Origin of the sequence: Mycolicibacterium arenosum, from assembly GCF_024320865.1 — a bacterium.
In the GTDB taxonomy this organism is placed as follows: domain Bacteria; phylum Actinomycetota; class Actinomycetes; order Mycobacteriales; family Mycobacteriaceae; genus Mycobacterium; species Mycobacterium arenosum.
In genome coordinates this window covers 112726-223674 of sequence record NZ_JANDBD010000002.1, presented here as the reverse complement: position 1 = coordinate 223674, position 110949 = coordinate 112726, and the positions used below count along the sequence as shown (strand labels likewise).

120 protein-coding genes, 5 tRNA genes and 4 pseudogenes (2 of these 129 cut by a window edge) are annotated in these 110949 nt (G+C 67.6%); 67 read left to right on the top strand and 62 right to left on the bottom strand.

Annotated features, from left to right (window positions below; translation table 11 throughout):
* The 6 genes in view from NM203_RS04870 to NM203_RS04845 are tightly spaced (at most 19 nt apart) and all read right to left on the bottom strand, a layout consistent with a single transcriptional unit that may run on beyond the window.
* On the bottom strand, nt 1-1241 hold the 5' portion of the coding sequence (locus NM203_RS04870; RefSeq protein ID WP_255058563.1) for an MCE family protein. Its footprint begins 136 nt before the window's first position; 1241 of the gene's 1377 nt are visible here — the first part of the coding sequence; it begins with the start codon at nt 1239-1241; its stop codon lies off the left edge, out of view.
* Nucleotides 1242-1243: 2 nt separating this feature from the next.
* Nucleotides 1244-2536: an MCE family protein gene (locus NM203_RS04865; protein WP_255058562.1), complete on the bottom strand. Its 1293-nt coding sequence runs from the start codon at nt 2534-2536 to the stop codon at nt 1244-1246.
* Complete coding sequence (locus tag NM203_RS04860) at nt 2533-3561, bottom strand: MCE family protein (protein ID WP_255058561.1); 1029 nt, start codon at nt 3559-3561, stop codon at nt 2533-2535. The genes NM203_RS04865 and NM203_RS04860 overlap by 4 nt, the downstream gene beginning before the upstream one ends.
* Nucleotides 3558-4928, bottom strand: a complete 1371-nt coding sequence (locus NM203_RS04855; RefSeq protein ID WP_255058560.1) for an MCE family protein — start codon at nt 4926-4928, stop codon at nt 3558-3560. The genes NM203_RS04860 and NM203_RS04855 overlap by 4 nt, the downstream gene beginning before the upstream one ends.
* Nucleotides 4929-4933: 5 nt before the next feature.
* On the bottom strand, nt 4934-5767 hold the full coding sequence (locus tag NM203_RS04850; RefSeq protein WP_255058559.1) for an ABC transporter permease: 834 nt from the start codon (nt 5765-5767) through the stop codon (nt 4934-4936).
* Between the two features lie 19 nt (nt 5768-5786).
* A complete protein-coding gene (locus NM203_RS04845) occupies nt 5787-6551 on the bottom strand; it encodes an MlaE family ABC transporter permease (RefSeq protein ID WP_255058558.1) in 765 nt (254 codons plus the stop codon).
* Nucleotides 6552-6771: 220 nt separating this feature from the next.
* Here NM203_RS04845 and NM203_RS04840 point away from each other — a divergent pair, with 220 nt between their 5' ends.
* Genes NM203_RS04840 through NM203_RS04830 form a run of 3 tightly spaced genes read left to right on the top strand, consistent with a single transcriptional unit; the run spans nt 6772 to nt 8220 of the window.
* Nucleotides 6772-7125, top strand: coding sequence for a UBP-type zinc finger domain-containing protein (locus NM203_RS04840; protein ID WP_255058556.1), 354 nt, complete (start codon nt 6772-6774; stop codon nt 7123-7125).
* Nucleotides 7126-7129: 4 nt separating this feature from the next.
* Nucleotides 7130-8071 (top strand): cation diffusion facilitator family transporter, encoded by a 942-nt coding sequence (locus NM203_RS04835; protein ID WP_255058555.1) that lies wholly within the window; start codon nt 7130-7132, stop codon nt 8069-8071.
* Nucleotides 8068-8220: a hypothetical protein gene (locus NM203_RS04830; RefSeq protein ID WP_255058554.1), complete on the top strand. Its 153-nt coding sequence runs from the start codon at nt 8068-8070 to the stop codon at nt 8218-8220. Before NM203_RS04835 ends, NM203_RS04830 begins: the two co-directional genes overlap by 4 nt.
* On the opposite strand, the gene NM203_RS04825 is transcribed toward NM203_RS04830, so the two are convergent.
* From NM203_RS04825 to NM203_RS04810, 4 genes are read right to left on the bottom strand one after another with little or no spacing between them, the layout of a single operon-like run.
* Entirely contained in the window at nt 8221-9783 is a 1563-nt protein-coding gene (locus NM203_RS04825; protein ID WP_255058553.1) for a phytoene desaturase family protein, read from the bottom strand.
* 52 nt (nt 9784-9835) lie between these two features.
* On the bottom strand, nt 9836-10438 hold the full coding sequence (locus tag NM203_RS04820; protein WP_255058552.1) for a TetR/AcrR family transcriptional regulator: 603 nt from the start codon (nt 10436-10438) through the stop codon (nt 9836-9838).
* Between the two features lie 55 nt (nt 10439-10493).
* Entirely contained in the window at nt 10494-11153 is a 660-nt protein-coding gene (locus tag NM203_RS04815; protein ID WP_255058551.1) for a sensor domain-containing protein, read from the bottom strand.
* A gap of 51 nt (nt 11154-11204) precedes the next feature.
* Entirely contained in the window at nt 11205-11726 is a 522-nt protein-coding gene (locus tag NM203_RS04810) for an Rv2240c family protein (protein ID WP_255058550.1), read from the bottom strand.
* Between the two features lie 341 nt (nt 11727-12067).
* On the opposite strand from NM203_RS04810, the gene NM203_RS04805 reads away from it, so the two are divergent.
* From NM203_RS04805 to NM203_RS04795, 3 genes are read left to right on the top strand one after another with little or no spacing between them, the layout of a single operon-like run.
* Nucleotides 12068-12742: an MspA family porin gene (locus tag NM203_RS04805; RefSeq protein ID WP_255058549.1), complete on the top strand. Its 675-nt coding sequence runs from the start codon at nt 12068-12070 to the stop codon at nt 12740-12742.
* 37 nt (nt 12743-12779) lie between these two features.
* The gene (locus NM203_RS04800) at nt 12780-13466 is read left to right on the top strand and encodes an MspA family porin (protein ID WP_255058548.1); all 687 of its coding nucleotides are present in this window, start codon (nt 12780-12782) and stop codon (nt 13464-13466) included.
* Nucleotides 13467-13510: 44 nt separating this feature from the next.
* The gene (locus NM203_RS04795; protein WP_255058547.1) at nt 13511-14149 is read left to right on the top strand and encodes a hypothetical protein; all 639 of its coding nucleotides are present in this window, start codon (nt 13511-13513) and stop codon (nt 14147-14149) included.
* A gap of 142 nt (nt 14150-14291) precedes the next feature.
* Here NM203_RS04795 and NM203_RS04790 read toward each other — a convergent pair.
* The 3 genes from NM203_RS04790 to NM203_RS04780 all read right to left on the bottom strand — a co-directional run bounded on the left by NM203_RS04790 (nt 14292) and on the right by NM203_RS04780 (nt 14585).
* A tRNA-Phe gene (locus tag NM203_RS04790) sits at nt 14292-14365 on the bottom strand.
* Nucleotides 14366-14396: 31 nt separating this feature from the next.
* Nucleotides 14397-14473: transfer RNA gene (locus NM203_RS04785), tRNA-Asp, on the bottom strand.
* 39 nt (nt 14474-14512) lie between these two features.
* Nucleotides 14513-14585 (bottom strand) — tRNA-Glu (locus tag NM203_RS04780).
* A gap of 136 nt (nt 14586-14721) precedes the next feature.
* On the opposite strand from NM203_RS04780, the gene NM203_RS04775 reads away from it, so the two are divergent.
* A tRNA-Lys gene (locus NM203_RS04775) sits at nt 14722-14794 on the top strand.
* Nucleotides 14795-14829: 35 nt separating this feature from the next.
* Here the strand turns inward: NM203_RS04775 and NM203_RS04770 are convergent.
* Nucleotides 14830-15294: an MmpS family transport accessory protein gene (locus tag NM203_RS04770; protein WP_255058546.1), complete on the bottom strand. Its 465-nt coding sequence runs from the start codon at nt 15292-15294 to the stop codon at nt 14830-14832.
* Between the two features lie 197 nt (nt 15295-15491).
* Here NM203_RS04770 and NM203_RS04765 point away from each other — a divergent pair, with 197 nt between their 5' ends.
* From NM203_RS04765 to NM203_RS04750, 4 genes are all read left to right on the top strand, one after another.
* Nucleotides 15492-16028: a DUF2599 domain-containing protein gene (locus tag NM203_RS04765; protein WP_408633296.1), complete on the top strand. Its 537-nt coding sequence runs from the start codon at nt 15492-15494 to the stop codon at nt 16026-16028.
* Between the two features lie 64 nt (nt 16029-16092).
* A complete protein-coding gene (locus NM203_RS04760; RefSeq protein ID WP_255058545.1) occupies nt 16093-17289 on the top strand; it encodes an RtcB family protein in 1197 nt (398 codons plus the stop codon).
* An 80-nt stretch (nt 17290-17369) separates the two neighbouring features.
* Nucleotides 17370-17594: a hypothetical protein gene (locus NM203_RS04755; RefSeq protein WP_255058544.1), complete on the top strand. Its 225-nt coding sequence runs from the start codon at nt 17370-17372 to the stop codon at nt 17592-17594.
* Between the two features lie 40 nt (nt 17595-17634).
* Nucleotides 17635-17967 (top strand): YnfA family protein, encoded by a 333-nt coding sequence (locus NM203_RS04750; protein ID WP_255058543.1) that lies wholly within the window; start codon nt 17635-17637, stop codon nt 17965-17967.
* On the opposite strand, the gene NM203_RS04745 is transcribed toward NM203_RS04750, so the two are convergent.
* The gene (locus NM203_RS04745; RefSeq protein WP_255058542.1) at nt 17964-18971 is read right to left on the bottom strand and encodes an oxygenase MpaB family protein; all 1008 of its coding nucleotides are present in this window, start codon (nt 18969-18971) and stop codon (nt 17964-17966) included. The genes NM203_RS04750 and NM203_RS04745 overlap by 4 nt on opposite strands.
* Before the next feature lie 70 nt (nt 18972-19041).
* Here NM203_RS04745 and NM203_RS04740 point away from each other — a divergent pair, with 70 nt between their 5' ends.
* The gene (locus NM203_RS04740) at nt 19042-19641 is read left to right on the top strand and encodes a TetR/AcrR family transcriptional regulator (RefSeq protein ID WP_255058541.1); all 600 of its coding nucleotides are present in this window, start codon (nt 19042-19044) and stop codon (nt 19639-19641) included.
* Here the strand turns inward: NM203_RS04740 and NM203_RS04735 are convergent.
* Entirely contained in the window at nt 19638-20108 is a 471-nt protein-coding gene (locus tag NM203_RS04735; RefSeq protein WP_255058540.1) for a hypothetical protein, read from the bottom strand. The two genes, NM203_RS04740 and NM203_RS04735, sit on opposite strands and share 4 nt — an antisense overlap.
* A gap of 150 nt (nt 20109-20258) precedes the next feature.
* Entirely contained in the window at nt 20259-20711 is a 453-nt protein-coding gene (locus NM203_RS04730; protein WP_255058538.1) for a hypothetical protein, read from the bottom strand.
* Nucleotides 20712-20902: 191 nt separating this feature from the next.
* Here NM203_RS04730 and NM203_RS04725 point away from each other — a divergent pair, with 191 nt between their 5' ends.
* The 4 genes from NM203_RS04725 (at nt 20903) to phoU (ending at nt 26128) form a co-directional block, all read left to right on the top strand.
* Nucleotides 20903-21916 carry an acyl-ACP desaturase gene (locus NM203_RS04725; protein WP_255058537.1) on the top strand — a complete coding sequence of 338 codons (1014 nt, stop codon included), beginning with the start codon at nt 20903-20905 and terminating at the stop codon, nt 21914-21916.
* A 74-nt stretch (nt 21917-21990) separates the two neighbouring features.
* Nucleotides 21991-23118 (top strand): tRNA dihydrouridine synthase DusB, encoded by a 1128-nt coding sequence (dusB, locus tag NM203_RS04720; RefSeq protein ID WP_255059111.1) that lies wholly within the window; start codon nt 21991-21993, stop codon nt 23116-23118.
* 228 nt (nt 23119-23346) lie between these two features.
* A complete protein-coding gene (locus NM203_RS04715) occupies nt 23347-25365 on the top strand; it encodes an LCP family protein (RefSeq protein WP_255058536.1) in 2019 nt (672 codons plus the stop codon).
* Between the two features lie 94 nt (nt 25366-25459).
* Entirely contained in the window at nt 25460-26128 is a 669-nt protein-coding gene (gene phoU / locus NM203_RS04710; RefSeq protein WP_255058535.1) for a phosphate signaling complex protein PhoU, read from the top strand.
* Here the strand turns inward: phoU and NM203_RS04705 are convergent.
* A complete protein-coding gene (locus tag NM203_RS04705; RefSeq protein ID WP_255058534.1) occupies nt 26125-26628 on the bottom strand; it encodes a MarR family winged helix-turn-helix transcriptional regulator in 504 nt (167 codons plus the stop codon). The two genes, phoU and NM203_RS04705, sit on opposite strands and share 4 nt — an antisense overlap.
* Nucleotides 26629-26708: 80 nt before the next feature.
* Here NM203_RS04705 and NM203_RS04700 point away from each other — a divergent pair, with 80 nt between their 5' ends.
* The gene (locus NM203_RS04700; RefSeq protein WP_255058533.1) at nt 26709-27683 is read left to right on the top strand and encodes a quinone oxidoreductase family protein; all 975 of its coding nucleotides are present in this window, start codon (nt 26709-26711) and stop codon (nt 27681-27683) included.
* Between the two features lie 46 nt (nt 27684-27729).
* On the opposite strand, the gene pstB is transcribed toward NM203_RS04700, so the two are convergent.
* The 4 genes from pstB to pstS are packed head-to-tail and all read right to left on the bottom strand — an operon-like array spanning nt 27730 to nt 31600.
* Nucleotides 27730-28506 (bottom strand): phosphate ABC transporter ATP-binding protein PstB, encoded by a 777-nt coding sequence (pstB, locus tag NM203_RS04695; RefSeq protein WP_255058532.1) that lies wholly within the window; start codon nt 28504-28506, stop codon nt 27730-27732.
* A gap of 7 nt (nt 28507-28513) precedes the next feature.
* On the bottom strand, nt 28514-29416 hold the full coding sequence (gene pstA / locus NM203_RS04690; protein ID WP_255058530.1) for a phosphate ABC transporter permease PstA: 903 nt from the start codon (nt 29414-29416) through the stop codon (nt 28514-28516).
* A complete protein-coding gene (pstC, locus tag NM203_RS04685) occupies nt 29413-30459 on the bottom strand; it encodes a phosphate ABC transporter permease subunit PstC (protein WP_255058529.1) in 1047 nt (348 codons plus the stop codon). Before pstC ends, pstA begins: the two co-directional genes overlap by 4 nt.
* A 13-nt stretch (nt 30460-30472) precedes the next feature.
* Nucleotides 30473-31600 (bottom strand): phosphate ABC transporter substrate-binding protein PstS, encoded by a 1128-nt coding sequence (pstS, locus tag NM203_RS04680; RefSeq protein WP_255058528.1) that lies wholly within the window; start codon nt 31598-31600, stop codon nt 30473-30475.
* Nucleotides 31601-31831: 231 nt separating this feature from the next.
* Between pstS and NM203_RS04675 the strand changes: the two genes are divergently transcribed.
* From NM203_RS04675 to NM203_RS04660, 4 genes are all read left to right on the top strand, one after another.
* Nucleotides 31832-32509, top strand: coding sequence for an arsenate reductase/protein-tyrosine-phosphatase family protein (locus NM203_RS04675; RefSeq protein ID WP_255058527.1), 678 nt, complete (start codon nt 31832-31834; stop codon nt 32507-32509).
* Nucleotides 32510-32534: 25 nt separating this feature from the next.
* On the top strand, nt 32535-33200 hold the full coding sequence (locus NM203_RS04670) for an arsenate reductase ArsC (RefSeq protein ID WP_255058525.1): 666 nt from the start codon (nt 32535-32537) through the stop codon (nt 33198-33200).
* 162 nt (nt 33201-33362) lie between these two features.
* Complete coding sequence (arsB, locus tag NM203_RS04665) at nt 33363-34457, top strand: ACR3 family arsenite efflux transporter (RefSeq protein WP_255058523.1); 1095 nt, start codon at nt 33363-33365, stop codon at nt 34455-34457.
* A gap of 53 nt (nt 34458-34510) precedes the next feature.
* Nucleotides 34511-34879, top strand: coding sequence for an arsenate-mycothiol transferase ArsC (locus tag NM203_RS04660; RefSeq protein ID WP_408633305.1), 369 nt, complete (start codon nt 34511-34513; stop codon nt 34877-34879).
* On the opposite strand, the gene NM203_RS04655 is transcribed toward NM203_RS04660, so the two are convergent.
* Nucleotides 34876-35352, bottom strand: a complete 477-nt coding sequence (locus tag NM203_RS04655; RefSeq protein ID WP_255058520.1) for an ArsI/CadI family heavy metal resistance metalloenzyme — start codon at nt 35350-35352, stop codon at nt 34876-34878. The genes NM203_RS04660 and NM203_RS04655 overlap by 4 nt on opposite strands.
* Before the next feature lie 101 nt (nt 35353-35453).
* Here NM203_RS04655 and NM203_RS04650 point away from each other — a divergent pair, with 101 nt between their 5' ends.
* Nucleotides 35454-35813, top strand: coding sequence for an Rv2640c family ArsR-like transcriptional regulator (locus tag NM203_RS04650; RefSeq protein ID WP_255058519.1), 360 nt, complete (start codon nt 35454-35456; stop codon nt 35811-35813).
* A 1-nt stretch (nt 35814) separates the two neighbouring features.
* Here the strand turns inward: NM203_RS04650 and NM203_RS04645 are convergent, their stop codons facing one another.
* Nucleotides 35815-37041 (bottom strand): MFS transporter, encoded by a 1227-nt coding sequence (locus NM203_RS04645; protein WP_255058518.1) that lies wholly within the window; start codon nt 37039-37041, stop codon nt 35815-35817.
* Entirely contained in the window at nt 37038-38378 is a 1341-nt protein-coding gene (locus tag NM203_RS04640) for an NAD(P)-binding domain-containing protein (protein ID WP_255058517.1), read from the bottom strand. Before NM203_RS04640 ends, NM203_RS04645 begins: the two co-directional genes overlap by 4 nt.
* Nucleotides 38379-38466: 88 nt before the next feature.
* Between NM203_RS04640 and NM203_RS04635 the strand changes: the two genes are divergently transcribed.
* On the top strand, nt 38467-38850 hold the full coding sequence (locus NM203_RS04635) for an ArsR/SmtB family transcription factor (RefSeq protein ID WP_255058516.1): 384 nt from the start codon (nt 38467-38469) through the stop codon (nt 38848-38850).
* On the opposite strand, the gene mshD is transcribed toward NM203_RS04635, so the two are convergent.
* Together mshD and NM203_RS04625 are read right to left on the bottom strand one after the other, a co-directional pair.
* Nucleotides 38847-39731: a mycothiol synthase gene (gene mshD, locus NM203_RS04630; protein WP_255058515.1), complete on the bottom strand. Its 885-nt coding sequence runs from the start codon at nt 39729-39731 to the stop codon at nt 38847-38849. The genes NM203_RS04635 and mshD overlap by 4 nt on opposite strands.
* Nucleotides 39728-40501 (bottom strand): winged helix-turn-helix transcriptional regulator, encoded by a 774-nt coding sequence (locus NM203_RS04625; protein ID WP_255058514.1) that lies wholly within the window; start codon nt 40499-40501, stop codon nt 39728-39730. The genes mshD and NM203_RS04625 overlap by 4 nt, the downstream gene beginning before the upstream one ends.
* A 185-nt stretch (nt 40502-40686) precedes the next feature.
* Between NM203_RS04625 and lmeA the strand changes: the two genes are divergently transcribed.
* The 9 genes and pseudogenes from lmeA to NM203_RS04585 all read left to right on the top strand — a co-directional run bounded on the left by lmeA (nt 40687) and on the right by NM203_RS04585 (nt 46328).
* A complete protein-coding gene (gene lmeA / locus NM203_RS04620) occupies nt 40687-41484 on the top strand; it encodes a mannan chain length control protein LmeA (RefSeq protein ID WP_255058513.1) in 798 nt (265 codons plus the stop codon).
* Nucleotides 41481-41903, top strand: coding sequence for a thioredoxin family protein (locus NM203_RS04615; RefSeq protein ID WP_255058512.1), 423 nt, complete (start codon nt 41481-41483; stop codon nt 41901-41903). Before lmeA ends, NM203_RS04615 begins: the two co-directional genes overlap by 4 nt.
* 29 nt (nt 41904-41932) lie before the next feature.
* Nucleotides 41933-42025, top strand: a complete 93-nt coding sequence (locus tag NM203_RS33465; RefSeq protein ID WP_408633295.1) for an Ms5788A family Cys-rich leader peptide — start codon at nt 41933-41935, stop codon at nt 42023-42025.
* A gap of 83 nt (nt 42026-42108) precedes the next feature.
* Nucleotides 42109-42567 carry a DUF4395 domain-containing protein gene (locus NM203_RS04610; RefSeq protein ID WP_255058511.1) on the top strand — a complete coding sequence of 153 codons (459 nt, stop codon included), beginning with the start codon at nt 42109-42111 and terminating at the stop codon, nt 42565-42567.
* A 36-nt stretch (nt 42568-42603) separates the two neighbouring features.
* Nucleotides 42604-43437: a sulfurtransferase gene (locus tag NM203_RS04605; protein WP_255058510.1), complete on the top strand. Its 834-nt coding sequence runs from the start codon at nt 42604-42606 to the stop codon at nt 43435-43437.
* A 1-nt stretch (nt 43438) separates the two neighbouring features.
* Nucleotides 43439-43741 carry a DUF1416 domain-containing protein gene (locus NM203_RS04600; protein ID WP_255058509.1) on the top strand — a complete coding sequence of 101 codons (303 nt, stop codon included), beginning with the start codon at nt 43439-43441 and terminating at the stop codon, nt 43739-43741.
* 181 nt (nt 43742-43922) lie between these two features.
* Entirely contained in the window at nt 43923-44588 is a 666-nt protein-coding gene (locus NM203_RS04595; RefSeq protein ID WP_255058508.1) for a heme-binding beta-barrel domain-containing protein, read from the top strand.
* On the top strand, nt 44588-44836 hold the full coding sequence (locus NM203_RS04590) for a hypothetical protein (RefSeq protein ID WP_255058507.1): 249 nt from the start codon (nt 44588-44590) through the stop codon (nt 44834-44836). The genes NM203_RS04595 and NM203_RS04590 overlap by 1 nt, the downstream gene beginning before the upstream one ends.
* A gap of 351 nt (nt 44837-45187) precedes the next feature.
* Nucleotides 45188-46328, top strand: a pseudogene (locus NM203_RS04585) (DUF6777 domain-containing protein).
* A gap of 265 nt (nt 46329-46593) precedes the next feature.
* On the opposite strand, the gene NM203_RS04580 reads toward NM203_RS04585, so the two are convergent.
* Nucleotides 46594-47763, bottom strand: a complete 1170-nt coding sequence (locus tag NM203_RS04580; protein WP_456299311.1) for an alpha/beta hydrolase family protein — start codon at nt 47761-47763, stop codon at nt 46594-46596.
* A gap of 50 nt (nt 47764-47813) precedes the next feature.
* Complete coding sequence (locus NM203_RS04575) at nt 47814-48629, bottom strand: aminodeoxychorismate lyase (protein ID WP_255058504.1); 816 nt, start codon at nt 48627-48629, stop codon at nt 47814-47816.
* 43 nt (nt 48630-48672) lie between these two features.
* Here NM203_RS04575 and ygfZ point away from each other — a divergent pair, with 43 nt between their 5' ends.
* Both ygfZ and NM203_RS04565 read left to right on the top strand, forming a co-directional pair.
* Complete coding sequence (ygfZ, locus tag NM203_RS04570; RefSeq protein ID WP_255058503.1) at nt 48673-49752, top strand: CAF17-like 4Fe-4S cluster assembly/insertion protein YgfZ; 1080 nt, start codon at nt 48673-48675, stop codon at nt 49750-49752.
* 139 nt (nt 49753-49891) lie between these two features.
* Nucleotides 49892-50071: a DUF3073 domain-containing protein gene (locus NM203_RS04565; protein ID WP_255058502.1), complete on the top strand. Its 180-nt coding sequence runs from the start codon at nt 49892-49894 to the stop codon at nt 50069-50071.
* 29 nt (nt 50072-50100) lie between these two features.
* On the opposite strand, the gene purM is transcribed toward NM203_RS04565, so the two are convergent.
* A complete protein-coding gene (gene purM, locus NM203_RS04560) occupies nt 50101-51180 on the bottom strand; it encodes a phosphoribosylformylglycinamidine cyclo-ligase (RefSeq protein ID WP_255058501.1) in 1080 nt (359 codons plus the stop codon).
* A gap of 109 nt (nt 51181-51289) precedes the next feature.
* Between purM and NM203_RS04555 the strand changes: the two genes are divergently transcribed.
* Together NM203_RS04555 and NM203_RS04550 are read left to right on the top strand one after the other, a co-directional pair.
* Nucleotides 51290-51721: a cupin domain-containing protein gene (locus tag NM203_RS04555; protein ID WP_255058499.1), complete on the top strand. Its 432-nt coding sequence runs from the start codon at nt 51290-51292 to the stop codon at nt 51719-51721.
* Nucleotides 51722-51823: 102 nt separating this feature from the next.
* Entirely contained in the window at nt 51824-52774 is a 951-nt protein-coding gene (locus tag NM203_RS04550) for an NAD(P)H-binding protein (protein WP_308212805.1), read from the top strand.
* A 29-nt stretch (nt 52775-52803) separates the two neighbouring features.
* Here the strand turns inward: NM203_RS04550 and purF are convergent, their stop codons facing one another.
* Nucleotides 52804-54348: an amidophosphoribosyltransferase gene (gene purF / locus NM203_RS04545; protein WP_255058497.1), complete on the bottom strand. Its 1545-nt coding sequence runs from the start codon at nt 54346-54348 to the stop codon at nt 52804-52806.
* Nucleotides 54349-54487: 139 nt separating this feature from the next.
* Nucleotides 54488-54880 carry a sterol carrier family protein gene (locus NM203_RS04540; protein WP_255058496.1) on the bottom strand — a complete coding sequence of 131 codons (393 nt, stop codon included), beginning with the start codon at nt 54878-54880 and terminating at the stop codon, nt 54488-54490.
* 18 nt (nt 54881-54898) lie between these two features.
* Between NM203_RS04540 and NM203_RS04535 the strand changes: the two genes are divergently transcribed.
* Both NM203_RS04535 and NM203_RS04530 read left to right on the top strand, forming a co-directional pair.
* Complete coding sequence (locus NM203_RS04535; RefSeq protein WP_255058495.1) at nt 54899-56107, top strand: MCE family protein; 1209 nt, start codon at nt 54899-54901, stop codon at nt 56105-56107.
* Between the two features lie 106 nt (nt 56108-56213).
* Nucleotides 56214-56636, top strand: a complete 423-nt coding sequence (locus tag NM203_RS04530) for a PPOX class F420-dependent oxidoreductase (protein WP_255058494.1) — start codon at nt 56214-56216, stop codon at nt 56634-56636.
* On the opposite strand, the gene NM203_RS04525 is transcribed toward NM203_RS04530, so the two are convergent.
* The 6 genes from NM203_RS04525 to NM203_RS04500 all read right to left on the bottom strand — a co-directional run bounded on the left by NM203_RS04525 (nt 56606) and on the right by NM203_RS04500 (nt 63945).
* On the bottom strand, nt 56606-57250 hold the full coding sequence (locus NM203_RS04525) for an Rv0804 family intramembrane glutamic endopeptidase (RefSeq protein ID WP_255058493.1): 645 nt from the start codon (nt 57248-57250) through the stop codon (nt 56606-56608). The two genes, NM203_RS04530 and NM203_RS04525, sit on opposite strands and share 31 nt — an antisense overlap.
* Entirely contained in the window at nt 57250-58974 is a 1725-nt protein-coding gene (locus NM203_RS04520) for an alpha/beta hydrolase (RefSeq protein WP_255058491.1), read from the bottom strand. The genes NM203_RS04525 and NM203_RS04520 overlap by 1 nt, the downstream gene beginning before the upstream one ends.
* Entirely contained in the window at nt 58971-61256 is a 2286-nt protein-coding gene (purL, locus tag NM203_RS04515; protein ID WP_255058489.1) for a phosphoribosylformylglycinamidine synthase subunit PurL, read from the bottom strand. The genes NM203_RS04520 and purL overlap by 4 nt, the downstream gene beginning before the upstream one ends.
* On the bottom strand, nt 61253-62473 hold the full coding sequence (locus NM203_RS04510; protein ID WP_255058488.1) for a cation:proton antiporter: 1221 nt from the start codon (nt 62471-62473) through the stop codon (nt 61253-61255). Before NM203_RS04510 ends, purL begins: the two co-directional genes overlap by 4 nt.
* Before the next feature lie 48 nt (nt 62474-62521).
* On the bottom strand, nt 62522-63535 hold the full coding sequence (locus NM203_RS04505) for a S1C family serine protease (protein ID WP_255058487.1): 1014 nt from the start codon (nt 63533-63535) through the stop codon (nt 62522-62524).
* Nucleotides 63536-63597: 62 nt separating this feature from the next.
* Nucleotides 63598-63945, bottom strand: coding sequence for a VOC family protein (locus tag NM203_RS04500; RefSeq protein ID WP_255058486.1), 348 nt, complete (start codon nt 63943-63945; stop codon nt 63598-63600).
* Nucleotides 63946-64167: 222 nt separating this feature from the next.
* Between NM203_RS04500 and NM203_RS04495 the strand changes: the two are divergent.
* Nucleotides 64168-64826 (top strand): annotated as a pseudogene (locus NM203_RS04495) (DUF222 domain-containing protein); the annotation flags it as partial.
* A gap of 9 nt (nt 64827-64835) precedes the next feature.
* Here NM203_RS04495 and NM203_RS04490 read toward each other — a convergent pair.
* Nucleotides 64836-66092, bottom strand: a complete 1257-nt coding sequence (locus NM203_RS04490; protein WP_255058484.1) for a M18 family aminopeptidase — start codon at nt 66090-66092, stop codon at nt 64836-64838.
* Nucleotides 66093-66142: 50 nt separating this feature from the next.
* On the opposite strand from NM203_RS04490, the gene NM203_RS04485 reads away from it, so the two are divergent.
* The 5 genes from NM203_RS04485 to NM203_RS04465 all read left to right on the top strand — a co-directional run bounded on the left by NM203_RS04485 (nt 66143) and on the right by NM203_RS04465 (nt 72052).
* Nucleotides 66143-67183, top strand: a complete 1041-nt coding sequence (locus tag NM203_RS04485; RefSeq protein WP_255058483.1) for a Dyp-type peroxidase — start codon at nt 66143-66145, stop codon at nt 67181-67183.
* Nucleotides 67180-67977: a family 1 encapsulin nanocompartment shell protein gene (locus NM203_RS04480; protein WP_255058482.1), complete on the top strand. Its 798-nt coding sequence runs from the start codon at nt 67180-67182 to the stop codon at nt 67975-67977. Before NM203_RS04485 ends, NM203_RS04480 begins: the two co-directional genes overlap by 4 nt.
* 4 nt (nt 67978-67981) lie before the next feature.
* Nucleotides 67982-68569 carry a TetR/AcrR family transcriptional regulator gene (locus tag NM203_RS04475; protein ID WP_255058481.1) on the top strand — a complete coding sequence of 196 codons (588 nt, stop codon included), beginning with the start codon at nt 67982-67984 and terminating at the stop codon, nt 68567-68569.
* 139 nt (nt 68570-68708) lie between these two features.
* Nucleotides 68709-69155, top strand: coding sequence for an MmpS family transport accessory protein (locus NM203_RS04470; RefSeq protein ID WP_303624178.1), 447 nt, complete (start codon nt 68709-68711; stop codon nt 69153-69155).
* Nucleotides 69152-72052: an MMPL/RND family transporter gene (locus NM203_RS04465; RefSeq protein ID WP_255058480.1), complete on the top strand. Its 2901-nt coding sequence runs from the start codon at nt 69152-69154 to the stop codon at nt 72050-72052. Before NM203_RS04470 ends, NM203_RS04465 begins: the two co-directional genes overlap by 4 nt.
* Nucleotides 72053-72100: 48 nt before the next feature.
* On the opposite strand, the gene purQ is transcribed toward NM203_RS04465, so the two are convergent.
* Entirely contained in the window at nt 72101-72775 is a 675-nt protein-coding gene (purQ, locus tag NM203_RS04460; RefSeq protein ID WP_255058479.1) for a phosphoribosylformylglycinamidine synthase subunit PurQ, read from the bottom strand.
* Nucleotides 72772-73011: a phosphoribosylformylglycinamidine synthase subunit PurS gene (purS, locus tag NM203_RS04455; RefSeq protein WP_255058477.1), complete on the bottom strand. Its 240-nt coding sequence runs from the start codon at nt 73009-73011 to the stop codon at nt 72772-72774. The genes purQ and purS overlap by 4 nt, the downstream gene beginning before the upstream one ends.
* 61 nt (nt 73012-73072) lie before the next feature.
* Between purS and NM203_RS04450 the strand changes: the two genes are divergently transcribed.
* Nucleotides 73073-73726 carry an MBL fold metallo-hydrolase gene (locus NM203_RS04450; protein WP_255058475.1) on the top strand — a complete coding sequence of 218 codons (654 nt, stop codon included), beginning with the start codon at nt 73073-73075 and terminating at the stop codon, nt 73724-73726.
* Between the two features lie 26 nt (nt 73727-73752).
* Nucleotides 73753-74439, top strand: coding sequence for a hypothetical protein (locus tag NM203_RS04445; protein WP_255058474.1), 687 nt, complete (start codon nt 73753-73755; stop codon nt 74437-74439).
* Here the strand turns inward: NM203_RS04445 and NM203_RS04440 are convergent.
* The 5 genes from NM203_RS04440 to NM203_RS04420 all read right to left on the bottom strand — a co-directional run bounded on the left by NM203_RS04440 (nt 74352) and on the right by NM203_RS04420 (nt 80377).
* The gene (locus NM203_RS04440) at nt 74352-76025 is read right to left on the bottom strand and encodes an FAD-binding dehydrogenase (protein WP_255058473.1); all 1674 of its coding nucleotides are present in this window, start codon (nt 76023-76025) and stop codon (nt 74352-74354) included. The two genes, NM203_RS04445 and NM203_RS04440, sit on opposite strands and share 88 nt — an antisense overlap.
* A gap of 16 nt (nt 76026-76041) precedes the next feature.
* Nucleotides 76042-76743: a DUF2334 domain-containing protein gene (locus NM203_RS04435; RefSeq protein WP_255058472.1), complete on the bottom strand. Its 702-nt coding sequence runs from the start codon at nt 76741-76743 to the stop codon at nt 76042-76044.
* 88 nt (nt 76744-76831) lie between these two features.
* Nucleotides 76832-77320: a glutathione peroxidase gene (locus NM203_RS04430; RefSeq protein ID WP_255058471.1), complete on the bottom strand. Its 489-nt coding sequence runs from the start codon at nt 77318-77320 to the stop codon at nt 76832-76834.
* Between the two features lie 16 nt (nt 77321-77336).
* Entirely contained in the window at nt 77337-79478 is a 2142-nt protein-coding gene (locus NM203_RS04425) for a S9 family peptidase (RefSeq protein ID WP_255058470.1), read from the bottom strand.
* A complete protein-coding gene (locus NM203_RS04420; RefSeq protein WP_255058469.1) occupies nt 79475-80377 on the bottom strand; it encodes a phosphoribosylaminoimidazolesuccinocarboxamide synthase in 903 nt (300 codons plus the stop codon). The genes NM203_RS04425 and NM203_RS04420 overlap by 4 nt, the downstream gene beginning before the upstream one ends.
* Nucleotides 80378-80406: 29 nt before the next feature.
* On the opposite strand from NM203_RS04420, the gene NM203_RS04415 reads away from it, so the two are divergent.
* The 3 genes and pseudogenes from NM203_RS04415 (at nt 80407) to NM203_RS04410 (ending at nt 81965) form a co-directional block, all read left to right on the top strand.
* Nucleotides 80407-81027 (top strand): hypothetical protein, encoded by a 621-nt coding sequence (locus tag NM203_RS04415; RefSeq protein ID WP_255058468.1) that lies wholly within the window; start codon nt 80407-80409, stop codon nt 81025-81027.
* Between the two features lie 89 nt (nt 81028-81116).
* A pseudogene (locus tag NM203_RS33285) lies at nt 81117-81239 on the top strand (type IV toxin-antitoxin system AbiEi family antitoxin domain-containing protein); the annotation flags it as partial.
* A 60-nt stretch (nt 81240-81299) separates the two neighbouring features.
* Nucleotides 81300-81965: a DUF559 domain-containing protein gene (locus NM203_RS04410; protein WP_308212812.1), complete on the top strand. Its 666-nt coding sequence runs from the start codon at nt 81300-81302 to the stop codon at nt 81963-81965.
* Between the two features lie 37 nt (nt 81966-82002).
* Here the strand turns inward: NM203_RS04410 and purB are convergent, their stop codons facing one another.
* Nucleotides 82003-83421, bottom strand: a complete 1419-nt coding sequence (gene purB, locus NM203_RS04405) for an adenylosuccinate lyase (RefSeq protein WP_255058466.1) — start codon at nt 83419-83421, stop codon at nt 82003-82005.
* A 41-nt stretch (nt 83422-83462) separates the two neighbouring features.
* Here purB and relZ point away from each other — a divergent pair, with 41 nt between their 5' ends.
* Nucleotides 83463-85187, top strand: a complete 1725-nt coding sequence (gene relZ / locus NM203_RS04400; RefSeq protein WP_255058465.1) for a bifunctional ribonuclease/(p)ppGpp synthase — start codon at nt 83463-83465, stop codon at nt 85185-85187.
* On the opposite strand, the gene NM203_RS04395 is transcribed toward relZ, so the two are convergent.
* Genes NM203_RS04395 through NM203_RS04385 form a run of 3 tightly spaced genes read right to left on the bottom strand, consistent with a single transcriptional unit; the run spans nt 85184 to nt 88277 of the window.
* Nucleotides 85184-86611: an APC family permease gene (locus NM203_RS04395; RefSeq protein ID WP_255058464.1), complete on the bottom strand. Its 1428-nt coding sequence runs from the start codon at nt 86609-86611 to the stop codon at nt 85184-85186. The genes relZ and NM203_RS04395 overlap by 4 nt on opposite strands.
* A gap of 37 nt (nt 86612-86648) precedes the next feature.
* Nucleotides 86649-87629, bottom strand: coding sequence for an SDR family NAD(P)-dependent oxidoreductase (locus NM203_RS04390; protein ID WP_255058463.1), 981 nt, complete (start codon nt 87627-87629; stop codon nt 86649-86651).
* A gap of 30 nt (nt 87630-87659) precedes the next feature.
* Nucleotides 87660-88277 carry a TetR/AcrR family transcriptional regulator gene (locus tag NM203_RS04385; RefSeq protein ID WP_255058462.1) on the bottom strand — a complete coding sequence of 206 codons (618 nt, stop codon included), beginning with the start codon at nt 88275-88277 and terminating at the stop codon, nt 87660-87662.
* 116 nt (nt 88278-88393) lie between these two features.
* Between NM203_RS04385 and NM203_RS04380 the strand changes: the two genes are divergently transcribed.
* On the top strand, nt 88394-89305 hold the full coding sequence (locus NM203_RS04380; RefSeq protein WP_255058461.1) for an alpha/beta hydrolase: 912 nt from the start codon (nt 88394-88396) through the stop codon (nt 89303-89305).
* Here the strand turns inward: NM203_RS04380 and purD are convergent.
* Nucleotides 89302-90570: a phosphoribosylamine--glycine ligase gene (gene purD, locus NM203_RS04375; RefSeq protein ID WP_255058460.1), complete on the bottom strand. Its 1269-nt coding sequence runs from the start codon at nt 90568-90570 to the stop codon at nt 89302-89304. The genes NM203_RS04380 and purD overlap by 4 nt on opposite strands.
* A 62-nt stretch (nt 90571-90632) precedes the next feature.
* On the opposite strand from purD, the gene NM203_RS04370 reads away from it, so the two are divergent.
* Both NM203_RS04370 and NM203_RS04365 read left to right on the top strand, forming a co-directional pair.
* Complete coding sequence (locus NM203_RS04370) at nt 90633-91874, top strand: cytochrome P450 (RefSeq protein WP_255058459.1); 1242 nt, start codon at nt 90633-90635, stop codon at nt 91872-91874.
* A gap of 26 nt (nt 91875-91900) precedes the next feature.
* A complete protein-coding gene (locus NM203_RS04365) occupies nt 91901-92515 on the top strand; it encodes a TetR/AcrR family transcriptional regulator (protein ID WP_255058458.1) in 615 nt (204 codons plus the stop codon).
* 2 nt (nt 92516-92517) lie between these two features.
* Here NM203_RS04365 and NM203_RS04360 read toward each other — a convergent pair whose 3' ends face one another.
* From NM203_RS04360 to NM203_RS04340, 5 genes are read right to left on the bottom strand one after another with little or no spacing between them, the layout of a single operon-like run.
* Nucleotides 92518-93744, bottom strand: coding sequence for a hypothetical protein (locus tag NM203_RS04360; protein ID WP_255058457.1), 1227 nt, complete (start codon nt 93742-93744; stop codon nt 92518-92520).
* Nucleotides 93734-94177, bottom strand: coding sequence for a carboxymuconolactone decarboxylase family protein (locus NM203_RS04355; protein WP_255058456.1), 444 nt, complete (start codon nt 94175-94177; stop codon nt 93734-93736). The genes NM203_RS04360 and NM203_RS04355 overlap by 11 nt, the downstream gene beginning before the upstream one ends.
* A 5-nt stretch (nt 94178-94182) precedes the next feature.
* The gene (locus tag NM203_RS04350; RefSeq protein ID WP_255058455.1) at nt 94183-95046 is read right to left on the bottom strand and encodes an NAD(P)-dependent oxidoreductase; all 864 of its coding nucleotides are present in this window, start codon (nt 95044-95046) and stop codon (nt 94183-94185) included.
* The gene (locus NM203_RS04345; RefSeq protein ID WP_255058454.1) at nt 95043-95804 is read right to left on the bottom strand and encodes an SDR family oxidoreductase; all 762 of its coding nucleotides are present in this window, start codon (nt 95802-95804) and stop codon (nt 95043-95045) included. Before NM203_RS04345 ends, NM203_RS04350 begins: the two co-directional genes overlap by 4 nt.
* A gap of 27 nt (nt 95805-95831) precedes the next feature.
* Nucleotides 95832-97301: an aldehyde dehydrogenase gene (locus tag NM203_RS04340; RefSeq protein WP_255058453.1), complete on the bottom strand. Its 1470-nt coding sequence runs from the start codon at nt 97299-97301 to the stop codon at nt 95832-95834.
* 199 nt (nt 97302-97500) lie between these two features.
* Here NM203_RS04340 and NM203_RS04335 point away from each other — a divergent pair, with 199 nt between their 5' ends.
* From NM203_RS04335 to NM203_RS04285, 11 genes are all read left to right on the top strand, one after another.
* Nucleotides 97501-98088, top strand: coding sequence for a TetR family transcriptional regulator (locus NM203_RS04335; protein ID WP_255058452.1), 588 nt, complete (start codon nt 97501-97503; stop codon nt 98086-98088).
* 19 nt (nt 98089-98107) lie between these two features.
* Nucleotides 98108-99316, top strand: coding sequence for a cytochrome P450 (locus NM203_RS04330; protein ID WP_255058451.1), 1209 nt, complete (start codon nt 98108-98110; stop codon nt 99314-99316).
* A gap of 20 nt (nt 99317-99336) precedes the next feature.
* Nucleotides 99337-100164 (top strand): SDR family oxidoreductase, encoded by an 828-nt coding sequence (locus NM203_RS04325; RefSeq protein WP_255058450.1) that lies wholly within the window; start codon nt 99337-99339, stop codon nt 100162-100164.
* On the top strand, nt 100161-101513 hold the full coding sequence (locus NM203_RS04320; protein ID WP_255058449.1) for a lanosterol 14-alpha demethylase: 1353 nt from the start codon (nt 100161-100163) through the stop codon (nt 101511-101513). Before NM203_RS04325 ends, NM203_RS04320 begins: the two co-directional genes overlap by 4 nt.
* Nucleotides 101514-101520: 7 nt before the next feature.
* A complete protein-coding gene (locus tag NM203_RS04315; protein ID WP_255058448.1) occupies nt 101521-101730 on the top strand; it encodes a ferredoxin in 210 nt (69 codons plus the stop codon).
* A 2-nt stretch (nt 101731-101732) separates the two neighbouring features.
* On the top strand, nt 101733-102284 hold the full coding sequence (locus tag NM203_RS04310; protein WP_255058447.1) for a nuclear transport factor 2-like protein: 552 nt from the start codon (nt 101733-101735) through the stop codon (nt 102282-102284).
* A gap of 91 nt (nt 102285-102375) precedes the next feature.
* Nucleotides 102376-103506: an NDMA-dependent alcohol dehydrogenase gene (locus NM203_RS04305; protein ID WP_255058446.1), complete on the top strand. Its 1131-nt coding sequence runs from the start codon at nt 102376-102378 to the stop codon at nt 103504-103506.
* Nucleotides 103507-103508: 2 nt separating this feature from the next.
* Nucleotides 103509-103934: a nuclear transport factor 2 family protein gene (locus NM203_RS04300; RefSeq protein WP_408633293.1), complete on the top strand. Its 426-nt coding sequence runs from the start codon at nt 103509-103511 to the stop codon at nt 103932-103934.
* On the top strand, nt 103931-104776 hold the full coding sequence (locus NM203_RS04295) for an SDR family NAD(P)-dependent oxidoreductase (protein ID WP_255059107.1): 846 nt from the start codon (nt 103931-103933) through the stop codon (nt 104774-104776). The genes NM203_RS04300 and NM203_RS04295 overlap by 4 nt, the downstream gene beginning before the upstream one ends.
* A 174-nt stretch (nt 104777-104950) precedes the next feature.
* Nucleotides 104951-105310: a hypothetical protein gene (locus NM203_RS04290; RefSeq protein ID WP_255058445.1), complete on the top strand. Its 360-nt coding sequence runs from the start codon at nt 104951-104953 to the stop codon at nt 105308-105310.
* A 65-nt stretch (nt 105311-105375) separates the two neighbouring features.
* Nucleotides 105376-105780 (top strand): HIT family protein, encoded by a 405-nt coding sequence (locus NM203_RS04285; protein WP_255058444.1) that lies wholly within the window; start codon nt 105376-105378, stop codon nt 105778-105780.
* On the opposite strand, the gene NM203_RS04280 is transcribed toward NM203_RS04285, so the two are convergent.
* Nucleotides 105752-107221, bottom strand: coding sequence for a sensor histidine kinase (locus NM203_RS04280; protein ID WP_255058443.1), 1470 nt, complete (start codon nt 107219-107221; stop codon nt 105752-105754). The genes NM203_RS04285 and NM203_RS04280 overlap by 29 nt on opposite strands.
* Before the next feature lie 9 nt (nt 107222-107230).
* A complete protein-coding gene (locus NM203_RS04275) occupies nt 107231-107950 on the bottom strand; it encodes a response regulator transcription factor (RefSeq protein WP_255058442.1) in 720 nt (239 codons plus the stop codon).
* A 153-nt stretch (nt 107951-108103) separates the two neighbouring features.
* On the opposite strand from NM203_RS04275, the gene NM203_RS04270 reads away from it, so the two are divergent.
* Entirely contained in the window at nt 108104-108928 is an 825-nt protein-coding gene (locus tag NM203_RS04270) for a hypothetical protein (RefSeq protein ID WP_255058440.1), read from the top strand.
* 41 nt (nt 108929-108969) lie between these two features.
* Here the strand turns inward: NM203_RS04270 and NM203_RS04265 are convergent, their stop codons facing one another.
* The 3 genes from NM203_RS04265 to NM203_RS04255 form a co-directional block, all read right to left on the bottom strand.
* Entirely contained in the window at nt 108970-109182 is a 213-nt protein-coding gene (locus NM203_RS04265) for a hypothetical protein (RefSeq protein ID WP_255058437.1), read from the bottom strand.
* A 190-nt stretch (nt 109183-109372) separates the two neighbouring features.
* Nucleotides 109373-109780, bottom strand: a complete 408-nt coding sequence (locus NM203_RS04260) for an HNH endonuclease (protein WP_255058438.1) — start codon at nt 109778-109780, stop codon at nt 109373-109375.
* 35 nt (nt 109781-109815) lie between these two features.
* A tRNA-Thr gene (locus NM203_RS04255) sits at nt 109816-109890 on the bottom strand.
* A gap of 138 nt (nt 109891-110028) precedes the next feature.
* On the opposite strand from NM203_RS04255, the pseudogene NM203_RS04250 reads away from it, so the two are divergent.
* Nucleotides 110029-110429: pseudogene (locus NM203_RS04250) on the top strand (HNH endonuclease).
* Nucleotides 110430-110481: 52 nt separating this feature from the next.
* Here NM203_RS04250 and NM203_RS04245 read toward each other — a convergent pair.
* A complete protein-coding gene (locus tag NM203_RS04245; protein ID WP_255058437.1) occupies nt 110482-110694 on the bottom strand; it encodes a hypothetical protein in 213 nt (70 codons plus the stop codon).
* 251 nt (nt 110695-110945) lie between these two features.
* Between NM203_RS04245 and treS the strand changes: the two genes are divergently transcribed.
* Nucleotides 110946-110949: the beginning of a maltose alpha-D-glucosyltransferase gene (treS, locus tag NM203_RS04240; RefSeq protein ID WP_255058435.1), read on the top strand. The gene runs 2237 nt beyond the window's last position; only the first 4 of its 2241 coding nucleotides appear in the window; it begins with the start codon at nt 110946-110948; the stop codon falls past the right edge of the window.

Here is a 110949-nt window from a genome sequence, read left to right as displayed (position 1 = left end):
GGTCCGCCCGTCAGCAGGGACGCCTCCGCGGGTAGAGGAGCCGGTGGCACTCCCGCCGGTGGCAGGTTCGGGTTCAGCCGGTCCTCGCTGTAGGTGATCTCGTTGGGCCGGGCCGACGCACCGACGAACGGGTTGAAGCCGAGCGGCGGATAGTTGTACTGGCGGTTCTTGATGATCGGCGCCAGGTACTGTTCGCACAGCTTCGACGACACGTCGTTGTTCATCCGCGACGCGGCTTGGATTGCGCCGCAGATGAACTGGACGGTGTTCGCGAAGTTCACCGGCGCCAGGATGCCGGTCACCGCGCTCTGCGCGGGCTGGTAGATGTTCATGAAGTTCTGGAACACCGTCGGCGCGATGTGCAGGACCTGCTTGAGATCCATCCGGCTGTCGTTGAGCGCGGTGGTGATGGCGTTGAGCCGGTCGACGGTCACGCCGGTACTCTCGCGGTTGTCGGCGAGGAATCCGCTCAGATCGTTGACCGCCCCGTCGAGTCCCTTTGTCGCGTTGGTGAACTCGTCGGGCGAGTTGGACAGCACGGTGGTCACGTCGGCGAGGTTGATGTTGAACGCGGCCAGCAGGTCACTGCTCGACGACAGCGCCGACACCAGCAGTTGCAGGTTCTTGACCGTGGTGAAGATGTCGGTGCTGTGGTCGCCCAGTGCCGACAGCGCCTGGGACAGCTTGATCACCGTCTCGCGCGCGGTGTCGCCCTCGCCGCGGAGGTTGTCGGCAGCGGTGTTGATGAACTCGCCCACCGGACTCGGACCACCCGGCGTCGTCGGCTGCAGCGAGTCCGTCAGCTTCTCGAGCTGCTGCCGGAAGTCGTCCCACTCGACGGGTACGGCAGTGCGCTCCTGCGGAATCTCGGCTCCCGCTTCCAGTTTCGGGCCACCGTCGTACGCGGGCACCAACTGGATGGCACGAGCGCTGACGAGGGACGGCGACAGGATCGCGGCCTTGACATCTGCGGGCACCGGGTACTGAGACTCCACCGAGAAGGTGACCTTCGTCGTAGTCGGCTGCGGCTCGATCTCGTCGACCGTGCCGACGGCGACACCGAGGATGCGGATCTCGTCGCCGGTGTAGAGGCCGTTGGTGTTCGCGAAGTACGCGACGTAGGTGTCTTTCGTGACGCCTTTCCACCAGGGGGTCGCGACGAACGTGATACCGACGGCGAGTGTCACCGCGAGCACGACCGCCGCGGTGATGCGAATGGTGCGGGATGACGGGGAGGACATGACTAGCCACCTCCTTGCGCCGGCGGTCCCGGCGGCGGCCCACCGGGCGGGGGCGCGGGTTCGGGCTCCCGATACGGGTAGCAGCCGGTCGGACCGGGCAGCGGCACGCCGGGCGGTCCGCAACCCTGGTCGCCGACGTTGCCCGTGATGGCGTCGGGCAGCATCAGGCTCGGCAGACCGCCCTGCCCGGTGCGCGGGTACGGCATCGGCAACGGCGGGGTGCCGGGCTGACCGATCGGCGGGTCGACGAGTTGCGACGGCAGCAGCACGTTGGGGTCCAGCCCGAGGTCGGAGAACGCCGCGTCGATGAACGGCTGGGCGAACTGGCCGGGCACCAGGTTCATGAGCGAGGCCTTGAAGAAGGGTCCCGACCCCAGCACCTCACCGAACGACATCGCGTAGCGCCGCAACAGCGACAACGTCTTCTGCAACTCCTGCTTGCGGTTGTCGAGGATGCTCAGCACCCCGTTGAGCTTGTCGAGCGCGGGCTTCAGCGTCTGGCGGTTGTCGTCGACGATGCCGGAGATCGAGGCCGATACCGCGGTCAGGTTGTTCATCAGCGCGTCGAGTGAATCCCGTTGTGCGAGTAGCTCGGAGAGCAACGCGTTGCTGTTGGCCACCAGCTGGGCGATCTGATCGCTGCGCTTGGCCAGCACCCCGGTCACCTTGTTGGCGTTGGCAAGCAGGTTGCGCAGTTCGGCATCGCGGCTGTTGAGGGTGTCGGAGAACCGCGACACCCCCTCGAGCGCGAGCTTGAGATCCAGTGGAGTGTCGGCGAACGTCTGCGACAGCGTGGTGAGCGCCGACGACAGCTGAGTGGTGTCGAGCCCGCTGATGGCGGTCGTCAGATCCCCCAGCGCGGAGGGCAGGTCGTAGGGCGACTTCGTGCGATCGAGCGGGATCGGCCCGTCGAGCACGCCATCGCCGCGTGGCGTGATCTCGAGCATCTTGGTGCCGAGCACCGTCTCGGTCTTGATCGCCGCCTCGGTACGATCGCCGAGTTCGACGCCCTTGTCCACCGTGAAGTCGACGCGCACCTGCGTGCCCTCGAGCGTGGTGTCGGACACCCTGCCGACGGACAGCCCGGACACCCGCACGTCGCTGCCGGACTTGATCCCGCCCGCCTCGGCGAAGTAAGCGGAGTAGTCGTCGGTGCCCTTGATGAAAGGCAGCTTGTCGTAGGAGAACGACGTGACGACCACGGCGATCACCACCGCGATACCGACCGCGCCCACGGCGAGCCGGTTACGCTCTGCGAGCGGTTTGATGTTGGGCCGCTTCAGTTTCAGGCTCATTTCGGTGTGCACCGCCCGGAGTCCTGGCCCGCCACCTTGACGAACACCGGCTGACCGCCCTTGCCGTTGAGCTTGAGGATCGCGTCACACAGGTAGAACCCGAAGTAGTCGCCGTACAGACCCTGGCGCGCCAGCACCTGATACGCGTCGGGCAGGGTCCTGACCAACTCGTCGACGTAGTCGTGGTCGGCTTCCACCTGGCTCGCGAACCGATCGGTCTGCACCACGGTGTCCTTGATGGGTTGACGTGCGGCGGTCAGCAGGTCGGCGACCGATCCGGCGGCGGCGTTGATGTAACCGACTCCGTTGGCGATGTCCTGCTTACGGTCGCTGAGCCCCTGCACCAGTTCCGACAGCTTGTCGAGACCCTCGCCGAACTGGTCGTCCTGCGCAGCGAACGTGTCCAACACGGTGTTCAGGTTGGCGATCACGTCACCGATCAGCTGGTCGCGCCCGGCGAGCGTGGACGTCAGAGCAGAGGTCTGCGACAGCACCGACGAGATGGTGGCGCCCTGCCCCTGGAACACCTGGAGCAGTTCCCCGCTGAGCGCGTTGACCTGCTCCGGGTCGAGCGCGCGGAACAAGGGCCGGAATCCGCCGATCAGCGCGTCGACGTCCAAGGCCGGGGACGTCCGGGCCAGCGGAATAGCTTGTCCCGCTGATAGTTTGCGCGTCGAACCGGGCCCGTCCTCGAGCGCGAGGTACCGGTCACCGATGAGGTTCTCGTAGCGCACGGCGGCTCTGGTGCCCTCGGTGAGCGTCAGGTTCCGGTCGACGTTGAAGACGACGGTGACGGTGCCGTCCTTCTTCAGCGTCATGTTCTCGACCTTGCCGACCTCGACGCCCGCGATGCGAACGAAGTTGCCGCCCTTAAGTCCTGAGACGTTGCTGAACAACGCGGTGTACGTCGTTCTGGAGTCGAAGCGGAACTGCCCGAACACCGTGACCAACGCGAACATGAAGATGAAGCAGACGGTGATGAACGCCACGACGCGCACCAGGGTGCGACCGGTCCTGCCTCTCATGGCTGCCCCTCCATCGGTGGCGGTCGCGTTCCCGGCGGCGGCGGGTAGAGCGGAGTGCCGTCCGGCGCGAACAGCGGTGCGCCGTAAGCGGGTGCGCCGGGATAGGCGGGCGGCGGACCGGGTGCGGGCCCACCCTCGTAGCGGATCTTCGGCGGCTCCGGGATCGCCTTGGTGGCGGGCAGGTAGTTGGCGAAACCGGGGAATCCGATACCGGGATTGGGACGCACGTCGAGGCCGGTTCCGAACCCGGTGTCGGTGACGAGGTACTTGACCGGGAAGTTCTTGCTGACGTCGGGCAGGGATCCGCAGCTCGGCTTGCCACCAGGGCCGCCCTTGGCGTTGACGACGGGCAGGTTGTCCGGATACCGGTAGGGATCGTCACCGAACAGCAGCGCGGCGTCCATGATCACCGATTTCCCGTTGCCGCCCAGCGCATCCCGGCCACCGTGGTCGAGGAACCACTGCGCACCTTGGAACAGGCAGGTGTAGGTCGGCGAGTACTTGAACAGAAGGTCGGTCGTCGACACCAGCGTGTTCATCGACCGGATGATGTTCGGCTGGTTACCCCCGATCACGTCGACACCGGACTGGGAGAAGCCGACCGCCGACAGCAGTACGTCGTTGAGCGCGCCTGCGTTGTCGGAGATCGTGGTGCTGGTCTTCGAGAACGACTCGAGAATCGACAGGATATCCTGCGCCGCTGTCGAATACGCATCCGCGGTCTGCCCGAAGAGCTGCCAGTTCCGCTGCACGGTCGGCATGCGCGGATTGACGGCGAGGAGCACGTCGTTCGCGTCGGTGATCGCCTCCCCGATGACCTCGCCCTTGCCGCGCAGGGCTTCGGCGAGCGCTGACAGCACCGAGTTCAGCTTCGCCGGGTCGATGGCCTGCACCACGGACTGCAGGTTCTCGAACACCGTGTTGACCTCGACGGTCACGTTGCGCGACTGCAGCACCGCGCCTGGGGCGAGCGACTGGCCACTGGGGCCGCCATTCGGCACGGTGAGATCGACGTACTTGGCGCCGAATGCGGTGCTGGACTTGATCTCCGCCTCAATGTTGCTCGGCAGGTAGCCGAACTCGTGCGGATAGATCTTGAGCGTCAACTTCGAGAACGCCGCGTCGCCGCCCGCGTCGGCACCGATCGAGGCGACCTCGCCGATCTGCACGCCGCGCAGTTTCACCTTCGCGCCGTTCTCCATCACCAGTCCGGAGCGATCGGAGACCAGGGTCAGCGGTACGAAGCTGCGCAGGGTTCCGGAGAACAGCAGCGCGGTCAGCACCGTCAACGCGATGATGACGACGAACAGCACCGGAGCCCACCAGATGGGGTCGATGCCCGCCCGCCTCGGCGAATTCTCCTGCACCCCGCTCACCCCGACAGGTAGAAGTTGCCGGACTGCCCGTACACGGACAGCGTGATGGTCAGGAGGATGAAAACACCTGCGGTGATGGAGGTTCGCACCGCGCGGCCGACGGCCTCGCCGACCCCCGCGGGGCCACCCGTCGCGGTGAATCCGTAGTAAGTGTGGATCGCCATCACGACGGCCGCCATCGCCAGCGCCTCGGTGAACGACCACATGAGATCGGCGGGCTGCAGAAAGGTGGAGAAGTAGTGGTCGTACACGCCGCGCGACTGGCCGTAGACGATCGTCGTGCCGAATCGTGTGGCGAGGAAGGACATCAGCACAGCGACGGTGTAGATCGGGATCACCGCGATGACGCCCGCCACGATGCGGGTCGACGCCAGGTAGGTGACCGCGCGGATGCCCATCACCTCGAGAGCGTCGATCTCCTCGTTGATGCGCATGGCGCCCAGTTGCGCCGTCGCGCCCGCCCCGATCGTCGCAGCCAGCGCCACCCCCGCGGTGGCCGGGGCGATGAAGCGGACGTTCAGAAAGGCGCCGAGAAAGCCCGTCAGTGCCTCGATGCCGACGTTGGACAGCGTGTTGTAGCCCTGCACCGCGATGAGCGCCCCGGTGGACAGGGTGAGGAAGCCGACGATCACGACGGTGCCGCCGATGACGGCGAGCGCGCCGGTGCCGAGGCCCATCGTGGCGATCAGGCGCAATACCTCGCCGGGATATCGCCGGACCGCGTCGGCGGTCGAGGCGAGCGCCTGGCCGTAGAAGGCGGTCTGCTCGCCGAGGCGCCGGGTGGCGTCGACGACCTTCGACGGCTCGCTCGCGACGCCTGTCTGCGTCATGATTCGCTCGCAAGCTCGCTCATGGTGCCACCTTCACGCCGAACGCCGTCGCCAGGATGTTGATGAGGAACAGCGCCATGAACGCGAACACCACGGTCTCGTTGACGGCGTTGCCGACGGCGGTGGGGCCGCCGCCGACGGAAAGCCCCTTGTAGCAGGCGATCAGACCCGCGGACAGGCCGAACAGCAGCGCCTTGACCAGCGACACGATCACCTGGGGCAGACCGGTCAGCAGCGTCAGACCCGCCACGAAGGCACCCGGCGTGACGTTCTGGACGTACACGACGAAGAAGTAGCTGCCGGCCAGTCCGACGACGGCGACCACCGAGTACAGCATCAGCGCGACGAACGTCGCGGCGATCACCCGCGGCACCACCAGGGCCTGCACCGGGTTGACCCCGATGACCTTCAGCGCGTCGATCTCCTCGCGGATGGTCCGCGCCCCGAGATCGGCGCACATGGCGGTGGCGCCCGCCCCGGACACCACGATCGCGGTGACGACGGGACCGACCTGCGTCACCGATGCCAGCGCCGCCCCCGCACCCGAGAGGTCCCCGGCGCCGACCTCGATCAGCACGATGTTCAGCGTGAAGACGATCAGCACGGTGTACGGGATCGACAGCACCAGCGTCGGCACGATGGACACCCTCGCCACGAACCAGATCTGGTCGATGAGTTCCTGCCACGCGAAGGGCCTGCGGAACATCAGCCCGAACGTCTCACCCGCGAGGACGACGAAGTCACCCACCGCGAAAGCCGGTTTGGCCCAGGCGGCACCGTTCACAGTCGACCGGCTCTCACGTGCGTTCCCATCATCGTCAGGTTGGGGCGGACGCTAAGAGCACCGGGATTAACCGTCAAAGCGAGAGTTTCGGCGAATCCCCACGTCAATTACGGAATTCGCTGGTATCCCCCTCGTCGCCGGTTTCGCTCATCATGATCAGATGTCGGTGATCCAAACGGTGGCCAACCGGCGCGCGCGGGCACGGCTAGGCTCGACAACCATGAGTGACGTGGTCGATCCGACGGCGGTACCAAGCGGGACGGGTTGTACGGAGTGCGATGCCGCGGGCGGCTGGTGGGTCCATCTGCGGCGGTGCGCGAAGTGCGGTCACATCGGTTGCTGCGACGACTCGTTGGCGCGGCACGCGTCGGCGCACTGGCGCGCGACCGGCCATCCGATCATCCAGTCGTTCGAGCCCGGCGAGGACTGGTTCTGGAACTACGACACCGACCAGTACTACGACGGGCCGGAACTCGCCGATCCGCAGAGCCATCCCGCCGATGAAACGGTGCCGGGACCGCGGGGCAGGGTGCCGGGCGACTGGATGCGCCAGCTGCAACAGCGCGCCGACTGACATCGTGGTGAAACCCGGCGGCGACAGCACGCTCACGGTTCTGGTCGCCTTCGGCGCCAACCTGGTTATCGCCATTGCGAAATCCGTTGCCGCCGTGGTCTCGACTTCGGCGTCGATGACCGCCGAGGCGGCGCACTCGTGGGCCGACACGGGAAACGAGATCTTCCTGCTGGTCGCAAATCGCAGGAGTGCCAGAACGCCCGACGAACGTCGGCCCCTGGGGTACGGGCGGGAGGCGTACGTCTGGTCGATCCTGGCCGCCGTCGGGTTGTTCGTCGTCGGCGCCGCGGTGTCGGTCTGGCGTGGCGTCACCGAACTCCTGCACGGCGAAGAGGGTGCCGAGGACTATCGGCTGGCCTACCTGGTCCTGGCCGTCGCGTTCGTCCTGGAGAGTGTCTCGTGGCTGCAGGCGGTTCGACAATTGCGCCGCGAGGCTGCCGAATTGGACACCGAGGTGCTCGACTACGCCATGCACACGTCGGACCCGACCGTTCGTGCGGTGTTCGCCGAGGACACTGCCGCGTTGATCGGCATCGCCATCGCGTTCGTCGGCATCCTGCTCCATCAGCTCACCGGGGCGGTGGTCTGGGACGCGCTCGGATCGATCCTGGTCGGGGTGCTGCTCGGTGTCGTCGCGGTGGTGCTGATCGACAGGAACCGGCAGTTCCTCACCGGCGAACCCGGTTCACCGCGAGTTCACGACGCGCTCGTCGCCAGGCTGAAGAGCTTTCCCGAAGTCGCCGAGGTGCGCTTCCTGCGCCCCGAGTTCATCGGCCCGAAGGCGCTTTTCGTGGTCGCGAGCGTGGATCTCGTCGGCGACGATCGCGAGTCGACGATCGCGGTCACGCTGCGCGGGCTCGAGCAGCGACTGGAGCAGGACCGATACGTGGCCGAAGCGGTGCTCACCGTTTCCGAACCCGATGACGGGGTATCCCGCGTACCGTGAGCAGCCCAGACCCCAAGACCACGCCGTCCGATACCGGCCCGGCGGGTGCCGAGGACGTGCAGAGCGATCCCGCGAAGGGCGCCGACGGTCCCGCGGACTGGTCGGACGAGGGTGGCGCGACGCCGCAGGGACCCGCCGAGGACGAGTAGTCAGCGCGCGTCGGCGAGCGCCTGTGTCGCCGCGTTGTAGCCGGGGATGAACGTGATGCCGGGACCGCCGTGGCAGCCCGCGCTGCCGAGATACAGGCCGTCGATCGGAATCGGTTGATCCAGATAGCCTCTCGGGCCGGGCCGGTTGACGCCGATCTGGTCCGGGTGGATCAGGCCCTGGCAGTAGTCGCCACCGGGCGCCCCGAACATCGTGCCCATGTGCTTCGGGGTGAACGTCGTGTGTCGAATGATCCTGCTCTCGAAGTCCGGTGCCAGACGCGTCAGCTTGTCGATGACCCGCTGCCCCATCTCGACCTTCATCTCGCCGTAGCTCGACTCACTTTCTTCGATGGGGAACCACAGCGAGAACGCCGACGCGGCGTGCTTGCCCGGCGGCGCGAGGTCGGGATCGTTGACCGAGGGGATCTGCAACGCGATCGACGGATCCGACGGCACGATGCCGTGCCTGCAGTCCTCCCACTGCTTCTGCAGTTCCTCCGGGGTGCTGAAGATTCCGATGTTGGACTGCATCGCCGGATCGTTGAGGACCTCGTAGGGGGCGGCGAACTCGGGCACGCCGTCGAGCGCGAAGTGCATCTGCAGGTAGCTGCCGCGGTGGTCGATGCGGGAGAACCGCTCGCGGATGTCGTCGGGCACCGCCGCGGACGCCACCAGCTGGTTGACGGTGAGATCCGGTGCCACACCGGAGATCACGACGGGTGCGGTGATGGCGGTGCCGTCCTCGAGCCGAACGCCGCTGACCCGGCCGTCGGCCACTGAGATCTCCTTAACGGCCGAGCGCAGCCGGAGTTCCCCGCCGTGTGAGGCGAACACCTCGCACAGGTGGGCCGTCAGCGCACCGATGCCGCCCTTGAGTTTCTTCACCAGCAGCGCGTTCTCGTCGGGAACGGCGAACCCGTAGGCCAGCGCGGCGGCGGTGCCGGGGGTGGCCGGGCCGCGGTAGGTGGTGTTGACCGCGAGCAGTGACAGCATGCCGCGCAGCGCGCCGTGCTTCTCCCGGTCCGGCAGGTACCGGTCGATGACGTCGGTTACCGATCCGAACAGCAGGTCGGTGATCGTCGATCGTTCGAATTCGTTTGTCGCGCAGGCGTACATCTCGTCGAGGGTCTTCGGCGGCTGGCCGGCGTCGAAACGTCCGAGGGCTCGCGTCGGCGCCTGGCACCAGGCCATCAGGCCGGCCATCCCGTTGACGGCCTCGGCCCCGTGTACCTCGTTGATGTGGGTCATCAGCTTGATGGGGTCGGTGTAGTAAATCAGCGGTTCGTCGCCGACACCCCGCAGCGACACCGACATGACGTCGAGTTCCACGGTGGGCAACTGGTCCAGCCCGAGCTCGCGGCTCACCTTCGCTGACGTCGGGATCTGCACCGAGCCGGCGATCTCGAAGCGATACCCGTCGAAGAGCTCGACGGTCGACGCCATGCCTCCGGCGTAGAGCTTGGAATCCAGGCACAGCGTGCGCATTCCGGCTTTCTGAAGGAGTGCGGCCGCTGTCAACCCGTTGTGCCCCGCACCGATGACAATCGCGTCGAAGTCCGTCATCAGCTGAGGCTGACACGCGGTCAAAGTTTTGTCAATAATGACGAAACTTGCCTTACCGGTCCTCGAACCCCGCCGCCACCGCCTCGAGAGCGGTCCGGCACAGCCGCGCGAGTTCGGGCAGTGAGCGGTGCTCGTCGAGCATCCACACCTCCATCGCCCCGAACACCGCCGCGGAGATGCACCGCGCTGTCACCGTGACGCGCAGCCGCTCGTCGCTGCCGACAGTCGGGCCGCCCGTTCGCACCAGGTACTCCTCGACGGCCTCGGCGAAGTCCGCCTCGACCTGACGGACGTGGCGGACGATCCGGCCCGCATCGAGTTCCCTGGTACGCAGTTCGGCGATCTTCGCCACCGCGTCGACGTCGTACGGCGCGGCCATCACCGCGGCGTGGACGGAGTCGATCAGCGACTCCTCGCCGGACTGCTCGGCCAGTGCGGAGCGGAACCACTGCAGGCCGGCGTCGTAGTCGGCGAACAGGAGATCGTGCTTGGAGGTGAAGTGGCGGTAGAACGTCCGCAGCGACACTCCGGCGTCCGCCGCGATCTGCTCGGCCGACGTCTCCTCGACGCCCTGACCGAGGAAACGCACCAGTGCAGCGCTGCGCAACGCCTCGCGAGTTCGCTCGCTGCGCGCCGTCTGCGCAGGCCGGACCATGTGGGTAAGGTACCCCGGGCCTCAGCGTGGTCCCGTCAGCCGAACGTGCTCCTGCTCAGTGCGGCATCTCGGCTTCCATCGCGGCAGCCACCTCGGCGGCCTGCGTCACGGGCGCGTCCTGCTTCGGCTTGCAGGCCGCGACCTCGAATACCACATTGGCCGCCACCCGGATTACGTGCTGGCACGACCGGGTTGAATCGCCCGTTCCCCGCGTATAGGGCAGCGACAGCTCCCTATCGCCCTGGGAGAGCTGGCCGCTCACCCACTTCGGCAGCGGCTGGTCGTTCACCCGGATGTTCAGCGTGTGGTTCGTGCACTTGGACCACCGCGTCACCGAGTCGTCGAAGAACGCTTGCGCGCCGTCCCTGGTGCCCCACGACACCACCGATTGCACGACCTGCTCGCTCCAACTGTCGGCGTCGGGAGAGCGAACCACCTGCTGCCGCATCGACTTCCAGAAGGTCGGGTCGTAGACCGGAGCCTGGTTGATCTGCCACGCGCCGAGGCAGTCGAGGTTGGAGATGATGTTGCTGTTGTCGGCCATGACGTCCGTCGGCTGGTGCGCCACCATGCCCGAGGCACCCAAGATGGTTCCGATCCGGTCGGGGGCCAGCAGCAGACCGCCGAGCGCCGACTCAGGGACGCCCTTCGGCTCCGTCGACTGTCCCCCGGACGTGCCGCAGCCCACGGTCAGCAGACACACCGCTGCGGTCATCGCGACCGCGCGCGTAAGCAACGCGTTGTCTGACAAGGCTTTCAGCACCGGCTACGCGTGGGTCCCCGCGGCGGCGCAGCCCTGCTGCACCTTGGTGGCGTTGTCGTTCATGCCCGTAGCCGTGGTGTTCAGGCTCTCACCGGGAATGCGCAGGCCCATCTTGGCCCACATCGCCGTCGCACCCACGGACCACGACCGCATCGGTTCGGCGATGTCCGGTGACAGGCCCGGCGTATTGGCGGCGCTCATCGCAGCCCCAGCCGATTCGCGCATCGCCTGGCGGCCCAACTGATTACTGCTCTGCACCGCCGGGTCGTTGTAGTTGGACCCCTCGAAGGAGTCGGCGAACTCGCCGAAGTAGTACGAGGAGCCGTCGAGTATCGAGGCGAAGGCTCCGCAGGCCGCAACGGCGGCTGGATCGGCGTTCTCGGCGGGATCTACGCCGACGACCTGAACGGGCGGAGGCGCCGGTGCGACGTCCTCCTCGTCAGCCCACGCGCACGGAGCGAGCGTGAGCGACACCCCGGCACCGACCATCGCCGCGATTCCTGCGAGTTTGCTGTGAATGGTCATGGGCGACGATTACTCCTCTTGCATTCGGACTACGACAACCAGGGCACTGCACACCGACCCGCGGCATCCAGCTGAGACCGTCCCACGACCACCGTTGAATGACAAGATGTCCGGTACGTGAACGAACGCTTAGAACCGGGCCACGGCGTTGAGGCCATTTCCTTTCTTGTACATGTGAATTCGCTGTCAGTAGAATCAGAGGAATTCTCATCCGACGGTAACAAACCCCTTAGTGTTGGACGTCCATTCACCGTTTCGACATCACTGCATTGGATGCTCCCACCCAACGGATCGGTCGGATCCGGATGCGAATCCACGCTTAGAGAGGCACCCCCATCACCATGTTGAATCGGTTTGCCACAGCTGCCGCGATCTGCATCGCGCTTCCCATCGGGGTGGCACCCCTGGCGTTGGCCGAACCCCCGGCGGGCGACGACGCCGCCGTCGTTCCCGTCACCAACCCGCTTCCGCCCGAGGGTGCCGTCCCGTCCGCTGCACCCGGCATCCTCGACACCCCGGATGGCTGGCATCTGGAAGTCGTGGGCAGCAACGAGACTCAGCTTCCGGTGGCACCCCTCACCACGGCGATCTCGTCGCGCGAGTACCTCATCGCCGGCACGTTCACCGGGAAGATCACCGGCGGCGGCAAGACGAAGCTCACCGGCGGAACACTGGAGGCCGGTGAGCAGATCGGCTGCGGCATCATCTCGGACGAGGTCGAGATCAACCCCGGCGCGTCCATCACACCCGGCCTCGGTGCGCTCGGTGCGCCCACGCTGAGTGCGGGCATCAGCCTCCAGGGCAAGATCTACCTGAAGCCCGGCACCGTCACGACCGTTGCGCTGGACAAGAAGTCGTTCAAGGGCACCACCGCTCGCGTCACCATCACCGGCGTTCGCGTCAAGACCGATCAGTGCGCGGGCCAGTCCTTCATCCGCTCGTACGCCACGCTGACGAGCTCCACCGACAACACCGATGACGTCATCACCTACGTCGGTGTCACCAAAGCCGTCTAGCCCCAATCGACCTACGAACGAGAGATCACAGAACACCATGAACCGTTTCGCAGTTCTGGCCGCCGCCTGCATCGCCGGCCCCCTGGCGGCCGTCGCGCCCTTCGCGGCCGCCGAGCCGCCGCCCCCGCCGATCGACCCCGCCGCCGCCGTTCCGCCACCGGACAACGGAATCGTCGCATCGAACCCGCCCGCCGTGGTCACCACGCCCGACGGCTGGACGCTCACCGTGGCCGCCACCAACGAGAGCGAGCTGCCGATCGCCCCGTTGACCACCGCGGCGTCGTCTCGCGAATACCTGGTGGGCGGGACGTTCACCGGCACGGTGACCGGTGGCGGCAGCACGACCCTGTCCGGTGGCACCCTCGAGGCCGGCTACCAGATCGGGTGCGGCATCGAACTCGGCCAGGTCCGCCTCATCGGCCAGGCAGGCGTCAACGTCGGTGTCGGCTTCGGCGCCCAGGGCAGCGGTATCGGTATCGGCAGCGTTCAGGTGCCGCTGTCGGGCACGATCGAAATTCACCCGAAGCCGGGCACGGTCTCCACGGTGACGGTCAGCAAGAAGTCCTTCAAGGCGGCGCCGGTGCGCGTCACCATCAAGGACACCCACGTCAAGGTCGACGGTTGCGTCGGTCAGTCGTTCCTGCGGTCCTACGCGACGCTCACCAGCTCGACCACCGATACCGACGACGTGGTGGCCTACTACGGCACGACGAAGTCGGTCTGATGCGGCGACTCGCCGTAACCGCTTCTGCGGCAGCGGGTTTGGCAATGATCGGAGCGGCGGTCGTCTTCTCGGCGACCGCCGCCGCCGAACCGACGCCCGATCCTCTGCCGCCGCCCGGCGAGCCGGTTCCGCCGCCGCCACCGGGCCCCGTCGTCCCGGTGCTCGGCATGCCCTTGGGACCGGCCGGTCTCGGCGTGCTGTCGCAGACGGGTGTCGAACCGGTTCCCGGCGCACTGGGTGCGCCCGCCGTCAACGGTCTCGACGCCGCTTCGGTGTTGGGGCAGTACGGGGCACCGCAGGCGCCCAGTGCCGATCCGGGGGTCGTGCCGAATCTCAACGTGTTCAACAACGCCTACGGGCTGCCGCAGAACGTCGTGCCGGCGGCACCGGGCGAGGGGCAGCAGTTCGACGTGGCTCCGGGTCAGGAGAACGCCGACGTCTCGCGGCGTGAGTGGTTCGGCCGGTTCATCGACATGCAACGCGACCACCGGCTCTACGGCGGCCTGGGCCAGCTCCCCCAGGAGCAGCTCGGCCAGCCCCTGCCGGGCACCGCACCGCCGCCGGGAACGGTGATCTCGCCGGGGTTGGCTCAGTTCCTGCCCGACCCGGCGGACGGCCCCGTCCCGCCTCCCGGTTTGATCCTGCCGCCTCCGCCGGACGGGCCGGTTCCCCCGCCGGGCTGACCGGATCTCACAGTTCGACACGATTCGGCCCCGACCTGGCACAGGTTGGGGCCGAATGCGATTTTCAGCAGCATGGAGTTCACAGGAGCCGACGAGCTAGGTGGGCCGGCATCGCGCCGACGGATGACTGCGAACGCTTGGGTGGCCAGGGCCGGGATCGAACCGGCGACCTTCCGCTTTTCAGGCGGACGCTCGTACCGACTGAGCTACCTGGCCGTGCCGACGAGACGGTGAACATCTCGCCGAATGGCGACCCTGACGGGACTCGAACCCGCGACCTCCGCCGTGACAGGGCGGCGCGCTAACCAACTGCGCCACAGGGCCTTGCTTTCCTGCTGCTCCGACGTTGCCGCCGTTGCGTCGTACCCCCAACGGGATTCGAACCCGTGCTACCGCCGTGAAAGGGCGGCGTCCTAGGCCGCTAAACGATGGGGGCCAAAGCCGAATCTCTTCGGGGTACTCCCGCCGCGTGCGCGTTGGGAGCTTGGATAGCTTAGGGTACCGACGCCCAGATTCCCAAACCCAAAAGGCAGGCGCCCCGACGCCCCGGCATTGAGTATTCTTTCCCCCGCGCCCCTATAGCTCAGTTGGTAGAGCTACGGACTTTTAATCCGCAGGTCCCAGGTTCGAGCCCTGGTGGGGGCACCGATCCGCAACACTGCTCAGCACGCTGTCCCCGATCAGCGGTCGTACACGCAGTGCGCGTTGCCGCCCTCGGGTTTCTCAGCCACCACCTCGCCGTTGAGCGTGATCCTGCAGCCGGGACTGTTCTCGCCCGAGCCGACGACGACGACCTGCAGTTGGGCCTCGTCGGGCGCGATGGTGACGGTGGTCGACCACGGCAGCGGGACGTCGTAGAGCCGTTGATCGCCGGACGGCACCAGGTCGATCGTCATCGCGGATCCCGTTCCGGTCACCTCGAACACCACCGTGTCGGCGCCCTGCGCACTCGTGGCGGGAGCCTCCTGCTTCGGTGCGCCGTCCATCTTGCCGCCGCCGGCCGCGGGCGCAGCGGACGCCGCACCTGACGACTCCGCGCTGGGCGCGCCACCGGACTCGGTGGACGTTGAACAGGCCGGAACGGCGCCGAACACCACCAGCAGTGCCGCGGCGAGCGGGCCGACCTTCGAGTACGTGGACGCCATCACGAGTTCCCCCTCTAACCGCACGACAGTCGCCCGAGTATGTCAGGCCCGTTTCCCGGCGGCGTTCTAACACGCAATACCATTGAGCCGCAACGGCTTCCGATTCCGCGCTCGCACCCCAAGAACAAGCCAAGAACCTCCCAAGTCAGGGCTTCCACACTCATTCCAACGATCCCGACCGACGACAGGACACGACCATGACGATCCCCGCCACCGACGCCCCGTCGGCGCCACGGGACCGGTCGACCGCGCAGTGGTGGGGCAGGCTCCTCGACGGGATCTTCTTCGCCATCCTGGCCGCCTTGGCCTGGGGCATCGTCGTGGTCGTCGCCCACGGCGGCGCTTCGATGCACGTCGTGCAATCCGCCGCGAAGGCGCCCTTCTCGATCGCCAGGGCGGCGATCGCCACCCCCCAGCCCCAGCAGTACATCCAGCGGACGGAGTGGACAACGGTCGGCGACCAGGTCAGCCTGCGGATCTACCCGACCGAAGCCGGCAGGCGCGCATCGGCGGGGTTCCTCGGCTCCGACGGTGGCTGGGCTCAGGTACTCGCCGTCACCCCCGACGCCGACAAGCCGGGGATGCGCGAGCAGTTCGTCTGCCACTGGCGCTTCGCCGAGTTGGTCGAGCCGGGCAAGGCCAGCTGGAACGTCGAGCCGTGGCGACCAGTTGTCAACGGCGCCAGCATGATCGAGTCACGCTGCAATCCCGGTGCCGCCGAAGAGGTCTTCTGACGGGTGCGCACCGCAGCCGAAAAATGCGTCGCCTGATACGCCGAATCCGTGCGTCAATGGAGACATGAAGAAGATCGACGGCCACAAGCTGCTGAACTTCGCCTCTCACCTCGACGACAGCACCATCGAGCAGGCGAAGGACACCGCAGCGATGCCGTTCGTGCACCCGCACGTCGCGCTGATGCCCGACGCCCACAGCGGCAAGGGTTCGGCGGTCGGCACCGTGATCCCGACGCTCGACGCGGTCATCCCGGCCGCCGTCGGGGTCGATATCGGGTGCGGCATGATCGCGGCCCGCACCGTTTACGCCGAGGCGGACCTGGCGGGCCGCGATCTCGCAGCCCTGCGCGTCGCGCTGGAGGACGCGATCCCGCTGTCGCCGGGCAACTACAACGACAACGTCGACCGCTACCCGTTCACGCGGGCGCGCATCGCGCTGCTCGAGGACCTCGCCCAGCGGAACGAGGTCGACCTCGGTCATTCGACGACGTGGCGCAGGCAGCTCGGCTCGCTGGGCGGCGGCAACCACTTCATCGAGCTGTGCGTCGACGAGCGGGATCGGGTCTGGATGTTCCTGCACTCGGGCTCCCGCGGAGTGGGCAACAAGATCGCGCAGAAGCACATCAAGGTCGCCCAGCGGCTGATGGAGCAGTGGTGGTGGACGGATCGGCTGCCCAACCGGGACCTGGCGTTCCTTCCCCAGGGAACCAGGGAATTCGCCTGCTATCTCAGGGAACTGGCGTGGGCACAGCGCTTCGCGCTGGAGAACCGCGCCGAGATGATGGACCGGTTCCGGGTGGCGTTGGCCGAGTGGATGGGCGTCGATCCGACGACGGCTGATCAGCTCGAGGTGGAGCGGGTGAACACGCACCACAACTACACGGTCAAGGAGAGGCACGGGGGTCGCGACGTGTGGCTGACCCGTAAGGGTGCCGTCGATGCGCACGAGGGCGTCCGCGCCGTGATCCCCGGTTCGATGGGCACGCGGTCCTACATCGTGCGCGGCAAGGGCAACGCCGCGGGCCTCTGCTCGGCCCCGCACGGGGCGGGCAGGCGGTTCTCCCGGACCGAGGCGCGCAAGCGGTTCACCGTCGACGACCTCGCCGAGCGGATGCGGGGCATCGAGTACCGGCACGGCGAGGCCTGGATCGACGAGATCCCCGACGCGTACAAGGACATCGATCAGGTGATGGCCGACGCGGCGGACCTCGTCGAGGTCGAGCACGTGCTGCGCCAGATCCTCAACGTGAAGGGTCAGTAGCGATCCTCGGCACGTTGACGGTTGGGTTAAATCTTCCCGCGGCGCGGGCGCCCAACCGTCAACGGCCGTAGCGTTGTGGCGTGGCATCCGTCGGTCGTGACCCTCGCCGGGTCTTCCAGGCTGCGCTGAACAGCGCGATCGCGACGGGTGCGCGCACGACCTCCGATATCGGACTCGGCGCGGAGACGCGCGCCGCGATCGACACCGTCGCGTACGAGCACCCCGACGCCTCCGCCGACGACATCGCCTATGCCTGCGATGTTTTCGAGAGTGAGCACTACGAACACCGGCTGACGGGATCGTGACCGGAGCTTGCGGGCCGGTTGTCTCGTAGAGTCGGAGCCCGTGCCGGTCCGATCGATTCTGCTGTTCGTCCTCGCCGCGGTCGCCGAGATCGGCGGCGCCTGGCTGGTGTGGCAGGGGGTTCGCGAGCACCGCGGCTGGCTCTGGGCCGGACTCGGCGTCATCGCGCTCGGCATCTACGGGTTCGTCGCCACCCTGCAACCCGACGCGAACTTCGGCCGCATCCTGGCCGCGTACGGCGGCGTCTTCGTCGCGGGCTCGCTGGCCTGGGGGATGGCGTTCGACGGATTCCGGCCGGATCGCTGGGACGTCATCGGCGCGCTGGTGTGCCTGGTGGGCGTCGCCGTCATCATGTACGCACCGCGGGGTGCCTAGCGGGACGTCACCGGGCAGTAGTGCATCGGGTTGTCACGCTCGTCGATCGGCGGCAGGTTGCGCGCAGGCGTCTCGGGCAGCGGCGTGTCAGCGGGGATTCTCCCGGAGACTCGGTCCCATCCCGCGCGGGCACGCGGATGCATCCTGGCGCGCTTGGGCAGGACGCTGAAGACCGCGCCCACCAGCCGGCCCAGCCGGCGGTGCATCCGCTCGTCACCGTCCGACCACGAGTAACCCATCAGCTCGCGCACCGTCGGGTCGTAGAGCCCGACCGTGAACCACACGAAGAACCGGGAGACGAACCCGCGCTGCACCGCCCACATCCAATTCGGCATCCTCTCCGCGAACGGCGGCTTGGGTAGCTCGCTGAGGTCCAGCACTGCGCGTGCGGCGTAGTTGTTCTCAAGGACGTTGCGACACATGTGATCCCAGTACTCCTGGAAGTCCTCCCAGGTATCGGGCACCGGGCGCATGCTCATGCCGTACATCGAGTACCACTGCTTGTGCTCCTCGAACAGCTGCCGCTTCTCGGCCTCGCTGATGCCGCCGCAGAAGCGGTCGGCCACGATCAGGGTTCCGACGAAGAACGTCGAGTGCGCCCAGTAGAAGACGTCGGGGTTCAGCGCGTGATACCGCCTGCCCTGAGGGTCGACGCCCTTGATCGTCACGTGGTAGTCACGCACCTCGGCGCCGGTGCGCGGCGCGCGGTCGGTGTCGAACACGACGCCGCCGATCGGGTACAGCGAGCGCAGCAGTCGCGGCCAGCGCTCCCGGAAGAACGTCGAGTGCTCCTCCACCGCGGCACCCAACTGCGGATGCATGTTCTGCATCGAGCCGGCCCACGGTCCCTGCAGCATGCCGCGCCAGTCACCGAAGTACTTCCACGTCAGCGAGTCGGGCCCAAGGGGTACGGCGTCGTATGCGCCGCTCACCGGGCAGCCCGCCGCCGCGATCGGCGGCGCTTCGCTGTTCACCGGGCGCGCGGCGGAAGTATCTTGAGTCACTGGCGAGCTTTCCCTGAATGTCAGCCGATCAACTGACTACGAGCGTTGTCAGTATGAGGATAGGAGCGATGTGTCTTCCGGTCAACGACGAGGCCGCTGGTCCGGCGTACCGCTGCAGGATCGCCAGAGCCTGCGCCGCGACGAGTTGATCGCGGCCGGCGTCGGCCTGCTCGGCGGCGCGGCGGGCCCGGCCCTGACCGTGCGCGCGGTGTGCAGGGAAGCCGGACTGACCGAGCGCTACTTCTACGAGAGTTTCACGGACAGAGACGAATTCGTGCGCGGGGTGTACGACCACGTGTGCAGCACCGCGATGTCGGCGCTCACCACGTCGGACACGCCGCGCGACGCCGTGGAACGGTTCGTCACGCTGATGGTCGACGACCCGGTTCGCGGCCGCGTCCTGCTGATCGCGCCCGAACGCGAACCGGTACTCGCGAAGTCGGGCGCCGAGTGGATGCCGAGCTTCATCGACCTGCTGCAGCACAAGCTGACGCGGATCACCGATCCGGCTGTTCAGGCGATGGTGGCGACGGGCTTAGTAGGTGCGCTGACCGCGCTGTTCACCGCGTACTTGAACGGACGGCTCGACACCACTCGCGACCAGTTCATCGACTACTGCGTGGACATGCTGGTCAGCCGGGTCTCCCCGGCTGACCCGTCGCGGGCTTAGCCGCCGGCGACCTGTCCGGGAACACCGGGCTCCTCGCCCGCGAACTCGAGTTCGGCCTGCTCGCTCTGGGCTGCGGCGGCCTCGGCCTCGGCCTTCGCCTCCTCCTCGTCGATGGCGGCCTGCGCCGTGCGACCCGCCTCGCTGGCCAGGGAGTTGCCCGGCGTCGTCGCCGAGGCCACGCCGCCGTTGCAGTTCAGGTAGAACTGGATGCCGTCGACCGAGGACCCGTCGATCGCGCTGGTGAACGGGGTGCTCTGCGAGCGCGTGACCAGGCAATCGTCCTCGGAGAGCTTGTCGCCGACGCGACTCGCCACGGTCACCGTCTCGCCGGCGTCGCTCGCCGCGGACGACGCGTCCGCGTAGGTCTGTCCGGCGTAGTCGTCGGCTGCTGCAACACCACCACCGAGCAGCGTCGACAACGCGAGCGCTCCAATCGCGCCGGTACCAACAACGATGAGCTTCTTCACGTCTAGCCCTATCTGTCCGCGGGGTCGGTAAAGCTTATCCGCGGGGATAGTACCGCCCGTTGGGCGGCGGCGCAGTCCTGATCCGACGCTCGATTACAAGAGGAAAAGCCCAGTTAACAGGCTGTTCACAGTCGACTCGTCGGTGGGCGTTTACGAGTCGGGGCCGCCCTCGAGTTCCTCGAGCTCAGCCTGCTCCTGGGCGGCGCGCTGCTCGGCTTCCCGCTGTTCCTTTGCCGCCAGATCCGCCTGGTAGATCTCCTGGCCCTCTTTGCTCTGGATCGAGAACCCCGGCCACAGACTGGTGGCGTACTTCGAGTAGCAATTCAGGTTCACCAGAAACTGATTGCCTTGATCCTCGCCGTAGCCGTCCCGGAAGGCAGCCGGCGTCGCGCTGGTGACGATGCAGTTGTCCCAGTCCTTGCGGTCGCCGACGGTGGTGGCGACGATCGTCGACGCACCCTGCTGGGCTAACTTCGCGCGAGCGTCCTTGTACGTCGAGCCGACGACGCCGTCGTCGGCTGACGCGACCCCCGCACCGAGAAGCGACAGGGCGATCGCTCCGGCCCCGACAGCACCGGTACCGAGAACAAGAAGTTTCTTCACGTGTCGCGACCTTCCTGGGCGTCGAGGCGCCGTTGGGGTTTGCTGAGCAGGGCTCGCGCCCTGTTCGGAATGGTACAGGTAAAGACGTCGAATGTTCGCTAGCCGCCGACTCGTTATCGATGAACTTGATGTCACCGGGTGACACAGATATATTGACTGCTACCAACAGGTACAGATAACTCGGAGGGTGCATGTCGAAGGAACTATCCGATCTGCAGCTACTACACGAGCTGGAGCCCGTCGTCGAGAAGCAGATCAACCGACATCTCACCATGCGCAAGGACTGGAACCCGCACGACTACGTGCCCTGGTCCGATGGCAAGAACTACTACGCGCTGGGCGGGCAGGACTGGGATCCGGAACAGTCGCCGCTGTCCGAGGTCGCCCGAATGGCGATGCTGACGAACCTGCTCACCGAGGACAACCTGCCGTCGTACCACCGCGAGATCGCGATGAACTTCAGCATGGACGGGCCGTGGGGGTTCTGGGTCAACCGCTGGACCGCCGAGGAGAACCGGCACGGCATCGCGCTGCGCGACTACCTCGTCGTCACCCGCTCGATCGACCCCGTCGAACTCGAGGAACTGCGTATGGAGCAGGTCACCCGCGGTTTCTCCCCCGGCCAGAACGAACAGCTGGAGGGCGACGCGGATCTGTTCGCCGAGAGCCTTTTCGACTCCGTCATCTACGTGACGTTCCAGGAGTTGGCCACTCGTGTGTCGCACCGCAACACCGGCAAGGCCTGCAACGACCCCGTCGCCGACCAGTTGCTGGGCCGGATCTCGGCCGACGAGAACCTGCACATGATCTTCTACCGCGACGTGACGGCGGCCGGACTGGAGATCTGCCCGAACCAGGCGATGCGGTCGCTGCACAAGGTGCTGACCAACTTCAAGATGCCCGGCTACACGATCCCGGACTTCCGTCGCAAGGCGGTCGTCATCGCGACCGGCGGCATCTACGACCCGCGGATCCACCTCGACGACATCGTCATGCCGGTGCTCAAGAAGTGGCGCATCTTCGAACGCGACGACTTCACCGGTGAGGCCGCCGGCATGCAGGAGGACCTGTACAGGCACGTCGAGGAACTGAAGGACGCCTGCGAGAAGTTCGAGATCGCGAAGGAACGGCGCCTCGAGCGCGTCCGCCAAGTGGCCGAGAAGAGGGCCAAGAAGAACCTCCTGGTGTCGTCATCAGCCTCGTAACCGAGTCCCCCAGCACGACCGCTCAACAACCCGTTCTTCGCGCAAGCGGCTCATCACCGGCCCCGGCCCTCTGGATCGGGCCGATCGCGTTGCGCAGCCCCGTCGTGCTGGCCCCGATGGCCGGGGTCACCAACGTCGCGTTCCGGACCCTGTGTCGCGAACTCGAACTGGCCCGCGAGGGCACGATCAGCGGGCTCTACGTCTGCGAGATGGTCACCGCGCGCGCCCTCGTCGAGCGGCATCCGGTGACCATGCACATGACGACGTTCGCGCCCGACGAGACGCCCCGTTCGCTGCAGCTCTACACCGTCGATCCCGCAACGACTTTCGCGGCCGCGCGGATGATCGCCGACGAGGGCCTGGCCGACCACATCGACATGAACTTCGGCTGCCCGGTGCCCAAGGTGACCCGGCGCGGCGGTGGCGCGGCGATTCCGTTCAAGCGGCGGTTGTTCGGCCAGATCGTGGCGGCGGCGGTGCGCGGCGTCGAGGGCACGTCGATTCCCGTCACCGCCAAGTTCCGGATCGGCATCGACGACGCCCACACCACTCACCTCGACGCGGGCCGCATCGCCCGAGACGAGGGCGCAGCGGCCATCGCCCTGCACGCCCGCACCGCCGCGCAGCGGTACTCGGGTGCGGCGGACTGGAGCCGCATCGCCGAACTGAAGCAGCACGTCACCGACATCCCGGTGCTCGGGAACGGCGACATCTTCGACGCCGACGACGCCCTGCGGATGATGGCGGAGACCGGATGCGACGGCGTCGTGATCGGGCGCGGTTGCCTCGGCCGACCGTGGCTGTTCGCCGAGTTGTCCGCGGCGTTCGGCGGCCGTGAGCCCGCCAACGCGCCGAACCTCGGCGAGGTCGCCGACATCATGCGACGGCACGGCGCGCTCCTGGCGCAGCACTTCGGCGAGGACAAGGGCATGCGTGACATGCGCAAGCACATCGCCTGGTACCTGCACGGCTTCCCAGCGGGCGCCGACCTGCGGCGCGCGTTAGCACTGGTCAAGACCCTGCCCGAACTCGATCAGCTGGTCGGTCAGCTGGACCCGGAGATACCGTTCCCGCGCGTCGCCGAAGGCCCGCGGGGGCGTCAGGGATCGCCGGGTTCGGTAGCCCTGCCGGAGGGCTGGCTCGACGATCCGGACGACTGCACGGTGCCCGCGGGAGCCGACGTCATGCACTCCGGTGGATAGCGTCTCCGAGTCGCCGTCATCACATCGAGACGCTCTCGACATTTTCTCTGACTGGAAGCCACCCGGCCTTGCTCAGTACGATGAGGGTTCATGACCATGGGCGTCGACCACCGACGCTCGAGTAAGTGCTGCTAGAGAGCAGAAAGCACGTACAGCACGACCGCGGCCCGCGCGCACGTTCAGCGCGCGGAGCCCGCACAGTTCCCGTGAGTCGGAGGCCGGTAGGACATGAGTGACGGCGATAACGCCACTCCCGGCCGCCCACCGCCGAGTGACGATGATCACTGGCTTACCCGAACTCCCAGGCCCAAGCCAGGCGCCGCGCCGTGGGAGCGCCGCGAAGAACAGCGGGAGTCCTCGCCTCCCGCGACCGGCAACCACGCGGACGGGATCACCGTCGCCGATCTGATCGCCAAGGTGTCGGGAACGTCGCCGCCGAGCGACCGCAAGCCCGAGCCGACGCGGCACAGCGCGCCCATCCCCAGGCAGGCGTCAGTACCGCCCCCGCGGTCGACTCCTCCCCCGCCGCAACCGGTGCCCGAGGACGAGTACGCCCCGCCCACCGACATCATTCCGGTGCTCCCCGCACACGCGTCCGAGCTCCCGAACCTGTCCGCGAAACGCGTGCCCGCCCATCCCGCCCGCATCGGCGCCAGGCGCGATCCCGAGAAGCCCAAACCGAAGCGCAAGCGCACGGCCATGCTCGCGGGCCGTGCGGTGGCCGCACTGCTGGCGGTGTGCGCCGTCGCGCTCACCGGTTCGGCATGGCAGTGGCAGTCGTTGAAGAACCAGGCGCTGAACAAGGTGTCGGCGCTTGATCAGAGCTCGCGCGACATCCTCGACCCCAACGCCCAGTTCGGCGACGAGAACTTCCTGATCGTCGGCACCGACAGCCGGATCGGTCAGAACAGTGAGGTCGGGGCGGGCAGCACGGACGACGCGGGGGGCGCCCGGTCCGACACCGTGATGCTGGTCAACATCCCCGCGAACCGCAAACGCGTTGTCGCCGTATCGTTTCCGCGCGACCTGTCGATCACGCCGATGACGTGTGAACCCTGGGATCCCGAAACGGGTAACTACGGGATGATCACCGACGAGGAGTCGCCCAACTACGGCTTGGACGAGGTCTACACCGAGACCAAGCTGAACTCGGCCTACGCGGTCGGCGGGCCCAAGTGCCTGGTGAAGGTCATCCAGAAGCTCTCCGGTCTGTCGATCAACCGGTTCATGGCCGTCGACTTCGCGGGCTTCCAGACGATGGTCGACGCACTCGGTGGCGTCGAGGTGTGCAGTACCACGCCCATCGAGGACTACGAGTTGGGCACGGTGCTGCCGACGGCCGGCCGCCAGATCATCGACGGCCACACCGCACTGCAGTACGTACGCGCCCGCCAGGTCACCACCGAGACCAACGGGGATTACGGCCGCATCAAGCGCCAGCAGTTGTTCCTGTCCTCGCTGCTGCGCTCGCTGATCAGCAAGGACACGTTCTTCTCGCTCAGCAAGCTGAACAACGTCGTCAACATGTTCATCGCCGACAGCTACGTCGACAACATCGACACCAAGGACCTGGTGAATCTCGGCCAGTCCATCCAGGGTGTGAACGCGGGCCGCATCACGTTCATCACGGTGCCGACCGTCGGGTACGCCGACGAGTACGGCAACGAGGTGCCCCGCGACGACGACATGCGGGCGCTGTTCGACGCGATCATCAACGACGATCCGCTGCCCGAGGAGAAGAACGCCGACAACACCCCGGTACCCGAGACGCCGACGAGTTCGAGCGAAACCGCCCAACCGGAGTCCGACAGTGAGGTCGTCGACGCCGTCGCGACCGACCCGAGTTCCGTCACCGTCCGGGTGTCGAACTCGACGGGCGAGAACGGACTGGCCTCGACGGCGGCCAGTGAACTGCAGCAACACGGTTTCGTCACCGTCGAACCCGACGACTACCCCGGCCCGCTGGACGCCACCACCGTGTTCTTCTCGGCGGGCAACGAAGAGGCCGCCGCCACCGTCGCGTCCGCGTTCTCGAGCACGACCATCCCCACGATCGAACGGGTCACCGGACTCGGCGACGAGGTCAGGGTGGTCCTCGGGTCCGACTTCCAGACGGTCGGCACCCCGTCCCCGAGCGGCTCCGCCGTGCAGGTGAACGTGGTGCGCGGCAGCGACGCCAGCAGCGAGCCGACGCAGCTGCCCGAGGATCTGAACGTCACGAACGCCGCCGACACCACCTGCGAGTAGCACGCCGCTCAACGCCGTTTGGGCAGGTGGCATTCACCTTTCGTTCACCGGGTACGGCGTGACGATTGCGCACGTCAGCCCGTAGGCTGACCGCATGCGTACCGCGTACCACGAGCAATTGGCCGACTTGTCCGACCAACTCGGCGAAATGTGCGGCCTGGCGGGTGCCGCCATGGAGCGTTCCACCCAAGCGCTCCTGCAGGCCGATCTGGCCCTTGCCGAACAGGTCATCACCGACCACGAGCGGATTGCCGCCATGAGCACCCGCGCGGAGGAGGCGGCCTTCGTGCTGCTCGCCCTGCAGGCGCCGGTGGCGGGCGATCTGCGGGCGATCGTCAGCTCCATCCAGATCGTCGCCGACGTCGACCGGATGGGCGCCCTCGCCCTGCACGTCGCGAAGATCGCCCGGCGCCGCCACCCGCAGCACGTGCTGCCGGAGGAGGTCAACGGCTACTTCGCCGAAATGGGCCGGGTGGCAGTCGAACTGGGCAACAGTGCACAAGAGGTCCTGCTGACCCGCGATCCCGAGAAGGCCGCGCGCATCCGCGAGGAGGACGACGCGATGGACGACCTCCATCGTCACCTCTTCAGCGTGCTGATGGACCGCGAGTGGAAGTACGGCGTCACCGCGGCCGTCGACGTCACGCTGCTCAGCCGCTTCTACGAGCGCTTCGCCGATCACGCCGTCGAGGTAGCCCGGCGGGTGATCTTCCAGGTCACGGGTGAGTTCCCCGACGATGAAGAGGTCCCCACGCCCCGCTAGGGCACCAGCCGGACGCCGTCCTTACGCGCCGCGAGCAGGTCGCCGAGCACCTTGACGAGCACCTCGAGCTCGGCGTTGGTGTAGCGGGTCAGGAAGTCGCGCAGCCCGAGGGCCATCTCGTCGTGCATCTGCCGATGCACGTCCGCGACCAGTCGACCGTCGGCGGTGAGTCGCAGTTCGAGCTCCTTGCGGTTGCCGGGAATCGGCGATCGCGCCACCAGGCCGGCCTCCACCAGCCGTTGCACGTGCTTGGAGACGGTGCCCTTGAGTTGGCCTGACCGCGTCGCGAGCCCGACCACGCTGACCGGGCCCTCGGCGATGGCGGCCAGCAGGTGCATCGACAGCGTCGGGAGCGACCGGACGCTGGACTGCAGCCGCTTCGGGCAGCGCTGCACCATGAAGTCGCGCTCGTCGTCGCTGTCGTCGTCCGATCGCAGTTTGTCACCCACGGCACCGACGAGAACGTTGATGTCCGCGATCAGCCCCGATTTGGTTTTCATGGAAACCATCTTGCCATCCGCCTCGCTCCCCCGTACATTGTTTCCATAGAAACCATTTCTACTGAAACTGAGGTGCGAGCATGAAGGCAGCAGTCGTCAACGCGTGGGGCGAAACGCCCGTTTACACCGACTTCCCGGATCCCGAAGCGCGGGACGGCGCCGTCGTGGCGACGCTCGAGGCCGCCGCACTGACCAATCTGACCCGCGGCCTCGTTTCCGGAAAGCACTACGCCAGCAGGGAGATTCAGCTTCCCGTTGTGCCCGGAGTGGACGGCGTCATGCGGCTCGCCGACGGTCGCCGGGTGTGGGCCGGCGGCATCGGTGGCGGCATGATGGCCGAACGCGCGCTGGTCGCCGTCGAGGGCGCCGTCGGCGTCCCCGACGGCGTGGACTCGGTGACCGCCGCCGCACTGCCCAATCCGGGCATGTCGGCGTGGATGACACTCGAGTACGCGGCCGGAATCGAGCCCGGCGCCCGGATCCTGGTGCTCGGCGCCACCGGCGTCACCGGGGCGACGGCCGTGCAGCTGGCCAAGCGCGCATTCGACGCGGGCAGCGTCGTGGTGGCCGGCCGCGACGCGCAACGGCTCGACTGGCTCCGCGGAGTGGGCGCCGACGAGGCCATCGCGATGCGCGACGAGGATCTTTCCGCCCGCGTCGGCGCGTTGCACGCCGAGCGGCCGTTCGACGCGGTACTCGACTACCTGTGGGGCGAACCCGCGGAGCAGGCGCTGGGTGCGCTGGCCGAGAGCCACCCGTCCTCGCACTTCCATCGGACGCGCTGGGTGCAGATCGGCTCGATGGCGGGTCCGGAGCTGGCACTGGACGCCGGCATCCTGCGGGGCACCGCGATAACCCTGTCCGGACTCGGCATCGGCAGCGTGCCGCCGGACGTGCTCGCGCGCGCCCGCACCGAGGCGCTGCCCGCGATGTTCGATATGGTCGCGGACGGCCGTCTCGAGCTCACGACGCTCGCCCGTCCGCTCGCGGACGTCGAGAGCGTCTGGACCGCCAAAGAGCCGAGCGGCACCCGAATCGTCTTCACTCCCCGGTGATTTCGGCGCGCTGACTGCCCGCGGATGGGCGGTTGGCGCGCCGAAATCACCCGAAGCGACCGGAGATGTAGTCCTCAGTCGCCTTCTGCGTCGGGTTCGAGAAGATCTTCTCGGTTTCATCGATCTCGACCAGCCGACCGGGTTTGCCGGTGGCCTCCAGATTGAAGAACGCGGTCTGATCGCTGACGCGTGCGGCCTGCTGCATGTTGTGCGTGACGATGACGATCGTGTAGTCCTGCTTCAATTCCGAAATCAGATCTTCGATCGCCAGCGTCGAGATCGGGTCGAGTGCTGAGCAGGGCTCGTCCATCAGAAGCACGTCGGGCTGCACGGCGATCGCACGGGCGATGCAGAGGCGCTGCTGCTGACCGCCGGAGAGCCCCCCGCCCGGCTTGTCCAACCGGTCCTTGACCTCGTTCCACAGGTTCGCGCCCTTCAAGGACCGCTCGGCGACCTCGTCGAGCGTCTTCTTATTGCGCGTGCCCTGCAACTTCAGCCCGGCCACCACGTTGTCGCGAATCGACATGGTGGGGAAAGGGTTCGGTCGCTGGAACACCATCCCGATGGTCTTGCGAACGCTCACCGGATCGATACCCGAGGCGTAGATGTCCTCACCGTCGAGCAGCACCGAACCCTCGACACGGGCACCGGGAAGCACCTCGTGCATGCGGTTGAGCGTCCGGAGCACGGTCGACTTACCGCAGCCCGATGGCCCGATGAACGCTGTGACACTGCGCGGTGTGACCGACAGCCCCACGTCCGCGACGGCGTGGAACGAACCGTAGTAGATGTTCAGATCCTTGAGATCAAGTCGCTTAGCCATGAGGCTCCTAAACTCTGTTCCGCGTCAGGTATCGGTTGATGAATGCAGCGCCGAGATACAGTGCCGCGATGATCAAGATGAGGGTCAATGCGGCGCCCCAAACGCGCAGTGCGCCCGCGGCTTCCGGGTTGACCAGTTCGGTGTAGATCAGCAGGGGCAGCGACGCCATGTTGCCTTCGAATGCGTCCATGTTGATGGACCGGCTGTAACCGACGAGCACCAGCACCGGGGCCGTCTCCCCCATGACCCTGGCGAGGGCCAGGAGGATGCCGCTGATCATTCCGGGCAGGGCGGTGGGAACGACGATGCGCGCTATGGTCTTCCATTTCGGGACGCCCAATGCGTAAGACGCCTCTCGCAACTCGTCAGGAACGAGTTTCAGCATCTCCTCGGTGTTACGTACGACCACGGGAAGCATGAGCAACACCAGCGCAAGCGATACGGCGAAGGCACTCTGCTCGAATCCCAGGGTGGCGATCCACAACGCGAAGATGAACAGAGCGGCGACGATCGACGGCACGCCGGCGAGAATGTCGACCATGAACGTGGTGACCTTCGCGAACCGGCCCCGGCCGTACTCGACCAGGTACACCGCGGCCATCACACCCAGGGGAACCGATAGCACAGCCGCGATCGCCGCCTGGATCAGTGTGCCGTAGATCGCGTGGTACACACCCCCGGCCATCTCTTCGGGAAGCACACCGGCCAGGGAATTGGTCCACCACGTGGAGCCCGTGATCGCGGTGATGCCCTTGGCCAGCACCGTATAGATGAGCCAGACCAACGGGATCATCGCGAGCAGGAAAGACGCGGTGAACAGCGTCGTGGCGAGAGCGTTCTTGAACTTCCTGCTCGGGCTGACCGGGTGGAACGTCGGACCCTTCAGCGCCTGGTCGAGTGTTGCCGTCATCCTCCGCTTACCCTTCCGCCAGCCGCTGCACGAGCCAGCGCGTTGACGATGAACGTCAGCGCGAAGAGCACGAAGCCGGCGGCGATGTATGCACCTGTCGGCAGCGGAGCGCTGAATTCAGCTGCCGCCGAGGCGATTTTGGACGCGAACGTGTAACCACCGTCGAACAGCGACCAGGCGCCCGCCTGCGCAGCGGTGCGCAGGATGATCAGGATCGCGATCGTCTCGCCGAGCGCACGTCCCAGGCCGAGCATCGAGGCCGCGATCATGCCACTGCGGCCGTAGGGGAACACCGTCATCCGAATGACTTCCCACTTGGTCGCGCCCAGGGCCTGGGCGGCTTCGACGTGGCCGCGCGGGGTGAGCGCGAACACCTCGCGGGTGACCGAGGTGATGATGGGAAGAATCATCACCGCGAGCACGATCCCCGCCGTGAAGATAGTGCCACCTCCAGCCAGCGACACGTTGCCGGTTGAGAAGAGGAAGAACCAGCCGAGCTTGTCGTTGAGGAAGGTCGCCACCGGGGTGAGCCACGGAGCCAGCACGAAGATGCCCCACAGGCCGAAGACGATGGACGGCACCGCCGCCAGTAGGTCAACCAGCATCGCGAACGGCCGCGCCAGTCGCTTGGGAGCGTAGTTCGTCAGGAACGCGGCGATGCCTATCGCGATGGGTACCGCGATGATCAGCGCGAACACCGAACTGAGCACCGTGACCATGAACAGGTCACGGACGCCGAACCGCAGGTTGTCCGAGTCGCTGGTGAGAAACTCCGTGCTGGTGAGGAAGTTGGCCTGGTTCGCCTGCAACGACGGAATCGCCTTGACGATGAGGAAGAGCGCCATCAACGCGATAGCGCCGATGATGGTGGCGCCGGCAGCGACCGCGATGGACTTGAAGACGGTGTCGCCCCAGCGCCCGTCACCCTGCCTCAACGCTGATCCTTTCGAGGGGTTGGTTGGCACATCGGGAGTATCCCCCCGCTGTGGGCCCGACGGCTTAGCCGACGAGCCCACAGCGGTCGAATCAGGTGTCACTGACATTTGTCCGAGACGACTAGGTGGTCGCGTTGATGGCGTCGACAGCCTCGGTCAGGCGAGTCTTGAACGCCTCGGGAATCGGGGTGTAGCCGTTCTCCTCGAGCCCGGTCTGTCCGTTGCCGAGCGCCGACTTCAGAAACGCCTTGACCGCCGTGGCCACGTCGGCATCCGGGTACTTCGAGCACACGATCTCGTAGGCGGCCAACATGATCGGGTAAGAGCCGGGTTCGGTCGGCATGTAGAACGACGCCGTATCGAGTACCAGATCGTTGCCCTCGCCCTTGAACTTCACCCCGTCGATGGCGACGCCAGCCGTTTCGGTGCTCAGTTCGACCGGCTCGGGTCCGGCCGAGGTGATGATCTTGGCGATCGACAGGTTCTGCGCCTTGGCGAACGACCACTCGTTGTAGGTGATCGAACCGGGGGTGCTCGAGATCGCCGCCGAGGTGCCCTCGTTACCCTTGGCGCCCTCGCCGACACCGCCCGCGAAGGACTTGCCCGCGCCCTTGCCCCAGGCACCGTCCGACGCCGCGTCCAGGTACTTCTGGAAGTTGTCGGTGGTACCCGATTCGTCACTGCGGAAGATCACGTTGATCGGCTCGGCCGGAAGGGCGGCACCCTCGTTCAGCGCCTTGATCTCGGGGGCGTCCCAGGTCTTGACCGTGCCGTTGAAGATCTTGGCCACGGTCGGGCCGTCGAGGACCAGGCCGTCAACGCCTTCGACGTTGTACGTGACCGCAATCGGCCCGAACACCGCAGGCAGGTTCCAGGCGTCGCTTCCCCCGCAGCGCTCCTTGGCCTTGTCGTACTCACCCTTCTCGGCGCTGAGCGGAGAATCCGAACCACCGAAGTCCGTCTGTCCGCCCAGGAACTCCGAGACACCGGCACCCGAACCGCTTGACGTGTAGTTCAGGGTGAAGCCGGGGCAGTCCTTCTCATAGGCGTTGATGAAGCGCGTCATAGCGTTGGCCTGCGCGGACGACCCGCTGGCCTTGAGAGCTTCCTTGCCGCCGCAGTCGCCGGCGGGTGCCGAACCGGTGTCTCCAGATCCCGACGCGGCGTTGTTGTCACTGCCGCACGCAGACAGCAGCAAGGTACCGGCAGCCAGCAGGCTCAGCGCGGTTCCAGTTCGTTTGGCCTTCACGAAGCTCCTTCATAGAGACGTTGAGACGCCCGGCGTTCGAGCCGACTGCCCCGGTTCACGGGGCATCGTCGCGTCGAGCAGATGCTTCCTGCTCGCCTGAGAACCTAGGTGGGTGTGGTGAATGAACAGCCCCCGAAAGGTGAACGGAAGATGAACTGGCAATGGGACGGCGGCGACGAAACCACTGGAGGACTTGACGACCGCTTACATAGCTCAGTATGAATTGAGTCAATGTCCACTGAGTCAGATCAGACGTTGGCCGACCGTGCAGCGGTGTTCGCCGCACTCGCGGAGCCGACGCGCCTCGCCATCGTCGACCACCTGCTGACCGCGGACGCCTCGCCGTCCGAGCTGCGTGCCGTCGTACCGATGGCGTCCAACCTGATGGCGCACCACCTCGGCGTGCTGGTGAAAGCCGGGGTGGTGTCGAAATCCCGCTCCGAAGCGGACGCACGTCGTGCCTACTTCACGCTGAACCACTCCGCACTCGACGGTGCCCTGCCGGCAGTACGGCATCGTGCTCACCGCATTGTCTTCGTCTGCACGCAGAACTCGGCGCGCAGCCAGCTGGCCGCCGCCATCTGGAACCGGCGCAGCTCGGTGCCCGCGACGTCGGCCGGAACGGAGCCCGCGCAGCGTGTTCACCCCGGCGCTGTCGCGGCGGCCGTGCGCCACAACCTGTCGATGCGCGGAACCAAGCCGCGGTACCTGGGCGACGTACTGGCGGCCGAAGATCTCGTCATCGCGGTGTGCGACCACGCTCACGAGTCATTGCCCGAGGTTCTGCCCCGACTCCACTGGTCGGTGCGCGACCCGGCACGCGCCGCTCGCGCAAGCGCCTTCGACGACACCGTTGGCGAGCTGACCCTGCGAGTCGAGCGGCTCGCCACCCATCTGCAGACCACCTGACCAACCCCCGACCGATTGGACAACGATGACCACGAACAGCCAGGCACACCCGCATCGTGACCTATCCATTGACCAGAAGTTGGCGATCAAGACCGCGGCCGCGCGGCTCGAGAAGGACTTCGCCGATATGTTCGGCGTGGAGACCATCGAACTGTTCCTGCATTCCTCTTACGACCAGTTCGCCAGCCGCGCGTCCGTGCCCAATTTCCTTCCTCTCCTAGCCGAACGTTTCGCCCGACAGCGTCTTCGCGCACTCGCGAAGGTGGAGGGTAAGTCGAACGACGGTAAGCCGACTGTGCTGTTCCTGTGCACGCATAACGCAGGGCGATCGCAGATGGCGATGGGCTTCTTCACCCAGCTGGCCGGTGACACAGCAGTCGCCTGGTCCGGCGGCTCCGAACCGGGGATGGAGGTGAACCCCGCAGCGGTCGCGGCAATGGCCGAGGTCGGCATCGACATCTCGCACGAGTACCCCAAGCCGTGGACCGATGAGGTCGTGCAGGCCGCCGACGTGGTGATCACCATGGGCTGCGGTGATGCCTGCCCGGTGTTTCCAGGACGTCGCTACGAGGAGTGGAAGCTCGACGACCCGGCCGGCATGGGCCTCGATGCCGTCCGCCACATTCGCGACGACATCGAGGAGCGGGTGCGCCGATTGCTCCAAGAACTCGGCGTCGCGGTTCGTGGGTAACCCGTCGCAGACAGGCAGTGACATTCGCGGTTGCTCGGTCATGAGCAAGACGAGTCGCCACTACCGAGCCATTCCCTCAGCCCTGCAACAGCTGTCGGACACCCTGCACATCGAAGGCGGTATCGCCGCCCCTTCAGCTTCATGCTTCGAGGAGACATCGGAATGAGCACACCCGACACCGCCGACCATCCGGCCGTGGTCAAGAAACTATCCGGACTCGACCGGCTACTGCCCGTGTGGATCGGCGTCGCCATGGTCGCCGGACTCCTGCTCGGCAGGCTCATCCCCGGCCTCGGCGATGCGCTGAGCGCGGTCGAAATCGACGGCATCTCACTGCCCATTGCCATCGGTCTGCTGGTGATGATGTATCCGGTGTTGGCCAAGGTGCGGTACGACCGACTCGACACCGTAACCGGTGACCGCAAACTCCTTGCCGCATCCCTCGTGCTCAACTGGGTGCTCGGTCCTGCACTGATGTTCGCCCTGGCCTGGCTCATGCTCCCCGACCTGCCCGAGTACCGGACCGGGCTGATCATCGTCGGACTGGCCCGTTGCATCGCCATGGTCATCATCTGGAACGACCTCGCATGCGGTGACCGCGAAGCCGCCGCTGTGCTCGTCGCGATCAACTCGGTGTTCCAGGTGATCATGTTCGCCGTACTCGGCTGGTTCTACCTCTCGGTCCTTCCCGGCTGGCTGGGATTGGAACAGACCACCATCAGCACGTCGGTCTGGCAGATCGCCAAGTCAGTGCTCATCTTCCTCGGAATTCCCTTGCTTGCAGGATATTTGACGCGGCGTATTGGCGAGAAGGCAAAGGGGCGTGACTGGTACGAACGCAAGCTCCTACCCAAGATCGGCCCCTGGGCGTTGATCGGATTGCTGTTCACCATCGTGATCCTCTTCGCGCTGCAAGGCGACCAGATCATCTCCAATCCGTGGGATGTCGCCCGAATTGCACTGCCCCTGCTGGCGTACTTCGCCATCATGTGGGGAGGCGGCTACCTGCTGGGTGCCGCCATCGGGCTGGGGTATCAGCGCACCACCACGCTCGCATTCACCGCCGCCGGCAACAACTTCGAACTCGCCATCGCGGTTGCCATCGCCACCTACGGCGTCACGTCCGGCCAGGCACTGGCTGGAGTCGTCGGGCCGCTCATCGAGGTTCCGGTTCTCGTCGCCCTGGTGTACGTATCGCTGGCACTGAGAGGACGTTTCGCCGACCAAAGTGCCGCCGCCACCGGGGTGACGAGGTGACCGCCAAGCCATCGGTGTTGTTCGTGTGCGTGAAGAACGGCGGCAAATCGCAGATGGCGGCCGGCTTGATGCGACAGCTGGCAGGCGACTCGGTGGACGTCCACTCGGCAGGCACCAAACCGGGCACCTCGGTCAACGGATTGTCCGCGGAGAGCCTGCGCGAAGTGGGCGTCGACATCGGCGGAGAGACACCGAAACTCGTTGACCCCCAGCTCGTCCGGGACGTCGACCTCGTGGTCACCCTCGGTCGCGAAGCCCGAGTCGAGGCCGTACCCGGCACACGGTTCGAGAACTGGGATACCGACGAACCCTCCGAACGCGGCATAGACGGCATCGAGCGGATGCGGTTGGTGCGCGATGACATAGCCGTCCGGATACGAGCGCTCGCCGAGCAGCTGGAAATCGCGCACCTCCGCCGCTAGCAGCAGGACGTGCTCACGCTCGCGTTCTCGGCGCCCGCGGCCCCACCGCAGCACACATCCCCTGCGGCTGAGGAATCGCCGGCGCGCTGAGGACTGTTTCCGAACGTCTCCGAATCCGACAGGACGGTGTACACCTCCCACTTCTCCCCGGCGGGGCCGGTGACCCAGACCTTGTCCTGGGTGGCGAAGCAACAGGTCGTGCCGATCTCCTCTTCGGTGACCAGGCCCTCGCCTGCGAGTCGGGTGATCTCGGCGTGCACGGTGTCGCTGGACTCGACCTCGACGCCGAGGTGATTGATCGTGCCGCCCTGACCGGGATTCTCCAGCAGGACCAGCTTGAGCGGGGGTTCGGCAACGGCGAAGTTCGCGTAGCCGTCCTTGATCTTGGCGGGCTGGGTGTCGAACAGCTTGGCGTAGAACGCGACTGCGGCGCCGAGGTCGTCGACGTTGAGGGCGAGCTGGACACGGGACATGATGGGAACCTCCATAGTCGTGTGACATATATCGAATTACTGCTACTTCAGGATGCTCCACCTCTTCGACATATGTCAATGCTTTGGGTAAGGTGACTTTCATGCCTAAATCGCTACCCCTGGTCGACATGTCCGCACCCGTGTGTTGCTCACCGGTTGCGGCGGGTCCGATGGACGACGAGGCGGCGCTCGAGGTGGCACTGCGACTCAAAGCCCTTGCCGATCCAGCGCGAGTCAAACTCGTGTCACTGCTGTTCAGCAGCTCTGCCGGTGAGGAGAACAGCGGCGACCTCGCGGCGGCTGTCGGGCTGACCGAATCCACCGTCAGCCATCACCTCAGCCAGTTGCGCAAGGCCGGCCTGGTCGCATCCGAGCGCCGCGGGATGAACGTGTATCACCAGGTGCGGCGCGACTCGATTGCCGCGCTGTGCGTGGTTCTCGACCCGAACTGCTGCACTTAGGTCAACCGGCTTCAACGCCGTTGCCGGCGAGCGGTGTTCGCGGACGGGTGGCGAGCGCGATGAGCGCAGCCAGGACCCCGACGCCACCCAGAACCAGGAACATCGGCGCGTAGCCGTTGAGGGCGCTGGCCAGCGCGGCGCCGATCCACGGTCCCATCGCCGTGCTCAGTGCGATCGGAGCGGAGAGGATGCCGCTGAGGTGACCGTAATGAGTTGCCCCCCAACGTTCGGTCACCGCGGTCGCCTGGAGCAGGGTCATCACGCCACGGACGAATCCGGCGACGACGGCGACGGCGATCAGCGCGGTCGGCGAGGTGAAGACGCCGAGGAGCGCCGTGGTGACGGCGACCCCGGCGAAGATCAGGACGGTGCGTGCTCGCACCCCGACCCTGCGTACCAGGGTGCGGTAGCCGAGGCGCCCAAGCACCTGGCCGGCGCCGCCCAGACCCAGCGCGACCGCGGCAACCCCCGTGCTGATACCCGATTCGGCCATCAGCGGAATGAGATTCACGATGATCGCGTACGAGGCGCACGTCGCCAGCGCGAAGGACAGCGTCAACATCACGAAGGCGCGGCTTCTCGCCGTGCGGGTCGGCGACTCCACCAGGTGCCGATCCGGTGCGGGTGGCCACGGTTGCCGCAGGCCGAACACGTGGGCGGGCACGGTCACCGCTGCGAGCACCGAGGCCAACACGAAATACGTTGTCCGCCAATCGAGATGATCCGACAGCATGGCGGTCAGGGGGGCGAACACGGTGCTGGCCAACCCCGCCACCAACGTCAGGATCGTCAGTGCCCCCACGTGCCGAGGCCCGTACCAGCGGGTCAGCGCCGCGAACGCGGGCGGGTAGAGCACCGCGCCCATCGCCACGCCCACCGCAATCCACGCGGCCACGAAGCACACCGGATTCGGGGCGAGCGCCACGGCGCACAGGGCGACCGGTCCCAGCACGGAACCGACACTCATGATCGAGTGCGGACCGTGCCGGTCCAGCCTGCGCCCCACCCAGATGCCCAGCACGGCCGAGGTCAACAGCGCCCCGGTGAATGCCGCAGTCACCGACGGCTGCGACCATCCGGTTTGGGCACTGATCTGTATCGACAAGACGGGAAACGCGTAATAGAGCACACCCCAGCTGGTGATCTGGGTCAGACACAACGTGATCAGAACACGGCGCAGCCCGGCATCGGTGGGAGAGTCGGGCTGCACCGTATCTGCGTCACTCATGCCGTCGTCGGGTTGCCCGTCAACGACAGTGACAGCGTGTCAGCCTGCGCCGGTGCACCGCAGCAACCGCCACCGTTATCGGCGATCGGATCGTCGAAAAGCCCCGCGCCGCCGCACACCCCGGTATCGGGAAGCACCAACTCGACGCGGCGCGCCGCCTCGTGGTCACCCGCCAATTCAGCCGCCACGCTGCGAACCTGCTCGTAGCCCGTCATCGCCAGGAACGTCGGCGCGCGACCGTAGGACTTCATCCCGACCACGTAAAGGCCCAACTCCGGGTGAGCCAACTCCTGTGCACCGTGCGGCATGACGCTGCCGCAGGAGTGCAGATTCGGATCGATCTCCGGTGCGAGCTTTGCCGGCGCCTGCAGAATCGGATCGAGGTCGAGCCGCATCTCCGACAGGAACGACAGATCGGGCCTGAAACCCGTCAACGCGACGACGTGATCGGCTGCGGGCAGCGCGCGGCCGTCTTCGGCCACCAGGGTGACCGTGCTGCCATCCGTCGCGATCCGTTCGACGCGGAAACCGGTCACCAGAGTCACCAGGCCTGAGTCGACCGCCTCCCTCGACCGCAGCCCCAACGCACCGCGCTCCGGCAAGGCGTCGGCCTCGCCGCCACCGAAGGTGTTGTCGTCGACCACAGTTCGCCGCAGCACCCACGTCACCTTGGTAGCAGGGTGCTCTTTGACAACGGCAGCCAGGTCGATGACCGTCGTCATCGCCGAGTGCCCACTGCCCACCACGACCACGTGCCGGCCGGCGAGCGCCGAACCCTGATCAGGAGTGGGTGGAACATAGGTCAGCGCGCCAGCCGCCGCGGCGAGGGACTCACCGATCGCCGGTAATCCGTCAGCACCAACGGGATTGGGCTGCGTCCAGGTGCCCGACGCGTCGATGACAGCGCGGGCGTCGAACCGCGACTCCACCCCGGCGGCGGTGGCGACGTGAATCACGAAGGGTTGGTTCTCACGGTCGGCGCTGACCGGTCGGTCACGGCCGCGCCGCGACACCCCGGTGACGCGCGCGCCGTAGCGGACCCGATCACCCAGAGCGTCCGCGAGCGGGGCGAGATACCGGTCGACCCATTCGGCTCCGGTGGGATACCCCCGCTCAGGGGCAACCCACCCGGATGGCTGCAGCAGCCGCGCCCCCGCGGGGTCGACCAACTCGCTCCAGGCCGAGAACATCCGCACGTGGCCCCACGCCCTCACTCCTGCCGCCGGACCCGCACCCGCCTCGAGGACTACGGGTTCGATTCCCCACTCGATGAGGTGCGCAGCAGCGGCCAGACCCTGAGGTCCGGCCCCGATGACGGCAACGGGCAGTTCAGACATGGATCCTTCTCCTCGTATCGACGACTCTCGATACGTCGACTGTGCCCAACGCATCGACAGTTGTCAATACGTGTGGCACCATCGGGTCATGCCCACTACCGACGTCGCCGCCGTGGACCTCTCCTCGTGCTGCTCGCCGTTGACGGGCGGCAGTCTCGAACCCGCTGCGGCCGAGCGGCTGGCGCACATCTTCAAGGCGCTATCGGACCCGGCCAGGGTGCGGCTGCTGTCGCTGATCGCCGCCGCCGAGGGCGCCGAAGCGTGCATCTGCGACCTCACCGAGCCGCTGGCCCTCTCCCAACCCACGGTGTCGCACCACATGAAACAACTCGTGGAAGCCGGGCTCGTCAGTCGCGAGCAACGCGGCAAATGGGCCTATTTCCGGGTGGTCGATCGAGCCTTGGCACAGCTTGCCGCCGTTCTGACGCCGGCTCGCACGAACGACCCCGAGCTAGCGCGGTCGAGCGCCTAGCCCGCCGTGTACGCCACGTCGGCGCTGGACACCCCGAAGTCGAGCCGTTCGTACGTCTTCACGGCAGCGGAGTTATCGGCCTCGACGTAGAGCATGACGGTGCCGGCAACGCCGAGGCGCTCCGCCAGGTAGTGCAATCCGACGAGGGTCAGCAGGGCACCGAGACCCCGACCCTGAGCGTCCGGATCGACCCCGACCACATACACCTCGCCGAGTCCACTGCCGTGCACCTTCGTCCAGTGGAAACCCAGTAGCCCGCCGGTCGTCGAGTCGAACGCCAGGAACAGTCCCGCCGCGTCGAACCACGGCTCCCCGCGCCGCTCGGCGATGTCGGCGTCGGTCCAGCCGCCCTGTTCCGGATGCCACGAGAACGCCGCGTTGTTGACGCGCAGCAGTTCGGCGTCGTCCGCCTGCCCGGCGTACGTCCGCACCTCGATGCCGGGTGCCGACGGCACCTCGGGCAGGTCCGCCAACCCGCGGCGCATCTGCCACAGCTCGCGGGCGGCGGTGAGACCGAGAGCGCCCGCCGTCGCCTGCGCCGCGGCGAGGTTGCCGTGGGCCCAGATCCGGGTCGCCGCGCCACCGCGCACGAGGCCCGCCCGCACCAGACCCGATCCGACGCCGCGCCTGCGGGCGTCCGGATGGACGACCGCTTCGGCCATCGCGGGGGCGTCGGCGGCGGCCGGCGCGAGGTCGAGGTATCCGACGATTGAGTCACCGTCGAGCGCCACCAGATGCGCGGTCCGGTCGTGCAGTAGCTCGCGGAGCACCTGGTCGCCGACGGGCGCGACGCCGTCGACGTCAGCAGCCGCCGCGATCACCTTCCGGATGCGCGCCTGTTCATCGTCGGAAAGCTCAGTGCGCCAAACGAATTCGGTCACTGCGCGCGGAGGGGATCCGGCAGTACGTCAGGAACGTCGTCGGCGTACACGTCATCGTCGATGTCGTCGGACAGATCGGCGCCCTGCGCGGCCGGCCTGCCGCGCGCGGGACGGACGGCCTTGTAACCGACGTTGCGCACGGTGCCGATCAGCGCTTCGTATTCGGGGCCGAGCTTCGCGCGCAACCGTCGTACGTGCACGTCGACCGTGCGAGTGCCGCCGAAGAAGTCGTAGCCCCACACCTCCTGCAGCAGCTGAGCCCTGGTGAACACCCGGCCCGCGTGCTGCGCCAAGTACTTCAGCAGCTCGAACTCCTTGTAGGTGAGGTCGAGCGGGCGGCCCCGCAGCCGGGCGGTGTAGGTGCCCTCGTCGATCACGAGCTCCCCGAGGTTGACCTTGCCCGCGTTCTCCTGATCGGAGACGCCTCCGCGTCGGCCGATCAGCAGTCGCAGGCGGGCGTCGATCTCCGCCGGTCCGGTACCGGGCAGCAGGATCTCGTCGAGGCCCCAGTCGACGTTGACGGCGACGAGACCGCCCTCGTTGACCACCGCCACCACGGGAACGGACGTGCCGGTGGTGCCGAGCAGCCTGCAGAGGCCGCGCGCGGCGGCCAGGTCGGTGCGCGCATCGACGATCGCGACGTCGGCGCTACCCGCCTCCAGAAGCGACGACACCTCGGTGGGCGCAGACCTCACGTTGTGGGCCAGCAGCGCCAACGACGGCAGTACCGATTCGGGATTCGGGTCGACTGTCAGTAGTAATAGGTCCAACGGGTCCTCCAGGACTTCCCGAGAAGATCACCGACTGTCATCCTCGACGACGACCGTCGGTCACCTCCCAGATTCATGGCTGACACGCGGCCGTTACCGACCGAGATGGACTAACGATAGCTTGCTACCTGCTGTTTGGCCGCGCTGAGCGCTTCGCCTCACAGCGCGTAGGCCAGAATGTCCGAGTGCGCAAGGTGCTGTTCGGTCTGCTGGCCGCGCTGACGACGGTGGTGGTCGCGGCCGTCGGCGCCGATTTCGGCGGTGCGATCTTCGCCGAGTACCGGTGGGCGCGCAGTGTCCGCACCGCGAACGACCTGAACTTCGACCCCTGGGTCGGCATCCTCGGATTCCCGTTCGCGACGCAGGCGGCCGAGCACCGGTTCAACGAGGTGGAGATCCGGGCCAACGGCGTCGAGCACCCCGTCGTCGGGAAGGTGTCGCTCGAGTCGACGATGCACTCGGTGGATCTCGCGGAGTCCTCCTGGCTGATCACCCCCGACGTGAAGCTGCCGATCGACAAGCTCGAGAGCCGGATCATCGTGGACTCCACGCACGTCGGGCGCTTCATGGGCATCAAGGATCTGCTGGTGGAAGCACCGCAGGTCGACACCAACGATCCCACCGGCGGCACCACGGAGTCGGGCATCTCCAGCAGTAAGGGCGTGGTGTTCACCGGAACCCCGATCGCCAGCGGTTTCGCGGAGCGGGTCAGCGTGTCCGTCGACCTGTCGATCGTCGGCGGCGATCAGACGACGCTGGCGGCGACTGCGACCCAGGTGCTCACCGGGCCGGGCACCGCCGACGAGGAGGTCCCCGAGGATGAGAAGGCCGCCGTGCTCAAGGCGTTCACGATGACGATTCCCGGCCTGAAGCTGCCGTTCGCGCTGACGCCGACGACGGCGGGCGCTCGCGGGTCCGACCTCATCATCGAGGGCATCGCCTCGGGAGTAACGGTGCCCATCGCGGGGTTCAGACAGTCATGAGCTCATCAGTCGTCGTCGTCATCGTGGTGACGATCGCCGCCCTCGGGGTGGCGTACATCGCGGGCAAGCTGATCACGCTGCGGTCCGGGATGCTGCGCGACGCGGCGAAGGCCGCTGACGTCGATACCTCCGACCTCGGCCTGTCCACCACCGGCCCGACGCTGTTGCACTTCAGCGCCGACTGGTGCGGGCCGTGCGCCGCGGTACGCAGGGTCGTCGACGAGGTCTGCGAGCAGCTGCCGGCAGTCGCGCACGTCGAGATCGATATGGACGCCAATCCGGAGGCCGCGCGGCGGCTTTCGGTGCTGTCGCTGCCGACCACCATCGTTTTCGGCGCCGACGGCCGCCCGCGCCACCGCGTCACCGGCGTCCCCAGGGCCGCTGACCTGCGGTCGGCCCTTGAACCGTTATTGGCTTGACGGTCGGGTCATTGGGTAAGCTGTCCGTCGTGTCCACCCGCCTCGAGCTCAGGCTCACGAAGCGCCGTGCAGTCGATCTGTGCCGCGTAGCGGGTTGTTGCTGTTGTTGTCGTAGCTGCTGAGTAGCCGCGTTCTCTTCGCGTAGCGCTCGGAGCAGCCCTTTGTGGCGTGCCCCACACCCCTCGACGACTACAGGAGCATTCACATGTCAAGCCCGAACATCGACCAGGTCGACGTCCGCGGACCGCGTTTCGCCGCGTGGGTGACCACCGCGGTGATCATCGCCGTGCTCGCCGTGTCAGCGGTCAGCAGCGTCGCCGCCGCGGTGCTGCTGGGTCTGCAGGGCGTCGTCTTCGCGATCGGCGCCGTCGGCGGACCGCGCGCGCATCCCTACGGCCGCATCTTCGCCACGTTCGTCGCGCCCCGCCGCGGCCCGGTCACCGAGAAGGAGCCGGTAGCACCGCTGAAGTTCGCCCAGTTCGTCGGCTTCCTGTTCGCGGTGGTCGGAACGATCGCCTTCGCCGTCGGACTCGACATCGTCGGCCTCGTCGCGACGGCCTTCGCCCTGGTCGCGGCCTTCCTGAACGCCGCCTTCGGCATCTGCCTTGGCTGCCAGCTGTACCCGCTCGTCGCGCGCCTGCGGCGAGTGCCGTCAACCGCCTGATCTCTCAAAAGCAAAGCACCCGAAAGGAATTCATCAATGGCTCGCAGCGACGTGCTGGTCAGCGCCGAATGGGCTGAGGACAACCTCGACGCTCCCAATACGGTCTTCGTCGAGGTCGACGAGGACACCAGCGCCTACGAGGGCGGTCACATCGCCGGCGCCGTCCGGCTGGATTGGAAGACCGAACTCCAGGATCAGGTCAAGCGCGATTTCGTCGACCAGCAGCAGTTCTCGAAGCTGCTGTCGGACAAGGGAATCGGCAATGACGACACCGTGATCCTGTACGGCGGGAACAACAACTGGTTCGCCGCCTACGCGTACTGGTACTTCAAGCTGTACGGCCACAACGACGTCAAGCTGCTCGACGGCGGACGCAAGAAGTGGGAGCTCGACGGCCGTCCGCTGACCACGGAGGTCAAGGACCGGCCGGCGACGTCGTACTCCGCGAAGGCCCCCAACAACGACATCCGCGCCTTCCGCGACGAGGTCATCGCCGCGATCGGCGAGAAGAACCTGGTCGACGTGCGCTCCCCCGACGAGTTCTCCGGCAAGATCCTCGCCCCCGCGCACCTGCCGCAGGAGCAGAGCCAGCGACCCGGACACATCCCCGGCGCGATCAACGTGCCGTGGAGCAAGGCGGCCAACGAGGACGGCACCTTCAAGTCCGACGAGGAACTCGCCAAGCTGTACGCCGACGCCGGCCTGAACGGCGACAAGCTCACCATCGCCTACTGCCGAATCGGGGAGCGCTCGTCGCACACCTGGTTCGTGCTGCAGGAGCTGCTGGGCCACGACAACGTCAAGAACTACGACGGTAGTTGGACGGAATACGGTTCCCTGGTGGGAGCCCCGATTGAGTTGGGAAGTTGATATGTGCTCTGCACCCAAGCAAGGCGTGACCCTGCCCGCAGGTGTCGATCTGGAGAAGGAGACGGTCATCACGGGCCGTGTCGTCGACGGCTCCGGCCAGACGGTCGGCGGCGCGTTCGTCCGGCTGCTGGACTCGTCGGACGAGTTCACCGCTGAGGTCGTCGCCTCGGCCACCGGTGACTTCCGCTTCTTCGCCGCCCCCGGCACCTGGACGCTGCGCGCCCTGTCGAAGGTCGGCAACGGCGACGCCGTCGTCGCGCCGTCGGGCGCCGGCATCCACGAGATCGACGTCAAGGTCGCCTAGAACCGTCGTCCGCGGGCGTGCGCGAGTGAGATTTCCCGCACGCCCGCGGTTCGGTTGGGTAGACCCGAGGAACTAGACTTCTCGGCGTGGTGCTCTTCTTCGAACTCCTGCTTGTCGCGGCGGTGGTCGTCATCACCTGGTTCGCGCTGTACGCGGTGTACCGGCTCGTCACCGACGACCAGTGACGGCCGAGGACGACACACCGCCCCCGACCGTCCCCGGATCCGGCGACGAGGCGTTGGCCGCTGCTGCGGAACGCGCCAGGGAAACGGCGGTGCGCAACCTCCCCACGTTCGACGACCTTCCGACGCCGGCCGATACGGCCAATCTGCGGGACGGCGTCAGCCTCAGTGATTCGCTGCTCGCCCTGCTCCCGCTCGTCGGTGTGTGGCGCGGCGAGGGCGAGGGCCGCGGCAGTCACGGCGACTACCGGTTCGGCCAGCAGATCATCGTGTCCCACGACGGTGGCGACTACCTCAACTGGGAAGCGCGCTCCTGGCGGCTGTCCGAGTCGGGTGAACACGAGGGCCCCGGACTCCGCGAGACGGGCTTCTGGCGGTTCGTCAACGACCCCGCCGACCCCGGCGAGACGCAGGCCATCGAACTCCTGCTCGCACACTCCAGCGGATACGTCGAACTCTTCTACGGGCACCCGCTGAACCTGTCGTCGTGGGAACTCGCCACCGACGCGCTGGCGCGCAGCAAGTCGGGCGCGTTGGTGGGCGGGGCGAAGCGCCTGTACGGCATCGTCGACGGCGGCGACCTCGCCTACGTCGAAGAGCGCGTCGACGCCGACGGTGGCCTGGTGCCGCATCTGTCCGCCCGCCTCGCGAGGTTCGTCGGCTAGTGCGGATACGACTGCTGACCGCGGCCGTCGCCGCGGCGGGACTGCTGAGCGCGTGCGGGTCATCCGACGCACCCGCGCCGGAGACCGAGCCCTCCCCCGCCGGCCACCACGGCGGGTACGCCGCGTGTCTGGCCGAGCACGGCGTGACGACGCCGCCGATGGGTCCGGGCGCCCCCGCGGGCGTGGATGAGGAGACGTGGGCGAAGGCGTCGCAGGCGTGCGCGGACAAGGCGCCAGGCCCGTCTTAAAGGCCACGATCCGAACGTGAAGGTGAGCGCGACTTTCCGCGCGAACTTCGTACATTTCTTCACGCTCGTCGCGTATCGGGCCAGGGGTTTCGCAGGTCACGGTGTTAGTGGGTGGGTTATCTTGGCCCGACACCCATTGGGGCCGACGCGCCTACTCCTGGCGCGTGAGACGGGGGGACCACGGTGGACGATCGGTGGCCACCGCCGTATGGCGACGGTGACGAGACCCGGCGGATCGACCGGTTCGGTCAACAACACCAGCAGGCGCCCAGCGGGTCGTCCTGGCGGAATCCTCGGTTCTGGGGGCTCTTCACGGGCATCGTCGCGATTACGATCGTCGCCGTCGTCGCCATGTTCTTCATCGGCATCGGGGAGCCCGCGGACGAGGCACAGCAGCAATCCGGCGGTGAGGTCTTCCTCGAACCGGTAGCGAGCACGGGGCGGGACCCGTTCACGCCGCCGGTGTCCAAACCGCAGCCGCCGGTGACCGACCCCGGCACCGATCCGCTCGGTCCGGCGTCGCCCGCTCCCGGCAACAAGACGTTCGCCCCGGCACCGACCACCCCGGCGGACACGCCCGCAGCGACGCCGACCACCTCGGTGCGCACGGCCAACGGCGACCTACCCGGTCTCTATGGCGGGACCCGCGACATGACGACGTGCGATCCCGAACTGCTGATCAGGTTCCTGGCCGAGAATCCGGACAAGGGTCGCGCGTGGGCGGGTGTCCACGGGATCACTCCCGAACAGATCCCGGACTACGTGCGGGCGCTGACGCCGGTGCTGCTGCGGACGGACACCCGGGTTACCAACCACGGGTTCAAGGACGGCCGCGCCACCGTGCTGCAGTCGGTGCTCCAGGAGGGAACCGCAGTGATGGTCGATGCGGAAGGCGTCCCGCGGGCGATGCGAATGCGGCAACCCGCTGAGAGAGCCGGTCGCGATCACCGGGCGGGCGCCGGCGTACGTGGGAGAGAGGTGGGCGCAGTTCGCCGCCGACAAGCTCGTCGTGATCACGGCGGCCCCCGCCCCGGTCGAACGGTTCGTGTTGTGGCAGCTGACGGGGCCGACGCCGGGGTTCTACGGCCGCAACCCCGGATGGCCGATGGTGGACGTCGCGGTCGCGCAGCCTGGTACGTCGCCGACGACGCCGCCGCCGCCTGTGGTGGCCACCACTCGAACGCCCGTCGCCCCGGCGCCTACCTATGCGCCACAACCCACGCGCAACTCCACGCCGGTGCCCACGCACGATCCGCGGCCCACGGACAGCTCCACGCCGATGCCCACCCACGATCCGCGGCCCACGGAGAGCTACACACCGGAACCGACGCCGACCTACACACCGGAACCCACGCCGACGTACACACCGGAACCGGAGCCGACCTACGCACCGCGGCTCACGCCGACCTACACACCGGAACCGGCGCCGACTTACGTGCCACCGGTTACGACCCCCTACGTGCCGGAACCGACGTTCGAACAACCGCGCTGAGCCACCCCGAACATGGAGCGGCCCCCGAGCCGTTGATCCTGGTCGGACAAACCAAGGGGCTCGGGGGCCGGGTGGCTGCGGGGAATTCGCCAGCGCGCGCGGGATTCGCACGTACAGCAAAACCCCGGTGCTGCTAGCGGGCAGCCACCTCACATGTCCATAAGTCACTCAATTTCTCGGACCACCTCCTTCCCTGTGTAAAAACGAAGGTACGCCCGAAGGCCCACTCCGACAACCGTTTTTCGCGGTGGGGAAACAATCCTGGTCAGGACATCAAACGCTGGAGGAACGGCGTCGAGTCCGGCATCGAGGCGAGCACCGCGCTGCTGTGGTCGTCGTCGGGATAGACGTGGAGCTCGACGGGCTGCCCCGCGGCCACCAGTGCATCGTTCAAGCGGAACGACGATGACGGCGGCACATCGCGGTCCTGCAGTCCGACACCGAGGAAGATCGGCCTGTCGTATCCGGACGTCGGGATGCCCATGTAGTCCGCGAGAGCCTGTTCGACACCGGACAGTGAGGCGAGGGGGGCCGCGAAGAAGTCGTTCGGGCGCCATTGCGCGAGGGCGTCTGCGAGATCGCGGGTGCACGCCGTCTCGGCGAGGACGGCCGCGTTGCGCCCGACCGGGGTGAGGACGCTGTCCACGTTCAGATCCGACCTGACGTCGGAGAACGCCGCCAGAATGTACGCCGCATACGCGTTGGCGATAGGGCCGAGCTCGGGCGGTACGACCAGGTCGGGTCCGGCCGTCGCCACGATCTCCTCGATGAACGCGGGCGTTCCCGTAGCGATCGCTCCGCGATAGTCGAGTCCGCTGCCCGCGCTGAATTCAGTGGCGTAGCGCGCTGTTCCGAGTGCGCCCGCGCCGCCCTGGGACTGCCCGATCACCGCCCACTTCGGTGACAGCGGCAGGCCGGTGGCGTGCCCGGCGACCACCGAGTCGACAATCGAGTGGGCCGTCGACACCGTGTCGAGGTAGCTCATGAGCCCCGGCGTCCCGAGTCCCACGTAGTCACTCGCGACCACGGCGTAACCCTGTTCCAGCCAGTGGTCGAGGTACTCGACGTCGCGATCGCTGCGCGGCAGCGCCGACGGCGTGCAGTCGTCGCCGAGACCGACGGTCCCGTGCGCCCAGGCCACCACCGGCCAGCCACCGTCGGGTGGTGCACCGACGGGCAGGAACAGCGCCGCGGTGCTGACCGCGGGCCGATCGTGGGCGTTCGTCGTCGCGTAGAGGATCCGGTACGCGGCGCTGGCTGCCGGCAGGCTGACGGCGGGATCGAGCGGGACCGACTCGATCAGCGCTCCTCCACCGCTGATCGGTCCGGCGTACGCCGTCGCATCCAATTCCGACCAATTCGGCACGGCCGCAACGGAAATGGGCGCAAGAACCAACGCAACCGCGGACAGGACGACGGTAAGGAGAACGCTCAACGGGCGACGCACGTCCCCACCCTAAGGGGTCGGACCAGCCCCGATGTCAACTAGCCCGCGACGGCGACGTCCACCAGACCCGGCACGTCCAGACGCGCCATCCCGGTATCCAACGGGTTGCCGTCGAGCGTGTGCACGCGAACGGCGAGCGTGATCGCCGACAGCAGCCAAACCGCCTGAGCGGCAAGTAGTTCGCCGACTCCGAACACCTGGTGCCTGCACTCGACGCCGCGCTGTCGAGCAACGTCGAACAACGCGGTGACGGTGGTTCCGGCCAGGATCGGCAGGTCGGTCGACGCAGTCACCAGGGCGCCGTCCGACTCGATCACGACCGCCGACCGCGGCCCCTCGAGCACGACGCCCTGCGCGTCGACGAACACCGCGTCGTCGGCTCCCGACCGGACCGCCTGTCGAAGCGCCGCGGCGTTGGCGGCGTACGACGACGACTTCGCGCGCACCGGCGACCACGGTCCGTCGACGAGTCGCCGCGGCAGAGTGATCGCGGCGACTCCGTCGCGGCGGGCGACGAGCACCCGCTCCGGCAGCGGCGACGCGACCACGAACGCCGTGCCGCGTCCGTGCACCATCCGAAGCACGCCCTCGTCATCGCCCCACGTGTCGACGGCCAGATCGACGGCCCGGCGCCAGGCCGACGTCTCCGGTGCCGGCAATCCGACGAGGGCCGCCGACTCCCCCAGGCGGCGCAGGTGCGCGTCGAGAAGGCACGGCGCACCCGCGCGCAGCAGCAGCGTCTCGAACACGCCGTCACCCCGGCTGAAGAGCGGGTCGTCGGTGCGCACCAGCGCGGCGTCGGCGCCGTGCACCCGGCCGTCGAGCGTCACGACGAGCTCGGGTCGTGGAGCCATGGGGCCGAATCGTATCCGCCGGTCCGCTCCGTAGAGTTGGACCATGACTCCAGCTCCGGTACCAGCGCCAGCGACCGGCCCCGACGCGGGAGCCGTGTGGCACTACGGCGATCCCCTCGGCGAGCAGCGCACCGCAGCCGACGGCGTCGTGGTCGTCGACCGCTCGCACCGCGCCGTCCTGACCCTCACCGGGGCCGACCGCCGCAGCTGGCTGCACACCATCTCCAGCCAGCACGTCAGCGAGCTGCCCGACGGCGCGGTCACCGAGAATCTGAACCTCGACGGTCAGGGCCGCGTCGAGGATCACTGGTTCCAGACGCAGCTCGACGGCGTCACCGTGCTCGATACCGAGGCGTCGCGCGTCGAGCCGCTGCGGGCCTACCTGACCAAGATGGTGTTCCGAGCCGATGTCAAAGTCGAGGTCTCGGACCTCAAGGTGCTGACTCTGCTCGGACCCGCCGCGGCCGAGGTCGTGCCCGCGGTGCTCGGAATCACACCACCGGCACCGTGGAGTGCCACCCCACTCAGCGGCGGCGGTTTCGTGCGCACGCTCGGCGCGGGTGAGGTCGACGTCGTTACGCCCGCGGCGAACGCCGAGGACATCCGTCAGCGCCTCGTCGCCGCCGGCGCTCGCCCCGCCGGCGTGTGGGCCTACGAGGCGCACCGGGTGGTCGCCCTGCAGCCGCGCCTCGGTCTCGATACCGACGACCGCACCATCCCCCACGAGGTCGGCTGGATCGGCGGCCCTGGCGAGGGAGCGGTGCATCTGAACAAGGGGTGCTATCGCGGCCAGGAGACCGTGGCCCGCGTCCACAACGTGGGCAAACCGCCCCGCATGCTGGCACTCCTGCATCTCGACGGATCCGCCGACCGACCAGCGACCGGCGACCCGGTGCTGTCCGACGGCAAGCCCGTGGGTCGTCTCGGCACCGTGGTCGACCACGTCGATTTCGGCCCCATCGCGCTGGCACTGCTCAAGCGCGGACTCCCCGCGGACACCCCGTTGCTCACGGGTGGCGAGAGCGCGGTCGCGGCCGTCATCGACGCCGACACGCTGCCGCCCGCCGACGTCGTGGGTGCGGGGCGGATCGCGATTCAGCAGCTGCGCAACGTCCGCCGCTGAGCGCCGGGGCCGCGCTCACTGGTGGGCCTGCCAGCGCGACTCCACGACGCACGGTAAGGTGTTGTCAGGACGATAAACACACTCAGATCGGAGCCGCTCGGTAATCGGGCCGCTCCGTTATTGCGCGAGGGGGTCCCCCATGGGCCGCGGCCGGGCAAAGGCGAAGCAGACTAAGGTCGCTCGTGAGCTCAAGTACAGCTCACCGCAGACCGACTTCACTCAGTTGCAGCGCGAGCTGGCACACCCGAGTGATCCGTACGGGAGTCGGGTAGCCGACGAGCCCGAGGATCCCCTCGACGAGGACGATTGGCGCCGCTGAGTTCGATGGCCGCCCGTCCGGCGGTCCGCTCAGAATCTCGGGTGCTGTCCCACTAGCTGCGTCCTCGGCTCACCCTTCTTGCTCTTGGCCACCGTGCCGAGCGTCCAGCAGTCGAGGTGCCGGGCCGTGAGTATGGCCAGTGCGCGGTCGGTGTCCTCGGGGGCGACCACGGCGACCATTCCGACACCCATGTTGAACGTCTTCTCCATCTCGGCGCGTTCGATTTTGCCGCGTTGTGCGATCATGCCGAAAACCGGTGCGGGCGTCCATGTTCCGCGATCCATCTCGGCGCACAACCCATTCGGGACGACGCGCTCGAGGTTGCCCGCGAGGCCGCCGCCGGTGACGTGGCAGAAGGTGCGCACCTGCGTCTCGGCGGCCAGCGCCAGGCAGTCCTTCGCGTAAATGCGGGTGGGCTCCAACAGCTCCTCACCCAGCGTGCGGCCGAACTCCTCGACGTGGCCCGCGAGATTACCGCGGTCGATCTCGAGCAGTACCTTGCGCGCCAGCGAGTAGCCGTTGGAGTGCAAGCCGGTCGACGCCATGGCGATGATCACGTCGCCGGGCTTGACCCGCTCGGGGCCCAGCACGTCGTCCGCCTCGACCACGCCGACGCCGGTCGCGGAGATGTCGTAGTGATCGGGCCCCATCAGGCCGGGGTGTTCCGCGGTTTCGCCGCCCAAGAGGGCGCAGCCCGCCTGCACGCAGCCGTCGGCGATGCCCGAGACGATCTGTGCGACGCGTTCGGGCACCGTGCGGCCCACGGCGATGTAGTCCTGCAGAAACAGCGGCTCGGCGCCGCACACCACCAGGTCGTCGACCACCATGGCGACGAGATCGAGTCCGACGGTGTCGTGCTTGTCCATCGCCTGGGCGATCGCCAGCTTCGTGCCGACCCCGTCGGTTGAGGAGGCCAGCAGCGGTTCGCGGTATCCGCCGCGCAGGGCGAACAGCCCCGCGAAGCCGCCGAGGCCACCCCTGACCTCCGGTCGGGTCGCCTTCTTGGCGAGTGGCTTGAAAAGTTCGACTGCCCGGTCGCCGGCTTCGATGTCCACCCCTGCCGATGCGTAGGACGTGCCCTCACGCTCGGCTCTCTTGCCCTCGCTCATCGCGCCCAAGGGTACCGGTCGGCACCTACACGGTGCACGCGCCATCGGTCGGCGCGAGTTCGGGCAGACCACCGCGCGGCAACCGCGCGGTGTGCGACGCTCTGCGATTGTGACCCGACTACGCCTCGCGGCGCCGCTCGTCGCCGCGGCACTGCTCGCAGCCCTCACCCCCACTGCCCACGCCACGCCGGGTGTCGGAGTGTCCGCCAAGGTGTTGGCGCAGTCGACGGTCGACGGCGTCGACTACGTGACCAGGGAGATCACCATCCAGCCCGGCGGCAGCACCGGCTGGCACTGGCATCCCGGTCAGGTCTACGGCGTGATCCGCGAGGGCACGCTGACCCACTACGACGCCACCGATTGTGCGGTCGACGGCGTGTACAACGTGGGCGATCCGATCACCGAGCGCAGCGGTCCCGGATACGTCCACGTCGGCCGCAATCTCGGCCCGGTGCCGCTGGTGATGTGGGTCGGCTACATCGAACCCGCCGGCGAACCGCTGGCCAACGACGTACCCAACCCCGGCTGCCCGTTTGAGTAGGGCCGCCAGCGGTCATCATCCGAACACTCGCCCGCTCCGAATACGGAGCGAGAGATACAGACGGAGGACCGGTTGACGCAACCACCCGAACGTCGTTGCCTGGTGACAGGCGCGACCGGATACATCGGCGGGCACCTCGTACCCGAACTGCTGGACCGCGGGCACACGGTCCGTGCGTTGGCGCGCAACCCCGAGAAATTGGCCGACGCTCCGTGGCGTGACCGCGTCGAGGTGGCCAAGGGCGATCTGAACGACCCCGACTCCCTGGTGTCCGCGTTCCAGGACGTCGACGTCGTCTACTACCTGGTGCACTCGATGGGCACGTCGGCCGACTTCGTGAAGGCGGAGGCCGAATCGGCGCACAACGTCGCCGAGGCAGCCAAGCGGGCGGGTGTGCAGCGCTTCGTGTACCTGTCGGGCCTGCACCCGGACGGGGAGCTGTCACCGCATCTACGGTCGCGCACGGCCGTCGGCGACGTCCTCATCGAATCGGGTATCGAGACGATCGTGCTGCAGGCGGGCATCGTCATCGGTTCGGGCTCCGCGTCGTTCGAGATGGTGCGACACCTCACCGACCGGTTGCCCGTGATGACTACTCCCAAGTGGGTGCACAACAAGATTCAGCCGATCGCGATCGACGACGTACTGCACTACCTCGTCGAGGCGGCGACCGCCGCCGTGCCGGAGTCGCGCACCTGGGACGTGGGTGGACCGGACGTCATGGAGTACGGCGACGCGATGCAGGGCTACGCCGACGTCGCAGGCCTGAGCAAGCGGGTCATCATCGTGCTGCCGCTGCTGACGCCGTCGATCGCGAGCTGGTGGGTGGGTCTGGTGACGCCGATTCCGGCCGGATTGGCACGGCCTCTGGTCGAATCGCTGCACTGCGACGCGATCTGCCTCGAGCACGACATAGAAACGGTGATTCCGGCGCGGCCCGGCGGGTTGACGCCCTATCGGGAAGCCGTGGTCAAAGCGCTGCAGAGCGACGGGACCGCGCCCAAGGGCGACCGTAGGCATCTGGCGCGGCTGAGTTCTCCTGAGCCGCAGTAGGTTTCAGCATCCGGACAGCGGCGCGTCGGTCAGGGCCGCCGCAGCGCCGACACGTTGTCGTTGTCGGTCTGCACCGTTGCGTTGGTGCGCGCCGCGTTCGCGAGCATGTGCTCGATGACGTTCTTGCCCAGTGCCGACTCACTCGGCAGCTCGATCGGGTAGTTGCCGTCGAAGCACGCCGAGCACAGCCGGGACGCGGGCTGTTCGGTCGCGGCGATCATGCCCTGCCTGCTGATGTAGCCGAGGGTGTCCGCGCCGATGGCCCGCCGCACGCCGTCGATCATCTCGTCGTATTCCGCGGCGTTGCTCGAGGCGTTGGCGATGAGTTCGGCGGGCGTGGCGAAGTCGATGCCGTAGAAGCAGGGCCACTTCACCGGCGGCGACGCGATCCGCACGTGCACCTCGACGGCACCGGCCTCCCGCAGCATTCTGATCAGAGCGCGCTGGGTGTTGCCGCGCACGATCGAGTCGTCGACCACGATCAGCCGCTTGCCGCGGATGACCTCTTTGAGCGGGTTGAGCTTGAGCCGGATACCGAGCTGACGGATGGTCTGCGACGGCTGGATGAAGGTGCGGCCCACGTAGGCGTTCTTCATCAGGCCCTGGCCGAACGGGATGCCCGAGCCCTGCGCGTAGCCGACCGCTGCGGGTGTCCCCGACTCCGGAACGCCGATGACGAGATCGGCCTCGACCGGCATCTCGGCCGCGAGCCTGCGGCCGATGTCGACGCGCGTGGCGTGGACGGAGCGGCCACCGATGACGCTGTCCGGGCGCGCCAGGTAGACGTACTCGAAGACGCAGCCCTTGGGCGTCGGGTTGGCGAAGCGGGTGGACCGGACGCCGTCGGCGTCGATGGCCAGCAGCTCACCGGGTTCGATGTCGCGGACGAACGAGGCGCCGACGATGTCGAGCGCGGCGGTCTCCGACGCGACCACCCAGCCGCGGTCGAGACGGCCGAGCGACAGCGGCCGCACCCCGTGCGGGTCGCGCGCTGCATACAGCGTGTTCTCGTCCATGAAGGTCAGGCAGAAGGCGCCGCGGACGGTCGGCAGCAGGTCGAGGGCGGCCTGTTCGAGGGTGGCGTCGGCGGCACCGTGCGCCAGCAGCGCACCGAGGATGTCGGAGTCGGTGGTGGCCGCGGTCGCGCCGCTCTTGCCCATCAGGCCGGCGTCGCGTGCTCGGGCGGCGAGTTCCGTGGTGTTGACCAGATTGCCGTTGTGGCCGAGGGCGACTCCGGTGCCCGCGGCGGTGTTGCGGAAAACCGGCTGTGCGTTCTCCCACGTGGTCGAGCCGGTCGTGGAGTAGCGGCAGTGCCCGACGGCGACGTGGCCGGGCATGGCGGCCAGGGTCTGCTCGTCGAACACCTGGCTGACGAGGCCCAGATCCTTGAACACCAGCACCTGAGAACCGTCGGCGACGGCGATACCCGCCGCCTCCTGCCCACGGTGTTGCAGGGCATAGAGACCGTAGTAAGTGAGCTTCGCCACTTCTTCGCCGGGAGCCCAGACGCCGAAGACGCCACACTCCTCTTTCGGGTCCTCGTCCTGATATTCGGGCGACGGCTCGACGGTCACGATGGCTGCTCCCTGGGGGCTGTGGGTGACGTTGCTCAGTCTACGGGTAGATGCCGCCGTTGTCGGAATCGAACGGCGGTGTCGACGGAATCTGCAACACCGGGACGACGCCATCCATTTCACGATCGAACAGTGGTGTTCACCTCGCCAGGCTGACGATCGGCAACCAGTCGGCCAGCTCGCCGGCACGGGACCCGGACAGCTGCAGCGTGCCGTCGGCGACGGCCTCCGGCAGGGTGCGTAGGCCAGTTGCCAGCAGGAGCCACGTTCTGGCGTCGGTCTCGACGACGTTGGGCGGATTGCCCCTGGTGTGACTGAGTCCCGAAATGCACTGCACCGCAACGAAGGGCGGCACCCGAAGTTCCACCGTCGCGCCGGGCGCCTGTGCGGCGAGGGTGCGGGCGGTGAGCCGGACGGCCTCGGCCAGGGCGGCCCGGTCGGGCGCGGGCGCTGCGTCGTCGGCGAGCCAGTCGGCGATCGCCACCACCGCTTCTCGGGTTCTCGTCGGATCCGCACTGCGGCGAGGCGCCATACCCTAGTCTCGCAAACCGTGCAGATAGACCGCTTCGCGCCGCCGTATCGGACAGCGGGCGCGGTCTTCCTGGTGATCGTCGCGGCACTGGCGGCGCTCATCTACGCGCAGTTCCGCGGCGCGTTCGCCGATCGCACCGAACTGACGGTCGTGTCGTCGCGTGCGGGCCTGGTGGTGGACCCCGGTTCGAAGGTCACGCTCAACGGCGTCGAGATCGGCCGGGTCACGGGCATCGGCACGACACCCGACGGCGACGGCCAGGACGCGCTGCTGACGCTCGAAGTGGACCCGGAGTTTCTGCACCTGATCCCGTCGAACGTGGTGGCCGACGTGACCGCGAGCACGGTGTTCGGCAACAAGTACGTCGCCTTCAGCTCACCGGAACACCCGTCACCGCAATCGGTTTCGACCGGCACCCGCATCGACGCCCGCACGGTCACGACGGAGTTCAACACGCTGTTCGAGACGGTGACCTCCATCGCCGAGCAGGTGGACCCGATCAAGCTGAACCAGACGCTGACGGCGACGGCGGAGGCGCTGACCGGGCTCGGTGATCGGTTCGGCACGTCACTCGAGGACGCCAACGTCATCCTCGGCGATCTGAATCCACGAATGCCCCGATTGCGCAACGACATCGCCGGAGTCGCGCGGCTCGCCGACGTCTACGCCGACGCCGCCCCGGATCTGTTCGACGGTCTCGGCGCCGCGGTCACCACAGCGCGCACGTTCAACGACTACCGTCGCGACGTCGACCGGGCGTTGATGGCCGCCGTCGGATTCGCGGACACCGCCGAGGACATTATCGAGCGGGCCGCGCCGTACCTGGTGCGCGGGGCGGCGGACCTGGTGCCGACGACGCAACTGCTCGACGAGTACCGCGGGATGATTCTTTGCACGATCCGCAATTACGCCGAGGTCGGGCCGCTGATCGCCGACTCGCTGGGCGGCAACGGGTACTCCCTCGACCAGTACGGCACGCTGCTGGGCTTCGGCGCGGGAAATCCGTACGTCTACCCGGACAACCTGCCGCGCGTGAACGCCAAGGGCGGACCGGAGGGCAGGCCGGGGTGCTGGCAGAAGGTCACCAGGGATCTGTACCCGTTCCCCTACCTGGTGACGGACACCGGCTTCAGCCTCGCGCCCTACAACCACGTCGAGATCGGCATGCCCTTCGCGATCGACTACGTGTGGGGCCGACAGATCGGCGAGTACACCATCAACCCCTGACCCGCGAACGTTGATTACCGCCACGCGTTTCTGGGATTCGCGTAGCTCAAGCCAACACTCGCGGCACAGTTGACCTCAACAACGGTTGAGCTCCTAGCGTCGTGACATGACCTTCAGACCACACGAGATCGAGTACCTTCGCGCGTCAACGCTCGGCAGGCTGGCGACGACGCAGCCGGACGGAACTCTGCAGAACAGTCCGGTGGGGTTCACCTACAACGACGAACTCGGCACCATCGACATATCCGGTTATCAGATGTCGCGCAGCCGCAAGTACCACAACATCGCGGCGAATCCGACGGTGGCGTTCGTCGTGGACGACATCGCGTCCCGCGACCCGTGGCGCGTGCGCTGCCTGGAGATCCGCGGCACCGCCGAGCAGGCGACCGCGCCCACCGCCGAAGGCGCCGCGGGTGACGCGCTGGACTCCGCGATAATCCGCATCACTCCGCGGCGCATCATCGGTTTCGGCATCGACGACACCGACACCGAGCCGCATCAATTGCGGGCCGACGCACGCAACGCCTGACGACGCTGCACCAGCAGCGCGGCGACGGCACCGGCCTCGTTGACCGCGAGGTGTGCGAGCAGCGGCGCCAGCATACTGCCCGACCGTTCGTACAACCACGCGAAAACCCAACCGGCGAAGCCGGTTACGGCCACAGTCGCGACGACGGGCTCACCGGCCCCGCGGGCATCCGCGATGTGCGACAGCCCGAACGCGCCCGCCTGCAGCAGGCCGCCCCATCGCGGACCGAACGCATCGGCGGCTACGGTGCCGAGCACCGCGCGAAACGCCGCCTCCTCGGACCACACCGTGCCGACGGGGATGTGCACCAGCAGCCACCCGACGGCGGATTCGGGCATCGTGCGCTCGGCCATGCCCGCCCGCACCCGAGGGACCGGCGTCACCGCGGCGACGCCCGCCGCCACCAGTCCCGCGGCGACTCCGCCCCACCGCAGCCCGCGCCACACCTGCGGCGGCCGTAGACCGAGTGGAGCCGCGGTGAGAGCGACGAGCCCGGAGCCGAGCGTCGCGTGCACCGGCACCAACCAGCGCGCCGGCAGCCGGGGCGCGATCGCACCGCTCCAGAGCACCAGTCCGGCGGCGAGAAGCACCGCTCGACTTCGACTGCCGGGCACTAGGTCTCGGGCCCGTCGGCACCGGAGGCGTCCTTCAGCGCGGCGCGCACCCGTTCGGTGTCCGAGGGGGTCCAGCCCTCGGGCGGCGCCACCGCGACCCACCCGTCGAGCACCGAGTTGCCGTAGTTGTGACCGTGCCCGCCGGGCACCGACGAGGCGTTCATGATGTCGGCGCCGACCTGCCAGAACGTGATGATCGGATACCACCGCATCGCCGTGGAACGATCGGGACCCGCCGGCTCGATGAGCCAATCCGGTTGCGAGAACAGCAGATCGGGCGACCACCAGACGATCGGATCCGACGAGTGCTGCAGGAACAGCACTCGGGTGCCGTCCCACCTCGGTTCGGCGACCCGCACGATGTCGTCGGTGTCACCCGCCACGCTGAACCGGACGGTGCGGCCGTTGTCGTAGCGTGGTTGGACCTCGGGGGTGCCGGGATCGCGGCGCTGCACCAGCCCGCTCCACAGCGGGCTCTCGTGCGGCGGGCCGACCCACAGCACGGCGGAGAAGTCCATCCGGGCGATATCGGGCAGCCAAGGGAACGCCCCCTGGCCGGCCATCGATCCGAGGCTCTCGCCGTACAGCAACAGCTTCGGGCGGGCGTTCTCGGGCAGTTGCACCCACCGGCCGTGAACGGTGTCGACCAGCAGACGGCCCGAGTTCATCGACTTCTCGCGATCGCCGAGGAACGAGATCCAGCTCGGCAGATACGAGTACTGCACCGCGACCAGCGCGGTGTCCCCGTTGTACATCGTCTCGATAGCCCGTGCGGCAACGGGATTCACCCATCCGGTGCCGGTGGTGGGCACGATCACCAGCACCTCGCGGCTGAAGGCGTCGGTGCGGTCGAGCTCTCGAAGGATGACGTCCATGCGGCCTGCGTCGTCATCGGCGGTCTGCAGGCCCGCGTACACGCGGATCGGTTCCTTGGCGGGCTTGCCGTTGACACGGGTCAGTTCGTCGGCGTGCGGACCGGTCGCCACGAAGTTGCGGCCCTGATAGCCCAGGGTGTCCCACGGCGCCGACGAATTCGCACTTCCCGAGCGCTCCGGCTGCACCGGCTGACTGACCCCCGGCCGGGTGTCGAAGTCCTGCGGCTGGAACACCCGGTTGGCTCCCGCCAGGAAGCCGCGGTACAGCACCCCGTTGATCAGCGTGACAAGTACGATCACGACGATCGCGGTGCCGACCGCCAGCGCGACCTCCTGGTGCACGTGCCAGCGCCTGATGAACGTTCGCGCCAGCAGTTTGATCGCGTCGAGGACGACCCGCGCCACGGCGACACAGGTGCCGCCGACCACCAGCGAGGCGAGCACGGTGCGCAGGTATGCGGGGGTCTCCGGCCCCGGCATACCCATCAGCGCCGACACGTGGCGCTGCCACTTCGCCGCGGGGATCAGCATCAGCAGGCTCCCGGCACCCGACAGCACGACGATGCCGCCTTTCAGCCAGTACAGCGTCCGCTTCTCCGGCGGCCACCACGTGCGACCGCGTAACACGATGTAGTAGAGGACTTTTCCGACGACGACGCCGATCGCGTAGCCGATTGAGGCGTTGATGCCGCCGATGAGACCTTGGTACAGCCAGTCGCGCGGCACCAGCGACGGTGTCAGCGACAGGCAGAAGAACAGCGCCCCGAAGGCGACGCCGACGAAGTCGAGTCTGATCAGCCCCCAGGCCCAGACCAGTAAGGGGTGATTGTGGTTGGCGGGTGCCCTCACCCGAACAATCCGGGCAGCACGCCCTCCGACGTGCTCCGCAACTCGGCCAGGGAGACGGTGAACAGACCCTGTACCTCGATGTCGGTGCTGCCCTCGTCGACCACTCCGATGCGGGTGGCCGGCAGTCCGCGGGCCTCGCACATCGCCCGCAGCCTGCTCTCCTCGGTGCGCGGCACCGCGACCAGTACGCGGCCCGCCGACTCGGAGAACAGCGCGACGAACGGATCAGCACCCTCGGGAAGGACTATGCGGCAACCCGTTTCGCCCGCCAGCGCCGCCTCGATGACGGCTTGGGCCAACCCGCCCTCGGAGAGGTCGTGCGCGGCCGTGATCAACCCGTCGCGTGACGCCGCCACCAGCACCTCGCCGAGCAACTGCTCGCGGGCGAGGTCCACCCGCGGCGGCATCCCGCCGAGGTGGTCAGCGGTGACCTGCGCCCAGATGGAGCCGTCGAACTCGTCGCGGGTGTCGCCGAGCAGGATCAGCGTCTCCCCCGGCTCGGTGCCGAGTCCGGTGGGGATGCGGCGCTTGACGTCGTCGATCACGCCGAGCACCCCGACGACGGGAGTCGGGTGGATCGCGGTGGTGCCGGTCTGATTGTAGAAGCTGACGTTGCCGCCGGTGACCGGAATGCCAAGGGCCGCACAGCCGTCGGCGAGCCCGCGAACGGCCTGGCTGAACTGCCACATCACGCCGGGGTCCTCGGGCGAGCCGAAGTTCAGGCAGTTGGTCACGGCGACCGGCGTCGCACCGGTGACGGCCACGTTGCGGTAAGCCTCGGCCAGCGCCAGTTGCGCGCCGGTATACGGGTCGAGCGCGGTGTAGCGGCCGGACGCGTCGGTGGACACCGCGATACCGCGACCGGTCTGCTCGTCGATGCGCAGCACTCCGCCGTCGGCGTGCTCGGCGAGCACGGTGTTGCCGCGTACGTAGCGGTCGTACTGTTCGGTGATGAACGCTCGACTGCACAGATGCGGACTGCCAAGCAGCGCAAGCAGAGTCGCGCGCAGCTCGTCACCTGTGACGGGCCGGGGCAGCGCCGCCGACGTATCGGCGTTGAGCGAGTCCTGGGTGTCCGGACGCTCGACGGGCCGTTCGTACACGGGGCCCTCGTGGGCGACGGTGCGCGGCGGCACGTCGACGACGGTCTCGCCGTGCCAGGTGATCTGCAGGCGGTCGCCGTCGGTGACCTCGCCGATGACGGTCGCGAGCACCTCCCACTTGCGGCAGACGGCCATGAACTTGTCGACGTTCTCCGGCGAGACGACGGCGCACATGCGCTCCTGCGACTCGCTGGACAGCACCTCGGCGGGGGTCATGAACTTGGCGCGCAGCGGCACCTTGTCCAACTCGATGGCCATGCCACCGTCCCCGGCGGACGCGAGTTCGGAAGTGGCACAGGATAGTCCGGCGCCACCGAGGTCCTGGATGCCGATGACGATGCCCGCGGCGTAGAGCTCGAGGCAGCACTCGATGAGCACCTTCTCCATGAAGGGGTCGCCGACCTGCACGCTCGGCAGCTTTTTGCGGCCGCTGCCCTCTCCCTCATCGCCGCCGAACGTCTCCGAGGCGAGCACCGAGACGCCGCCGATGCCGTCGAGGCCGGTGCGGGCGCCGAACAGGATGATCTTGTTGCCCGCGCCGGACGCGAACGCCAGGTGCAGGTCCTCCTTGCGGAGCACGCCGACGCACAGCGCGTTGACGAGCGGATTACCCGCGTAGCACGCGTCGAACACGGTCTCACCGCCGATGTTGGGCAGACCCAGCGAGTTTCCGTAACCGCCGACACCGCGGACCACGCCGTCGAGCACGCGGCGCGTATCGGGCGCGTCGGCCGCGCCGAAGCGCAGCTGATCCATGACCGCCACCGGGCGGGCGCCCATCGCCATGATGTCGCGCACGATGCCGCCCACGCCGGTGGCCGCACCCTGGTACGGCTCGACGTAGGACGGGTGGTTGTGCGACTCGACCTTGAACGTCACCGCCCAGCCGTCGCCGATGTCGACGACTCCGGCGTTCTCGCCGATGCCCGCGAGCATGCCCTGCCGCATGGCCTCGGTGGTGGTCTCGCCGAAGTAACGCAGATGCACCTTCGAGGACTTGTACGAGCAGTGCTCGCTCCACATCACCGAGTACATCGCCAGCTCGGCGTCGGTGGGCCTGCGGCCGAGGATCTCGCGGATGCGTTCGTACTCGTCGTCCTTGAGCCCGAGCTCACGGAACGGTTGCGGTTGATCGGGCGTAGTGGAGGCGACCTGCACGGAGTCGACCGGAGACGTCACCCGGTCAGTTTATTCGCTCCGCGTCGGGCGAACACATTCGCGGCGGCCGGCGCACCCAGACCGTGCAGGACGACGCTGCCGAGAACGGTTAGGACAGTGGCGAGCAGCACGTCGACCTCGGCTTGGTCGGACAGCACGTTGAAGGCCAGCAGACCGAAGACGATCGACGTCGTGCCGCGCGGTCCCAGCCAGCCGACCAGGGCTCTTTCCCGCCAGCTGAACTGTGATCCGAGTAGCGCGATGAGCACCGGCACCATGCGCACCACCGTGAGCGCCAGCAGACAGAACACCGCGAGCCCGAGGGGGACGCCGCCCGACAACGCGAGCACGGCCGCGGCGCCGAAGACGAACCACATGATCGCCGTCAGCAGAAAGCTGATGTCGTCCAGCAACTCCAAGTCGGCCCTCAGCGCACCCGGCTCCGCGGTCTTCCGCAGCGCCACGTAGGCGATGCCGCACACGAACGCCGAAACGAACCCGTTGCCCTGGATGGCGATGCTGCCCGTGTACGCCAGCAGCGGAACCGCCACCAGGATGACGCGCTTGGATTGGGCGGTCATCAGGTTCCGGTGCTCGGCGGCGTTACTCGCCCACGCGACGACCGCGCCAATGGCCAGCCCCACGATGACCGCCTTCACCGCCTGCGGGAAGGCCGACGCCAGCGCGTCAAGCGGGGTCGAGGCGTGCGAGTGATCGCCCGCCAGCACGAGCGCGAAGATGAACAGCGGCGAGACGATGCCGTCGTTGTAACCGGCCTCGACATTGAGCGCGTCGCGTACACGCTCCGGGATGCGCGGATCGCGTAGCGCCGATGAGGCCGGTGCGAAGTCCACGGGTACCACGACGCAGGCGATGATCAGCACGACGGCCCACGACAGTCCCGGCAGCAGCCACAGCCCGAGGCCGACACCGGCCGCGAGTGCCAGCGGCATCGCCACGAACAACACGCGGATGGCGGATCGCGGATCGCGGCCGAACAACCCGCCGCGCACGTCGGTGGCGTCGACGAACAGCAGGATCGCGAGGATCACCTCGGCCATTCGCTGAGCGACCTCGGTGTTCAACGTGGCGTTCAGCTCGTCGGAGACGACGAATCCGACCGCTACGCCCGCCAGCACGAGCACCAGCGGCGCCCCGACCTGTCGCAGCTCCAGCCTGCGTGCACACAGCGACCAGGCGGCGAGCACGATCGCGAAGGCGATGACACCGATCAGCACGGCGCGATCATTCCAGGGCCGCGCGGCGGCCGGCGCCTCGCCGGTTGGTTAGAAGGTGTCGAGCGTCACCGGTGCGGTGCGTTGCTGGCCGGTGGTGTCGATCCACGTCACGTCGATGCTCTCACCGGGGTAGTGCCGGTCGAGGACGTCCGTGAGTCCGGTCGCGGAATCGACCGGCACTCCGGCGACGGAGACCAGCGTGTCACCGGGCCGCAGCCCCGCTCGGTCGGCGGAACCACCGATGAGCACCTCGCTCAGCACCAGTCCGCTGTCGCCGCTGCCCGCGGTGGGCACACCGACGCCCAGGAGCGAGGGCGGGCCGATGTGCACGGTGTCGCTGCGCGCTCCCGAGCGGATCTGACCGGCGATCCCGAGCGCGCGGTCGATCGGTATCGCGAAGCCCTGGCCGCCCGGTCCCATCCGGAAATTCACCGTGGCCGCGGTGGTCAGCCCGACGACGCCGCCGTCGTCGATGACGGGACCTCCGGAGTCGCCCGCTCGAACCGGAGCAGCGAACTCGATGAGACCCTGCAGTTCCTCCGAATTCCCCGTCAGGGAGTCCTCGGCGGTGACCGACCGCCCGAACCCGGTGACGGTTCCGACTTCACGCGTGAGCGGACGCCCCGATCCGCTCGCGTTGCCGAGGGCCACGACCGGCTCGCCGACGGACAAGCCGTTGACGTCGCCGATCGGCGCGACCGGAAGGTCCGACGCCCCGCGCAGTTGAAGTACGGCGATGTCGGCGCCGCGGTCGTAGCCGAGGAGGTCGGCGTCGAACGAGCGGTTCGCCACCGACACGTTGATCACCTCGGCGCCCTGCACCACGTGGAAGTTGGTCAGAACCGCGCCCCCGGCGTCGAGGACCACGCCCGTTCCGGCGCCGATCGCCCGCTGGCTCGGGATCGTCGTGTCGATGCGAGCGACGGCCGGTTCCACCGACGCGGCAAGCGCGAGGTCGTCTACCGGTTCGGCGGCGGCCGACGGCGCGAGGAACGCCGCGACGACCGCCAGCACCGCGAGCAGCGCGGTGCAAGAGCGCTTGGGATTCCGTTCGTATGCCATGACGGACAATTTGCCCGAAAAACGCGCGGTTGAACCGACTCGGCTGTGACGAAAACGGGACGTCAGCCGCCCGCGACGCAGAACGCGTTGCCCTCTGGGTCTGCGAGCGTCACCCAGTCGAACTCCGGACCGAAGCTGTTGCGGCCCAACTCCGTGGCACCGGCGGCCACCAGCCGAGCGACCTCGGCCTCCTTGTCGGCGGAGTGGAAGTCCAGGTGCACTTTGTTCTTCCCCGGCGTCGGGTCGGGCACCCGCTGGAAACCGAGGGTCGGCCCGTTCTCGCGGGAGACCATCACGAATTCGCCGGGAGCCACCGCGTTCAGTTCACCACCCGCCGCGTCGAGCCACCAGGCGGCGAGCGCGTCGGGATCGCTGCAGTCGAACGTCACCATTTCGATTGAGAGTGCCATGGCCAGACGGTAACCGGGTGGGGTGACATTCGGCGCTGACTCCACCCTTACTGCAGGGCCGGAATGGTCGTACCGGCGTGCCAGTGTGGGGTCATGTCCACGGCGGCAGCGTCTTACGGGCCCGATCTGAGTCGCGGCGAGCGGCTCGACACGTTGTTCGCCGAACTCGCCGAGATCACCGGACAGCGCAACGCGCTGGACGGCCGCATCGTCGACATCGTGGCCGAGATCGACGCCGCCCTGGGCTCGCACCGCGACGCGCTGATCGCCGACTGGACACGGGATCACGCCGACCGCGAAACCGCGCAGACCCCACCCATGCCCACCACCGTCGACGCGTTCCTGAGCCTGGTCGACGCCGGCTGGGACACCGACGTGGCGGCCCGCCCTGCATCTCGGTCCGCTGCTGTCCGACGAGGAGCGCCGCTACCTGCTGTGCGACGCCACCTGCGAAGTCTGGTTCCAACGTCACGGCCGGGTGATCGGGACCGGGCGGGCCACCCGCACCGTGAACCGGCGCCTGCGCCGCGCTCTCGAGCACCGCGACCGCGGCACCTGCGTGGTCCCCGGCTGCGGAGCCACCCGCGGACTGCACGCCCACCACATCGTGCACTGGGAGGACGGCGGCCCCACCGACCTGGACAATCTGGTCCTGGTCTGCCCGTACCACTACCGCCAGCACCACAAAGGTGTCATCACCATCGGCGGTAACGCTCACCGTCACCCACCGTCGCGGCCGAACACTGACGAACGCCTCCCTCGCCAGGCCACCCACGACACCCCCACCCGCGGTCGCCCCCTACAACGGGCCGACCGGCGAACGCGCCCACTGGTGGTGGTACGACCCGTACACACCGAACCCACCACCGACGACCAACTGAGTTGCCAACTCAGCCGGGCGACAGAAACGCCTGCAGCGCAGCCGAATAGGCCTCGACGTCTTCGGCGCCCATCAGCTCCCGCGCCGAGTGCATCGCCAGTTGAGCGGCGCCGACGTCGACCGTCGGGATGCCGGTTCGCGCCGCGGTCATCGGCCCGATCGTCGACCCGCACGGCAGGTCGGCGCGGTGCTCGTAACGCTGCAGCGGGACGCCCGCCTGATCGCAGGCCAACTGGAACGCCGCCGCGGTACGGCCATCGGTCGCGTACCGCAGGTTGGGTTGCACCTTCAGCACCGGGCCCGCGTTGACCTCGATGAGGTGGCCCGGCTCGTGGCGCTCCGGATAGTTCGGGTGCGTCGCGTGCGCCATGTCGCCGGACGCGACCATCGAATCGGGCAGCCGGCGCAGGAAGTCCTCCCTGCTGCCGCGTTCGGCGAGCGTGATGCGCTCCAGCACCGTCGGCAGCAGTTCGGACTGCGCGCCGCGATCCGACGTCGAGCCGACCTCCTCGTGGTCGAACAGCGCGAGCACCGGCACGTAGTCACCGGGGTCCGCGGCGAGAAACGCCTCGAGGCCCGCATAGCAGGTGCCCTGGTTGTCCAGCCGCGGCGCGCTGACCAGTTCGCGCCTGCCACCGACGAGTGTCGACGGCGTCAGGTCGTGCGTCATCAGGTCGGCGGCCAGTACGGCGCCGGGGTCCACGTCGGCCCGCTCCGCGACCCACCCCACGAACGAGCGGGCTCCGTCGCCGACCCCCCACACCGCGTTGACGTGACGCTGCGGGTTGAGCTCGACGGCCTTGCGGTCGTCGGACAGGTGGATCGCCAGCTGCGGCACCCGGAGAATCGGCTCGTCGACCTTCACCAGGACGTCAACGACGGAAGAGCCCTCCCGCACCGACAACCGCCCGCTGATCCCGAGGTCGCGGTCCAGCCAGGAGTTCAGCCACGCCCCGCCGTACGGTTCCAGCGCGACGACCCGCCAGCCGGCGACGGCCCGGTCGGGATGCTGTTTGACCCTCAGATTGGGGCTGTCGGTGTGCCCTCCGACGATCCGGAACGGAGCTCCGCGGTCGGCCGCCTTCCACGCGACCAGCGATCCCGCGCGGACCACGAAGAACGCGCTGTGCGACGACGGCCACGGGTCGGATTCCGACAACTCGATGTAACCCGCGGCGCTCAGCCGCGCGGCCGCGGTGGCACAGACGTGGAACGGCGACGGCGACGCATCGATGAAGTCGCACATGCTCTGGGGGCTAGCTGCCATCTTTCCATCTTGGCCGGTGTTTCCGACGAGCGTCGCGCTAGGGTCCTGATGTGGCCACCCGTCCGCAGCCGATCCTGACTCCGCTCACCCCTGCGGCCATCTTCCTCGTCGCCACCATCGACGACGGCGGAGAGGACGCGGTGCACGACGCGCTCGCCGGCCTGTCCGGTCTGGTACGGGCCGTCGGATTCCGTAATCCCGCAGCGCATTTGACGCTTGTGACGGGTATCGGATCGGACGCGTGGGACCGGCTCTTCGACGGCCCCCGCCCCGCGCGGCTGCACCCGTTCCGCGAGATCGCCGGCGCCCGTCATCACGCGCCCGCGACGCCGGGCGATCTGCTCTTCCACATCCGCGGCGAGTCGATGGACGTGTGCTTCGAACTGGGCGGCCGGGTGCTGGCGTCGATGGCGGGCGCGGTGACCGTCGTCGACGAGGTGCACGGGTTCCGGTTCTTCGAGCAGCGCGATCTGCTGGGGTTCGTCGACGGCACGGAGAATCCCGACGGACCCGAGGCGGTCGAGGCCGCGCAGATCGCTGAGAACTCGGGGGAGGACGCCTCTTTCCTCGGTGCGAGCTACGTGCACGTGCAGAAGTACACCCACGACATGGCCGCCTGGAACGCGCTGAGCGTGACGGAGCAGGAACGCGTCATCGGCCGGAGCAAGCTCGAGGACATCGAGATGGACGACGCGGTGAAGCCCGCCAACTCGCACATCGCCTTGAACGTCATCGAGGACGCGGACGGCAACGAGTTGCAGATCGTGCGCGCCAACATGCCGTTCGGGACGCTCGGTAATGGGGAGTCGGGCACGTACTACATCGCCTACGCCGCGGATCCCGGTGTCACCGAACGCATGCTGTCGAACATGTTCATCGGCGACCCGCCGGGCAACACCGACCGCATCCTGGATTTCTCGACCGCGCTCACCGGCGCGATGTTCTTCGTTCCAACAGCCGACTTCCTCGACGACCCGCCCCCACTGCCCGAGTCGGCGCTCGCCGCTCCGGCGCCGGCTCCCGCCGCTTCGAACCACCGTGCTTCCACGGGATCACTGTCGATAGGCAGCCTGAAAGGACAACCCCAATGAACAACCTCTATCGCGAGCTGGCACCGGTCACCGCCGAGGCGTGGGAGCAGATCGAGGAGGAGGCCACGCGAACGTTCAAGCGGCACATCGCCGGTCGTCGCGTCGTCGACGTCAGTGAGCCGGGCGGTCCGACCTCGGCTGCGGTCAGCACGGGTCATCTGCTGGAGGTCGGGTCCCCCGGCGACGGTGTCGTCGCGCACCTGCGCGAAGCCCGGCCGCTGGTGCGGCTGCGGGTGCCGTTCACCATCAGCCGCAATGACATCGACGACGTCGAGCGCGGTTCGCAGGACTCGGATTGGGACCCGGTGAAGGACGCCGCCAAGAAGCTGGCGTTCGCCGAGGACCGCGCGATCTTCGAGGGCTACCCGGCCGCGTCGATCGAGGGCATCCGGAGGTCCAGCTCGTGCCCCAACCTCGCGCTGCCCGCCGACCCGCGCGAGATGCCCGACGTGATCAGTCAGGCGCTGTCGGAGCTGCGGCTCGCCGGCGTCGACGGCCCGTACAGCGTGCTGCTGTCGGCCGACGTCTACACGCAGGTCAGCGAGACCACGGTCAACGGCTATCCGATCCGGGAGCACCTCAACCGCCTGGTCGACGGCGACATCATCTGGGCGCCCGCGATCGACGGGGCGTTCGTGCTGTCGACCCGCGGCGGCGACTTCGACCTGCAGCTCGGCACGGACGTGTCGATCGGCTACCTCTCCCACGACGCCGACTCCGTCCAGCTCTACCTGCAGGAGACGCTGACGTTCCTCTGCTATACGGCCGAGGCGTCGGTCGCGCTGAATTCCTGAGCCGGTGACCGTGACTTCAGCCCCCGACGACTTGTGTCCCTGGTCGGCGCGCGAGCGGGAGTTGCTGACCGTCACGCTCGAGTTGCTCAAGGAGCACGGCTACGACCGGTTGACGGTCGACGGGGTGGCCGCTGCGGGCCGAGCCAGCAAGGCCACGCTCTACCGGCGCTGGCCGACGAAGGCCGAGTTGGTGATGGCGGCGTTCTCCGAGGGCACCCGCCAGGTGGCGGTGGCACCCGAGACCGGCACGCTGCGCGGAGACCTGCTGCGTCTGGGCGAGACGATCGCAGCGCACGCGCACTCGCACGCGAGCACCATCCGCGCGGTGCTGGTTGAGGTGTCGCGTAACGAGAAGCTCAACGAGCTCATGCAGATGTTCCTCGAGCAGCGGAAGGCGCTGATGGAGCAGGTGCTGTCCGACGCGGTCGACCGTGGGGAGATCACGCGCTCGGCGATCAGCGACGACATCTACGACGTCCTGCCCGGTTACCTGATCTACCGCACGGTGATCACCGGTCGCCTACCGTCGAAACGCACCGTGCACGACCTCGTCGACAACATGCTGTTACCCAGCTTGACCCGCAAGAACTGACGGTTGCGTCGTATCCGGTACGGCTTGTGCGGACCGGTACCGTACCGTACTGTCAACGAAGTTGATATAGACCCGGCAGCTGGGAGCCCACCCGCCTCCGTTGGTCGGCGTCGTGTCATTTAAGCCGAAAGGCCAAGGAATGTCGGGGTTTTCGATCAGCAGGACGCTGAAAAGCAACTGGATGATCCTGGTGGCGGTGGTCGTCGTCGCGATCGCGGGCTTCGCGGTCTATCGCCTGAACGGCATCTTCGGCTCGGAGGACGTGGTGTCCACGCCGGATAACAGCGCGAACGACACCAAGCCCTTCAACCCCAAGCGCGTACTGCTCGAAGTCTGGGGCCCGCCGGGCGCGACGGCGTCCATCAGCTACCTCGATATCAACGCACAGCCGCAGCACGCGGTCGATGCCGCGTTGCCGTGGACGTACGACGTGACGACCACGCAGCCGACGGTGTTCGTCAACGTTCAGGCGCAGGGTGACGGCGACTCGTTGAGTTGCCGCATCACCATCGACGACGCCGTCAAGGACGAGAGAACGGTCAACCAGTTGAACGCCTACACCTTCTGCCTGGACAAGTCCGGATGACCGGGCGCCACGGTTCGTCGACCGACGAAGCCCCGACGGCCCCGATCGGGGTCTCGCGCAAGGAGACCCGCAGTCGCGTCGCCCACGCGATCCGGGTGCTGTCGGTCCCCATCGTGTTGTTCTGGATCGTCGTCGCGGGACTCAGCAACGCACTCGTCCCTCAACTCGAGGCGGTCGGCGCCGAGCAGAACGTCGCGCTCAGTTCCCCGGACTCGCCGTCGCTGCAGGCGTTCAAGGCCATCGGCGAGAAGTTCCAGGAGTTCGACACCGACAGCGCGGCGATGATCGTGCTGGAGGGCGACGAGCCACTCGGCGCCGCGGCACACGAGTACTACGACGAGATCGTCAAGCGGGTCGCCGCCGACACCGAGCACGTGCAGCACATCCAGGACTTCTGGGGTGATCCGCTCACCGCAGCCGGTTCGCAGAGTCCCGACGGCAAGGCCGCGTACGTCCAGGTGTTCCTGTCCGGCAACCAGGGCGAGGCGCTCTCGCTGGAATCCGTTGACGCCGTTCGCGAGATCGTCGACGGCACACCGGCTCCGCCGGGGGTCAAGGCGTATGTCACGGGGGCCGCGGCGCAGATCGCCGACCAGTTCGAGGTGGGCAACGAGAGCACCGAACTGGTGACCGCGCTGACCGTCGGCGTCATCGCGATCATGCTTCTGATCGTCTACCGCTCCTTCGTGACGATGCTGCTCGGGCTCGTCGTCGTGCTGGTCCAGATGGCCGCGGCCCGGGGCATCGTGTCGTTCCTGGCGGACAGCGGCCTGATCGGCCTGTCGACGTACTCGACCAACATCCTGACGCTGCTCGTCATCGCGGCGGGCACCGACTACGTCATCTTCCTGCTTGGCCGCTACCACGAGGCTCGCGGCCTCGGCATGGATCGCGAATCCGCTTGGTACGACATGTATCACGGGACGACACACGTCATTCTCGGGTCGGGTCTGACCATCGCCGGCGCGGTGGCGTGCCTCTACTTCACGCGGCTGCCGTACTTCCAGAGCCTCGGCATCCCGGCCGCGCTCGGCGTGCTGGTGGCACTGGCCGCCTCGTTGACGCTGGCGCCCGCCGTCATCGTGATCGGCGGCCGGTTCGGACTTCTCGACCCCAAGCGCGCCACCCAGAAGTACGGCTGGCGGCGGATCGGGACGGCGATCGTGCGCTGGCCGGGACCCATCCTCATCGTCACCATCGGCATCGCACTCATCGGACTGCTGGCGCTGCCGGGGTACAAGACCAACTACGACGACAGCATCTACATGCCGGACAGCGCCCCGTCCAACGTCGGATACGCGGCCGCCGAACGCCACTTCTCCAAGGCCCGACTGAACCCCGAACTGCTGATGATCGAGACCGATCACGATCTGCGCAACCCGACCGACATGATCCTGCTGGAGCGCGTCGCCAAGGCGGTCTTCCACACCGACGGCATCGCGCAGGTGCAGTCGATCACCCGGCCGCTGGGCACGCCGCTGGACCACACGTCGATCCCGTTCCAGATCAGCGCGGGCAGCGCGTCGCAGATCCAGAACCTGCCGTTCCAACAGGCACGCGCCAACGACTTGACGAAGCAGGTGGGCGTCATCGACGACACCATCGGGGTGCTGCGGCAGCAGCTGGCGCTGCAGCAGCAGTCCAGCGAGGTGACGCACGAGCAGAGCGAGGCGTTTCAGCAGACGGTGGCCACCGCGCAGGAACTGCGCGACAAGATCGCGAACTTCGACGACTTCTTCCGCCCGATGCGCAACTACTTCTACTGGGAGCCGCACTGCTACGACATCCCGGTCTGCAACGCCTTTCGGTCGCTGTTCGACTCCTTGGACGGGATCAACGAACTCACCGACCAGCTGAGCGACGTGTCGGCGAGCATCGCGAAACTCGATGAGCTGCAACCGCAGCTGCTGGCGTTGATCCCACCGCAGATCGCGAATCAGGAGACCAACCGCGACCTGACGATGACGAACTACGCGACGACGGCCGGCATCTACGCCCAATCGGCTGAGGCACTGAAGAATTCGACGCAGTTGGGCGCGGCGTACGACGCGTCCAAGACCGACGACTCCTTCTACCTGCCGCCGGAGGCGTTCGACAATCCGGAATTCAAGCGCGGGCTGAAGCTGTTCCTGTCACCGGACGGCAAGGCCGCCAGGATGATCATCACGCACGACGTTGATCCGGCTACTGCACAGGGCATCTCGCACATCGAGTCGATCCGCGAAGCGGCCCAGGCGGCGGTGAAGGGTACACCGCTGGCGGGCTCGAAGATCTACATCGGCGGCGTGGCGGCCACGTACAAGGACATCGCGGAGATGGCGCACTACGACCTCATCATCGCCGCCATCGCCGCGCTCAGCCTCATCCTGCTGATCATGATGTTCATCACCAGGAGCATCGTGGCCGCGCTCGTCATCGTCGGTACCGTCGCGCTGTCGTTGGGCGCCTCGTTCGGCATCTCGGTCCTGGTGTGGCAGTACCTGTTCGGTGTGCCGCTGTACTGGGTGATTCTGCCGCTGTCGGTGATCCTGCTGCTCGCCGTGGGCTCGGACTACAACCTTCTACTGGTGTCCCGCTTCAAGGAGGAGATCCACGCGGGTCTCAACACGGGCATCATCCGGGCCATGGCGGGCAGCGGGTCGGTGGTCACCGCCGCGGGCCTGGTGTTCGCGTTCACCATGGCGTCGTTCATCATCAGCGATCTGAAGGTGCTGGGCCAGATCGGCACCACCATCGCGCTGGGCCTGCTGTTCGACACGTTGATCGTGCGGTCGTTCATGACGCCGTCGATCGCGGCGCTGCTGGGCCGGTGGTTCTGGTGGCCGCTGAACGTGCGCCAGCGTCCGGTGCCGCAGAAGTTCGGCGACTCGGGCACACAGCAACTCGCCCTGTTCTAGGGACTTCGGCGCGCTACTCGGGGGTGAGCCCCGAAATGCGCGCCCGAATCACGCAGTCAGCACCGCATCCAGTGCCGAGTAGAAGATGCCGAGCCCGTCGTCGGAGGGGCCGGTGAGCGCTTCGGTGGCGTGCTCGGGGTGCGGCATCAGGCCGACGACGCGACCGTTGGCCGAACTGATGCCGGCGATGTCGCGCTGCGACCCGTTGGGGTTGTCGCGATAGCGGAAGACGACGCGGCCCTCGCCCTCGAGCTCGTCCAGCACGGCCTCGGAGGCCTGGTAGCGCCCCTCCCCCGACTTCAGCGGCACCAGGATGTCGGCGCCGGCTTCGTAGCGCGAGCTCCACGCCGTCGACGTGGACGCTACTTCGAGCCAGATGTCGCGGCAGACGAAGTGCAGTCCGGCGTTGCGCGTCAGCGCACCGGGCAGCAGGCCCGCTTCGCACAGCACCTGAAAGCCGTTGCAGATCCCCAGTACCGGCATTCCGCGCTGGGCGGCGGCGATGACCTCGCCCATCACCGGCGCGAACTTGGCGATGGCGCCGCACCGCAGGTAGTCGCCGTAGGAGAAGCCGCCGGGCACGATCACCGCGTCGACGCCCTTGAGGTCGGCGTCGGCGTGCCAGAGGTTGACGCTCTCCGCCCCGGCGAGGCGGGCGGCGCGGGCCGCGTCAACGTCGTCCAGCGTGCCGGGGAAGGTGATGACACCGACCTTGGCGGTCACTCGGACTCCCGGTGTACGGACCAGTCCTCGATCACGGTGTTGGCCAGCAGCGATTCGGCGATCTCGTCGAGTGCCTCGTCGGAGACGCTGTCGTCGACCTCGAGCTCGAAACGCTTGCCCTGCCGGACATCTGAGATGCCCGTGTGGCCGAGCCGACCGAGGGCGCCGACGATCGCCTGGCCCTGCGGGTCGAGGATCTCGGTCTTGGGCATGACGTGCACGACGACACGGGCCACGCGCGGCTCCTGTCTTGAGAGTTCGGGACGGCGATCACTCTACCGGCGGCACAATGGAGCCATGCACTTGACGCATTTCGGCCACTCCTGTCTGCTCGCCGCTTTTCCCGACGGCAGCGGCGGTGACACCACCGTGCTCTTCGATCCGGGCAACTTCTCGCACGGCTTCGAGGGCATCACGGGGTTGTCGGCGATCCTGATCACCCACCAGCACCCCGACCACGCGGACACCGCCCGACTGCCCGCCCTGCTGGAGGCGAACCCGCAGGCCGCGCTGTACGCCGACCCCATGACAGCGGCGCAACTCGGCGAGCCGTGGACGGCCGTGCACGCGGGTGACGGGTTCACCGTGGGCGGGCTGACCGTGCGCGGCGTCGGCGGCACCCACGCCGTCATCCACCCCGAGATCCCGACGATCGACAACATCTCGTACCTGATCGGCGACGGCGAACACCCGGCGCGCCTCATGCACCCCGGTGACGCCCTGTTCACCCCCGGCGAGCCCGTCGACGTGCTGGCGGCCCCGGCAGCGGCGCCGTGGATGAAGATCTCGGAGGCCGTCGATTACCTGAGGGCGGTCGCGCCCACCCGCGCCGTGCCGATCCACCAGGGCATCGTCGACCCCGCGGCGCGCGGCATCTACTACGGACGGCTCTCCGAAATGACCGATACGGACTTCCGGGTGCTCACCGAGGAGAACGGCACGGAGTTCTAGGGGTTGCGAAGCGACGGGATATCGACATGAACCGCCTCGTCTTCACCGGCAACATCGCAGGTCTCGGTACCACCGCGGGTGTCCGCATGGTGATCGGGACGTGGCAGCGGTCCCCCCTCGGTACGTTCGCCGATGTGATGGTCGAGGCCGCTGACGGCCAGCGCACGCTGCTGGCCCCGAACGAAGAGGTCGCCGAATTCGTCACGGCCACTTACACGTTCGATCACATCGAGCTGGGGCCCGTCGCATCGACGATCACCGCCGACGGCTTCACGCTGTCCGCACCGGGCCTGGAGGTGTCGGCGACGCTGGGCGGGCCCGCCCCGTTCGACTGGCTGCTCCGGATGGTGCCCGCCCCGCTGGCGGCGGCGCCGATCTGGTTGCGCGCCATCAACCCGATCGCGTCCCGGTTGGTGCCCGGTGTGCAGACGGCGGGCACCGCGGGCCACGGCCGCCGCGAGTACTACGGCGTGCGACGCACGCGGCTCATCGCGTCGGCGACGGGAACGTTCCGCGGTGCCGATCTGGGCGGTCTCACACCGCTCGAGCCGCCCGTTCACTTCGGCTTCTCGTCGGCGCCGCCCACCCCGCAGTTGGTGTCGGTGACGACGACGATCGACGTTCCCTATGCGGTGTCGCGCGCAGCGGCGCGGCCCGCGGCGCGCCCGCTGAACACGCACCCGCCGAGGAAGGTGCCCTCCAGCGAGCGGTAGCCGTGCACGCCACCGCCGCCGAAGCCCGCAGCCTCGCCCGCCGCGTAGAGCCCCGGCAGGGCTTCGCCGTCGGACCTCAGCACCCGGCTGTCGAGGTCGGTTTCCATGCCGCCCAGCGACTTTCGCGTCAGGATGTGCAGCTTCACGGCGATCAGCGGACCGGCCTTCGGATCGGTGATGCGGTGCGGTGCGACGACGCGGCTGATCCTGTCGGCGAGGTAGTTGCGCGCGCCGCGTATCGCGGTGATCTGACCGTCCTTGGTGTACTTGTTCGCCACCTCGCGGTCGCGCGCCGTCACCTCGGCCTCGACGACGTCGTAGTCGAGCGGTTCCACCCCTGGCACGGCGTTCATCTTCGCGACGAGATCGCGCAGCGAGTCCGCATGGACGAAGTCGACACCCCGGTCGACGAAGGCCTGCACGGGACCGGGCGCGCCCGGTTTGATGCGCGCGATCACCTGGCGCACGCTCTGTCCGGTCAGGTCCGGGTTCTGCTCCTGCCCCGACAGGCCGAACTCCTTGGCGATGATGCGTGCGTTCAATACGAACCAGGTGTAGTCGTAGCCGGTCTTCGCGATGTACTCGAGAGTGCCGAGGGTGTCGAAGCCGGGGTAAAGCGGTACGGGCAAACGCTTTCCGCTCGCATCGAGCCACAGCGACGAGGGCCCGGGCAGAATGCGGATGCCGTGTTTCGGCCAGATCGGGTCGTAGTTGGTGATGCCCTCGGTGTAGTGCCACATGCGGTCGCTGTTGATGAGACGGGCACCGGCCTTCTCGCTGATGCCCAGCATGCGGCCGTCGACGTGCTCAGGCACGCCGGACAGCAGCTGACCGGGCACCGGGCCCATTCGCTCGGGCCAGTTGGCCCGCACCAGGTCGTGGTTGCCGCCGATGCCGCCGCTGGCGACGATCACCGCCTGGGCGCGGAACTCGAAGTCGGCTATAGCGGTTCGCGACGATGCCACCCCGCGCGCGACGTCGGTCGGCTCGAGGACGGCGCCGCGCACCCCGGTGACCGCGCCGGCCTCGGTGATCAGTTCATCGACGCGGTGCCGGTTGGCGAACCGCACCCGCGGATGGTCCAGCAGCCTGCGGGCGAACACGTCGACGATGGCCGGGCCGGTGCCCCACGTGATGTGGAAGCGCGGCACCGAGTTGCCGTGCCCGTTGGCGCCGTAGCCCCCGCGTTCGGCCCAGCCGACCAGCGCGAACGTCCGCAGTCCGCGCTCGCGCAGGTAGCTGCGCTTCTCACCGGCGGCGAAGTCCACGTAGGCGTGCGCCCACTGCCGCGGCCAGTGGTCCTCGGGCCGGTCGAATCCCGCGGTGCCGAGCCAGTCCTGCAGCGCGAGTTCGTGGCTGTCGCGGATGCCGAGCCGGCGCTGCTCGGGGCTGTCGACGAGGAACAGTCCGCCGAACGACCAGAACGCCTGACCACCGATGTTGGCGGCGTTCTCCTGGTCGACGATGAGGACCGAACGTCCGGCGTCGATCACCTCGCAGGCTGCGACCAGTCCCGCGAGTCCCGCTCCGACGACGATGACATCAGCGCTGGATGTCGCCGCCGGGGCGGCTCCGGTATCAGCCATGCCGCCACGGTAGCCGTCAGGCGGCGTCCGTCAACGCGCGCTGCGGCTCCCAGCGGTAGACGTCGGGTGTGCAGCCGTGCATCAGCGCCAGGTCGACGGCGTCGAGGACGGCCTGGCGCGGGCCGGGCTTCCGCAGCTGCATCGCCGAGACCGCGACGCGCACGGTCCCGGACCGGCGCGCGGTCCGCTCGGCGGACAGCACCAGCGTGCGGCACCACCACGAGTCGGTCAGGAAGCCCTCGCCGATGCCGAGCACCCTGGCCCGAAGCGTGTCGTCCCGGACCAGATCGGTGATCCCCGCGAGGCCCGCGAGCAGCCGGAAACCGTTGCGAGGCAGTGCGGTAACGGTCCCCTGCGAGACGGTCCAGCCCGGCGCGGCGAACAGTCGGGTACGCAGACCGAGGTGTTCGAGCACCCGGTCGGCGCCCGTCAGCCGCAGGTTGGCCTCGTGCGCCTGCAGGGTGGCGAACTCGCTGCGCAGCTTCTTGGTAGCGGCCTCGTCGTACCCGTGCAGGACGACGGCGTCCCCCGAGGAACGCTGGCCGGTCAGCCAGTCGACCGTCCTGGTGTCGGTGTCCAGTCGGTAGCCGCCCTTGAGCCGAGGCGCCACCATCAGCGACGCGGGTACGTTGCGGGTGGCCAGGTCGGCGCGGAAGTCGGCGACCGCGTCGAGCGTGCGGTCGGCGATTCCCGAGATCGAGACGATCAGTTCTCCCACGCGGGCAGTATGGCAACGCCAGATGTGCAGAAGGTGTCGGACACGTGGGTGGGAGTTGACGATCCGGTGTGGAAACCGAAAGAGGTGGTCAGCCCGGTAGTACGGCCTCGATGGCGCTGATGACCTCCGGCGCGTCGGGTTCGGTGCGCGGACGGAATCGGTTCACCACCTCGCCGCCGGGAGCCAGCAGGAACTTCTCGAAGTTCCACTGGATGTCGCCCGCCTCGCCGTCGGCGTCGGTCGCCTTGGTCAATTCGGCGTACAGCGGATGCCTGCCCTCGCCGTTGACGTCGGTCTTCTCGAGCAACGGGAACGTGACCCCGTACGTCGACGAACAGAACGTCTGGATCTCCTCGGCCGTGCCGGGTTCCTGGCCCATGAACTGATTGCACGGCACGCCGACGACCGTCAGACCGCGGTCGCCGTAGTCCTTCGCCAGCTTCTCCAGGGCGGAGTACTGCGGTGTGAGCCCGCACTTGGACGCGACGTTCACGACGAGCGTTGCGCCGTCGGACAACTCGGCCAGCGTAGTGGCCTTGCCGTCGAGCGTGGTGAGGGCGATGGTGTTGACGGTCACGGGTCGACGCTAACACTCACTCCGCGACGGGGAACAGGTGATCGGTCTGGCCGGCGCCGTGGTTCTCGCGGTCCGCGGTCGCCAGCACCCAGGCGTACTGGAATGCCACTTCCTTCCAGCGCTCGTAGCGTCCGCTGATCCCGCCGTGGCCGGCCGACATCTCGGTCTTCAGCAGGACACGGGTGTCTTCGGTCGCGGTATGGCGAAGCGCGGCAACCCACTTCGCGGGCTCGACGTAGTAGACCCTGGTGTCGTTGAGCGAGGTCATCGCAAGGATGTCGGGGTAGCGCTTGGCTTCGACGTTCTCGTACGGCGTGTACGACTTCATGTAGTGGTAGACGGCCTCGTCGGCGAGCGGGTTGCCCCACTCGTCCCACTCGGTGACCGTCAGCGGCAGCGAGGGATCGAGAATCGTGGTGAGCGCGTCGGCGAACGGCACCTGGGCCAAGATGCCCGAGAACAACTCCGGCGCGAGGTTGGCGACCGCACCGACCAGCAGGCCGCCCGCGCTACCGCCGTAGGCGACGAGGTTCTCTGCGCGCGTGACGCCCTCGTTGATGAGATGGCCTGCCACGGCGATGAAGTCGGTGAACGAGTTGCGCTTCTCCAGCAGCTTCCCCTGCTCGTACCACGGCCTGCCGAGCTCCCCGCCGCCGCGCACGTGGGCGATGACGAACACCATGCCGCGGTCCAGCAGCGACAGCCGGGCGATCGAGAAGCGCGGGTCCTCGCACGACTCGTAGGAGCCGTATCCGTAGATCAGCGTCGGCGCCGGGAACTGAAGTCCCGCGCGGTGGATGATCGAGATCGGGACGCGCGCACCATCGAGGGCCTCGGCCCAGTCACGCCGCTCGACGTACTCCTCGGGCCGGTAATCGCCGAGGACGGGCTGCTCCTTGAGCAGGATCCGCTCACCGGTCGTCAGGACGATGTCGTAGATGCGGACGGGCACCACGAACGACGTCGTCCCCACCCGCAGACGCGGTGCCGACCAGTTCGGGTTCGCGGAGAGGCCGCACGACGTCAACTCGGTGTCGAAGGTGATGTCCTCGGGATGCCCGTAGTTGCCGTCGGCGTAGATCGGCCACAGTTGGATGCGCGGAAGCGCCTCACTGCGGTAGCTGACGACGATGTGGGTGGCGAACGTGTCGACCGCGTCGAGGCGGACGTCCTCGCGGTGCGGGATCAGCGTGCGGAACGCCGTCGGATCACTGACGGGCGCCTCGACGAGGGTGAAGTTCTCAGCACCGTCGTTGTGCAGGATCAGGAAACGGTCCTCACCGCCGACGACCACGTGATCGGCGGAGTACTCCACCAGCTCGCGTCGCGGCAGGATCGACGTGAACGTGGTGTCGGGGTTGGCGGCGTCGCCGTAGAACACCTCGCTGGTGACGGAGCTGTTGGCGGCGATGACGACGTACTTGTTGCTGCGCGTGCGGCCCGCCGCGACGTAGAAGCGCTGGTCGGCTTCGTGGTACACCTTCTCGGCGGGCAGGCCGGAGCCGATGCGGTGGCGCCACACGGTGTCGGGGCGCCACGCGTCGTCGAGGGTGATGTAGTAGACCGTCCGGTTGTCGGCGGCCCAGGTCACCCCCGCGCCGATTCCCGCGATGGTGTCGTCGTATAACTCACCGGTGCGAAGGTCCTTGAACTTCAGGGTGAATCGCTCGTCACCGACGACGTCGACGGAGAACGCGAGGATGTTCCCGTCGATGCTGATGGACGCCGCGCCGAGGGAGAAGAACTCGTGCCCTTCGGCCTCGACGTTCTCATCGAGCAGCACCTGCTCACCGGGGATCTCGGTGTCCTCGTCGAGCTCCGGCGGCGTCCAGTCGTCGGGATCGCGCACCGGACAACGGCATTGCACGCCGTACTGCTTGCCCTCGAAGCTGCGCCCGTAGTACCACCAGTCGCCGCGACGGGTGGGGATCGAGAGGTCCGTCTCCTTGGTGCGGGCCTTGATCTCGTCGAAGATCTTCTGCCGTAGCGGCGCCAACACCTCGGTCTGCGCCTCGGTGTAGGCGTTCTCGGCCTCGAGGTAGGCGGCGACGTCGGGACTCTCTTTGTCGCGCAGCCACTCGTAGGGGTCGATGAAGACGTCGCCGTGGTGTTCGCGACGGTGGTCGACGCGCTTGGCGATCGGGGGCTGGGGGGTCATGCGGCACCGATCCAGTCCTGGAACCGGAGTCCCGAGATGCGTTCGTAGGCCTCGATGTAACGGGCGCGGGTGGCCGCCACGATGTCCGGCGGCAGTGGTGGCGGGGGCGTCTCGCTAGCGCGATCCCAGCCGGAGTCGGGGCCGGTGAGCCAGTTGCGGACGAACTGCTTGTCGAAGCTCGGCTGCACGACGCCCTCGTGATAGCCGTCGGCGGGCCAGTACCTCGACGAGTCGGGAGTGAAGACCTCGTCGGCCAGCACGATGTCGTCCTTCTCGTCGACCCCGAATTCGAACTTGGTGTCGGCGATGATGATTCCCTTCTCCGATGCGTGCGCGGCGGCGCCTGCGTAGATGCGCAACGTCTCGTCACGCAGTTCGGCGGCACGCTTCTCCCCGACCGACGCCACCACCGCGTCGTACGAGATGTTCTCATCGTGCAGTCCCAGTTCGGCTTTCGTGGCCGGCGTGAAGATCGGCTCGCTGAACTTGCTCGCCTCGGTCAGTCCGGCGGGCAGCGCGATACCGCACACCGAGCCGGTGGCGCGGTAGTCGATGATGCCCGACCCGGTGAGGTAGCCGCGGGCCACGCACTCCACCGGAAGCATCTCGAGCCGGCGCACCACCAGCGCGCGGCCGAGCACCGATTCGGGGATGCGCTCGTCGTCGGCGGGTCCGGCGAGGTGGTTGCGGGTGTCCGCGGTGCGCTCGAGGAAGTCGAAGAAGAACACGCTCATCGCCGTGAGGATGCGGCCCTTATCGGGGATCTCGCTGTCCAGCACGTAGTCGAATGCGGAGATCCGGTCGCTCGCCACGAACAGCAGGTGCTCGTCGTCGATCTGGTAGATCTCGCGAACCTTGCCGCTCGCCAGATAGCGGTAGTCGGTCAAAGCGGGACGCATCGCGTCAGACTATCTGTTGGGATCGTTGCATGAGTTCTCGCTACGTCCCCTATGCGACCACACCGGGCCGCCTGTTCACGCAACTCGTCAGCGACATCGTCGTCGCGGTCTGGGCGGCGGTCTGGGTGCTGGTCGGGATGGCGGTGCACGCCGCGATCGCCACCATCGCCGAGGTGGGCAGGCAGGTGCAGACCGGCGCCGACGGCGTGTCGGGCAACCTCAACTCGGCGGGCGACAGCGTCGACGACGTGCCGCTGCTCGGTGACGCGCTGAGCAAGCCGCTGCGTGCGGCGAGCGAAGCGGCACGCGATATCGCGGGCGCCGGCCAGAGCCTCGATTCGACGGCGACCTGGTTGGCGTGGGTGCTGGCGCTGGCGGTCGCGGCGCCGCCGATCCTGGCCGTCGCGATGCCGTGGCTGTACCTGCGGGTGCGGTTCTTCCGCCGCAAGTGGACGGCGATCACGCTGGCGCGCACCCCCGCGGGCGAGCAGCTGCTCGCGCTGCGCGCGCTGGCCAACCGGCCGCTGGCGAAGCTGATGGCCGTGTCGACCGACCCCGTCAGCGCCTGGCGCCGAGACGACGCCATCGCGGTCCGCGGCCTCGCCGACCTGGAGCTCCGCTCCGCCGGGGTCGCCCGCCGAAGATCGTGATTCGTGCACCCGCAGGAGCGCTCACCGCTCCCTAGTGTGCACGAACAGCAGTTTGGAACCGTTTCGCGACGGGTTGCGTCCTAACACATGTGCTCGATGACATCCTTCGAAAGCAGGACGGCGTCATCACAATGGACCAGGCTCAGAAGTGCGGCCTGTCCAGACACGCCGTAGACAGGTTGGTTCGGTCGGGGCACTGGCAACGTCGCTGGCGGGGGGTATTCTTTGTCGCCGACCGTGAGTTCAGCGACGCGGCCCGAGTCCGCGTCGCGGTGCTGAGCAACGGCGCCACCGCCGTCGCGACCGGGCTCACCGCGGCGTGGTGGCTTGGGCTGACCAAGTTCGCACCCGACGTCGTCGAAGTCACTGTGCCTCGGGTGAGCAATCACATTCGTCGAGCCGGTATTCACATTCGGCGACGCGACCTACAGCCGGCCGACATCGTCGAGCACAACGGGCTTCGCGTGACCTCGCTACCACTCACAGTCGTGGAAGCGGCAGTGCGACCCGGCGGCGGTCCACAGCTGCTGGATCAGGCGCTGCAACGACATACCGACCTACCGAAGCTCTGGGCAGCTCACCTTCGCAACAAGGGGAGGTGGGGTTCACCGCGGGCGCGAATGCTCCTGAAAGCAGCCGAAGAGGGCACGCGATCAGCAGCCGAGCGACTATTCGCCAAACTCCTACGACAGGCCGGCATCACCGGCTGGAAGGCCAACCAGAAGCTGCTCGGCTGGGAGGTCGACTTCCTGTTCGAAGGCGACCGACTCGTCGTGGAGGTCGACGGCTGGGCGCACCACGTCGATCCTGAAACGTTCCGACTGGATCGCATCAAGCAGAACGCGCTCGTCCGTGCCCGCTACCGGGTGTTCCGCTACACGTGGATAGACCTCACTCAGTACGAGGACCGCGTCATCGCAGAGATTCGTGCACGTTAAGGAGCGGTGAGCGCTCCCGCGGGTGCACAAATCGCAACTACAGGATGGCGCCGGAGGTGTACTTGGCCGCCTCGGGGTACTGCGCGACCAGCCCCTCGACGGCCGCGGCGACACCGTCGACCTGAGAGGACGCCGCTCCGCTGAACGCGGCCTTGTCCGCTAGCGCCGAGTCCAACGCCGCCCGGTCCAGCGGAAGTCGCGGATCGGCGGCCAACCGATCGAGAAGGTCGGGCTCCGAACCCTTTTCGCGCATCGCCAGTGCCACGGCGACGGCGTGCTCCTTGATCACCTCGTGCGCCGTCTCGCGGCCGACCCCCGCTCGCACGGCGGCGATCAGGATCCGCGTCGTCGCGAGGAACGGCAGGTAGCGGTCCAATTCGCGCTGAATCACCGCGGGGTACGCGCCGAATTCGTCGAGCACGGTCAGGAACGTCTCGATCTGCCCGTCGACGGCGAAGAACGCGTCCGGCAGCGCGACGCGACGCACCACCGAGCAGAACACGTCACCCTCGTTCCACTGCGCGCCAGCCAGTTCCGCGGCCATCGACGCGTAACCGCGCAGCACCACCTGCAACCCGTTCACGCGCTCGCACGACCGGGTGTTCATCTTGTGCGGCATCGCCGACGATCCGACCTGCCCCGGCGCGAAGCCCTCGGTGACGAGTTCGTGCCCGGCCATCAGCCGAATCGTGTGCGCGAACGACGACGGCCCCGCCCCCAGCTGCACCAGCGCCGACACCACGTCGTGATCCAGCGACCGCGGGTACACCTGGCCGACCGACGTGAAAACCACTTGGAATCCCAGGAATTCGGCGACCCGGCGCTCCAGCGAATCCAGCTTCGACGCATCCCCGTCGAAGAGGTCGAGCATGTCCTGAGCCGTGCCCATCGGCCCCTTGATACCGCGCAGCGGGTAACGGTTGATCAGCTCGGCCAGCCGGATCAGCGCCAGCATCGTCTCCTCGGCCGCGGATGCGAACCGCTTGCCCAAGGTCGTGGCCTGTGCGGCGACGTTGTGCGACCTCCCGGCCATCACCAGGTCGCGGTACTCCACCGCACGCGCCGCCAGCCGTGCCACCACCGCCACGCCGTGCGCGTGCACCAGCTCCAGCGACTGCCGGATCTGCAGTTGCTCGACGTTCTCGGTGAGGTCGCGGCTCGTCATCCCCTTGTGCACGTGCTCGTGGCCGGCCAGCGCGTTGAACTCCTCGATGCGGGCCTTGACGTCGTGGCGGGTCACACGCTCACGCGCGGCGATCGACGCCAGGTCGACGTCCTCCAGCACGGCCTCGTAGTCCTCTACCACGCCGGAGGGCACGGCCACCCCGAGCTCGGCCTGGGCTCGCAGCACCGCCAGCCAGAGGCGGCGTTCCAAGACGATCTTCGCTTCGGGTGACCAGATCGCCTTCATCTCGTCGCTGGCGTAGCGATGGGCCAGGACATTCGGGATTGTCACGAATACACAGCTTACGGCGACACCTAAGGCAGGCTGGACCCATGTACTTCGTCGGTCTGGACCTCGCGTGGGGTGAGCGCAATCAGACCGGAGTCGCGGTCGTCGACGCCGACGGGAAGCTGCACTACGTCGGCAGCGCCACCGACGACGAGAGCATCACCGCCGCGATCTCCCCTTTTGTCGAGGGCGAGTGCATCGTCGCCATCGACGCACCGCTGATAGTGCCGAACGCCACCGGCCACCGGCCCGCCGAGAAGACGCTCAACCGCGACTTCCAGCGCTTCGACGCCGGCGCCCGCCCCGCGTTCAACGAGAAGCCCGAGTTCAAGCATCCCCGCGGGGCGCGCATCGCCAAGCTGCTCGACCTCGACCTGAACGCCGGCTCGGGCTCTCCGCGGCGTGCCATCGAGGTCTACCCGCACGCCGCGGCCGTCGTCCTCTTCGGCCTCGAGAAGACCCTGAAGTACAAGCGCGGCGCCTTCGAGGACCGCCAGCGCGAGCTGCTGAAGCTGATGACCCACATCGATGACCTCGACCGCGCGACACCGCGGCTGCGCGCCAACCGCAGCGTCACCTGGGTCGAATTGCGCAGACGCATCGAGGCCGCGACGCGCCCGGTGCAACTCGACCGCGACGAGGACCTCGTCGACGCCGTGCTGTGCGCGTACGTCGCGCTGTTCTGGGACACCCGACCCGAGGACGTGACCATCTACGGGGAGTTCGCCTCGGGCGCCATCGTCACGCCGTCGCTGCCCGCCGACCGCGTCCCGCGGAAGGCGCCCAAGCCCCCGACGCGCCCACAGCAGACGACGAAGCACGATCCGTCGGAAGCCGTCGCGGAGTACGCGCAGCGCAGGCCCTCACTCGTCACCGCCACCGACCACTACCTCCAACTGGTCACCAACCTGCTCGACGAAGCGGGTATCAACTACCTCAGCATCACCGCGCGCACCAAGACCGTCGAGTCGTTCGCCGCGAAAGCCGAGCGCCGCATGAAAACCGGTGAGCCCCTGTACACCAACCCGCTCAGCGAGATCACCGACCAGGTGGGGCTGCGCGTCATCACCTACGTCCGTGAGGATGTCGGCGCGGTGGCCAATCTGCTGGCCGACGAGATGACCCTCATCGACGACCGCGACATGGGCCTGGAGACCGCGAGAGAGGGCCGCTGGGGATACGCCAGCCGCCACCTCATCGTCGGCGTCGAGGGCGAACGGCAGCCCGCATCCATCCAGGTGCGCACGGTGCTACAGCACGCCTGGGCGGAGTTCGAGCACGACATCCGCTACAAGGGGTCGATCCCGCGCGAGCACGTCCCCGATCTGGATCGCCGGTTCACCCTCGCGGCGGGCCTGCTCGAACTCGCCGACACCGAGTTCACCGCGATCCGAGAACGCCTGCGCAGCACCGTGACCCAGGATGACAGCGGCTGGAGTGCGGACCGACGGATCCCGACGCCGGTGCTGGCGACGTTCCTCGGTGGGCGCTACACCGACGCGGGCTGGTCGCGCACCGATCACTACGGCTGGATTGCCGGGCTGTTGGCGGAACTCGACATCACGACGCTCGACGCGCTGACTCGGCTCCTCGACACCGTGGACGAGGACGCGGTGAATAAGGCTCTGGCATACCGCTTTCCGGCAGGCGCGGTGCGACGGCTCGATGACGCGCTGCTGAAGATCTACGGCGAGCGGTATCTCGAACTCGAGGGCAACGCGCATCGAATCGAGCTGTTGCGCAATCGATTGGAGAAGCTCCAGGGCTAGGGCGCCTCACCCAGCTGCGTCGGATCGGAAAGGCCGGCGGTCTTCACGCCGAGTTGCTTGTTGATCAGCTTCGTGACGAAGAAGAGCACGGCGCCGACCACGATGAGGATGCCTGCGAGTAGGTACTGGGTGGAGGGCCTGCCGGAGAACGGGAGCACCAGGTAGGCCGACGCGATGAAGCCGATTACGGGCAGCACCGTCGGCGTCGTGAAGTGCCCGCCGGTCTTGCGCACGTCGCGCCGCAGCACGAGCACGGCGACGTTGACCACGGCGAAGACCGCGAGCAGTAGCAGCGAGGTGGTGCCCGCCAGGATCTTGACGGTGTCCTCGCTGGCCACCGCGGACACGTAGATGATGAGCCCGAACGCGATGATCGTCGTGAACGCGATGGCCACCCACGGCGACTGCCGCGTCGGGTGGACCGTGCCGAGCACCGGGGGAAGCACGTGCTGGCGGGCCATGCCGTAGATCAGCCGACTGGCCATCAGCATGTTGATGAGCGCCGTGTTCGCCACCGCGAAGATCGTGATGAACGGCAGGATCGAGTCGATCGGCAGGTTGGGGGCACCGGCCTTGACCACCTCGACCAGCGGCGTGCTGCTCGCCTCGAGTTCCCCGACGGGCACCAGTGCCACCGCGACGATCGACACCAGCACGTACACGAGTCCTGCAATCGACAGCCCACCCAGCAGCACCTTGGGGAAGACCTTCACGGGATCCTTGGTCTCCTCGGCCATGTTCACGGAGTCCTCGAAGCCCACCATCGCGAAGAACGCCAGGGACGTCGCGGCGGTCACGGCGAGGAAGGCGTTCTTGTCATCCGGCGTGTCGAATGCGACCACCCGCGAGAAGTCGACGTCGCCGCCGCCGGTGAACGCCCACAGCCCGACGCCGAGCACCAGCAGCAGGCCGGAGATCTCGATGACGGTGAGGACCACGTTGAGCTTCACACTCTCGCCGACGCCGCGGAAGTTCACCAGAGCCAGCATCAGCATGAACAGCAGGGCGATGGCCATGACACCCGCCGTGCCCCAGGTGTCCTCCAGACCGAAGCCCTTGAGGAAGTTCAGCCCGAAGACCTGCGACGCCGTGGACGCCGACGTGATACCCGAGCACATCACGACGAAGGCCACCAGGAACGTCACGAAGTGGATGCCGAACGCCTTGTGCGCGTAGAGGGCTGCGCCCGCGGCCTGGGGATACTTGGTGACGAGTTCCAGGTAGCTGAAGGCGGTGACCGTGGCGATCAGGAACGCCACCAGGAACGGCAGCCACGCCGCCCCACCGACCTCGGCTGCGACGTCACCCGTGAGGGCGTAGACGCCGGTGCCGAGGATGTCGCCGACAACGAAGAGCAGCAGAAGGCCGGGGCCCATCACCCTCTTGAGTTCGGGCTGTTTCTCCACCGTCGCCGATTCGGCCATCACGCCTCCCTGGTCAGCATCCGCCGGTGACTACCCATCAATCGCGCAGCTCAACCCAATTCCGGGAGGTGTCCGTTGCCGCCGAGACCTCGTCGAGAAACCGCGCGACCTCGCCCGCATCCTGCCCGCGCTGCCAACCGAATGTGGTCGGCCGCTGCGCGCGGTCGTGCCAGAAGTGCGGCGGCCGCGACGCCGGCCGGGTGGCGACGAGCCACACCGCCGTGTCGGCGCCGTCGGCGGCGGTGCGCAGCAGCGGCCGCATGACCTTGTCGAACGTGGGAAGCGACTCGGTCACGCCCGGCGTCTCGGCCCAGCCGGGGTGCATGCTCGCCACGCGGACTCCGGTGCTCGCCAAGCGTTCCGCCCACGCGTTCGCGAGCACCACCTGCATGCGCTTGGTGCGTGCGTAGACCTTCACGCCGTCGTACTCGCCGCGCTCGGACTCGAGGTCGGCGGCGCTCAGCGGCGCGGTGTACATGCCGCCCGACGACACGAACACCACCTGGGCGCCCTCGGCGTTGCGCAGGGCGGTGAGCAGGCGATCGGTGATCAGATGCGGTCCCAGCACGTGGCACGCCAGCTGTGTCTCGTGACCCTGCGCGGTCTCCGCACGCGTCTTGGGCATCGCCCCCGCGTTGTGCACCAGTCCGTCCAGCGAGTCGACGCGACCGGTGAAATCGTCGGTCCAGGCGCGTACCGCGTCGAGGTCACCGACGTCGCAGACCTCCTCGACGACAACGGCGCCGGGCACCGCCGCGCGGATCGCATCGGCCGAAGTCTTCACCTTGGCGATGTTGCGGCCCAGCAGGTGCACTGTCGCGCCGAGTTCGGCGAAGGACTTCGCCATGGCCTCGCCGAGTCCGGACGTCGCACCGGTGACGAGGACGCGCTTAACCTCGAGTGCGCCCGCGGGTGGGTCGGCGGGCCACCATCGACGGCGCAGGCCCGAGCCGATCCTGGTGTAGCCGAGCACCACGGACCGATCCAGCGCCGCGTCGAGCACGTTCGACAGATTCATGCGCTCGACGGTAGCCCCTCCCCGCCGTGGTCAAACTCCGTCGTACGGCGCGAGCACGTCGATGACGTCGACGAGCGTCGCCCGTGCCGTCGCGCGCGGCCCCTCCCCGACGCCGACGAGTGCGGCGACGACGGCTCCGTCGACCGCGCAGACCAACGCGGTGAGCAGCTCGGTACGCACCGCGCGACCCGATCGTTCGACCACTTCGAAGACGGCGTCGGAACGCTGTTTCATGATGCGGCGCTGCGCGTCGCGCAGACCTGGCTGACGGGCGCACGCGATGTAGCGCTCGTACCGCGAGATGAGCTGTTCGGACATCGTGGTTCCGGGACCGTCGCCGACGAGGAGGTCGACGAGGACGTCGGCCGTGGACTCCGCGCCGCGGCGACGCCGGGACAGAGTGTCGACTCGCTCGCGAAGTTGTTGTCCCTCGCGGATACCCACGTGCTCGACGGCTTTGGCGATGAGGTCGTCCAACGAGGAGAAGTAGTACGTCGTGGACGCCAGCGGAAGACCGGCCCGGCGCGCGACGGCGCGGTGCCGAACGGCGTCGAAGCCGCCCTCGCACAACAGATCGGCCGCCGCGCTCACGAGCGCGTACCGTCGTCGCTCTCCCTTGGGAGTGACCGCTGCCGTCACGCATTGCATGCTGCCAGCAAAGGCGCTGCAAGATCGGGGTTTCGGCGAAGGTTAAGGCAGTACACAGAAAAGTCGTCGTTTGACGCCGACGCGGCGTGCCGGAGGAGCCGACGATTCCCGATGGCATGATGGCGCCCATGCCAGAGACCGTGAGCCGACGGGCCGTGCTGCGTCTCGGTGCGGGAGCCGCCCTCGGCGCCGCGGGTGCCTACGCGATCGGCACGACGTTGCTCCAGCCGGCACCGAAATCCGCACCCCCGGTCGCGATGACGGGAGTGGGCGCACCGCTGGCGCCGCCCGCACCGCTCGAGCCGGTGGCGGCTCCGGCACCGACCTACGTCACCGGTTCGTTCGTGTCGGCGGCGCGTGGTGGCGTCGACACCAACTGGGCGATCGCGCGCCCGCCCGGCCAGACGACACCGCTGCGACCCGTCATCGCACTGCACGGCAAGGGTTCCGACGCCTCCACGGTGATGGCGGGCGGGGTCGAGCAGGGACTCGCCCAGGCGGTGGCAGCGGGTCTTCCGCCGTTCGCGGTCGTCGCGGTCGACGGCGGCGGCAGCTACTGGCACCAGCGATCCTCGGGCGAGGATTCGGGTGCGATGGTGCTCGACGAGCTCATCCCCATGCTGAGCGAGCAGGGCCTCGACACGTCGCGTGTCGGTTTCCTCGGCTGGTCGATGGGCGGCTACGGCGCACTCCTACTGGGCGCGCGACTGGGTCCCGCCCGGACCGCCGCGATCTGCGCGGTCAGCCCGGCGTTGTGGACGTCGCCGGGTGCCGCCGCACCCGGCGCGTTCGACGGGTCCGCCGATTACGAGGCCAACAGCGTGTGGGGATTGCCTGCGCTGGCGTCGATTCCGATCCGAATCGACTGCGGCGACGGCGATCCGTTCTACTCGGCCACCAAGCAGTACATCGCGCAGTTGCCGACGCCGCCCGCGGGTGGGTTCTCCCCCGGCGGTCACGACGGCGCGTTCTGGAGCAGCCAGCTGCCTGCCGAGATCAGCTGGCTGGCACCGCTACTGGTGCGCTAGATCGAGATCTCGCCCTCGGCGGCCGCCAATCCGATGTCGGTGCGGAAGTGACTGCCGGGCAATCGAATCGAGTCCAGCACGGCGTAGGCCGCGGCCCTCGCGGCGGTCAGGTCGGCTCCGGTTCCGACGACCGACAGCACGCGGCCACCCGCGGAGACCACGCTGCCGTCGTCGCGCCGGGACGTCCCCGCGTGCAGCACGCCCTCGAGTTCGGCACCGACGATGACGTCCCCGACGCGCGGCCTGCCGGGGTAGTTCTCCGCGGCCACCACCACCGTGACGGCCGCACCGTCGCGCCAGTGCAGCGGAGGCTGCGCGGCGAGTTCACCGGTGGCGGCCGCACGCAGCAGGCCGCCCAGCGGTGTGTCGAGCAGGGCGAGGACCGCTTGCGTCTCGGGATCGCCGAAGCGGCAGTTGAACTCGACGACCGCCGGGCCGTCGGACGTGATCGCCAGCCCGGCGTATAGCAGCCCGCTGAACGAGCTGCCGCGCCGAACCAGCTCAGCCGCAACGGGTTCCACGACATCGGTAACGATGGACCGCACCGCCGACTCCGGCAGCCACGACAGCGGGGCGTACGCCCCCATGCCACCGGTGTTGGGTCCGGTGTCGTGGTCGCCGACGCGCTTGAAGTCCTGCGCGGGCAGTAGCGGCACGACGGTCTCGCCGTCGACGACGCAGAAGAGCGACACCTCGGGGCCGTCGAGGAACGATTCGAGGAGTACCGGGTGACCCGAGTCCAGCAGGCTGGCGGCGTGCGCGCGAGCGACGTCGCGGTCATCGCTGACGACGACACCCTTGCCCGCGGCCAGCCCGTCGTCCTTCACCACCCAGGCGCGCTGGCCGGCGGCCGGACCGAACCGGTCGAGCGCCGCATCGAGGCGAGCGGGGTTGTCGACGATCTCGCTGGCGGCGGTGCGCACCCCGGCGGCGTCCATGACGTCCTTGGCGAAGGCCTTGGAGCCCTCGATCCTGGCGGCATCCTTCGAGGGACCGAAGCACGCGATGCCCGCAGCCCGAACGGCGTCGGCCACACCGAGCACCAACGGCACCTCGGGGCCGATGACGACGAGGTCGGCGCCGACGCGCCGGGCCAGCGCGACAACGGCGCCGGAGGACGTGACGTCCACGTCGTACTGGTCGGCGACGGCCGACGTGCCCGCGTTGCCGGGCGCAACGGACAGACCGTCGACCTCGGGGTCGCGCCGCAGCGCGAGCAGCAGCGCGTGTTCACGGGCACCGGATCCGATCACGAGGACGTGCACGGGAAAGACCCTAACGCCTGATCGTCGGGCATACACTTGAAGCTCCGGTGTATGGTCTGAATATGACGACGATGCAGGGCTGTCCCTTCGGCAACGGGTACGACTTCACCGACCCCGACGTCCTCCTCAGGGGCATCCCGGTCACCGAGTTCGCCCAGCTGCGCAGGACCGCGCCGGTCTGGTGGAACGGGCAGGCCGAGTCGATCTTCGACGACGGCGGCTACTGGGTGATCAGCCGGCACGCGGACATCAAGGCGATCTCGCGCGACGGGAACCTGTGGTCGACCAACGCCAAGGGCGCGGTCATGCGCCTGCCCGACGGTGTGACAGCCGAGCAGCTGGATCTCACCAAGGCATTGCTGCTCAACCACGACGCACCGGAGCACACCCGGCTGCGCAAGATCGTGTCACGACTGTTCACCCCCCGTGCGGTGGCGTCACTCGAGGAGACACTCGCGGTCTCGGCCCGCGAAATCGTCAGAGCAGCAGCGGAAAAGGACAGCGGGAACTTCGTCGACGACATCGCGATGCCGTTGCCGCTGCAGGCGATCGCGGATCTGATCGGGGTGCCGGAGGCGGACCGCGAGAGGTTGTTCCACTGGACCAACTGCATCATGAACACCGACGACCCGGATTTCGACTCCGATCCGACCGTCGCCAACGCCGAACTGATGGGCTACGCGTACAACATGGCCGAGGAGCGGCGCCGCTGTCCCGCCGACGACATCGTCACGCGGCTCGTGCAGGCCGGCATCGAGGGTGAAGCCGGGGAGGCAATGACCGATATCGAGTTCGCGTTCTTCGTCATCCTGCTAGCGGTCGCGGGTAACGAGACCACGCGTAACGCCATGACACACGGCATGAACGCGTTCTTCGACCACCCCGACCAGTGGGAGTTGTTCAAGCGCGACCGGCCGGCGACCGCCGTCGACGAGATCATCCGCTGGGCGACGCCGGTGCACTGCTTCCAGCGCACGGCACTGGAGGACGTCGACCTGGGCGGCGTCACGGTCAAGGCGGGCCAGCGCGTCGGCCTGTTCTACAGTTCGGCGAACTTCGACGAGGACGTCTTCGAGCGACCATTCGACTTCGACGTGACGCGCAATCCCAACCCGCACTTGAGTTTCGGCGGCAACGGTGCGCACTTCTGCATCGGTGCCAACCTGGCCCGCATGGAGATCCGGCTGATCTTCGACGAACTCGCCAATCAGATCCCCGACATCGCGAAACTCGGCGAGCCGCAACGGCTTCGGTCGGGCTGGATCAACGGCGTCAAGGACCTGCCCGTCGCCTACCGCAGCTGAGGTGGGGCCCCGGGTACCATTCGCTGGTGCGCACCCACGGCTGGTCGGGCTCGGCCCCCGCAACCGATGACGAGGCCGTCGTGAGGATCCTGACGGCGGCGGGCAACGTCATCGACGAGCGCGGCGCCGATTTCAGCATCGCCGACGTCGCCCGCACGCTCGGAGTCACCAGGCAGACCGTGTACCGCTACTTCCCGAGCACCGATGCGCTGCTGGTCGCCGCGGCCGTGCACGCCGCCGGCGACTTCCTCGAGCGCATGGCCACCCACATGCAGGGCATCACCGATCCGGTGGACGCGGTGGCGGAGGCCATCGCGACGGCACTCGAGTGGCTGCCCAAGGACAAGCACATCGGCTTGCTGGTGGCGCCGGGACAGGCCGGCGAGCACATCGCGTCGGTGACGTCGGAGGTGGCGCTGCAGTTCGCCAACGCGATGCTGCGCCGTTTCGACGTCGACTGGGGTGCGCTCGGCTACACCGACGCCGATCTCGACGAGTTCGCCGAACACCTGCTGCGCATCATCCAGTCGTTCGTACTCGACCCCGGCCGGCCGCCGCGCAGTCCCACCGAACAGCGCGCCTACCTGCGGCGGTGGGTGGGTTCAGCGGTACTCACCGCGAAGCCCAGCCCGTCGGTCTGACGTCAGACCACGGTCAGCGGCAGCGACTTGCGGTCCTCGAACACCCAGGACGCGCCACCGCTGAACTTGCACACCTCGACCTCCGGCAGCACCTTGGCGGCGGTATCGGTCTCGATGACGCGCACGGTCCAGTCGGTCTCGGTACCGGACACCTCGGCCCGCAGATGCGGGTCCACAGCCTGAACGATCGCCTGCAGCGGGGCGTCGGCCACCGGCGACACCAGCGAGATCCACGACCCGTCCTCGTATGCCGGCGACCTCCGCACGTGCACGAAGTCGGGGTCGACGTCGGCCGACACGTACGCCGCCGGGTTGAGCAGCGGGTGCAGTTCGAGGACTCGCAGCGCGCCCTTCGCGTCACTGGAGAGCTTGAGCGCCCGATGGATCCGCTCCGCGGCGACGCCCGCGATACCGATCAGCTGCTTGGTGCGAATCGACCGCGCGAGTGCCGCGTCGTCCTTGGCGCGCTTCTCGACCGCGATGGTGAACGACTTCACCAGCAGGTGCATCTGAATGCAGACCTCGTCGGCGATCCGGACCAGCGCCGAGTGGGAGAACGCGCCGAAGTCGATGTCGGCGAGCAGCTCACCCGAATAGTCCGCCATCCCTTCGTCATTCGGGTCGATCGCATCGAGCTCGCACGCATGGGCGTTGGTCGCGGCGACGATGTCCATTTCCGGGATGAACGGCACCTCCGGATAGGACTCGTCGATGATGACCGTCCACCGGCAGTGCGGGTGCTGATCCGACGGCGTCCTGGGCGGGCGGTGGATGGGCCGCACCTGAGCCTTGCGGTTGGTGGCCAAGGCGGTGGCGTCGAACGTCGGGTCCTCGATGTCGTGGCACATGCCCTTGACGTAGTCGTCGCCCATCGGCTCGACGTCGAGCAGGGCGCCACAGTGGTTCAGAAAGAACTCGCCGTGCCAGCGATCGTGCACGACGTAGCGGAAGTCCATGAACTGCGGGGGCGCGCCGATGTCCAGCTGCAGCCCCTTGAAGAGCGTGAAGATGTCGACGCCCTCGTACTTCAGCGCCTTCTGCATCCGCCTCGTGTACAGCGGGCTGGACGCCGCCCACTCCTCGATCGCGATCTGAAGCATCTCCGCGCGGCCGAACGACGATATGCACCAGGCCATTCCGGAGCGGTCGATCAGCTGGCCGATCAGCAGTAGCTCCGGCACCAGGGTGGCGAGCTCCTCGCGTGACAGCGCGGCGTACCTACTCGTCATGGACCGAGCCTCCCGAGTGCATCTGCACGGCGGCGTTGACGTTGGCCTTCTTGTCCTCACCCTCGCCGCGTTCGGCCGCCTTCCTGCGCTTCTTGACGACCTTGCTCACCGCGCCGTCGAGCTTCGAGCCCAGCGGGAAGCCGAGGTACTGCGTCAGGAAGACGGCCATCTCCTTGAGTTCCTCACCGGTGAGCTCGTCGTTGTGCAGTGCCGCATTGGCCTGGATCTCGGCGAGGTCGGAGTTGCCGAGTGCGGCGACCGCGGTGAGCGTCATGATGCGCTTGTCCCGCATCGACAGGCCCGGCCGGTTCCAGATGGTCCCGAAGAGGTGGTCCACGGTCAGGTCGAAGAACGGATCGCCCTCGACGTTCGGCATCTCCCAGCCGTAGACCTCGTTCATCTTCTGCAAGCCCTTGCGGCGCAGCTCGTCCATCGGGACTACTCCTTCGTCGTCGACGTGGTGTGGGGCACACCGAGTCCGGCGGCCAGGTCTCGTAGCGCGATCTCCGCAAGGGGAAGTTCCACTCCGGTGGCCTCCCCGAGCGCGAGCGCCAGCGCGAGGTCCTTCTCGGCCAGCCCCCTGGTGTGGACGAACATGTCGTGCACGAAGTGATCCGGCGCCAGGGGTTTCGTGTCGTCGCGAACCATGATCGCGCCGGGACCACCGCTCTGGGCGTCGCTATGGCGCACCACCCGGCCCAGCTTCTGCAGGTCGATGCCCGCGGCCTCGGCGAGCCTGGACGCCTCGCAAGCAGCGGTGAAGCCGATGAAGGTCAGCATGTTGCGCGCGATCTTCATCCGGGTTCCCGCGCCCGGTTCGCCGGCCCGGACGACCATCGAGGCCCACTGCTTGAACACCGGCTTGACGCGCTCGTAGGCCTCGTCGTCGGCTCCGACCATGACAGCCAGCTCACCCTTGTCGGCGGCGCCGGCACCACCACTCACCGGTGCGTCGACGACGTGGATCCCCTTGGGCCGCAATCGGTCGGCCAGTTCGGCTGCGGTATCGGGTTCGATGGTCGAGTGGATCGCGATGACGGTGCCGGGCTCGGCGTGCTCGGCGAGTTCGGCGACGACGTCGCGCACCTGCGCGTCGTTCAGCACGGTGACGCTGATGACGTCCGCCGTGGCGACGTCCGCCACGCTGTCGGCCAGCGAGGCACCGAGTTCCGCCAGCGGTGTCATCGCCTCGGTGCGGACGTCGAAGACCACGAGTCCACCGGGCCAGTCGACCAGCCGCTTGGCCATCGGCAAGCCCTGATTGCCGAGGCCGATATAGCCCAGCTTCACGTGGTCGCTCATCGAATGATCTGTCCGCCGTCGACGTTGAAGATCTGACCGGTCACCCACTTGGCCTGATCGGAGAGCAGGAACAGGCACATCCCGGTCAGATCGTCGACCTCACCCATCCGCGACAGCGGAATGCCCTTCACGATGTCGGCGACCATCTCCTGCGGGGTGGTGGTCCGGTTGGCCTCGGTGTCGATCGGGCCGGGTGCGATGGCGTTGACGCGGATGTTCTGGCCGCCGAGCTCGGTGGCCAACTGCTGGGTCAGGCCGTTGATACCGACCTTCGCGAGTCCGTAGAAGTTCGAGTACAGCCACGCCGCCGTCGACGACTGGTTGACGATCGCTCCACCACCGCGCTTGGCCATCTTGCGGTACACCGCGCGGGTGCAGACCAGCGCGCCGTCCATGTTCACGCTCATGAACTTCTTGTAGTAGTCCCAGTCGACGGTGATGAGGAAGTCCAGCTTCATGCCACCGAAGATCGCCGCGTTGTTCACCAGGTAGTCGATCCCGCCGAACTCCGAAAGCGTCTGCGCTGCCATCTCCTTGGCGGATTCCGGATCGCTGACGTCCACCCGCACAGCGAGGGCGTTGCCGCCCTCACCCTTGATACCGTCGGCGACCTTCTGCGCACCCTCGACGTTGATGTCGGCGACGACGACGGCCGCTCCCTCACGGGCGATCGCCTCGGCGTAGGCCTGGCCGATGCCGCCGCCCGCACCGGTGACGATCGCCACCTTCTCCGTGAACTGATCTCCGTACAGACCCATGTGCTACTCCTTGCGATGTCGTGAAAGCTACTGTGCCGCGGTGGCGATGGCCTTAGTCTCGAGGTACTCCTCGAAACCTGCGAGGCCCATTTCCCGGCCGATGCCGGACTGCTTGTAACCGCCGAAGGGCATGTCCGCCGAGTACCAGACACCACCGTTGACGTTGACCGTGCCGACGCGCATCCGTGCTGCGATGCCGTGCGCCCGCTCCTCGTCGGCCGAGAAGACGGTGCCCGACAGCCCGTACGGCGAGTCGTTCGCGATCCGCACCGCGTCATCATCACCGTCGTGCGCGATGACCGTCAGCACCGGGCCGAAGATCTCCTCGCGCGCCACCTTGGCGTTGTTGTCCAGGCCGGCGATGACCGTCGGCTCGATGAAGAACCCGGTGTCGTGATCCGCGGGACGTCCACCACCACAGGCGAATCGACCGCCTTCGGCGATCGCGGAATCCAGGTAGGCCTGGATGCGATCGCGCTGCAGCGCCGAGATGACGGGACCGCAGATCGTGCCGGGATTCGTCGGGTCGCCGGGCTTCAATCCGGACATCGTCCCGGCGGCGGCGTCGACGGCCTCGTCGTAGCGGGCGCGCGGCACCACCAGACGCGTCGTGATCGCGCAGCCCTGACCGGCGTGCATCGACGCGGTGAAGGCCGCCATCGCACACGCGCCCGCCAGGTCGGCGTCGTCGAGGACCAGGAAGGCGGACTTGCCGCCGAGTTCCAGGAACACCTTCTTCAGCGTCTGCGCACTGTCGGCCATCACGGCACGGCCCGTCCGCGTCGAGCCGGTGAACGACACCATGTCGACACGCGGGTCCTTCGACAGCAGCGCGCCGACGGCGTGGTCGCTGGAGGTGACGATGTTGACGACACCCGGCGGGATGTCGGTGTGCTCGACGATCAACTCGCCGAGAACAGCGGCCGCCCAGGGCGTATCGGGAGCGGGCTTGAGCACCACGGTGTTGCCGGCGGCGAGCGCGGGCCCGATCTTGGCGAGGTTGATCTGGTGCGGGAAGTTCCACGGCGTGATGGCGCCGACGACCCCGATCGCCTCGCGCGCCACCATGCGCTTCGACTTAATGCCCATCGGCGACGCGATGCCTAAATCGGTTGTCCACGAGTAGCTCTCGGCGGTGTCGGCGCCGAAGCTCAGATCCTCGACGGGCCCCTCGAGCTGGGCGGCCGAGGTCAGCATCCGCGGCGCACCGACCTCGGCGATCGTGAGCTCTCGAAGTTCCTCGACGTGATCGCGCATCGCCTGCTGCAACTGCCGGATGCCGCGCACCCGCAGTTCGACGTTGGTCGCCCAGTCGGTGTCGTCGAACGCGTGCCGGGCCGCGCCGATGGCCGCGTCCATATCGGCCGCGCTGGCGTCGGCGGCCACCCCGAGCGTCTCCTCGGTCGCCGGGTTCACCGTGGCGAACGTGCCCCCGCTGCCGGCGACCAGCTTCCCGTCGATGAGCAGACGACTCTCGGCAGAGTCCACTAGCGCCATTCGCACTCCCACGTCTTTCCGTATCCCAGCTTTCTGGACAACTGTCCGGCTGTCTTCGTCCGAACCATAGCCGCCGATCCGTCCCGGCCGCAAGGGCACACCCTCAAAGCTCGCGTGCTCACGCCCACTGATATGCGCTGTACTGGCATTTCCCGGTTCGAACTTGCCCTGCCGTGGGGTCGTCGGATAACTTGGACATGTGTCCAGTGATGCAGTGGTGGCGGTCACAGACGAAACGCCGCGCAACCGCCGCCAGGAGGAGACCTTCCGCAAGGTGCTCACCGCGGGCGTCGAGATGCTGCGCGAGTCGTCGTACGCCGATCTGACGGTGCGTGCGGTCGCGGCACGGGCCAAGGTCGCACCGGCCACGGCGTACACGTACTTCTCCTCCAAGAACCACCTCATCGCCGAGGTGTACTTCGACCTCATCAAGCAGGTGCCCTACTTCACCGACGTCAACGAGCCGATGCCGACGCGCGTCGAACAGGCACTGCGCGCCATGGCGTTGACCGTCGCCGACGAGCCCGAAGTGGCCGCCGCGTGCACGACCGCACTGCTCACCGGGACCGACCCCACGGTGCGGAAAGTCCGTGACCGCATCGGCGCCGAGATCCACCGCCGCATCCGCTCCGCGGCCGGCCCCGACGTCGACCCGCGCGTCGTCTCAGCCCTGGAGATGACGTTCTTCGGCGCGCTGGTGAACGCCGGTAGCGGCGTCTTCACCTACCACCAGATCGCCGACCGACTGACGTACGTCGTCGGGCTCCTCGTCGGAGACGAGCGATGAACAGAAGCCTTGGAGAAACATGACCGTCTCTGACGTCGCACTCGATCCGTACAACTACGACTTCCACGAGGACCCGTACCCGTACTACAAGCGGTTGCGTGACGAGGCCCCGCTGTACCGCAACGAGGAGCTCGGTTTCTGGGCGCTCTCGCGGCACAAGGACGTGCTGGCCGGGTTCCGCAACAGCGTGACGCTGTCGAACAAGTTCGGCGTCTCGCTGGATCCCGCGTCACGCGGACCGCACGCGGCGAAGACCATGAGCTTCCTGGCCATGGACGATCCGGATCACCTGCGCCTGCGGACCCTGGTGTCGAAGGGCTTCACGCCCAGGCGGATTCGCGAGCTCGAACCGCGGGTCACCGAGATCGCACTGAAGCACCTCGACACCATGGTGGAGATGGCCGCATCGGGCGAGACGGTCGACTACGTCGACGAGTTCGCAGGCAAGCTGCCCATGGACGTCATCTCCGAACTGATGGGCGTGCCCGACGCCGACCGCGTGCGGGTGCGCGCCTGGGCCGACGGCGTGATGCACCGCGACGAGGGCGTCACCGACGTCCCCAAGGAGGCCATCGAAGCGTCGATCAACCTGATCGTCTACTACCAGGAGATGGTCGCCGAACGGCGCAGGAAGCCGTCGGACGATCTCACCACCGCGCTGCTGGAAGCCGAGATCGACGGCGACCGGCTCACCGACGACGAAGTGCTCGGTTTCATGTTCCTGATGGTGATCGCAGGCAACGAGACAACCACCAAACTGCTTGCGAACGCGGCGTTCTGGGGCTACAAGAACCCCGACCAGATCGCCCCGCTCTACGACGACGCCAGCCGGATCCCGCTCTGGGTCGAGGAGACCCTGCGCTACGACACGTCGAGCCAGATCCTGGCGCGCACGGTTCAGGGCGAGCTGACGTTCTACGACACCGTGATACCGGATGGCGACGTCCTGCTGCTGCTGCCGGGCTCCGCGCACCGCGACGAGCGCGCCTTCGAGAACCCCGACGACTTCGTCATCGGTCGCGACATCGGGGCGAAACTGCAGAGCTTCGGCAGCGGCGCCCATTTCTGCCTCGGCGCGCACCTGGCCCGCATGGAGGCCAGGGTGGCGCTCGACGAACTCTTCAAGCGCATCCGCGGATACGACGTGGACGAGACCAACTCGGTCCGCGTGCATTCGAGCAACGTCCGCGGGTTCGCCCACCTGCCCATGACCCTCCAGATCCGCTGAAAGGCTCGAAAGGCTTCCGAATGCCCCGTTTCGCCCCGCTCCCCGACCGTCGACCGGCCATCGTCGCCGGCGCCTCCGCCGGTATCGGTGAGGCCACCGCCATTGAGCTCGCGTCGCGCGGCTTCCCCGTCGCCCTCGGCGCCCGTCGCGTCGAGAAGCTCGACGACATCGTCGGCAAGATCAACGCCGAAGGTGGCGAAGCAGTCGGGTTCCACCTCGACGTCACCGACCCCAACTCGGTGAAGTCGTTCGTGGCCAACGCCGTTGACGCGCTCGGCGAGATCGAGATCCTGGTGGCGGGGGCGGGCGACACGTACTTCGGCAAGCTCGCCGACATCACGACGGACGACTTCAACTCCCAGCTGCAGATCCACCTCGTCGGGGCCAATCGGCTGGCCGCGGCCGTGCTGCCGGGGATGCTCGAGCGGCAACGCGGCGACCTCATCTTCGTCGGCTCCGACGTCGCGCTGCGGCAGCGCCCGCACATGGGCGCCTACGGCGCTGCGAAGGCCGCGCTCGTCGCGATGGTCACCAACTTCCAGATGGAACTCGAGGGCACCGGTGTGCGCGCCTCGATCGTCCACCCCGGACCGACGAAGACGTCGATGGGCTGGAGCCTGCCCGCCGAGCTCATCGGTCCCGCGCTGGAGGACTGGGCCAAGTGGGGCCAGGCCCGCCACGACTACTTCCTGCGCGCGTCGGATCTGGCGCGCGCCATCACCTTCGTGGCGGAAACGCCCCGCGGCGGCTTCATCGCCAACATGGAACTTCAGCCCGAAGCTCCCCTGGCGAGCGACCCCGCCGAGCGCCAGAAACTGATCCTGAACGAGGAGAACCTGAACGCATGACAACAGCGATCGTGCCCCGCGTCTCCGGCGGCGAAGAGGAGTACGGCCACCTCGAGGAGTTCCGCACCGACCCGATCGGTCTGATGCACCGGATCCGCGAGGAATGCGGCGACGTCGGCTGGTTCCAACTCGTCGACAAGCAGGTCGTCATGCTGTCGGGGGCGGAGGCCAACGAGTTCTTCTTCCGCTCCAGCGACAACGAGCTCAACCAGGCCGAGGCGTATCCCTTCATGACGCCGATCTTCGGCGAGGGCGTGGTGTTCGACGCCGACCCCGAGCGCCGGGCCGAGATGCTGCACAACACGGCACTGCGCGGCGAGCAGATGAAGGGCCACGCCGCGACCATCGAGAACGAGGTCAAGAAGATCATCGCCGACTGGGGCGACGAGGGCGAGATCGAGCTGCTGGACTTCTTCTCCGAGCTGACGATCTACACGTCGACCGCGTGCCTCATCGGACTGAAGTTCCGTGAGCAGCTCGACAGTCGGTTCGCGCAGTACTACCACCAGCTGGAACGCGGGACCGACCCCCTGTGCTACGTCGACCCCTACCTCGACATCGAGAGCTTCCGCATCCGCGACGAGTCGCGCGTGAAACTCGTTGCCCTGGTGCAGGAGATCATGGATGGTCGAATCGCCAACCCTCCCAAGGGCAAGGAGGATCGCGACCTGCTCGACGTGCTGGTCTCCATCAAGGACGACGAGGGCAATCCCCGCTTCACGGCCAATGAGGTCACCGGGATGTTCATCTCGCTGATGTTCGCGGGTCACCACACCAGCTCGGGCACGTCGTCGTGGACGTTGATCGAACTCATTCGGCACCCCGAGGTGTACGCCGAGGTGCTGACCGAGCTCGAGGAGCTCTACGCGGACGGGCAGGAGGTCAGTTTCCATGCGCTGCGGCAGATTCCGAAGCTGGACAACGTCGTCAAGGAGACGTTGCGGCTACACCCGCCGCTGATCATCCTGATGCGAGTCGCCCAGGACGAGTTAGAGGTTCAGGGCTTCCCGATCCACAAGGGCGACTTCGTCGCAGCGTCACCGGCGATCTCGAACCGAATCCCGGAGGACTTTCCCGACCCGGACGCCTTCAACCCCGACCGCTACCTGAAGCCGCGACAGGAGGACCTGGCCAACCGGTGGACGTGGATCCCCTTCGGTGCGGGCAAGCACCGCTGCGTCGGAGCGGCGTTCGCACAGATGCAGATCAAGGCGATCTTCTCGGTGTTGTTGCGCGAGTACGACTTCGAAATGGCGCAGCCGGCCGAGAGCTACCACAACGACCACTCCAAGATGGTCGTGCAGCTGGCCCAGCCCGCGAAGGTGCGCTACCGCAAGCGGGCGAAGTAGCCACCCCATGGGCTGCTACCGCGTGCTCCTCGACGAGGATCTGTGCCAGGGTCACGCCATGTGCGAACTGGAGGCCCCCGACGTGTTCTCGGTGCCGAAGCGCGGTGTCGTCGAGATCCTCGATTCGGAACCACCCGACGACATCCGCGAGGACGTCGAGCGGGCGATCGAAATGTGCCCTACCCAAGCGATTTCCATCAAGAACAAAGGAGACTGACTGTGCCCGATTCAAAGGTGAACCGTGACGCTCTAGAGGACTGGGTCCAGCGCTGGCTGAAGGCCAACCAGGACGCTGAGAAGGCCGGCGACTGGAAGGGACTCGCCGACTTCTACACCGAGGACGCGACCTACGGCTGGAACATCGGGCCGAAGGAAGACGTCATGTGCATGAACCGTGACGAGATCCGCGACGTCGCACTCGGTTTGGAGATGGAGGGCCTCGAGAACTGGGTGTACGAGTACCAGAAGACGCTCATCGACGAGAAGCAGAACGAGATCGTCGGGTTCTGGAAGCAGATCGCCAAGAAGTCCGACGGCACCCGCGACGAGATCTACGGCATCGGCGGCAGCTGGTTCCGGCTGAACGACGATCTGCTGATCGAGTGGCAGCGCGACTTCTTCGACTTCGGCCACGTGCAGAAGGCGTTCATCAAGCTCATCGAGTCCGGCGACCTCACCCCGACGATGCAGAAGCGGATCGAACGCAGCGTCGCGGGCGAGAAGCTACCCGGCTACTACCCCCTCGGTCAGGCCCCGGTCCCGATCTGGTGATCTCCACCAAGCGGTTGCTTGGGGTGGCTGTGACGTACTTAACTAGAGGTTCTAGTCTGGGCTCACTGGTTCTAGTTGAAAGCAGGTTGCGATGAAGACAAAAGGCGCTCTCATCTGGGAGTTCAACAAGCCGTGGTCGATCGAGGAGATCGAGATCGGTGAACCCGTCAAGGACGAGGTCAAGATCCAGATGGAAGCGTCGGGCATGTGCCACTCCGACCACCATCTTGTAACAGGTGACATTCCGATGGCCGGCTTCCCGGTGCTGGGCGGCCACGAGGGTGCGGGCATCGTCACCGAGGTCGGCCCCGGTGTCGACGACATCGCCGTGGGCGACCACGTCGTGCTCTCGTTCATCCCGTCGTGTGGCGCGTGCCCGTCGTGTCAGGCCGGTCTGCGCAACCTCTGCGATCTGGGTGCCGGTCTCCTCGGCGGCCAAGCCGTCTCCGACGGCACGCATCGCATCCACGCGTCCAACGGTCAGCCCGTCTTCCCCATGACGTTGCTGGGCACCTTCAGCCCGTACATGGTCGTGCACAAGAGCTCCGTCGTGAAGATCGATCCGTCCATCCCGTTCGAGGTGGCCTGCCTGGTGGGCTGCGGCGTGACGACCGGCTACGGCTCCGCCGTGAAGGCGGGCAACATCCGGCCCGGTGACGACGTCGCCGTGGTGGGTGTCGGCGGTGTCGGCATGTCGGCGGTGCAGGGCGCGGTGAACGCCGGTGCCCGCCACATCTTCGTCATCGAGCCGGTCGAGTGGAAGCGCGACGCCGCCCTGAAGTTCGGTGCGACGCACGCCTATCCGGACACCGACGCCGCGTTCGCAGGGATGGCCGAGGCCACCCACGGCCTGATGGCCAAGCAGGTGATCGTGACGGTCGGCGAGCTCAAGGGCAAGGACGTCGACACGTACGTCAACCTGACCGCCAAGGGCGGCACCACGGTCGTCACTGCCATCGGCAGCCTGCTCGACACCAACGTCACGCTGAACCTCGCGATGCTGACGCTGATGCAGAAGAACCTGCAGGGCACCATCTTCGGCGGCGGCAACCCGCACTTCGACATCCCGCAGCTGCTGTCGATGTACAAGGCCGGCAAGCTCAACCTGGACGACATGATCACCCGGCAGTACCAGCTGGAGCAGATCAACGACGGGTACGCGGACATGCTGGAGGGCCGCAACATCCGCGGTGTCATCCGGTACACCGACGCGGACCGCTGATCGTGACGACGGTCGAGAAAACGCCCGTCGTCGAGGCATCCGAATCGTCTTGGCGCTGCGTGCAATCGGGTGACCGGGAGGGCTGGCTAGCCCTGATGGCCGACGACGTCGTGGTCGAGGACCCGATCGGTGAGGCCGTCACCAACCCCGACGGCACCGGGGTTCGCGGCAAGGAGGCGCTCGCGGCCTTCTACGACGCCAACATCGGCCCGAACCAGCTCACGGTCACCCGTGAGGAGACGTTCCCGTCGAGCTCGCCGACGGAGATCGCCTACATCCTGGTGCTGCACACCAAGTTCCCGAACGGCTTCACCACGACGGTGCGCGGCGTGTTCACGTACAAGGTGAACGACGCGGGGCTCATCACGAACCTGCGCGGCTACTGGAACATGGACGCGATGGCGTTCGGACAGGAAGACCCGAGCTGAACGGAGCGGTAGTCGTCGGCGGCTCGCGGGGCATCGGCCTCGCGGTCGCCGAACTACTCGCCGCGCAAGGGTACGGAGTAGTGGTCAACGGCCGCGACCCCGATGTCGTCGCCAACGCTGTCGGCGGCATCCGGGGCGCGGCCGTCGGCTTCTCCGGCTCGCCGTCGGATCCCGAGGTCGCCGATGCGCTGATCGAGCGCTGCGTCTCCGAGTTCGGTGGGATCGATGCTCTGGTCAACTGCGCGGGCACTGGTGCCCTTGGCGCTGAGTCGATCCTCAATGTGACGAGCGAGCTGTTTCGGGATCTGCTCGACGCGCATCTGCTGACGACGTTCGAGACCTGCCGCGCCGCGGCCCCTCACATGGTGGCCGCCGGCGGCGGGGCGATCGTCAACACCAGTTCCTTTGCGTTCCTTGGCGATTACGGCGGCACCGGCTATCCCGCGGGTAAGGGTGGCGTCAACGGGCTGACCCTGGCCATCGCCGCCGAACTGCGCGAGCACGGCGTACGGGCCAACGTCGTCTGCCCCGGCGCACGCACCCGACTGTCCGAGGGTGCCGACTACGAGGCCCACATCGCCGAGCTCAATCGGCGCGGGCTGCTCGACGACGTCAGCATGGCCGGCGCGCTCGACGCGTCCCCGCCGGAGTACGTCGCGCCCACCTACGCGTATCTGGTCAGCGATCTCGCGAAGGACGTCACCGGCCAGATCTTCATCGCCGCAGGTGGTTTCGTCGGCCGCTTCGACCGCCAAACCCCGGCGATCGTCACTTACCGCGATCACCACGAATCGCCCCCGTGGACCGTGGAGGAGCTGCACGGCTTCGTGCACAGGGGCTGAAATTGGTGCGAAGTCGGCCTGGCAAGCGCCCATAGGCTGGTGTCGTGGGCGGTATCTGGAAGCAGCCGCAGTTGAGGACAGAACCAGACGATCTGGACGACGAACAGCTGCGTCGATGCGCCATCCGCAATCGTGAAGGATTGCGGAGCTTGGGCTACTGACGGCATTCATCCCATGACCGGAAGCCCCAGTTGGCGCGGGCTCACAGTAGACGAATCCGCGATTGTCACCGCATTCGTCTCGCGTACCGAAGTGCCGGGCTGGCAACAGATAGTCGAGAAGCTCGACGGCGCCCGCGTCAGACAAGCAGCGCCGTGGATCCTCGACATCGACCTCGGGGCCGGGCCCAGAATCGACGTGCCGAACGGCCCCCTCCCCGGTCGCGCCTATGTGCAGAGTGAGGCCGCGTACCAGGGCGAGATCATCGTGTGGATTGCCGACGGGCATGTGTGCGGGCTCGAGTACGCGTGGGTTACCGACGCCCCGCCTTCGCGATGGCCGCATCCCGACGAGATGGAAATCGTGCGCGGTTAATCCGTGCGTTATCGCCACGCAACTCGGCGCGAAGGCACCGGAGAGCCGTCTGGCATGCTCGATCCATGGCCTCCGTCTTCACCATGATCATCAATCGGGAGATTCCGGGACGTTTCGTCTACGAGGACGACGACGTCGTCGCGTTCCTGACCATCGAACCGATGACGCAGGGCCACACGCTGGTGGTGCCGCGCGCGGAGATCGACAACTGGCAGGACATCGAGCCGCCCGTGTTCGCTAACGTGATGGCCGTTGCACAGCGCATCGGTAAGGCGGTCTGCAAGGCCTTCGACACCGAACGCTCGGGCGTCATCATCGCCGGCCTCGAGGTGCCGCACCTGCACGTGCACGTCTTCCCGGCGCGCAACCTGTCCGACTTCGGCTTCGCCAACGTCGATCGCAATCCGTCGCCCGAGTCGCTCGACGAGGCTCAGGCGAAGATCAAAGCGGCGCTGGCAGAGCTGGATTAGCGTCGACGGGCGGCGCGGGCGTCTCGGCGTCGGCGATCCGTGGTAGATGCACGGTGAACCGGCAGCCCTGCCCGAGCGCGGTGGTGACGGTGACCTTGCCGCCGTGTGCGTACACCAGGGAGTCGACGATCGACAGGCCGAGCCCGGTGCCACCGCTGGCACGTGCCCGCGACGAGTCGGCGCGGTAGAACCGCTCGAACACCCGCTGCGCGTCGTCGGCGCTCATGCCCGGTCCCTCGTCGGCCACCTCGAGCAGCGCATCGTCGCCGTCGGTGCCGACGCGCACCGCGATCCCCGCCGTCTCCGGCGTGTGCTGTAGCGCGTTGGCGACGAGGTTGCCGAGCACCTGACGCAGCCGGGCCTCGTCGCCGAGAACCTCGGGAGTGCCAGGGCCGTCCACGACGTCCATCGTGATCGTGCGCTTCGGGGCGATCGACTGCGCGTCGTGCACGGCATCGCTCGCCAGCGACAGCAGGTCGACGCGATGGCGTTCGAGCGGGCGCTGCGCGTCGAGGCGTGCGAGTAGCAGGAGGTCCTCGACCAGCAGGCCCATCCGCCGGGACTCGCTCTCGATGCGGCTCATCAGCATCTCGACGTCACGGGCGGCGCCCTGCCGGTACAACTCGGCGAACCCGCGGATGGTGGTCAGCGGCGTGCGCAGCTCGTGGCTCGCATCCGTGATGAACCGTCGCATGCGGTCCTCCGACGTGCGCGCCTGCTCGGCGGACGCCTGCGACGACGCAACGGCGCGCTGGATCTGCGCCAGCATTCCGTTGAGTGCCAACGAGAGTCGGCCCACCTCGGTGCGAGAGTCGCGCTGCGGAATGCGTCGGTCGAGCTGCCCGGACGCGATGGCGGCGGCGGTCTGCTCGACTTCGTCGAGTGGACGGAGGCTGCGGTGCACCACGGCGTAGCCGGCGATCCCGATGACCAGCAGCACCACGGCCCCGATCCCGACCTGCGACCACGTCAGGGCTCGCATGGTCGATGACACGTCGGACAGATCGATGGCCACGGTGGTGAGCTCACCTCGTACGCCCCGGACCGTCATGGCGCGCCACTGCACGTCGGAGTGCTCGATGGATCCAACGGTAACCGGGACGGGGCCGACGTCGTTGTCATCCGGGAGCGCGGGTTCGGCCTCGCGGTCGTTGACGGCCATCCACGTGCGGCCGTCGGGGTCGACCCCTCGGACGTAGAAGTTGGACGGCGGGCGGGCGGGGTTGGGTCCTTCGAGCGGGGTCTCCGGCATGCGTCGCGGTGCCTGCGCCCAGCTGCGGGATGCGTCGAGCAGCGTCTGGTCGACGCGGTTGACCAGGCTGTGCCGCATGATCGAGGTCACCGCGATCCCCGAAGCCAACAGGCCCAGGGCCACCAGAACCAGGGTCGCGGCTACCAGCCCGACCCGCAGGGGCACACCCTGACCGCGAATTCCCGCCATCGCCCCCAACTAGCGCGGTTCACGAAGGACGTAGCCGACGCCGCGCAGCGTGTGCAGCAGCCGCTTCTCGCCGGTGTCGATCTTGCGACGGAGGTAGGAGACGTAGGACTCGACGACGTTGACGTCGCCGCCGAAGTCGTAGCGCCACACGTGGTCGAGGATCTTGGGCTTCGAGAGCACCGTGCCCGCGTTGATGATGAAGTAGCGCAGCAGGGTGAACTCGGTCGGCGACAGCGAGACGGGCTCGCCGGCCTTCCACACCTCGTGCGTGTCCTCGTCGAGTTCGATGTCGGCGAAGGACAGCCGAGCCGTACGGGGCTCCTCCACGCCGCGACCGGTGCGACGCAGGATCACGCGGAGTCGCGCCACGACCTCTTCGAGGCTGAACGGCTTCGTGACGTAGTCGTCGCCGCCGAGCGTGAGGCCGGTGATCTTGTCCTGCAGGGTGTCGCGCGCGGTGAGGAACAGCGCGGGCGCGTCGATACCGTCGGCGCGTAGCCGGCGCAGGACGCCGAAGCCGTCCATCCCCGGCATCATCACGTCGAGGATGACGGCGTCGGGCTTGATCTCGCGCGCCTTGTCGAGCGCGGCGGGACCACTCGAGGCGGTGTGCACCTCGAAACCCTGGAATTTCAAGCTGACGGACAACAGCTCCACGATGTTGGTCTCGTCGTCAACGACGAGCACGCGGGCTTCGGGAACGCTCTCGGGCAAAGCAGCCATGGCCATGCAGACAATCTCCCCTCACTTGCTTGCCACAGCCCTGCGTGCGACCTGTGAAATCACTGTGAATCTCTCACAGCGTATCTTCAGCGGCCGCTCAGCGGGGAATCTCTCGTCGGGCTCGTCCTTTACGTGTGACGTCGGCCATAGGATGGCGGCATGAACCTCGGCAAAGCGCTGGTCGACCTGGCCACCGCCCCGGCCCGCATCGGCTTGGCCGTGACGGAGGCCAGCCTCGGCGTCGCCACCACCACGTTGAACGCAGTCCAGCGCGGCCTGACCGGGGACGACGGTCCGACTGCCGGCAAGTCGTCGCTCGCGGGCATGCTGGGCCTGGAGGACGCCGTCGAGCGGGCCAACCGGCTGGCCCGGTTAATGGACGACGACGCGCCACTCGGCCGAGCCCTCGCCCCGGACGGTCCGATCAACCGCCTACTCCGCCCCGGCGGCCTCGTCGACCAGTTGACCGCGGAGGGCGGCCTGCTCGACCGGCTCACCGCCGACGAGAGCGTGGTGGTGCGAGCCGTCGCGCCGGGCGGTCTGATCGACCAACTCACGGCCGACGGCGGCCTCATCGACAGGATGACCACCGACGACGGCGCGATCTCTCGGGTCATCGCACCGGGCGGACTGGCCGATCAACTGCTGGCCAACGACGGCCTCATCGAGCGAGTACTGCGTGAGGACGGCGTCGCCGACAAGTTGTTGTCCGAGGGTGGTCTGCTCGACACGATCACCGCCGAGAACGGGCCGCTGCTCAAACTCGCCGACGTCGCCGACACCCTGAACCGGCTCGCGCCGGGACTCGAGGCGCTAGCACCGACCATCGACGCGCTGCACGAAGCCGTCATCACCCTGAGCCAGGTCGTGAATCCGCTGAGCAACATCGCCGACCGCATTCCACTGCCCGGCCGGCGGCCACGCGGACGCTCCACGCCGCCACGGCCGGTGACCTCGCAGCGGATCGTCGACGCGGACGAGTAAGCGCCCGGACGCTTTCGCATCCGGGCGCTCAGTGCGGCTACCTATCCGCGGTGGTTCTGGTGGTGGTGATGCACCGAGGTGCCCGGCTGGGGGGCGTTGGTCTGGTGCGGGAAGGCCGGGTGGCTGGCGCTGGAGCCGTGGTTGGTGGCTCCGGTGGTCTGCGCGCTGCTGGTCGCGGCTGCGCCGATCGCGATCAGGGCCGGGGCGGCGGACAGGGCGATGACGGCGGCGATGCGGCGGGTGACGATGTTCATGGTGTTTCTCCTTGTGCGACTTGACTTTTAAGGTTTTCATCCGGTGTGTTCCGGTGATGAGATAAGAATGCCGTGCCAGCGGGCCGCGCTGTATCGGGTGACCGGCGGATGCGTCGGTGGAACGTCAGTGTCCACTGATCGGGGGAACGCAGGGTGCTCTCGTGGACGGGGGTTCTCGCTGCGGTGAGTGCTAGTAGGACTTCCCGTCGGCGTACCGCTGTCGGCGGAAGTGCCGGCCGTTGCCGCGGTTCCTCGACTTATACGTCGGCAACTGGCTATCGCAGTTGGGACACAGAAGACGCAGGTTCTCGCGACGATTATCAGTCGCGTCGCCGTTGATGTGATCGATGATCATGCCCAGCGGCGCACCGTTCCACGTGTCGCCGGCGCCGCAGATCAGGCAACAGCCGCCCTGCTGTTCGTGGAGGTACTCCCTGATGTAGTTGCCCTTCTGCGAGATGGCGCCGCACTTTCCGGTCACCAACCAGGCTTCCAGTAGGCGCCGGCGTTGATGAGCCTGTTGACAAGCGTTGGTGCAGTACACCTTTTGCCAACGACGGGAGAACTCGACGCCGCAACCCAGACAGTTCATCGTCATGAATCGACGCTAGAGACGAGGACCGACAAAGTCCGTGGAGCCGCGTGGGAGAATCGAACTCCCGCATCCACATTACAAGTGTGGCGCTCTGCCGACTGAGCTAACGCGGCGTGGGCTTTAGTGAACCCGCGGTGATTCTACGGCCTTGACGACGGAGCGAAACCAGCCCCCGGATACCGCCCACCGGAGGCTCCACGATTCGACAACCGTAGGTTGTCGGACTCCGCTCGTAGCGTCGCGACATGAAACTGTGTCGGGGGTGCGGTTCACCGCTCACCAAGAAGAGCCAGCAGGCGTATTGCAGCAACAAGTGCCAGCGTACGTCCGAGCGCATCGCCCGCACGCAGCTGTGGCTGGAGTCCGGTCAAGCAGTGTGGACCGACGGTCGGCGCGACCACTACATTCGGCTGCACCTCATCGAGGACCAGTCAGCGCGCTGCGCGATCTGCGGCCAGGCCAACACCTGGCTGGACGCGCCTCTCTCTTTCGTTCTCGACCACATCGACGGCGATGCGTCGAACAATCGGCGAGAGAATCTCCGCTTGGTCTGCCCGAACTGCGACTCCCAGTTGCCGACCTATAGGGCGAAAACCGCGGGAAAGGACGCCTGTACCGTCGCCAGCGGTACGCCGACGGAAAGTCCTACTGACCACGCAGCGAGCGCCCGGACGCTTTCGCATCCGGGCGCTCAGTGCGGCTACCTATCCGCGGTGGTTCTGGTGGTGGTGATGCACCGAGGTGCCCGGCTGGGGGGCGTTGGTCTGGTGCGGGAAGGCCGGGTGGCTGGCGCTGGAGCCGTGGTTGGTGGCTCCGGTGGTCTGCGCGCTGCTGGTCGCGGCTGCGCCGATCGCGATCAGGGCCGGGGCGGCGGACAGGGCGATGACTGCGGCGATGCGGCGGGTGACGATGTTCATGGTGTTTCTCCTTGTGCGACTTGACTTTTAAGGTTTTCATCCGGTGTGTTCCGGTGATGAGATAAGAATGCCGTGCCAGCGGGCCGCGCTGTATCGGGTGACCGGCGGATAGCCTGGTGGAATGAGGGTTCCCCCGATCGGGGGACAGTCAGGGCAGGGCCGCCCACCAGCACGCCGTTTCAACTCGTCCGCAGTGAGGCAATACTGCGATGGACGCACTCCTGAACGAACGACATCCCGAAGGTGGAACCTTGT

Excerpts from the sequence above, each read along its gene's own strand:
- pstC (WP_255058529.1), bottom strand. The coding sequence starts at position 30,459 with ATGTCAGTGACACCTGATTCGACCGCTGTGGGCTCGTCGGCTAAGCCG.
- NM203_RS04360 (WP_255058457.1), bottom strand. The coding sequence starts at position 93,744 with ATGACGAGTAGGTACGCCGCGCTGTCACGCGAGGAGCTCGCCACCCTG.
- ygfZ (WP_255058503.1), top strand. The coding sequence starts at position 48,673 with ATGACTCCAGCTCCGGTACCAGCGCCAGCGACCGGCCCCGACGCGGGA.
- NM203_RS04350 (WP_255058455.1), bottom strand. The coding sequence starts at position 95,046 with ATGAGCGACCACGTGAAGCTGGGCTATATCGGCCTCGGCAATCAGGGC.
- NM203_RS04860 (WP_255058561.1), bottom strand. The coding sequence starts at position 3,561 with ATGAGAGGCAGGACCGGTCGCACCCTGGTGCGCGTCGTGGCGTTCATC.
- NM203_RS04655 (WP_255058520.1), bottom strand. The coding sequence starts at position 35,352 with ATGTCCCGTGTCCAGCTCGCCCTCAACGTCGACGACCTCGGCGCCGCA.
- NM203_RS04800 (WP_255058548.1), top strand. The coding sequence starts at position 12,780 with ATGAACCGTTTCGCAGTTCTGGCCGCCGCCTGCATCGCCGGCCCCCTG.
- NM203_RS04305 (WP_255058446.1), top strand. The coding sequence starts at position 102,376 with ATGAAGACAAAAGGCGCTCTCATCTGGGAGTTCAACAAGCCGTGGTCG.
- purM (WP_255058501.1), bottom strand. The coding sequence starts at position 51,180 with ATGAGCGAGGGCAAGAGAGCCGAGCGTGAGGGCACGTCCTACGCATCG.
- NM203_RS04325 (WP_255058450.1), top strand. The coding sequence starts at position 99,337 with ATGCCCCGTTTCGCCCCGCTCCCCGACCGTCGACCGGCCATCGTCGCC.
- NM203_RS04355 (WP_255058456.1), bottom strand. The coding sequence starts at position 94,177 with ATGGACGAGCTGCGCCGCAAGGGCTTGCAGAAGATGAACGAGGTCTAC.
- NM203_RS04330 (WP_255058451.1), top strand. The coding sequence starts at position 98,108 with ATGACCGTCTCTGACGTCGCACTCGATCCGTACAACTACGACTTCCAC.
- NM203_RS04380 (WP_255058461.1), top strand. The coding sequence starts at position 88,394 with ATGATGGCGCCCATGCCAGAGACCGTGAGCCGACGGGCCGTGCTGCGT.
- NM203_RS04415 (WP_255058468.1), top strand. The coding sequence starts at position 80,407 with ATGAGTTCTCGCTACGTCCCCTATGCGACCACACCGGGCCGCCTGTTC.
- NM203_RS04700 (WP_255058533.1), top strand. The coding sequence starts at position 26,709 with ATGAAGGCAGCAGTCGTCAACGCGTGGGGCGAAACGCCCGTTTACACC.
- NM203_RS04445 (WP_255058474.1), top strand. The coding sequence starts at position 73,753 with ATGAACCGCCTCGTCTTCACCGGCAACATCGCAGGTCTCGGTACCACC.
- NM203_RS04605 (WP_255058510.1), top strand. The coding sequence starts at position 42,604 with ATGGCTCGCAGCGACGTGCTGGTCAGCGCCGAATGGGCTGAGGACAAC.
- NM203_RS04245 (WP_255058437.1), bottom strand. The coding sequence starts at position 110,694 with ATGAACATCGTCACCCGCCGCATCGCCGCAGTCATCGCCCTGTCCGCC.
- NM203_RS04805 (WP_255058549.1), top strand. The coding sequence starts at position 12,068 with ATGTTGAATCGGTTTGCCACAGCTGCCGCGATCTGCATCGCGCTTCCC.
- NM203_RS04385 (WP_255058462.1), bottom strand. The coding sequence starts at position 88,277 with ATGCAATGCGTGACGGCAGCGGTCACTCCCAAGGGAGAGCGACGACGG.
- NM203_RS04640 (WP_255058517.1), bottom strand. The coding sequence starts at position 38,378 with ATGTCTGAACTGCCCGTTGCCGTCATCGGGGCCGGACCTCAGGGTCTG.
- NM203_RS04440 (WP_255058473.1), bottom strand. The coding sequence starts at position 76,025 with ATGGCTGATACCGGAGCCGCCCCGGCGGCGACATCCAGCGCTGATGTC.
- NM203_RS04425 (WP_255058470.1), bottom strand. The coding sequence starts at position 79,478 with ATGACCCCCCAGCCCCCGATCGCCAAGCGCGTCGACCACCGTCGCGAA.
- relZ (WP_255058465.1), top strand. The coding sequence starts at position 83,463 with ATGTACTTCGTCGGTCTGGACCTCGCGTGGGGTGAGCGCAATCAGACC.
- NM203_RS04645 (WP_255058518.1), bottom strand. The coding sequence starts at position 37,041 with ATGAGTGACGCAGATACGGTGCAGCCCGACTCTCCCACCGATGCCGGG.
- NM203_RS04395 (WP_255058464.1), bottom strand. The coding sequence starts at position 86,611 with ATGGCCGAATCGGCGACGGTGGAGAAACAGCCCGAACTCAAGAGGGTG.
- NM203_RS04660 (WP_408633305.1), top strand. The coding sequence starts at position 34,511 with ATGGCGGCCGGCTTGATGCGACAGCTGGCAGGCGACTCGGTGGACGTC.
- NM203_RS04760 (WP_255058545.1), top strand. The coding sequence starts at position 16,093 with ATGAAGAAGATCGACGGCCACAAGCTGCTGAACTTCGCCTCTCACCTC.
- NM203_RS04820 (WP_255058552.1), bottom strand. The coding sequence starts at position 10,438 with ATGGTCCGGCCTGCGCAGACGGCGCGCAGCGAGCGAACTCGCGAGGCG.
- NM203_RS04810 (WP_255058550.1), bottom strand. The coding sequence starts at position 11,726 with ATGACCATTCACAGCAAACTCGCAGGAATCGCGGCGATGGTCGGTGCC.
- NM203_RS04390 (WP_255058463.1), bottom strand. The coding sequence starts at position 87,629 with ATGAATCTGTCGAACGTGCTCGACGCGGCGCTGGATCGGTCCGTGGTG.
- NM203_RS04765 (WP_408633296.1), top strand. The coding sequence starts at position 15,492 with ATGACGATCCCCGCCACCGACGCCCCGTCGGCGCCACGGGACCGGTCG.
- NM203_RS04505 (WP_255058487.1), bottom strand. The coding sequence starts at position 63,535 with ATGGCATACGAACGGAATCCCAAGCGCTCTTGCACCGCGCTGCTCGCG.
- NM203_RS04540 (WP_255058496.1), bottom strand. The coding sequence starts at position 54,880 with ATGGCGCCTCGCCGCAGTGCGGATCCGACGAGAACCCGAGAAGCGGTG.
- NM203_RS04370 (WP_255058459.1), top strand. The coding sequence starts at position 90,633 with ATGACGACGATGCAGGGCTGTCCCTTCGGCAACGGGTACGACTTCACC.
- NM203_RS04840 (WP_255058556.1), top strand. The coding sequence starts at position 6,772 with ATGAGTGACGTGGTCGATCCGACGGCGGTACCAAGCGGGACGGGTTGT.
- NM203_RS04470 (WP_303624178.1), top strand. The coding sequence starts at position 68,709 with ATGTCGGGGTTTTCGATCAGCAGGACGCTGAAAAGCAACTGGATGATC.
- NM203_RS04675 (WP_255058527.1), top strand. The coding sequence starts at position 31,832 with ATGTCCACTGAGTCAGATCAGACGTTGGCCGACCGTGCAGCGGTGTTC.
- NM203_RS04345 (WP_255058454.1), bottom strand. The coding sequence starts at position 95,804 with ATGGGTCTGTACGGAGATCAGTTCACGGAGAAGGTGGCGATCGTCACC.
- NM203_RS04320 (WP_255058449.1), top strand. The coding sequence starts at position 100,161 with ATGACAACAGCGATCGTGCCCCGCGTCTCCGGCGGCGAAGAGGAGTAC.
- NM203_RS04340 (WP_255058453.1), bottom strand. The coding sequence starts at position 97,301 with ATGGCGCTAGTGGACTCTGCCGAGAGTCGTCTGCTCATCGACGGGAAG.
- NM203_RS04705 (WP_255058534.1), bottom strand. The coding sequence starts at position 26,628 with ATGAAAACCAAATCGGGGCTGATCGCGGACATCAACGTTCTCGTCGGT.
- NM203_RS04285 (WP_255058444.1), top strand. The coding sequence starts at position 105,376 with ATGGCCTCCGTCTTCACCATGATCATCAATCGGGAGATTCCGGGACGT.
- NM203_RS04315 (WP_255058448.1), top strand. The coding sequence starts at position 101,521 with ATGGGCTGCTACCGCGTGCTCCTCGACGAGGATCTGTGCCAGGGTCAC.
- NM203_RS04635 (WP_255058516.1), top strand. The coding sequence starts at position 38,467 with ATGCCCACTACCGACGTCGCCGCCGTGGACCTCTCCTCGTGCTGCTCG.
- NM203_RS04815 (WP_255058551.1), bottom strand. The coding sequence starts at position 11,153 with ATGACCGCAGCGGTGTGTCTGCTGACCGTGGGCTGCGGCACGTCCGGG.
- NM203_RS04450 (WP_255058475.1), top strand. The coding sequence starts at position 73,073 with ATGCACTTGACGCATTTCGGCCACTCCTGTCTGCTCGCCGCTTTTCCC.
- NM203_RS04770 (WP_255058546.1), bottom strand. The coding sequence starts at position 15,294 with ATGGCGTCCACGTACTCGAAGGTCGGCCCGCTCGCCGCGGCACTGCTG.
- NM203_RS04530 (WP_255058494.1), top strand. The coding sequence starts at position 56,214 with ATGACCTTCAGACCACACGAGATCGAGTACCTTCGCGCGTCAACGCTC.
- NM203_RS04480 (WP_255058482.1), top strand. The coding sequence starts at position 67,180 with ATGAACAACCTCTATCGCGAGCTGGCACCGGTCACCGCCGAGGCGTGG.
- NM203_RS04650 (WP_255058519.1), top strand. The coding sequence starts at position 35,454 with ATGCCTAAATCGCTACCCCTGGTCGACATGTCCGCACCCGTGTGTTGC.
- NM203_RS04865 (WP_255058562.1), bottom strand. The coding sequence starts at position 2,536 with ATGAGCCTGAAACTGAAGCGGCCCAACATCAAACCGCTCGCAGAGCGT.
- NM203_RS04280 (WP_255058443.1), bottom strand. The coding sequence starts at position 107,221 with ATGGCGGGAATTCGCGGTCAGGGTGTGCCCCTGCGGGTCGGGCTGGTA.
- NM203_RS04715 (WP_255058536.1), top strand. The coding sequence starts at position 23,347 with ATGAGTGACGGCGATAACGCCACTCCCGGCCGCCCACCGCCGAGTGAC.
- NM203_RS04825 (WP_255058553.1), bottom strand. The coding sequence starts at position 9,783 with ATGACGGACTTCGACGCGATTGTCATCGGTGCGGGGCACAACGGGTTG.
- NM203_RS04600 (WP_255058509.1), top strand. The coding sequence starts at position 43,439 with ATGTGCTCTGCACCCAAGCAAGGCGTGACCCTGCCCGCAGGTGTCGAT.
- NM203_RS04610 (WP_255058511.1), top strand. The coding sequence starts at position 42,109 with ATGTCAAGCCCGAACATCGACCAGGTCGACGTCCGCGGACCGCGTTTC.
- NM203_RS04615 (WP_255058512.1), top strand. The coding sequence starts at position 41,481 with ATGAGCTCATCAGTCGTCGTCGTCATCGTGGTGACGATCGCCGCCCTC.
- NM203_RS04575 (WP_255058504.1), bottom strand. The coding sequence starts at position 48,629 with ATGGCTCCACGACCCGAGCTCGTCGTGACGCTCGACGGCCGGGTGCAC.
- NM203_RS04725 (WP_255058537.1), top strand. The coding sequence starts at position 20,903 with ATGTCGAAGGAACTATCCGATCTGCAGCTACTACACGAGCTGGAGCCC.
- NM203_RS04260 (WP_255058438.1), bottom strand. The coding sequence starts at position 109,780 with ATGACGATGAACTGTCTGGGTTGCGGCGTCGAGTTCTCCCGTCGTTGG.
- NM203_RS04265 (WP_255058437.1), bottom strand. The coding sequence starts at position 109,182 with ATGAACATCGTCACCCGCCGCATCGCCGCCGTCATCGCCCTGTCCGCC.
- NM203_RS04565 (WP_255058502.1), top strand. The coding sequence starts at position 49,892 with ATGGGCCGCGGCCGGGCAAAGGCGAAGCAGACTAAGGTCGCTCGTGAG.
- arsB (WP_255058523.1), top strand. The coding sequence starts at position 33,363 with ATGAGCACACCCGACACCGCCGACCATCCGGCCGTGGTCAAGAAACTA.
- NM203_RS04465 (WP_255058480.1), top strand. The coding sequence starts at position 69,152 with ATGACCGGGCGCCACGGTTCGTCGACCGACGAAGCCCCGACGGCCCCG.
- pstA (WP_255058530.1), bottom strand. The coding sequence starts at position 29,416 with ATGACGGCAACACTCGACCAGGCGCTGAAGGGTCCGACGTTCCACCCG.
- NM203_RS04270 (WP_255058440.1), top strand. The coding sequence starts at position 108,104 with ATGAACCTCGGCAAAGCGCTGGTCGACCTGGCCACCGCCCCGGCCCGC.
- NM203_RS04290 (WP_255058445.1), top strand. The coding sequence starts at position 104,951 with ATGACCGGAAGCCCCAGTTGGCGCGGGCTCACAGTAGACGAATCCGCG.
- NM203_RS04490 (WP_255058484.1), bottom strand. The coding sequence starts at position 66,092 with ATGGCAGCTAGCCCCCAGAGCATGTGCGACTTCATCGATGCGTCGCCG.
- NM203_RS04500 (WP_255058486.1), bottom strand. The coding sequence starts at position 63,945 with ATGGCACTCTCAATCGAAATGGTGACGTTCGACTGCAGCGATCCCGAC.
- NM203_RS04850 (WP_255058559.1), bottom strand. The coding sequence starts at position 5,767 with ATGACGCAGACAGGCGTCGCGAGCGAGCCGTCGAAGGTCGTCGACGCC.
- phoU (WP_255058535.1), top strand. The coding sequence starts at position 25,460 with ATGCGTACCGCGTACCACGAGCAATTGGCCGACTTGTCCGACCAACTC.
- NM203_RS04275 (WP_255058442.1), bottom strand. The coding sequence starts at position 107,950 with ATGGCCATGGCTGCTTTGCCCGAGAGCGTTCCCGAAGCCCGCGTGCTC.
- NM203_RS04420 (WP_255058469.1), bottom strand. The coding sequence starts at position 80,377 with ATGCGTCCCGCTTTGACCGACTACCGCTATCTGGCGAGCGGCAAGGTT.
- NM203_RS04670 (WP_255058525.1), top strand. The coding sequence starts at position 32,535 with ATGACCACGAACAGCCAGGCACACCCGCATCGTGACCTATCCATTGAC.
- NM203_RS04795 (WP_255058547.1), top strand. The coding sequence starts at position 13,511 with ATGATCGGAGCGGCGGTCGTCTTCTCGGCGACCGCCGCCGCCGAACCG.
- pstB (WP_255058532.1), bottom strand. The coding sequence starts at position 28,506 with ATGGCTAAGCGACTTGATCTCAAGGATCTGAACATCTACTACGGTTCG.